The organism is Paraniabella ginsengisoli, assembly GCF_022513635.1.
In the GTDB taxonomy this organism is placed as follows: Bacteria; Bacteroidota; Bacteroidia; order Chitinophagales; family Chitinophagaceae; genus Niabella; species Niabella ginsengisoli.
On sequence record NZ_JAKWBL010000002.1, the window covers coordinates 1 to 114799 of the forward strand.

Annotated in this window: 135 protein-coding genes, 1 tRNA gene and 6 pseudogenes; 49 read left to right on the forward strand and 93 right to left on the reverse strand. The window is 38.3% G+C overall.

Translation table 11 applies throughout. The features are described from left to right. The first annotated feature begins 154 nt into the window (after positions 1-154). The 4 genes from MKP09_RS11065 (at position 155) to MKP09_RS25955 (ending at position 2539) form a co-directional block, all read left to right on the forward strand. Positions 155-328, forward strand: a complete 174-nt coding sequence (locus tag MKP09_RS11065; RefSeq protein ID WP_240829711.1) for a F0F1 ATP synthase subunit gamma — start codon at positions 155-157, stop codon at positions 326-328. A gap of 24 nt (positions 329-352) precedes the next feature. After that, positions 353-1267: an SMC-Scp complex subunit ScpB gene (gene scpB / locus MKP09_RS11070; RefSeq protein WP_240829729.1), complete on the forward strand. Its 915-nt coding sequence runs from the start codon at positions 353-355 to the stop codon at positions 1265-1267. A gap of 70 nt (positions 1268-1337) precedes the next feature. After that, positions 1338-1781, forward strand: a complete 444-nt coding sequence (locus MKP09_RS25950) for a type III PLP-dependent enzyme domain-containing protein (RefSeq protein ID WP_262915319.1) — start codon at positions 1338-1340, stop codon at positions 1779-1781. Positions 1782-1840: 59 nt separating this feature from the next. Then, positions 1841-2539, forward strand: coding sequence for a diaminopimelate decarboxylase family protein (locus MKP09_RS25955; RefSeq protein ID WP_262915380.1), 699 nt, complete (start codon positions 1841-1843; stop codon positions 2537-2539). A gap of 5 nt (positions 2540-2544) precedes the next feature. On the opposite strand, the gene MKP09_RS11085 is transcribed toward MKP09_RS25955, so the two are convergent. After that, the gene (locus MKP09_RS11085; RefSeq protein WP_240829730.1) at positions 2545-3108 is read right to left on the reverse strand and encodes a hypothetical protein; all 564 of its coding nucleotides are present in this window, start codon (positions 3106-3108) and stop codon (positions 2545-2547) included. A 642-nt stretch (positions 3109-3750) separates the two neighbouring features. Here MKP09_RS11085 and MKP09_RS25960 point away from each other — a divergent pair. The 4 genes from MKP09_RS25960 to MKP09_RS11100 all read left to right on the forward strand — a co-directional run bounded on the left by MKP09_RS25960 (position 3751) and on the right by MKP09_RS11100 (position 6056). Continuing rightward, positions 3751-4251 (forward strand): TIM barrel protein, encoded by a 501-nt coding sequence (locus tag MKP09_RS25960; protein WP_317235299.1) that lies wholly within the window; start codon positions 3751-3753, stop codon positions 4249-4251. Further along, on the forward strand, positions 4242-4697 hold the full coding sequence (locus MKP09_RS25965) for a sugar phosphate isomerase/epimerase family protein (protein WP_262915320.1): 456 nt from the start codon (positions 4242-4244) through the stop codon (positions 4695-4697). Before MKP09_RS25960 ends, MKP09_RS25965 begins: the two co-directional genes overlap by 10 nt. Before the next feature lie 32 nt (positions 4698-4729). Beyond that, a complete protein-coding gene (locus MKP09_RS11095; protein ID WP_240829733.1) occupies positions 4730-5140 on the forward strand; it encodes a c-type cytochrome in 411 nt (136 codons plus the stop codon). Between the two features lie 79 nt (positions 5141-5219). Continuing rightward, the gene (locus MKP09_RS11100; protein ID WP_240829735.1) at positions 5220-6056 is read left to right on the forward strand and encodes a 3-keto-disaccharide hydrolase; all 837 of its coding nucleotides are present in this window, start codon (positions 5220-5222) and stop codon (positions 6054-6056) included. A gap of 138 nt (positions 6057-6194) precedes the next feature. Here the strand turns inward: MKP09_RS11100 and pyk are convergent. Together pyk and MKP09_RS11110 are read right to left on the reverse strand one after the other, a co-directional pair. Next, positions 6195-7687, reverse strand: a pseudogene (gene pyk, locus MKP09_RS11105) (pyruvate kinase). 107 nt (positions 7688-7794) lie between these two features. Beyond that, positions 7795-9015, reverse strand: coding sequence for a 6-phosphofructokinase (locus MKP09_RS11110; RefSeq protein ID WP_240829747.1), 1221 nt, complete (start codon positions 9013-9015; stop codon positions 7795-7797). Positions 9016-9263: 248 nt separating this feature from the next. On the opposite strand from MKP09_RS11110, the gene MKP09_RS11115 reads away from it, so the two are divergent. From MKP09_RS11115 to MKP09_RS11135, 6 genes are all read left to right on the forward strand, one after another. Then, complete coding sequence (locus tag MKP09_RS11115; protein ID WP_262915321.1) at positions 9264-11156, forward strand: prolyl oligopeptidase family serine peptidase; 1893 nt, start codon at positions 9264-9266, stop codon at positions 11154-11156. After that, positions 11150-11371: a prolyl oligopeptidase family serine peptidase gene (locus MKP09_RS25970; protein ID WP_317235328.1), complete on the forward strand. Its 222-nt coding sequence runs from the start codon at positions 11150-11152 to the stop codon at positions 11369-11371. Before MKP09_RS11115 ends, MKP09_RS25970 begins: the two co-directional genes overlap by 7 nt. 241 nt (positions 11372-11612) lie before the next feature. Further along, positions 11613-12467, forward strand: coding sequence for a subclass B3 metallo-beta-lactamase (gene bla, locus MKP09_RS11120; protein ID WP_240829749.1), 855 nt, complete (start codon positions 11613-11615; stop codon positions 12465-12467). Between the two features lie 105 nt (positions 12468-12572). Then, entirely contained in the window at positions 12573-13517 is a 945-nt protein-coding gene (gene trxB, locus MKP09_RS11125; protein ID WP_240829758.1) for a thioredoxin-disulfide reductase, read from the forward strand. Between the two features lie 84 nt (positions 13518-13601). After that, positions 13602-13886: a dihydroneopterin aldolase gene (locus MKP09_RS11130; protein ID WP_240829764.1), complete on the forward strand. Its 285-nt coding sequence runs from the start codon at positions 13602-13604 to the stop codon at positions 13884-13886. Positions 13887-14035: 149 nt separating this feature from the next. Next, positions 14036-14278 (forward strand): hypothetical protein, encoded by a 243-nt coding sequence (locus MKP09_RS11135; RefSeq protein ID WP_240829766.1) that lies wholly within the window; start codon positions 14036-14038, stop codon positions 14276-14278. Between the two features lie 6 nt (positions 14279-14284). On the opposite strand, the gene MKP09_RS11140 is transcribed toward MKP09_RS11135, so the two are convergent. Together MKP09_RS11140 and MKP09_RS11145 are read right to left on the reverse strand one after the other, a co-directional pair. Further along, the gene (locus tag MKP09_RS11140; protein WP_394801057.1) at positions 14285-14566 is read right to left on the reverse strand and encodes a hypothetical protein; all 282 of its coding nucleotides are present in this window, start codon (positions 14564-14566) and stop codon (positions 14285-14287) included. A 20-nt stretch (positions 14567-14586) separates the two neighbouring features. Beyond that, complete coding sequence (locus MKP09_RS11145) at positions 14587-14796, reverse strand: hypothetical protein (protein ID WP_240829768.1); 210 nt, start codon at positions 14794-14796, stop codon at positions 14587-14589. A gap of 142 nt (positions 14797-14938) precedes the next feature. Between MKP09_RS11145 and MKP09_RS11150 the strand changes: the two genes are divergently transcribed. Then, positions 14939-15868, forward strand: a complete 930-nt coding sequence (locus MKP09_RS11150; RefSeq protein WP_240829777.1) for a 3-keto-disaccharide hydrolase — start codon at positions 14939-14941, stop codon at positions 15866-15868. Here MKP09_RS11150 and MKP09_RS11155 read toward each other — a convergent pair. Further along, positions 15852-16031, reverse strand: a complete 180-nt coding sequence (locus MKP09_RS11155) for a hypothetical protein (RefSeq protein ID WP_240829780.1) — start codon at positions 16029-16031, stop codon at positions 15852-15854. The two genes, MKP09_RS11150 and MKP09_RS11155, sit on opposite strands and share 17 nt — an antisense overlap. 21 nt (positions 16032-16052) lie before the next feature. Between MKP09_RS11155 and MKP09_RS11160 the strand changes: the two genes are divergently transcribed. The 6 genes from MKP09_RS11160 to MKP09_RS11180 all read left to right on the forward strand — a co-directional run bounded on the left by MKP09_RS11160 (position 16053) and on the right by MKP09_RS11180 (position 19921). After that, positions 16053-16124, forward strand: a tRNA-Met gene (locus MKP09_RS11160). Positions 16125-16183: 59 nt separating this feature from the next. Continuing rightward, positions 16184-16429: a GIY-YIG nuclease family protein gene (locus MKP09_RS11165; RefSeq protein WP_240829792.1), complete on the forward strand. Its 246-nt coding sequence runs from the start codon at positions 16184-16186 to the stop codon at positions 16427-16429. A gap of 634 nt (positions 16430-17063) precedes the next feature. Further along, the gene (gene era / locus MKP09_RS25975) at positions 17064-17495 is read left to right on the forward strand and encodes a GTPase Era (protein WP_262915322.1); all 432 of its coding nucleotides are present in this window, start codon (positions 17064-17066) and stop codon (positions 17493-17495) included. After that, positions 17489-17935: a GTPase Era gene (gene era / locus MKP09_RS25980; protein ID WP_262915323.1), complete on the forward strand. Its 447-nt coding sequence runs from the start codon at positions 17489-17491 to the stop codon at positions 17933-17935. The genes era (MKP09_RS25975) and era (MKP09_RS25980) overlap by 7 nt, the downstream gene beginning before the upstream one ends. A 267-nt stretch (positions 17936-18202) precedes the next feature. Beyond that, the gene (gene der, locus MKP09_RS11175) at positions 18203-19513 is read left to right on the forward strand and encodes a ribosome biogenesis GTPase Der (RefSeq protein WP_240829827.1); all 1311 of its coding nucleotides are present in this window, start codon (positions 18203-18205) and stop codon (positions 19511-19513) included. 60 nt (positions 19514-19573) lie between these two features. Then, positions 19574-19921 carry a hypothetical protein gene (locus MKP09_RS11180; protein WP_240829828.1) on the forward strand — a complete coding sequence of 116 codons (348 nt, stop codon included), beginning with the start codon at positions 19574-19576 and terminating at the stop codon, positions 19919-19921. Positions 19922-20059: 138 nt separating this feature from the next. On the opposite strand, the gene MKP09_RS11185 is transcribed toward MKP09_RS11180, so the two are convergent. The 8 genes and pseudogenes from MKP09_RS11185 to ltaE form a co-directional block, all read right to left on the reverse strand. After that, positions 20060-20815: a zinc ribbon domain-containing protein gene (locus tag MKP09_RS11185; protein ID WP_240829835.1), complete on the reverse strand. Its 756-nt coding sequence runs from the start codon at positions 20813-20815 to the stop codon at positions 20060-20062. Between the two features lie 41 nt (positions 20816-20856). After that, positions 20857-21950, reverse strand: a pseudogene (locus MKP09_RS11195) (Nif3-like dinuclear metal center hexameric protein). Positions 21951-22167: 217 nt separating this feature from the next. Next, positions 22168-23529 (reverse strand): glucose-6-phosphate isomerase, encoded by a 1362-nt coding sequence (gene pgi, locus MKP09_RS11200; protein WP_240829855.1) that lies wholly within the window; start codon positions 23527-23529, stop codon positions 22168-22170. Continuing rightward, the gene (locus MKP09_RS11205) at positions 23514-23816 is read right to left on the reverse strand and encodes a hypothetical protein (protein WP_240829858.1); all 303 of its coding nucleotides are present in this window, start codon (positions 23814-23816) and stop codon (positions 23514-23516) included. The genes pgi and MKP09_RS11205 overlap by 16 nt, the downstream gene beginning before the upstream one ends. 642 nt (positions 23817-24458) lie before the next feature. Continuing rightward, a complete protein-coding gene (locus MKP09_RS11210; protein ID WP_240829893.1) occupies positions 24459-24965 on the reverse strand; it encodes a hypothetical protein in 507 nt (168 codons plus the stop codon). After that, complete coding sequence (locus MKP09_RS11215) at positions 24953-25696, reverse strand: DUF2071 domain-containing protein (RefSeq protein ID WP_240829902.1); 744 nt, start codon at positions 25694-25696, stop codon at positions 24953-24955. The genes MKP09_RS11210 and MKP09_RS11215 overlap by 13 nt, the downstream gene beginning before the upstream one ends. A 1-nt stretch (position 25697) precedes the next feature. Continuing rightward, positions 25698-26063, reverse strand: coding sequence for a DoxX-like family protein (locus MKP09_RS11220; protein ID WP_317235303.1), 366 nt, complete (start codon positions 26061-26063; stop codon positions 25698-25700). Positions 26064-26104: 41 nt separating this feature from the next. Next, entirely contained in the window at positions 26105-27127 is a 1023-nt protein-coding gene (ltaE, locus tag MKP09_RS11225) for a low-specificity L-threonine aldolase (RefSeq protein WP_240829904.1), read from the reverse strand. 110 nt (positions 27128-27237) lie between these two features. Between ltaE and MKP09_RS11230 the strand changes: the two are divergent. From MKP09_RS11230 to MKP09_RS11250, 5 genes and pseudogenes are all read left to right on the forward strand, one after another. Further along, positions 27238-27728, forward strand: a pseudogene (locus MKP09_RS11230) (YajQ family cyclic di-GMP-binding protein). Positions 27729-27973: 245 nt separating this feature from the next. After that, complete coding sequence (locus MKP09_RS11235; protein ID WP_240829925.1) at positions 27974-28222, forward strand: type B 50S ribosomal protein L31; 249 nt, start codon at positions 27974-27976, stop codon at positions 28220-28222. Positions 28223-28319: 97 nt separating this feature from the next. After that, entirely contained in the window at positions 28320-29003 is a 684-nt protein-coding gene (locus MKP09_RS11240; RefSeq protein WP_240829932.1) for an alpha/beta fold hydrolase, read from the forward strand. Between the two features lie 39 nt (positions 29004-29042). Further along, the gene (locus MKP09_RS11245; RefSeq protein ID WP_240829934.1) at positions 29043-29315 is read left to right on the forward strand and encodes an alpha/beta fold hydrolase; all 273 of its coding nucleotides are present in this window, start codon (positions 29043-29045) and stop codon (positions 29313-29315) included. A gap of 30 nt (positions 29316-29345) precedes the next feature. Further along, complete coding sequence (locus tag MKP09_RS11250) at positions 29346-29744, forward strand: GlcG/HbpS family heme-binding protein (protein WP_240829937.1); 399 nt, start codon at positions 29346-29348, stop codon at positions 29742-29744. 68 nt (positions 29745-29812) lie between these two features. On the opposite strand, the gene MKP09_RS11255 is transcribed toward MKP09_RS11250, so the two are convergent. The 3 genes from MKP09_RS11255 to MKP09_RS11260 form a co-directional block, all read right to left on the reverse strand. Further along, a complete protein-coding gene (locus MKP09_RS11255) occupies positions 29813-33058 on the reverse strand; it encodes a TonB-dependent receptor (RefSeq protein WP_240829939.1) in 3246 nt (1081 codons plus the stop codon). 248 nt (positions 33059-33306) lie between these two features. Then, entirely contained in the window at positions 33307-33444 is a 138-nt protein-coding gene (locus MKP09_RS25985; RefSeq protein WP_317235304.1) for a hypothetical protein, read from the reverse strand. After that, on the reverse strand, positions 33438-34427 hold the full coding sequence (locus tag MKP09_RS11260) for a zinc-binding metallopeptidase family protein (RefSeq protein ID WP_262915324.1): 990 nt from the start codon (positions 34425-34427) through the stop codon (positions 33438-33440). The genes MKP09_RS25985 and MKP09_RS11260 overlap by 7 nt, the downstream gene beginning before the upstream one ends. 204 nt (positions 34428-34631) lie before the next feature. On the opposite strand from MKP09_RS11260, the gene MKP09_RS11265 reads away from it, so the two are divergent. Then, complete coding sequence (locus MKP09_RS11265) at positions 34632-35429, forward strand: DUF6515 family protein (protein ID WP_240829952.1); 798 nt, start codon at positions 34632-34634, stop codon at positions 35427-35429. A gap of 85 nt (positions 35430-35514) precedes the next feature. Here MKP09_RS11265 and MKP09_RS11270 read toward each other — a convergent pair whose 3' ends face one another. The 8 genes from MKP09_RS11270 to ilvA all read right to left on the reverse strand — a co-directional run bounded on the left by MKP09_RS11270 (position 35515) and on the right by ilvA (position 46166). Continuing rightward, positions 35515-37020, reverse strand: coding sequence for a glutamate synthase subunit beta (locus MKP09_RS11270; RefSeq protein ID WP_240829954.1), 1506 nt, complete (start codon positions 37018-37020; stop codon positions 35515-35517). Positions 37021-37169: 149 nt separating this feature from the next. After that, entirely contained in the window at positions 37170-37763 is a 594-nt protein-coding gene (locus MKP09_RS11275) for a Uma2 family endonuclease (RefSeq protein ID WP_240829956.1), read from the reverse strand. 106 nt (positions 37764-37869) lie between these two features. Next, positions 37870-40998 (reverse strand): glutamate synthase large subunit, encoded by a 3129-nt coding sequence (gene gltB / locus MKP09_RS11280; protein ID WP_240829968.1) that lies wholly within the window; start codon positions 40996-40998, stop codon positions 37870-37872. Further along, positions 40910-41887, reverse strand: a complete 978-nt coding sequence (locus tag MKP09_RS25990; protein ID WP_317235305.1) for a hypothetical protein — start codon at positions 41885-41887, stop codon at positions 40910-40912. The genes gltB and MKP09_RS25990 overlap by 89 nt, the downstream gene beginning before the upstream one ends. After that, entirely contained in the window at positions 41860-42384 is a 525-nt protein-coding gene (locus tag MKP09_RS25995) for a hypothetical protein (RefSeq protein WP_262915325.1), read from the reverse strand. The genes MKP09_RS25990 and MKP09_RS25995 overlap by 28 nt, the downstream gene beginning before the upstream one ends. 468 nt (positions 42385-42852) lie before the next feature. After that, positions 42853-43290 (reverse strand): hypothetical protein, encoded by a 438-nt coding sequence (locus MKP09_RS11290; protein ID WP_240829987.1) that lies wholly within the window; start codon positions 43288-43290, stop codon positions 42853-42855. A gap of 158 nt (positions 43291-43448) precedes the next feature. After that, positions 43449-44750 (reverse strand): LVIVD repeat-containing protein, encoded by a 1302-nt coding sequence (locus MKP09_RS11295; RefSeq protein ID WP_240829989.1) that lies wholly within the window; start codon positions 44748-44750, stop codon positions 43449-43451. Between the two features lie 171 nt (positions 44751-44921). Then, the gene (gene ilvA, locus MKP09_RS11300; protein ID WP_240830005.1) at positions 44922-46166 is read right to left on the reverse strand and encodes a threonine ammonia-lyase IlvA; all 1245 of its coding nucleotides are present in this window, start codon (positions 46164-46166) and stop codon (positions 44922-44924) included. A gap of 315 nt (positions 46167-46481) precedes the next feature. Here ilvA and MKP09_RS11305 point away from each other — a divergent pair, with 315 nt between their 5' ends. Further along, entirely contained in the window at positions 46482-47627 is a 1146-nt protein-coding gene (locus tag MKP09_RS11305) for a methionine aminotransferase (protein ID WP_240830010.1), read from the forward strand. A 12-nt stretch (positions 47628-47639) separates the two neighbouring features. Then, on the forward strand, positions 47640-48611 hold the full coding sequence (locus tag MKP09_RS11310; RefSeq protein ID WP_240830012.1) for an MBL fold metallo-hydrolase: 972 nt from the start codon (positions 47640-47642) through the stop codon (positions 48609-48611). Between the two features lie 38 nt (positions 48612-48649). On the opposite strand, the gene MKP09_RS11315 is transcribed toward MKP09_RS11310, so the two are convergent. From MKP09_RS11315 to MKP09_RS11370, 15 genes and pseudogenes are all read right to left on the reverse strand, one after another. Continuing rightward, positions 48650-49321 (reverse strand): ABC transporter ATP-binding protein, encoded by a 672-nt coding sequence (locus MKP09_RS11315; protein ID WP_240830019.1) that lies wholly within the window; start codon positions 49319-49321, stop codon positions 48650-48652. Between the two features lie 59 nt (positions 49322-49380). After that, complete coding sequence (locus MKP09_RS11320) at positions 49381-49704, reverse strand: AAA family ATPase (protein ID WP_240830024.1); 324 nt, start codon at positions 49702-49704, stop codon at positions 49381-49383. A 20-nt stretch (positions 49705-49724) separates the two neighbouring features. Then, positions 49725-50087, reverse strand: coding sequence for an ATP-binding cassette domain-containing protein (locus MKP09_RS11325; RefSeq protein WP_240830063.1), 363 nt, complete (start codon positions 50085-50087; stop codon positions 49725-49727). A 199-nt stretch (positions 50088-50286) separates the two neighbouring features. Beyond that, positions 50287-50730, reverse strand: a complete 444-nt coding sequence (locus MKP09_RS27335) for an NADP-dependent ketol-acid reductoisomerase (protein ID WP_317235306.1) — start codon at positions 50728-50730, stop codon at positions 50287-50289. Further along, positions 50727-51649: pseudogene (ilvC, locus tag MKP09_RS27340) on the reverse strand (ketol-acid reductoisomerase). The gene MKP09_RS27335 and the pseudogene ilvC overlap by 4 nt, the downstream one beginning before the upstream one ends. A gap of 256 nt (positions 51650-51905) precedes the next feature. Then, positions 51906-52274 (reverse strand): DinB family protein, encoded by a 369-nt coding sequence (locus tag MKP09_RS11335; RefSeq protein WP_240830072.1) that lies wholly within the window; start codon positions 52272-52274, stop codon positions 51906-51908. 14 nt (positions 52275-52288) lie between these two features. Then, positions 52289-52876, reverse strand: a complete 588-nt coding sequence (gene ilvN, locus MKP09_RS11340) for an acetolactate synthase small subunit (protein WP_240830080.1) — start codon at positions 52874-52876, stop codon at positions 52289-52291. A gap of 21 nt (positions 52877-52897) precedes the next feature. Continuing rightward, positions 52898-53476: an O-methyltransferase gene (locus tag MKP09_RS11345; protein WP_240830081.1), complete on the reverse strand. Its 579-nt coding sequence runs from the start codon at positions 53474-53476 to the stop codon at positions 52898-52900. A 21-nt stretch (positions 53477-53497) separates the two neighbouring features. Beyond that, positions 53498-53827: a cupin domain-containing protein gene (locus MKP09_RS11350; RefSeq protein ID WP_240830084.1), complete on the reverse strand. Its 330-nt coding sequence runs from the start codon at positions 53825-53827 to the stop codon at positions 53498-53500. A gap of 143 nt (positions 53828-53970) precedes the next feature. Then, entirely contained in the window at positions 53971-55059 is a 1089-nt protein-coding gene (locus tag MKP09_RS27350) for a thiamine pyrophosphate-binding protein (protein ID WP_317235308.1), read from the reverse strand. Further along, the gene (locus MKP09_RS27355; RefSeq protein WP_317235309.1) at positions 55056-55583 is read right to left on the reverse strand and encodes a thiamine pyrophosphate-binding protein; all 528 of its coding nucleotides are present in this window, start codon (positions 55581-55583) and stop codon (positions 55056-55058) included. Before MKP09_RS27355 ends, MKP09_RS27350 begins: the two co-directional genes overlap by 4 nt. A gap of 26 nt (positions 55584-55609) precedes the next feature. Further along, positions 55610-56182 carry an ORF6N domain-containing protein gene (locus tag MKP09_RS11360; RefSeq protein WP_240830086.1) on the reverse strand — a complete coding sequence of 191 codons (573 nt, stop codon included), beginning with the start codon at positions 56180-56182 and terminating at the stop codon, positions 55610-55612. Positions 56183-56184: 2 nt separating this feature from the next. After that, positions 56185-57867, reverse strand: a complete 1683-nt coding sequence (ilvD, locus tag MKP09_RS11365; protein WP_240830104.1) for a dihydroxy-acid dehydratase — start codon at positions 57865-57867, stop codon at positions 56185-56187. A gap of 335 nt (positions 57868-58202) precedes the next feature. Next, positions 58203-58487: a homocitrate synthase/isopropylmalate synthase family protein gene (locus MKP09_RS28070; protein ID WP_394801069.1), complete on the reverse strand. Its 285-nt coding sequence runs from the start codon at positions 58485-58487 to the stop codon at positions 58203-58205. Continuing rightward, the gene (locus tag MKP09_RS11370) at positions 58370-59284 is read right to left on the reverse strand and encodes a 2-isopropylmalate synthase (protein ID WP_240830106.1); all 915 of its coding nucleotides are present in this window, start codon (positions 59282-59284) and stop codon (positions 58370-58372) included. Before MKP09_RS11370 ends, MKP09_RS28070 begins: the two co-directional genes overlap by 118 nt. 274 nt (positions 59285-59558) lie before the next feature. Here MKP09_RS11370 and MKP09_RS11375 point away from each other — a divergent pair, with 274 nt between their 5' ends. From MKP09_RS11375 to MKP09_RS27360, 5 genes are all read left to right on the forward strand, one after another. Further along, the gene (locus MKP09_RS11375; RefSeq protein WP_240830108.1) at positions 59559-59930 is read left to right on the forward strand and encodes a hypothetical protein; all 372 of its coding nucleotides are present in this window, start codon (positions 59559-59561) and stop codon (positions 59928-59930) included. A gap of 101 nt (positions 59931-60031) precedes the next feature. Continuing rightward, on the forward strand, positions 60032-61024 hold the full coding sequence (locus MKP09_RS11380) for a hypothetical protein (protein ID WP_240830110.1): 993 nt from the start codon (positions 60032-60034) through the stop codon (positions 61022-61024). 195 nt (positions 61025-61219) lie between these two features. Next, complete coding sequence (gene trpB, locus MKP09_RS11385; RefSeq protein ID WP_240830123.1) at positions 61220-62413, forward strand: tryptophan synthase subunit beta; 1194 nt, start codon at positions 61220-61222, stop codon at positions 62411-62413. 3 nt (positions 62414-62416) lie between these two features. After that, the gene (gene trpA, locus MKP09_RS11390; RefSeq protein WP_240830134.1) at positions 62417-63184 is read left to right on the forward strand and encodes a tryptophan synthase subunit alpha; all 768 of its coding nucleotides are present in this window, start codon (positions 62417-62419) and stop codon (positions 63182-63184) included. Between the two features lie 150 nt (positions 63185-63334). After that, entirely contained in the window at positions 63335-64381 is a 1047-nt protein-coding gene (locus tag MKP09_RS27360; protein ID WP_317235331.1) for a redoxin domain-containing protein, read from the forward strand. Between the two features lie 90 nt (positions 64382-64471). Here MKP09_RS27360 and MKP09_RS11400 read toward each other — a convergent pair whose 3' ends face one another. The 9 genes from MKP09_RS11400 to MKP09_RS11430 all read right to left on the reverse strand — a co-directional run bounded on the left by MKP09_RS11400 (position 64472) and on the right by MKP09_RS11430 (position 70166). After that, positions 64472-65734 carry a DEAD/DEAH box helicase gene (locus MKP09_RS11400; protein WP_240830136.1) on the reverse strand — a complete coding sequence of 421 codons (1263 nt, stop codon included), beginning with the start codon at positions 65732-65734 and terminating at the stop codon, positions 64472-64474. A 402-nt stretch (positions 65735-66136) separates the two neighbouring features. After that, positions 66137-66271: a hypothetical protein gene (locus MKP09_RS26010; protein WP_262915326.1), complete on the reverse strand. Its 135-nt coding sequence runs from the start codon at positions 66269-66271 to the stop codon at positions 66137-66139. A 40-nt stretch (positions 66272-66311) separates the two neighbouring features. Next, entirely contained in the window at positions 66312-66569 is a 258-nt protein-coding gene (locus tag MKP09_RS11405) for a hypothetical protein (RefSeq protein ID WP_240830137.1), read from the reverse strand. Then, positions 66554-67615, reverse strand: a complete 1062-nt coding sequence (locus MKP09_RS11410) for an amidohydrolase (protein ID WP_240830138.1) — start codon at positions 67613-67615, stop codon at positions 66554-66556. The genes MKP09_RS11405 and MKP09_RS11410 overlap by 16 nt, the downstream gene beginning before the upstream one ends. A 76-nt stretch (positions 67616-67691) precedes the next feature. Continuing rightward, positions 67692-68282, reverse strand: a complete 591-nt coding sequence (locus MKP09_RS11415) for an ACP S-malonyltransferase (protein ID WP_262915327.1) — start codon at positions 68280-68282, stop codon at positions 67692-67694. A gap of 14 nt (positions 68283-68296) precedes the next feature. Beyond that, a complete protein-coding gene (locus MKP09_RS26015) occupies positions 68297-68581 on the reverse strand; it encodes an ACP S-malonyltransferase (RefSeq protein ID WP_262915328.1) in 285 nt (94 codons plus the stop codon). A 77-nt stretch (positions 68582-68658) separates the two neighbouring features. Beyond that, the gene (folE, locus tag MKP09_RS11420; RefSeq protein WP_240830139.1) at positions 68659-69255 is read right to left on the reverse strand and encodes a GTP cyclohydrolase I FolE; all 597 of its coding nucleotides are present in this window, start codon (positions 69253-69255) and stop codon (positions 68659-68661) included. Positions 69256-69287: 32 nt separating this feature from the next. Further along, positions 69288-69701, reverse strand: a complete 414-nt coding sequence (locus MKP09_RS11425; RefSeq protein WP_240830140.1) for a 6-pyruvoyl trahydropterin synthase family protein — start codon at positions 69699-69701, stop codon at positions 69288-69290. A 54-nt stretch (positions 69702-69755) separates the two neighbouring features. Beyond that, positions 69756-70166: a 6-pyruvoyl trahydropterin synthase family protein gene (locus MKP09_RS11430; RefSeq protein WP_240830141.1), complete on the reverse strand. Its 411-nt coding sequence runs from the start codon at positions 70164-70166 to the stop codon at positions 69756-69758. Positions 70167-70219: 53 nt separating this feature from the next. Here MKP09_RS11430 and mqnB point away from each other — a divergent pair, with 53 nt between their 5' ends. Then, positions 70220-70849, forward strand: a complete 630-nt coding sequence (gene mqnB, locus MKP09_RS11435) for a futalosine hydrolase (RefSeq protein WP_240830142.1) — start codon at positions 70220-70222, stop codon at positions 70847-70849. Between the two features lie 46 nt (positions 70850-70895). Further along, a complete protein-coding gene (locus MKP09_RS11440) occupies positions 70896-71699 on the forward strand; it encodes a 1,4-dihydroxy-6-naphtoate synthase (protein ID WP_240830143.1) in 804 nt (267 codons plus the stop codon). Between the two features lie 48 nt (positions 71700-71747). On the opposite strand, the gene MKP09_RS27365 is transcribed toward MKP09_RS11440, so the two are convergent. The 14 genes from MKP09_RS27365 to MKP09_RS11505 form a co-directional block, all read right to left on the reverse strand. Continuing rightward, positions 71748-72680: a cryptochrome/photolyase family protein gene (locus MKP09_RS27365; protein ID WP_240830144.1), complete on the reverse strand. Its 933-nt coding sequence runs from the start codon at positions 72678-72680 to the stop codon at positions 71748-71750. Positions 72681-72688: 8 nt separating this feature from the next. Next, entirely contained in the window at positions 72689-73057 is a 369-nt protein-coding gene (locus MKP09_RS11450; RefSeq protein WP_240830145.1) for a deoxyribodipyrimidine photo-lyase, read from the reverse strand. A gap of 46 nt (positions 73058-73103) precedes the next feature. After that, entirely contained in the window at positions 73104-73817 is a 714-nt protein-coding gene (locus MKP09_RS11455) for an aminotransferase class IV (RefSeq protein WP_240830146.1), read from the reverse strand. After that, a complete protein-coding gene (locus MKP09_RS11460) occupies positions 73760-73927 on the reverse strand; it encodes a hypothetical protein (RefSeq protein ID WP_240830712.1) in 168 nt (55 codons plus the stop codon). The genes MKP09_RS11455 and MKP09_RS11460 overlap by 58 nt, the downstream gene beginning before the upstream one ends. Before the next feature lie 29 nt (positions 73928-73956). Continuing rightward, positions 73957-74319, reverse strand: coding sequence for a DUF4296 domain-containing protein (locus MKP09_RS11465; RefSeq protein WP_262915329.1), 363 nt, complete (start codon positions 74317-74319; stop codon positions 73957-73959). Between the two features lies 1 nt (position 74320). After that, the gene (locus MKP09_RS11470) at positions 74321-74923 is read right to left on the reverse strand and encodes a phosphopantothenoylcysteine decarboxylase domain-containing protein (RefSeq protein WP_240830148.1); all 603 of its coding nucleotides are present in this window, start codon (positions 74921-74923) and stop codon (positions 74321-74323) included. 50 nt (positions 74924-74973) lie between these two features. Further along, positions 74974-75510, reverse strand: coding sequence for a flavoprotein (locus MKP09_RS11475; RefSeq protein ID WP_317235332.1), 537 nt, complete (start codon positions 75508-75510; stop codon positions 74974-74976). Positions 75511-75718: 208 nt separating this feature from the next. Then, the gene (locus tag MKP09_RS11480; protein WP_240830149.1) at positions 75719-76015 is read right to left on the reverse strand and encodes a DNA-directed RNA polymerase subunit omega; all 297 of its coding nucleotides are present in this window, start codon (positions 76013-76015) and stop codon (positions 75719-75721) included. Positions 76016-76030: 15 nt separating this feature from the next. After that, on the reverse strand, positions 76031-76870 hold the full coding sequence (locus MKP09_RS11485) for an outer membrane protein assembly factor BamD (RefSeq protein ID WP_317235310.1): 840 nt from the start codon (positions 76868-76870) through the stop codon (positions 76031-76033). A 117-nt stretch (positions 76871-76987) separates the two neighbouring features. Beyond that, complete coding sequence (locus MKP09_RS11490; RefSeq protein WP_240830151.1) at positions 76988-77791, reverse strand: uroporphyrinogen-III synthase; 804 nt, start codon at positions 77789-77791, stop codon at positions 76988-76990. A gap of 35 nt (positions 77792-77826) precedes the next feature. Then, the gene (locus MKP09_RS28075; RefSeq protein WP_394801070.1) at positions 77827-78003 is read right to left on the reverse strand and encodes a DUF4271 domain-containing protein; all 177 of its coding nucleotides are present in this window, start codon (positions 78001-78003) and stop codon (positions 77827-77829) included. Next, positions 77982-78329 (reverse strand): DUF4271 domain-containing protein, encoded by a 348-nt coding sequence (locus MKP09_RS26025; RefSeq protein WP_490355047.1) that lies wholly within the window; start codon positions 78327-78329, stop codon positions 77982-77984. The genes MKP09_RS28075 and MKP09_RS26025 overlap by 22 nt, the downstream gene beginning before the upstream one ends. A 451-nt stretch (positions 78330-78780) precedes the next feature. Further along, complete coding sequence (locus MKP09_RS11500; protein ID WP_240830152.1) at positions 78781-79728, reverse strand: BamA/TamA family outer membrane protein; 948 nt, start codon at positions 79726-79728, stop codon at positions 78781-78783. 50 nt (positions 79729-79778) lie between these two features. Then, positions 79779-80489, reverse strand: a complete 711-nt coding sequence (locus MKP09_RS11505) for a POTRA domain-containing protein (protein WP_240830153.1) — start codon at positions 80487-80489, stop codon at positions 79779-79781. Between the two features lie 158 nt (positions 80490-80647). Here MKP09_RS11505 and MKP09_RS11510 point away from each other — a divergent pair, with 158 nt between their 5' ends. The 3 genes from MKP09_RS11510 to MKP09_RS27370 are packed head-to-tail and all read left to right on the forward strand — an operon-like array spanning position 80648 to position 81761. Continuing rightward, on the forward strand, positions 80648-81022 hold the full coding sequence (locus MKP09_RS11510; RefSeq protein ID WP_240830154.1) for a radical SAM protein: 375 nt from the start codon (positions 80648-80650) through the stop codon (positions 81020-81022). A 5-nt stretch (positions 81023-81027) separates the two neighbouring features. Continuing rightward, a complete protein-coding gene (locus tag MKP09_RS11515) occupies positions 81028-81267 on the forward strand; it encodes a hypothetical protein (RefSeq protein ID WP_240830155.1) in 240 nt (79 codons plus the stop codon). Beyond that, positions 81264-81761 (forward strand): hypothetical protein, encoded by a 498-nt coding sequence (locus MKP09_RS27370; RefSeq protein ID WP_240830156.1) that lies wholly within the window; start codon positions 81264-81266, stop codon positions 81759-81761. The genes MKP09_RS11515 and MKP09_RS27370 overlap by 4 nt, the downstream gene beginning before the upstream one ends. Before the next feature lie 62 nt (positions 81762-81823). On the opposite strand, the gene MKP09_RS11525 is transcribed toward MKP09_RS27370, so the two are convergent. The 11 genes and pseudogenes from MKP09_RS11525 to MKP09_RS11575 form a co-directional block, all read right to left on the reverse strand. Continuing rightward, complete coding sequence (locus MKP09_RS11525) at positions 81824-82864, reverse strand: NAD(P)H-dependent glycerol-3-phosphate dehydrogenase (RefSeq protein WP_240830157.1); 1041 nt, start codon at positions 82862-82864, stop codon at positions 81824-81826. Between the two features lie 220 nt (positions 82865-83084). Continuing rightward, on the reverse strand, positions 83085-83846 hold the full coding sequence (locus MKP09_RS11530; RefSeq protein ID WP_240830158.1) for an SDR family NAD(P)-dependent oxidoreductase: 762 nt from the start codon (positions 83844-83846) through the stop codon (positions 83085-83087). Between the two features lie 18 nt (positions 83847-83864). Continuing rightward, on the reverse strand, positions 83865-84659 hold the full coding sequence (locus MKP09_RS11535; protein WP_240830159.1) for an alpha/beta fold hydrolase: 795 nt from the start codon (positions 84657-84659) through the stop codon (positions 83865-83867). Positions 84660-84742: 83 nt separating this feature from the next. Then, positions 84743-86065, reverse strand: a complete 1323-nt coding sequence (gene lnt / locus MKP09_RS11540; protein ID WP_262915331.1) for an apolipoprotein N-acyltransferase — start codon at positions 86063-86065, stop codon at positions 84743-84745. Between the two features lie 2 nt (positions 86066-86067). Next, a complete protein-coding gene (locus tag MKP09_RS26035) occupies positions 86068-86328 on the reverse strand; it encodes a hypothetical protein (protein ID WP_262915332.1) in 261 nt (86 codons plus the stop codon). 49 nt (positions 86329-86377) lie between these two features. After that, complete coding sequence (locus MKP09_RS11545) at positions 86378-87034, reverse strand: ABC transporter ATP-binding protein (protein ID WP_240830160.1); 657 nt, start codon at positions 87032-87034, stop codon at positions 86378-86380. Continuing rightward, positions 86998-88182 carry an ABC transporter transmembrane domain-containing protein gene (locus MKP09_RS11550; RefSeq protein ID WP_240830161.1) on the reverse strand — a complete coding sequence of 395 codons (1185 nt, stop codon included), beginning with the start codon at positions 88180-88182 and terminating at the stop codon, positions 86998-87000. Before MKP09_RS11550 ends, MKP09_RS11545 begins: the two co-directional genes overlap by 37 nt. Before the next feature lie 238 nt (positions 88183-88420). Further along, complete coding sequence (locus tag MKP09_RS11555) at positions 88421-88663, reverse strand: hypothetical protein (RefSeq protein WP_240830162.1); 243 nt, start codon at positions 88661-88663, stop codon at positions 88421-88423. 17 nt (positions 88664-88680) lie between these two features. Beyond that, positions 88681-89076 (reverse strand): hypothetical protein, encoded by a 396-nt coding sequence (locus MKP09_RS11560; protein WP_240830163.1) that lies wholly within the window; start codon positions 89074-89076, stop codon positions 88681-88683. A 386-nt stretch (positions 89077-89462) separates the two neighbouring features. Next, a pseudogene (locus MKP09_RS11565) lies at positions 89463-91009 on the reverse strand (YifB family Mg chelatase-like AAA ATPase). A gap of 67 nt (positions 91010-91076) precedes the next feature. After that, entirely contained in the window at positions 91077-91616 is a 540-nt protein-coding gene (locus MKP09_RS11575) for a YceI family protein (protein ID WP_262915333.1), read from the reverse strand. A 194-nt stretch (positions 91617-91810) separates the two neighbouring features. On the opposite strand from MKP09_RS11575, the gene MKP09_RS11580 reads away from it, so the two are divergent. The 7 genes from MKP09_RS11580 to MKP09_RS11610 all read left to right on the forward strand — a co-directional run bounded on the left by MKP09_RS11580 (position 91811) and on the right by MKP09_RS11610 (position 95650). Continuing rightward, positions 91811-92101 carry a hypothetical protein gene (locus tag MKP09_RS11580; RefSeq protein ID WP_240830166.1) on the forward strand — a complete coding sequence of 97 codons (291 nt, stop codon included), beginning with the start codon at positions 91811-91813 and terminating at the stop codon, positions 92099-92101. Between the two features lie 157 nt (positions 92102-92258). Continuing rightward, on the forward strand, positions 92259-92654 hold the full coding sequence (locus MKP09_RS11585; protein ID WP_240830167.1) for a hypothetical protein: 396 nt from the start codon (positions 92259-92261) through the stop codon (positions 92652-92654). 89 nt (positions 92655-92743) lie between these two features. Beyond that, positions 92744-93583, forward strand: coding sequence for a type III polyketide synthase (locus MKP09_RS11590; RefSeq protein WP_240830168.1), 840 nt, complete (start codon positions 92744-92746; stop codon positions 93581-93583). Next, entirely contained in the window at positions 93550-93837 is a 288-nt protein-coding gene (locus tag MKP09_RS11595; RefSeq protein ID WP_240830169.1) for a 3-oxoacyl-[acyl-carrier-protein] synthase III C-terminal domain-containing protein, read from the forward strand. The genes MKP09_RS11590 and MKP09_RS11595 overlap by 34 nt, the downstream gene beginning before the upstream one ends. Further along, positions 93776-94522, forward strand: coding sequence for a methyltransferase domain-containing protein (locus tag MKP09_RS11600; protein ID WP_240830170.1), 747 nt, complete (start codon positions 93776-93778; stop codon positions 94520-94522). Before MKP09_RS11595 ends, MKP09_RS11600 begins: the two co-directional genes overlap by 62 nt. Beyond that, positions 94519-95424, forward strand: a complete 906-nt coding sequence (locus MKP09_RS11605) for an NAD(P)/FAD-dependent oxidoreductase (RefSeq protein ID WP_240830171.1) — start codon at positions 94519-94521, stop codon at positions 95422-95424. Before MKP09_RS11600 ends, MKP09_RS11605 begins: the two co-directional genes overlap by 4 nt. A gap of 1 nt (position 95425) precedes the next feature. Then, positions 95426-95650: a hypothetical protein gene (locus MKP09_RS11610; RefSeq protein WP_240830172.1), complete on the forward strand. Its 225-nt coding sequence runs from the start codon at positions 95426-95428 to the stop codon at positions 95648-95650. A gap of 81 nt (positions 95651-95731) precedes the next feature. On the opposite strand, the gene MKP09_RS11615 is transcribed toward MKP09_RS11610, so the two are convergent. Further along, on the reverse strand, positions 95732-96094 hold the full coding sequence (locus MKP09_RS11615; RefSeq protein WP_240830173.1) for a CoA-binding protein: 363 nt from the start codon (positions 96092-96094) through the stop codon (positions 95732-95734). A gap of 605 nt (positions 96095-96699) precedes the next feature. Between MKP09_RS11615 and MKP09_RS11620 the strand changes: the two genes are divergently transcribed. Beyond that, a complete protein-coding gene (locus MKP09_RS11620; protein ID WP_240830174.1) occupies positions 96700-97203 on the forward strand; it encodes an Xre family toxin-antitoxin system antitoxin in 504 nt (167 codons plus the stop codon). After that, on the forward strand, positions 97200-97667 hold the full coding sequence (locus tag MKP09_RS11625; protein WP_240830175.1) for an RES family NAD+ phosphorylase: 468 nt from the start codon (positions 97200-97202) through the stop codon (positions 97665-97667). The genes MKP09_RS11620 and MKP09_RS11625 overlap by 4 nt, the downstream gene beginning before the upstream one ends. A gap of 89 nt (positions 97668-97756) precedes the next feature. On the opposite strand, the gene MKP09_RS11630 is transcribed toward MKP09_RS11625, so the two are convergent. From MKP09_RS11630 to MKP09_RS11675, 10 genes and pseudogenes are all read right to left on the reverse strand, one after another. After that, complete coding sequence (locus MKP09_RS11630) at positions 97757-97978, reverse strand: hypothetical protein (RefSeq protein ID WP_240830176.1); 222 nt, start codon at positions 97976-97978, stop codon at positions 97757-97759. Next, positions 97956-98171 (reverse strand): PEGA domain-containing protein, encoded by a 216-nt coding sequence (locus tag MKP09_RS11635; protein ID WP_240830177.1) that lies wholly within the window; start codon positions 98169-98171, stop codon positions 97956-97958. The genes MKP09_RS11630 and MKP09_RS11635 overlap by 23 nt, the downstream gene beginning before the upstream one ends. A 93-nt stretch (positions 98172-98264) precedes the next feature. After that, positions 98265-98579, reverse strand: a complete 315-nt coding sequence (locus tag MKP09_RS11640) for a hypothetical protein (RefSeq protein WP_240830178.1) — start codon at positions 98577-98579, stop codon at positions 98265-98267. Between the two features lie 231 nt (positions 98580-98810). Beyond that, a pseudogene (locus MKP09_RS11645) lies at positions 98811-100475 on the reverse strand (pyruvate dehydrogenase complex dihydrolipoamide acetyltransferase). A 120-nt stretch (positions 100476-100595) separates the two neighbouring features. Then, positions 100596-102425: a DNA polymerase III subunit gamma/tau gene (locus MKP09_RS11655; protein WP_240830181.1), complete on the reverse strand. Its 1830-nt coding sequence runs from the start codon at positions 102423-102425 to the stop codon at positions 100596-100598. Positions 102426-102470: 45 nt separating this feature from the next. After that, the gene (locus tag MKP09_RS11660) at positions 102471-102776 is read right to left on the reverse strand and encodes a hypothetical protein (RefSeq protein WP_240830182.1); all 306 of its coding nucleotides are present in this window, start codon (positions 102774-102776) and stop codon (positions 102471-102473) included. Between the two features lie 100 nt (positions 102777-102876). Next, positions 102877-103164 (reverse strand): RagB/SusD family nutrient uptake outer membrane protein, encoded by a 288-nt coding sequence (locus tag MKP09_RS26040; protein ID WP_262915334.1) that lies wholly within the window; start codon positions 103162-103164, stop codon positions 102877-102879. Beyond that, positions 103161-104774: a RagB/SusD family nutrient uptake outer membrane protein gene (locus MKP09_RS11665; RefSeq protein WP_262915335.1), complete on the reverse strand. Its 1614-nt coding sequence runs from the start codon at positions 104772-104774 to the stop codon at positions 103161-103163. The genes MKP09_RS26040 and MKP09_RS11665 overlap by 4 nt, the downstream gene beginning before the upstream one ends. Before the next feature lie 30 nt (positions 104775-104804). Continuing rightward, on the reverse strand, positions 104805-107726 hold the full coding sequence (locus tag MKP09_RS11670; protein WP_240830183.1) for a SusC/RagA family TonB-linked outer membrane protein: 2922 nt from the start codon (positions 107724-107726) through the stop codon (positions 104805-104807). A gap of 17 nt (positions 107727-107743) precedes the next feature. After that, complete coding sequence (locus MKP09_RS11675; RefSeq protein WP_240830685.1) at positions 107744-107977, reverse strand: carboxypeptidase-like regulatory domain-containing protein; 234 nt, start codon at positions 107975-107977, stop codon at positions 107744-107746. A gap of 266 nt (positions 107978-108243) precedes the next feature. On the opposite strand from MKP09_RS11675, the gene MKP09_RS11680 reads away from it, so the two are divergent. Then, on the forward strand, positions 108244-108618 hold the full coding sequence (locus MKP09_RS11680) for a hypothetical protein (RefSeq protein WP_240830184.1): 375 nt from the start codon (positions 108244-108246) through the stop codon (positions 108616-108618). Between the two features lie 69 nt (positions 108619-108687). Here MKP09_RS11680 and MKP09_RS11685 read toward each other — a convergent pair whose 3' ends face one another. From MKP09_RS11685 to MKP09_RS26045, 8 genes are all read right to left on the reverse strand, one after another. Next, positions 108688-109068, reverse strand: a complete 381-nt coding sequence (locus MKP09_RS11685) for a hypothetical protein (RefSeq protein ID WP_240830185.1) — start codon at positions 109066-109068, stop codon at positions 108688-108690. A gap of 69 nt (positions 109069-109137) precedes the next feature. After that, entirely contained in the window at positions 109138-109947 is an 810-nt protein-coding gene (locus MKP09_RS11690; RefSeq protein WP_240830186.1) for a ferritin-like domain-containing protein, read from the reverse strand. Positions 109948-110064: 117 nt separating this feature from the next. Continuing rightward, positions 110065-110790 carry a ferritin-like domain-containing protein gene (locus tag MKP09_RS11695; RefSeq protein ID WP_240830187.1) on the reverse strand — a complete coding sequence of 242 codons (726 nt, stop codon included), beginning with the start codon at positions 110788-110790 and terminating at the stop codon, positions 110065-110067. A gap of 461 nt (positions 110791-111251) precedes the next feature. Then, positions 111252-112064: an anti-sigma factor gene (locus MKP09_RS11700; RefSeq protein ID WP_240830188.1), complete on the reverse strand. Its 813-nt coding sequence runs from the start codon at positions 112062-112064 to the stop codon at positions 111252-111254. Then, positions 112065-112607, reverse strand: a complete 543-nt coding sequence (locus MKP09_RS11705; RefSeq protein WP_240830189.1) for an RNA polymerase sigma factor — start codon at positions 112605-112607, stop codon at positions 112065-112067. An 87-nt stretch (positions 112608-112694) separates the two neighbouring features. Beyond that, positions 112695-113891 carry a hypothetical protein gene (locus tag MKP09_RS11710; protein ID WP_240830190.1) on the reverse strand — a complete coding sequence of 399 codons (1197 nt, stop codon included), beginning with the start codon at positions 113889-113891 and terminating at the stop codon, positions 112695-112697. Then, positions 113878-114462, reverse strand: a complete 585-nt coding sequence (locus MKP09_RS11715) for a KilA-N domain-containing protein (RefSeq protein ID WP_262915336.1) — start codon at positions 114460-114462, stop codon at positions 113878-113880. The genes MKP09_RS11710 and MKP09_RS11715 overlap by 14 nt, the downstream gene beginning before the upstream one ends. After that, a complete protein-coding gene (locus tag MKP09_RS26045) occupies positions 114411-114710 on the reverse strand; it encodes a KilA-N domain-containing protein (RefSeq protein ID WP_262915337.1) in 300 nt (99 codons plus the stop codon). Before MKP09_RS26045 ends, MKP09_RS11715 begins: the two co-directional genes overlap by 52 nt. Positions 114711-114799: the final 89 nt, after the last annotated feature.

Genomic DNA, 114799 nt, shown 5'->3' on the forward strand with positions numbered 1-114799 from the left:
CGCAATTGTTTACTGCTGAACAATTTTTACCTATTCCAAAAAGTAGAAAATCAAAAAGGAGCTCCTAAAGCCGATTTTATATTTGATCCTACGGTGTTGAATTGATTGCAGAACTGATGCCTAAGATTTTAAATACGTAATTATACAAAGCCGTTTGGATTCTCATGCATCTGAGCATGGTGCACGTATGACATCGATGGATAAGGCGAGTGAGAATGCCAATGAGATGCTGAAGAATTTAAAGCTCTCTTACAACCGCGCAAGACAGGCGGCCATTACAACCGAACTTACAGAAATCGTAAGCGGTGCGGCTGCATTGCAGGGTTAATAAAAAAGACCAATTTTATTTCCGATGGAAATAGCCGAATTAATTCCACATATTGAAGCGCTGATTTTTGCAAGCGAAAAACCTTTAACAACGTTAGAGGTTACCGAGTTGCTTAATAGTGCTTTTGGTTTTATGGAAGATAAAATCACCCTCGACCAGGTTGAGGCGGCAGTTGATGGTGTAAAAGAAAAATATGTTTCCGAATTTTATCCTTTTGAAATAGTACAAAGCGGCGGAGGATGGCAGTTCTTAACTAAAAAAGAATATCACAAAACAATTGCTCAGCTGAATGGTGATAAGTTCATGAAACGCTTGTCGGCAGCGGCTTTAGAAACATTGGCTATTATAGCTTATAAGCAACCGGTTACCAAAGGAGAAGTAGAAGCGATACGCGGCGTAAGTGCCGATTATGCTATTCAGAAATTATTGGAAAAAGAATTGATCGTGATAAGCGGCCGCAATGAGAAAATGCCCGGCCACCCTTTGGTATATGCTACATCAAAAGCATTTATGGATTATTTTGGAATTAATTCTTCGGACGAGCTACCGAAAATAAAGGAAGTGCTGGCTGAGCAAATGGTAGAACCAAGTGCGATTGTAAATGGTGAAACGGTGCCTGAAACTGAAATGGATGAGGATGGTAATCCGTTAGCTGTTTCTGAAAATGGGGAATTAATTGAAAATGCAATAATGAATCAGGAAGCGGGATCTATTGAGATAGTTGAAACAGATGAAGTAATTCAGGAAGAAGAGGGGCCACGTGAAGAAGATGCTTTATCTGATGAAGATGAAGATGATGCTGAACAACCTGATGATGAAGTGCCATTTGATGATGAGAAAAAACAGGTTACGGAAGAGATTCCTGGTAATGAAGCAAAAGATGAAGAATCAGAAGAAGAAGAGAAGAAGGAGGGCGATGAAGACGAGCCTGCTTATTAAACAAAATTTATACAAATAAAGAAATGTAAGCATTGGCAGTAATATTACTGCTTTTTTTATATCTATTATTATGGAACACGTATTAAGTCGCACACAGCTTTCAGAAATTGCAAATGAATTTGGTACACCTGTGTATGTTTACAACGCTGATAAGATTGCAGCGCAGTATAAAAGATTGACTACGGCTTTTAAAAGCGATAAGGTGAGGTTTTTTTATGCCTGCAAAGCACTGACGAACATAAACATTTTAAAGGTGCTGAAAAGTGAAGGATGTAATATTGATTGTAGTTCCATTAATGAGGTGAATCTGGCTTTACACGCAGGTTTTGAACCGCGCAATATATTGTACACTAGTAACGGTATTGGCTTTGATGAAATTGAAGAAGCACAATCATTGGGCGTTATTATTAATATAGACAGTATTTCAAATCTTGAAAAGTTCGGGAAGACGTTTGGAAGCAGCTACCCTGTAGGTGTTCGCCTGCGGCCCAATATTATGGCGGGGGTAATCTGAAGATCTCCACAGGCCATGATAAAAGTAAGTTTGGAATTCCTGTCGATCAATTAGATGAACTGCTACAAGTTGTATCAGCGTATGATATAAACATCACCAATCTTCACATACATACCGGAAGTGATATCAAAGATGTTGATGTGTTTGTGAAAGGTATTGAAGTTCTGTTTGATATCATTCCACATTTTACTCAATTAAAATCTATTGACCTTGGAGGTGGCTTTAAAGTGGCTTACAAGGACGACGATCCTTCTATTAATATTGAAGAACTGGCAGAAAAAGTGTTGCAAACTTTTGAATCGAATGAGTTAACCAAACACTTGCAGATATGGTTTGAGCCGGGTAAATTTCTGGTAAGTGAATGTGGTTATTTTGTAACCAAAGTGAATGTGTTGAAAGAAACTTCTGCTACAACTTTTGCCGGTATTAACAGTGGTTTCAATCATCTGATTCGTCCTATGTTTTATGACTCTTATCATCGCATAGAAAACATCACTAATTCTGACGGTGCGGAGAAAGAATATACCATCACCGGTAATATCTGCGAAACGGATACATTTGCCTGGTCACGGCCTTTGGCAGAAGTGAGGGAAGGAGATTTGCTTGTGTTTTATAATGCAGGTGCTTATGGCTTTGAAATGTCGAGCAACTATAATGCGCGTTTTAAACCTGCGGAAGTATTAGTAGAAAATGGAAAGCCACGTCTTATTCGTAAAAGAGATGTTTTTGAAGATTTGTTAAGGGGACAGATTTTGTAAATGATTTAAAAAAGATCAGATACATATTTTAATAAGCTTGATTCCGTTTTAGCATGATATATTGCAGCGCCGGAAAATTGTGGATATAAATTCTGATAACATTTAAAATAATGCTCAGGCCCTTTTTTGGAAAAGATCAGGTTCTTACCTTGAAAATAGCTGGCAAGAGTAGCTGTTCCTCCGTGAATTGAAATGAAATTTTCACAATTGGCATACACACATAACTGGAAGTGATTAAAATTTTTAGCCTCAATTTTATTTTCACTGTACATATCGCCAAGATATAAAACTTCAGGATGTTTCTCTTTCAACCAGGCCAGTTCATTTAGATCATAAATGATACTGTTATCATTAACTATATCTTTTGCCTGCGGCCTGTTATAAATGATTTGATATCTATCCTTCAAAAAAGAAATCATCTTATCTAAAATCTCAATACTAAAATAAGAAACAGGAGGCCCGTCCCATTCTGTATTATATCTGTTTGCTATAATTAGTATAGGTTTATCATAACGATAAATATCATTTTTGTATTTCTCTTTAAAAGGAACCGGCAACCACTTCTCCATATTATAGTCCTGGCTATATAATATTCTCGGAAGTTCAAAATTATAGTTTCCTTCATTCTTTCTTTCGGTATGCAGCTCTAAGTGGTCTTCTGAAAAGAAATATAGTTCTTTAGTATCTCCAAAGGAAATAGTCTGCTTAAGTGTTCCATTTTTATAATGCCAGTAGGCGTGGGGTATTGCGTATTGTATTTCATTTCCAAACTCTCCTGTAAAATCAATAATCTTGTATTTTTTTCTTTTGATATAATCTGAAAAAAAAATATTTCTGCTGCACTATTTTGCAAACGATCGTATCTCTAAAGAAATAAAAATATGCTTCAGGTACTTTTGGGTATTTAATGCGGGCTACTAGGCTCGAAATTTTTTTAAGCAGCTTATATTGAGAGGGTTTCATTAAGAATTATGTAGATAGATATATATTCTAAAGTAAACAAAAGTATCTTTCAAAGGGTTAAAACTTCTTAAATAATTTTTTAGAGGTCGGCTAATCAAAATTATTTTTATAGATTTATCGCTCAATATAAAAACGATTTTCATGACAACATTAAAAGGTCCTGGAATATTCCTTGCCCAATTTCTTGGCGACAAACCCCCATTCAACAATTTCGAATCGATTTGTCTTTGGGCTGCAGAAAAGGTTTTGTGGCAGTGCAGATTCCGACTAGCGATCCTAATATTTTTGATCTGAAGCTGGCAGCGGAAAGTAAAAACTACACCGATGAAATAAAAGGTCTTGCATTGTCTTGCGGTCTTGAAATTTCTGAGCTTTCAACGCATTTACAGGGGCAATTGGTAGCTGTGCATCCTGCATACGACGACCTTTTTGACGGCTTTGCACCGCCAGAATTTCGTGGCAACTCAAAAGCCAGAACAGAGTGGGCTGTACAACAATTGAAATACGCAGCGAAAGCATCTCAAAACCTGGAACTCAATGCCCATGCTACTTTTAGCGGTTCGTTATTGTGGCACACGTTTCATCCCTGGCCGCAAAGACCGGCTGGCTTGGTTGATGAAGGATTCACTGAATTAGCAAAAAGATGGACACCTATCCTGGATTATTTTGATGAATGCGGCGTAGATGTTTGTTATGAAATTCATCCTGAGAAGACCTTTTTGATGGTGAAACATATGAGATGTTTTTAGAAAAGGTGAATAATCATGCAAGAGCTTGTTTGCTTTATGATCCTTCCCATTTTGTGTTGCAACAATTAGACTATATACAATATATAGATTTTTATCATGAACGCATACGTGCATTTCATGTAAAAGACGCAGAATTTAATTCAACTGGTAAACAAGGAACTTTTGGTGGTTATCAAAGTTGGCTTAAAAGAGCGGGGCGATATCGTAGCCCAGGCGATGGTCAGGTGGATTTCAAAACGATATTTTCTAAACTCGCTGAATACGACTATAAAGGCTGGGCTGTGATGGAGTGGGAATGCTGTCTTAAGCATCCGGAAGATGGAGCCAGAGAAGGGGCGGAGTTTATCAAGAATCACATCATAAGGGTTACTGATAAAGCTTTTGATGATTTTGCAGCAACTGGTACTGACACTGATTTTAATAAAAAAGTGTTAGGCCTTGAATAATAATTTATACTTTAGCTACAAATATTTTTTATATGAAGAAAATCTTACTCTCGTTATCTATTTTATCTGTTATAGCCGCATGCGGTGGAGGAGAAACTGACAAGAAATCTGAAGGTGAAGGATCTGCATCTACGTCGACATCAACAACATCCGAATCAGGAGATTTATCATCTAATCCTGTTTATCAAAAAGGCCTTGAGCTTACAGGAAAATATCAATGTCCTACTTGCCATAAAATCGATGAAAAGCTTACTGGTCCTGCATATAGGGAAGTAGCGAATAAATACGCAGGTGCTGATGATGCTAAAATAGCAGAGCTTTCTAAAAAAATCATTGAAGGCGGTTCTGGTGTTTGGGGCGAAATTCCAATGACACCGCATCCGAATGTTTCTGAGCAGGAGGCAAAAGAAATGGTACAATACATTCTCCTTCTGAAAAAATAAAAAAGGTTTCTGTAAGTTAGTTTAATCACGATCTGCAAAATCCTTTTGTACTCTCGCAATTATTAAATCTTAAGTAAAAATGAATAAAATAGCATCCATTGCGTGTATCGCTGCGTCGGCGTTTATTGTGTATTCTTGCGCGCCTAAAGTATACAGAAATACACCTCCGACCGCTGCACCGGCGCCAGCGCCCGCCCCGGCAACACCAGCGCCAGAAACTGAACCGGCAAATCCAGCCCCTGCACCAGCGCCGGAAGCAGCGGCAAACGTGTTAACTGAGCAGGAAAAGTCAGCAGGCTGGAAACTTTTATTTGATGGCACTACATCTGACGGATGGCATGGCTATGGCTCAAAAACTATTGGGACAGCATGGAAAACGGCAAATGGAACTTTATACTTAGATGCTAATAAAGACGGAACACCTAAAACCGGTGGAGATATCGTCAGTGATAAGGAATACCGGAATTTTGAACTACAGCTGGATTGGAAAATTGACAAAAACGGTAATAGCGGCGTAATTATTTACAGTAATGAGAATAAAGATAAATACAGGTGGATGTGGGAAACAGGACCTGAGATACAGATTGTTGACAACGAAGGTCACCCCGATGGAAGAATATTTAAACACCAGGCTGGTGATTTATATGATCTGATTCCAGCAAAAGAAAAAGCAGCCAATGCTCCGCTGGAATGGAATCATTATTTGATACGTTGTGTAGATGGAAAGCTGGACGTTTATTTAAACGAGGTTCATGTAATAAGCACAACCATGTGGGATGAAAACTGGAAAGGGCTTGTTGCTGGTAGTAAATTTAAAGGAGCTTCAGATTTTGGTACATATAAAGTAGGCCGCATCGGCTTGCAGGATCACGGAAATAATGTATGGTTTAGAAATATCAAAATAAAAGAATTGTAAATATTTGAATGTTATTTAAACGCCGCTTTTGTCTTTACAAAAGCGGCGTTTTTGTGCCTATGTAAACTCGTTCGTTAAACAATAAAAAAGCTATACGTTTAAATACGTATAGCTTTTTCACTATTCATAGAAGAAGGGTTATCCCTCTATTTTCGTAATCTTAATAGTATTTGTAGGTATTTTTAAATGCACGGGCGTACTACCAGTACTTACGGCAATATCGTGTTTGTTTAAAAAGCCATTTTTCTTAAGTATGTTTATCTGATCAGAAAAAATGGTATCAAGCTGCCTTTCATCATCATCATATAAAAAGGCGCGAACGCCCCAGGCAAGGCTCATTTGATTGATCAGGCTTTCGTGCTTGGTGAAAATATACAAAGGTACTTTGGGCCTGTAGCTACTCAACATAAATCCGGTGTAACCGCTCTGTGTCATTCCTATCAAAGCGTTTGCAGCTACGTCTTTAGCCAGGTTACAAGCGTTATAGCAAACTGCATCACTTGTCAGAGTAGGCGAGTGGGGCTGAGGTTGTAATACTTCATCCAAATCATAATTGTATTCTGTGCGCTCAATCTCCATAATGATTTTGCGCATTGTTTCTACAACTAGTGTAGGATGCAAGCCTGTAGCTGTTTCACCGCTTAACATTACAGCATCAGCGCCTTCCAATACCGCATTGGCAACATCGGTAATTTCACTGCGGTTTGGCTTGGTGCGTTCTATCATGCTTTCCATCATTTGCGTAGCCACAATTACCGGCTTAGCGCGATGGATGCATTTTTTAATAATGTTCTTTTGAATCAGAGGCACTTTTTCAACAGGAAGTTCAACACCAAGATCTCCGCGTGCTACCATTATACCATCAGAAGCATTGATAATGTCACGAATATTTGGAATAGCTTCGGGCATTTCTATTTTGGCTATGATCTTACTTTTGCTTTTATGCTTATCCAGAATTTTTCTCAGCTTTTTGATGTCTTCCGTTTGGCGCACAAAACTCAATGCTACCCAGTCCAATTGCTCTTTTATAATAAAGTCCAGATCTTTCAAATCTTTTGGAGTAAGTGCAGGCAACGATATTTTAGTATCAGGAAGGTTTACACCTTTCTTAGATGAAATAAATCCACCCAATAAAACCTGAACTTCAACATCATTGTTAGGTAATATTCTTTTTACAATCACTTCAAGTTTTCCATCGTCGATCATGATCTTATTGCCCACTTTTACATCTTTATGAAAATTGGGATAATGGATGTAAAGCTTCTGCTTGTTACCAATAATTTTTTGGCTGGTAAAAATAAATTTATCACCAGCACTTACGGGCATTCCACCACCTTCAATTTCTCCAACGCGTAGTTTAGGGCCTTGCAAATCGCCAAGGATAGCAACATGAGTACCTTCTTTTTATTTATTTGCCTGATGTATTCAATAATTTTCTTTTTTTCGTCATGCTCGCCATGTGAGAAATTAAGCCTGAATACATTGACGCCTGCTTTTACAAGATCTTTTAATTTGTCGTAAGTATTACTGGCAGGTCCTACAGTAGCTACAATCTTTGTCCGGGCGAATGTTTCCTCAGCCTTCGATACAACTTTTGTAACGGTTTTTTTTGATGCTAATTTTTTAGCCATGATATTTTTAATATTAATTTATTGTCTTTTTAATAAACGATGTTTTATTGGTGTTTATATAAAAAGCATAAGAGCCGCATTAAGCAGCTCTTATGAAAAGTGAGTTCTTATTTCCAGTTTAAGATATTCGAAAACACAAATTCTTCAGGATTGCTTACGAATTGCTTCGCTGCTTCTACATCTTCTGCTGTTAAATATTGAAGATTGTCTTCAATCACCATTTTTGTTTTAGCGTCTTCAATATTTACCAGTCTTGTTTTTACTTTACCATTTTCGCCGGTTACATCTTTTAAGAACAACGGGTTAACTTCACCTTTATTGTTTACTGTTACAACACAACCTGTTAAACCCTGATCAAAAAGTTTTTTAACGCCTGTGCCTAACATGGTACAATATTGTAAATCAAAAGCTGCTGGCGGAAGACAACGTAGTTCGTATCCCAATTCTACAGGGCGGCATTTAATGTCAAGACCTAATTCTTTTAGTTTATTCTGAAGTAATATATTATAGATATGTGCTTTACTTACATTACCCAATTCAGGGTGACCATGTGCATCATAAGTAAATTGTACACCAGACTCTTTAATCACTTCATCGGTCATAAAGTGGAAGATGCCTTCGCTTACAATGGCAACGCCATAACTAATGCCTAATATTTTTCTTTTAAGAATAGCAGAAACAATAAGTTTAGTAATGTTTTCAAAGTTTAAAGCAGCCTTTGTAAACATTTCCGGCATTACGATCATTGGTAAATGACAAGAAGTACCAATGCTAAATGCCAGGTGACCAGCTTCGCGACCCATTGCAGATACTACAAACCAGTTAGCAGATGTTTTAGCATCTTCATAAACGGTTTTTGTAATTCTTACGCCTTCTTCAGTTGCACTTTGATAACCGAACGTTGGTTGATTGTCTGGCAAAGGAAGATCGTTATCAATTGTTTTAGGGACGTGTATATTTTGAACCGGGAATTTATTTTCAGTTAAAAATGTAGAAATCCTGTTAGCTGTGGAAGCGGTATCATCACCACCGATAGTAACCAATAATTTCACGTTATTTTTTACAAAAAAATCGGTTGTAAACTCTTCATTTTTGGGTTTATAACGGCTCATGCGTAAAATAGAGCCGCCGCGTGTTAAAGCAGTATCTGCCGTTTCAAAATCTATATCAAGTGTTGACGCGTTTCCGGTAAAGAGGTTTTTGTAACCATCGTGCAGGCCAATTACTTTAAATCCACCTTTTAAAAAAATCTTCGATACAGAACTAATTACCGTGTTAATGCCGGGCGCGGGGCCTCCGGCAGCAAGAATCAAAATACTTTGTTGCATAATTGGTTTTTATAAATTGTAAGCATCAAATATATTAAAAATAACGTTGTGTGTACAAAACACTTTGATTGTTTTTAAATTTTGATGACCCGTAACTTAATTATTGTGTATAAACAATATTTTTGATGATATTTTAATAAAAACATCATGAAATGAGACATAAAAATTTTCAAGTAGATTTTTATCAGGACGTCGAAAATTTTTATGGTAAATTCCATGTGACCTAAAAAGGAAATAAACACATACACATGAAGCAATTATTACCACTTATTGCGATTTTTACTACAATGGATATGCATGCACAGATTCAATACCCGGTTACTGAAAAGGAAACCATTACAGATGATTATTTTGGAACAAAAGTAGAAGACCCCTATCGTTGGCTGGAAGATGACAATGCAGAAACAACGAAGAAATGGGTAATAGAACAAAATAAAGTTACTGATGCCTATTTATCTAAAATCCCTTTTCGCGATAAAATAGAGCAACGGCTGGAAAAACTCTGGAATTATCCAAAATTTGGTGCTCCGTTTAAAAAAGGTGATTGGTATTATTATTTTAAAAATGATGGATTGCAAAATCAATCTGTAATGTACCGTACAAAAGATTTAAGCTCGGAGCCTGAAGTTTTTATCGATCCCAATACATTAAGTACAGAAGGTATCGTTGCTTTAAGTGGTATTTCTTTTAGCAAGTCAGGGAAGCTTTTGGCGTATTCTATTTCCAAAGCGGGTAGTGACTGGCAGGAAATTTTCTTGATGGATGTAGAAAGCAAGAAGTTATTAAGTGATAAAATTGAATGGACCAAATTTGGCGGAGCGGCATGGAAAGGTGAAGAAGGGTTCTATTATAGCGCTTACGATAAGCCTGATGAAACATCAAAGCTTAGCAAGGCCAATGAGTTTCAGAAAGTATATTACCATAAAATGGGAACCGCGCAAAGCGAAGACCAATTGATTTATCAGGATAAAGAACATCCCAAACGTTATTACGGTTGTGGACTTACAGAAGATGAGCGTTTTTTAATTCTAAATATATCTGAAGGAACAAGCGGTGGCGAATTATGGTATCGTGATTTAAAGGATGATTCGCAAACGGAATTCGAGTTGCTGGTAAAAGGATTTGATACAGAATCTGACGTGATAGAGAACAACGGCGATAAATTATTAGTGAAAACAAATTATCAGGCACCTAATTATCGTGTGGTGATAGTTGATCCTAAAAATCCTGCGCGTGAAAACTGGAAAACCATTATTGCGGAACAGAAAGAAGTATTGCTGGGTGTTGGCACAGGGGGCGGTAATTTATTTACCAATTACCTGAAAGATGCATCGAGCCGTATTTATCAGTATGATTATAACGGAAAACAAATTCGTGAAATAAAATTGCCTGGAATTGGCTCTGCTGGCGGATTTGGAGCAGATAAAGATGACAAATATTTTTATTATAGTTACTCGTCTTATGCTACGCCGCCGTCTATTTATAAATATGATATTGCAAGTGGCAAATCAGAATTGTACAAAACTACTGAAATCAATATGAGCACTGCTGATATTGTAACCGAGCAAATATTCTTCACAAGTAAAAACGGCACAAAAGTTCCCATGTTTTTAACATATAAAAAAGGATTAAAGAAAGATGGTAATAATCCTGTTTTGCTGTATGGATATGGCGGCTTCAATATACCTATGACGCCGGGCTTTAGTGTAAGCAATACATTTTTTGTAGAGCAGGGCGGTATTTACGTGGTAGTAAATCTTCGTGGTGGTAACGAATATGGCGAAAAATGGCATAAGGCCGGTATGTTGTTAAACAAGCAAAATGTGTTTGACGATTTTATTGGCGCAGCAGAATATCTTATAAAAAGTAAATACACCAACAACAACAAAATAGCTGTTCGTGGTGGTAGCAACGGCGGATTGCTGGTTGGCGCTGTAATGACGCAGCGTCCAGATCTTTTCAAAGTCGCCATTCCTCAAGTTGGTGTTTTAGATATGTTGCGTTATCACAAATTTACTGTAGGCTGGGGCTGGGCTGTAGAATACGGAAGCTCCGATTCTGCAAAATATTTTCCTTACCTGTATAAATATTCTCCGTATCATAATTTAAAAAAGGAACTTCTTATCCGGCAACAATTGTAACCACAGGCGATCATGACGACCGTGTTGTTCCTGCGCATTCCTTCAAATTTGCTGCAAGGTTGCAGGAATATCACAAAGGTGAAAACCCAGTGTTGATTCGTATAGAAACCAATGCAGGACACGGAGCCGGAAAGCCCACCAGCAAAGTGATTGAAGAAGCTGCAGATATTTGGGCATTTACCATGTATAATTTAGGGATGGGGTATAAGGAGTGAATGTTGGTCAATGGTCAATAGTGAATAGGCAAAGCTCTGAAGGAGCCAAACAATAATGGCGGGATGCGTAGCTTCCGGTTGAAAAGGCTTGAGCAATTATTGAATGTTGGTAAATCTGATTTAAATGTAGGATGGGCAATGTGCTACAATTGAAGAGTGCGACGCAATTTCGATGAGTTATGTTCGACAGCCCGGCCAATAAAAAAATAGTTAAAGATCATTTTAATAAACCCCATTTCTTGTGAAAAAAATTATAGCCTTTTGTACCATCTTGTGTTTTTTGTTTTCACTAAATGCCCAAACAGTAAACGAACCCAAAAATAATCCTGAAGAATGGTCAACACCTTATGAGCCGTTCCGCATTGCAGGTAATTTATATTATGTAGGTACGTATGATCTGGCTTGTTATTTAGTTGTAACTAACAAAGGAAATATTCTAATCAATACAGGTCTTGCTGGTTCACTTTCACTAATCAAAAGGAATATTGAAAAATTGGGCTTCAAATACACAGATATAAAAATATTATTGACCAATCAGGCGCATTTTGATCATGCGGGTGCATTAGCTGATATTAAAATGCAAACAGGAGCAAAATTGTATGCTGATGTCGGAGATGCAGCAGTGCTGAAAGACGGCGGAAAATCCGATTATGAATTGAGTTACTTAGGAGTTGCGTTTAAGCCGATTGTTCCCGATCGTCTTTTAAAAGATAAGGATATTATCAGGCTTGGCCATACAAAAATTATCATGTTGCATCATCCGGGGCATACAAAAGGTTCGTGTAGTTATCTGCTTGAGGTTAAAGATTCAACAAAGACCTACAAAGTGCTTATAGCCAACATTCCAACTATTATCACGGATAAAGGCTTTTCGGAAATTCCTGCATATCCCAATATCAGAAAGGATTACGTGTACACTTTGCAAGCTATGAAAAACCTCGAATTTGATATTTGGGTAGCGGCTCATGCCAGTCAGTTTGATCTTCATACAAAACGTAAACCCGGTGATAAATATAATCCCGCTGCTTTTGTTGATAGAAAAGGTTACGAAGCTGCACTTTTAAAGGCAACAGACGCTTTTAATAATCATGAGTAATTTGCTGGGTTTAAATCAGATCCATGCACCGCTTAAATTATGGTTCTGCTTGCATTTGCTAAACCTTTTACCTCTATTTTTGTAGTTATTCAAATCAAATTATATATGGCAGACGAGAATGTAGAAAGAGTTCATTGTTTAATTATAGGTTCGGGGCCAGCGGGTTATACTGCGGCTATTTATGCGGCACGGGCTAATCTTAAACCTGTTTTGTATCAGGGAATACAACCAGGCGGCCAGTTAACAATAACTACTGAAGTGGAAAATTATCCGGGTTATGCGGAAGGTGTGCAGGGACCTGAAATGATGATTGATTTTGAGAAACAGGCAAAACGTATGGGTACTGATATTCGTTACGGCTTAGCTACCAAAGTTGATTTCTCAGGCCACCCTCATAAAGTGTGGATCGATGATGAAAAGTTGATAGAAGCTGACGCTGTAATTATTTCAACCGGAGCTTCGGCAAAATGGTTGGGTCTTCCGAGCGAGGAAAAATTGAATGGCTTTGGTGTGAGCGCTTGCGCAGTTTGTGACGGTTTCTTCTTTAAAGGAAAAGAAGCTGCCATTGTTGGTGCGGGTGATACTGCTGCGGAAGAAGCACTTTACCTTTCTAAAATTGTAACTAATGTGCACATGCTGATTCGTAAAGAGGAAATGCGTGCCAGCAAGGTTATGCAGGATCGCGTTTTCAACACACCGAATATTAATGTGTATTTCAACACCGAAACCGAAGAAATATTAGGAGACAATAAAGTGACCGGAGTACGCGTAAAAAATAATAAAACACAGGAAGTGAGTGAAATTCCAGTCAGTGCTTTTTTCGTGGCGATCGGGCATCAACCCAATTCAGATATCTTTAAAGATTTTCTTGAAATGGATGAAACCGGTTATATCAAAACGGTTCCCGGGACTTCTAAAACCAATGTTGAAGGAGTTTTCGCGGCGGGTGATGTGCAGGATAAAATTTATCGCCAGGCTGTAACCGCAGCCGGAAGTGGTTGTATGGCGGCATTGGATGCGGAAAGATATTTGGGAGAGAAAGGGTTGTAATTCTTAGCACAATATGCTCATTACACTACATCTGGAAAAATTACAATTCTTTGCATATCATGGTATGTATGAAGAAGAAAAAAGTTGGGGAATGAGTTCGAACTAAATATTTCGGCCTCGTTCTTCTCAACTGAATCTATTGTTTCTGAAATAGACGAAACCATTAATTATGCTGAAATTTATGAGTTGGCCAAAACTGAAATGCTGCAACCACGAGAGTTGCTCGAAGCCTTCCTTACTCAATTAGCCGAAAAAATAAAAGAACAATTTCCTCAAATAGTTAAACTTAAAATGAGTTTATATAAATTGCAAATGCCGCTTACACATTTTCAGGGACGAATAGGTGTTGAGATAGAAAAAGAATATTAGTTTTTTTTAATACCTGTTGCGTTTGCTATCAAGTGCTCGTTTTTGTATAAAACTATATTTATGAGAAACACATTTGTACTTTTAACGATCCTCTTTTTTCGGCGTGTTCTAAATCGGATAATAAAGTAAACACAGACTGCGATGCTCAAATGATTGCAAAGTTTAAAGATCAGATAACCTGTACAGAAATTCCAGCGACGGGGCCTTGTAATTATTTAGCAAAAGGAATTTATAAAGGAGAGCGGATATACTTTATCGATATTATTTGCGTCGCATGTAACACTATCCCTCCGCAGGAAGGTTATAATTGCGATGGACAAAAAATAGCCATCGAAAATTTTAACCAAAATGTTACAGATGTTGAGGCGGTAAGCCCTAAAAGAAAGAATTAATATAACTTATTTCAGATTAACCTCGCCAAATGCAAAAGGCAACAAATCCTTTGCTGTATCAATAATATAAACAGTGCCTTTCATTCCTGCAAGTATAAGCCTGATAGGATGGTTCACTCTTGTTTCATATTCCAATAATGCCTGCCTACACATGCCGCATGGCGAAATGGGTTTGTCGCTTAAACCCTCTAAACCCTCTAAACCCTCTAAAGCTTCCTGTGGCTGATAAGTAATAGCCATAGTTTCAATCACTTCATTTGGGTAAAGGGTGCCAACTGATGCCAACAAACTACGCTCGGCACAAATTCCTACAGGAAAAGATGCGTTTTCCTGGTTGGTGCCTTTACAACTTTGCCGTTAGCTAACCTCGCTACGCTTGCTACATGGAATTTTGAGTATGGCGCGTAAGCAATGGGCGTAAGTTCCCTGGCTTGTTGTAGTAAAGCCGCATCATCCTTATCAAGATCATTAATACTATTGGCTACTTTATAACTGAATTCGTAATGCTTTTCTTTCATTCTATTAAAGATACTATATGCACCTGGTCTTACCGCCCCGGTCTGATCAAAAAATAATAAAGTAATTTCAATATAAATTAGTGGACAATTGCGTCCTCTAAAAAATTATATTTGTAGCATTCAAAATCATAAAAATTTTCTCATGTTTAAAAAAGTAGTTGTTTTTGCTATTGCCAGTTTATTTACTTTAAATCTATGGGCTATGAAATCGGAAGATCTAATCGGGAGATGGGATATCACAATGGATAAAGATGGCCAGGAAAAACCATCTTGGTTGGAAGTTAAATTATCAGGAATTAAAACTTTAGTTGGCTATTTTGTTGGCGACGACGGTAGCGCGCGTCCTGTGTCAGAAGTGAAATTCGATAATGGAAAATTTTCATTTGCTATTCCTCCGCAATGGCAGTCAGAAGATAACGACCTTGTTGTTGAAGGAGAATTAACAAGTGAAGGATTGAAGGGAACAATGGTTTATCCAAATGGAAAGAAATATAATTGGACAGGTGTAAAAGCGCCTTATTTAAAAAGAACGGAGGCTCCGGTTTGGGGAACGCCTATTAAATTATTCAATGGTAAAGATCTTACAGGTTGGAAAGCTGTAGGCGCTGAAAATCAGTGGGTGGTAAAAAATGGTGTATTAACCAGTCCAAAATCGGGCGCTAACTTAATTACTGATCAGAAATTTGAAGATTTTAAGTTGCATGTAGAATTCCGTTATCAGAAAGGAAGTAACAGTGGTGTTTATTTGCGTGGCCGTTATGAGTTGCAAATTTTAGATAGCGACAAATCAGAACATCCTTCTAATGTATTATTTAGTGGTATTTACGGATTTATTGCGCCAAGCGAAATCAATTCCAAAGGCCCCAATGAATGGCAATCTTATGACATTACTTTGGTTGGCAGAATGATCACCGTTGTGGCCAATGGAAAAACGGTAATTACTAACCAGGAAATTCCGGGTATTACAGGTGGTGCTTTAGACAGCAAAGAAGGTGAACCAGGTCCGCTTTATTTCCAGGGAGATCATGGCCCAATAGAATTTAGGAATATTACAATTACGCCTGCAAAATAAATTTATTTCGGGTTACATTTTGCTGCTTCAAAAAGCCTCGTTTGTTTTCAACGCCGAGGTTGAGCGTCGGTAGCTCGTCGGACTCATATCCGCCAGTTGGCGGACCCAGATTCGCTGCAGAATTATTTTTAGAATAAAATTGAATTACATTTTGCTGGTTCAAAAAAGCCTCGTATATTTGCATCGCGAGGTAGAGCAGCGGTAGCTCGTCGGGCTCATAACCCGAAGGTCCCAGGTTCGATCCCTGGCTTCGCAACTAAATTTCCCGCCGTAGTTTGGCGGGTTTTTTTATGTAGATTAGTTTATCGGTTTTTTATGTTTACTGTTTATGTTTTACATAGCAAATCGTTTGATAAGATATACATTGGGTTTACCTCGAACCTTAAAGAAAGGTTATTATCGCACAATGAGTTAGGAAAGAAAGGATGGACGATAAGGTTTAGGCCTTGGGATTTGATTCATCAGGAAGAGTTTGTCAACAAGCCTGATGCGATGAGAAGAGAAAAAGAATTAAAAACGGCAAAGGGACGGGAATGGATTTGGAAGCTGGTTAATGGTTAGAGCTCATATCCGCCAGTTGGCGGACCCAGGTTCGATCCCTGGCTTCGCAACTAACTAATAGCCGTTCGCTTAAATGTGAACGGCTTTTTTATTTGAATTGAAGATTAGTTTATTTTTGTTTCGGCTTAAGAATATCTGGCACTGTCTTGCGTCGCACATTTGATTTGTGTTACACAACTCAACCTTTTTAGCCGCGTTATATAAATCCTGATTCGTTGGGGTAATTCTATTTTTATGAAAGCAAATATTTTATTAAGGAAACTATTAGCTGCGGCTGTACTTATACAAATACCCGTGTGCTTTATTTTGACTTTCATTATTATTAACGTAATTCGACCAGGGTCAGTACTCTTTTTACCTTCGGTTATGTATCAAGGATTTGCTTTTTTATGTTTTTATTGATATTCTTTAGTGCAGAATATTTTAGGTCAAGGACTATTATACACTATGTAATGGCATTTTTATTTCGATAGTTGTCTTTTACTTGATGCTTCCCAATCAAGAAGTCTCAATACTTGATTTTTTTACTAATAAGGATTCTTTATTTTCTATTTATCCATACATAATTATGCAATAATTGTTTTTTACTTATTTATGGGTATAAATTTTCAAATCCTGAAAATCCAGCAAAAAAATGAAATCAGGTTTTGTAAACATATTTGGAAGACCCAATGCGGGTAAAAGCACTTTGCTGAATGCGCTGATGGGAGAGAAGCTGGCTATTGTATCACATAAGGTGCAAACCACAAGACATCGTATCAAAGCCATTCTTACCGAAAAGGATTATCAGATTATTTTCAGTGATACGCCGGGTATTATTAAACCCGAATATAAGTTGCACGAAAAAATGATGCAATCGGTAAAAGGTGCGCTGGAAGATGCTGATGTGGCTTTGCTGATCGTTGATGTAAATGATAATTGGGAAGATTGTGATGCTATTTTCAGCGCGTTGAAATTGCGGGTTCCAGCCGTGCTGGTGTTAAATAAAATTGACCGTGCCGGACAAGAGCGTATTCAGGGCGCTAAAGATTTTTTTCTGAAAAACCGTATTGTAAAAAATTGGTAGCAATATCAGCCTTGACCGGCATCAATTATAAAAAATTCTTACAACCGATTTTAGAGTTATTGCCGGATGGCGAACCGTTTTACGAAGATGATAGCATTAGCGATTTGCCGGAAAAGTTTTTTGTAAGTGAACTGATTCGAGAAAAAATATACGAACTGGCGCAGGAAGAAATTCCTTATCACACGGCTGTGCTGATAAGAGAGTTTAAAGAAAAGCAAACACTAACGAAAATTGTTGCAGATATTATTGTGCATCGAGAAACGCAGAAAATGATATTGATTGGTGAAAAAGGAAGTATGATCAAAAAGCTTGGAACCCTTGCCCGTACTGACATTGAAAAGTTTTTGGACAGAAAAGTATTTTTGGAATTATTTGTAAAAGTAAAACCAAAATGGCGCGACAATGATTTGCATTTGAAGGAATATGGGTATGGCGCTTAATGTGATGATTCGCTAATGTGATGATGTGATAATGGTTTTAGATTCCAGGTTTCATGTAGCGCGACCCCGAAGGGGTCGAATATAAATAGCCGGATGCGAAGCTTCCGGTTGGCAGCGAATAAATAGCCCGCCCGGATGATCGGTCGGACGGGGATCAAATATGTACAACAGTACAAGCGATCCGCCAGCTGGCGGAAAGGCAGATGAATCATGTTCATCTGCCGGGAAAAAAATAATAAATCAGAGATCATAAATCAGAAATAAAAAATGGGTTTTACAGTAGCAATAGTTGGCAGGCCGAATGTGGGCAAGAGTACATTGTTTAATCGCCTGCTGGTGCAGCGCAAAGCAATTGTGGATGATGTGAGCGGCGTTACGCGCGACAGGCAATACGGAGTGAGCGACTGGAACGGCAAGAACTATAACGTAATTGATACCGGTGGTTTTGTACACGGAAGCGAAGATGTGTTTGAGAAAGAAATAGCGAAGCAAGTGCTGATTGCGGTAGAAGAAGCCGATGCCATTTTATTTATGGTGGATGCTGGAACTGGTATTACGCACTTAGATGAAGAGATGGCAAACGTGTTGCGAAAAAGCATTAAGCCGGTTTTTTTAACGGTTAATAAAGTTGACAATAACGACAGAATGCTTGATGCTACTGAGTTTTACAGCATGGGCTTTGATAATGTTTACTTTATTGCATCGGCAAGTGGAAGTGGCACGGGCGAGTTGCTGGATGCTGTTGTGGCGTTGATTCCTGAAGAAAGGAATGATGATGGAGAGAACGACGAGCTACCAAAATTTGCGATTATTGGACAACCAAATGTTGGCAAATCTTCTTTGTTAAATGCGTTGGTAGGCAAGGAGCGTACTATTGTAAGCGATATTGCAGGTACTACACGCGACACGATTCACACGCATTATAATTTATTTCAGAAAGAATTTATATTGATTGATACGGCTGGTATTCGCCGCAAAGCCCGTGTACACGAGGATCTGGAGTTTTATTCTGTAATCCGTGCTATTAAAGCGGTTGACGAAGCGGATGTTTGCTTATTGCTTATTGATGCGGAAAAGGGTATGACGGCACAGGATCTGAATATATTCAGCCTTGCTGTAAAAAAAGGTAAAGGTGTTTTGCTATTGGTAAATAAATGGGATTTGGTGAAGAAAGAAACCAACACCGCGAAAGAATACGAAGATGAATTGAAGAAAAGATTAGCTCCTTTTAATGATGTTCCGGTTGTATTTATTTCTGCATTGGAAAAGACGCGTATTTTTAAAGGAATGGAAACTGCACTTGAGGTTTTTGAAAATCGAAAGAAAAAAGTATCTACTTCTAAACTGAACGATGTAATGTTGAAAGCGGTGCAAATGCACCATGCGCCTGTTGTTCGTGGGCATGCTATCAAAATAAAATTTGTTACACAGTTGCCAACGGTAGTTCCGTCTTTTGCTTTCTTCTGTAATTTTCCTGACGACGTTAAAACACCTTATAGAAATTATCTGGAAAACCAGTTGCGTAAAAACTTCGATTTTAGTGGTGTTCCTGTAAGGTTGTATTTTAGAAAGAAATAATTAACGGCGTTTAAGGGTTACCATTTTTTATTTTTAGCATTTATAATAAATGATCAACTGATGAAAAAAAACTACATTATTTTATTAGCTACAACTATTTTTTCTTTCGCATCCTGCGATACAGCTTCAACAACTAAAGAAGCTGAAGAGGATTCTTTAAATGCGGTGGACGTTACTATCAGTGACACAGTTTCTAAGGTAGATACAACGCTATCTTCAATTGGTGATTCACTTAAGGCGGATATTGATGATGCAACCGATAAAATAAAACAGCATACTAAAGATTTGGGAAATGCTGCCAGGCAAAAAGCCAATGAAGGTGTTGAGCAATTAAAAGAAGGCGCTCAAAAAATAAAAGAAGCGGCTAAAGTAGGCGTAACCGCCGCAAAAGATGAATTGAAGAAATAGCTGGAAAATTTAAATAACCAGACCGGGCATGCTAATCGCTGCCCGGTTTTTTTATAATTCTTTTACAGTAATAGTCTGAAGTGCAAAAAAACTCCAATCCTTTTTGGGGATTGGAGAAAATAAAAAAAAGAAAAATAATTATTTCACTTCAATGTTGTTGTGTAATTCCTCATCAACTAAAATGCGGCCGCAGTTTTCGCATGCAACGATCTTTTTATGTTGCTTAATTTCACTTTGCTTTTGAGGCGGAATTGCATAAAAACAACCACCGCAGGCATCCCTAACCACCGGAACTACTGCGAGGCCATTACGGAAGTTACCCCGAATTTTTTCATAGCTGGTAAGTAACCTGGGTTCTACATCCTGCTTTGCGCCGTCAGATAATTTTGCAAATTCTTTCTCTTCTTTCTCGTTCGCAACAATGATCTTTTCAAGTTCTGCTTTTTTCAACTCTAAAGAACCTTCTTTTGTAGCAATGTTCTTTTTAGCTTTTTCCAAAAACACAACTTTTTCAGCTATCTCTTCATTTGCATCTCTAATGTGTTTCTCTGCCAGCTTAATTTCAAGCTGTTGCATTTCTGTTTCTTTATTGATCGCTTCAAACTCACGGTTGTTCTTTACATTCTCGCTATCCTTCTCGTATTTTTTGATCAGGGTCTCGCTTTCTTTAATAGCGTTTTTGCGTTCTTCAATAAATTCAGTTACACCATTGATCTCTTCTTCAATACGTGTTTGTCTTGCACGTAGCCCTTGCAGTTCATCTTCAAGGTCAGCTACTTCCATGGGCAATTCGCCTTTTAAAATTTTTATTTCGTCCATCTTACTATCAATTTTTTGCAAATTGATCAATGAACCTAATTTTTCTTCAATGGAAAATTCTTTTAATTGTGCCATATGTTTAAAATATTAATCTTTTAAAATCGGATATTCCGATCTTAAAAGTACTGAACAGGATTTGTATTTACTCCTGTTTTAAGGACGGCAAAGGTAGGGAATTTTTGCTCTAAAAGATTCGCCACAAGTTCAATAGTAAATTGTTCGCTTTCGTAATGTCCGATGTCGGCTAATAAAATCCGGCTATCTGCATCAAAAAATTCATGGTATTTAATGTCTGATGTTACGTAAGCGTCTGACTTTGAATTTAATGCGTCTTTTAGAAAGGATATTCCTGCGCCGCCGCAAATGCTTACTTTTTTACAGGGTTACCGGTTTTTCGGGTGTGCTTTATATAAGAAAGGCCGAAGATTTCCTTTAGTTTTTGCAAAAAATCAGCTTCTTCCAAAGGTTCATCCCATTCACCCGAAATTCCCGAACCAATCTGCTGATGCTTATTGTTGATCCGGATTACTTCATACGCTACTTCTTCATATGGATGGACACTTTTAAGCGTTGCAATAATTTGCTGTTCAAGGTGCGAAGGTAAAAGCAATTCGATTTTTAATTCTTCATCCTCATGCCGTTTTCCTGCTTCACCCAAAAAAGGGTTAGCGGTTTCGCTGGGTTTAAAAGTTCCTACGCCATTTACCCTGAAACTACATTCGCTATAATTGCCAATAGTGCCAGCGCCCGCACTAAACAATGCATTCATAACTGTTGAAGCATGTTCAGCCGGAATATAAAAATATAATTTGCAAAGCTCACCCGATTTAGGTGCAAGAACAGATAAATTCTTTAAACCCAACTTTTCAGCTATTTTCCCATTAACGCCATTGATAACATTATCCAGGTTAGTGTGAATGGCATAAATAGCAATATCATTTTTGACAGCCTTAATAATAGTACGTTCGATATAATTTTTCCCGATTAGCTTTTTTAATCCGCTAAAAATAATAGGGTGGTGGGCAATAATTAAATTGCATTTTTTCTCAATAGCCTCATTCACTACTTCTTCAATCGCATCAAGACAACAAATTGCGCCGGTGCATGCCCATTCCGCATTTCCTGTTAAAAGGCCAGCGTTATCATAACTTTCTTGCAACGCAGGCGGAGCAATTGTTTCGAGATAGGATATGATATCTTTAATGGTCATATTGTGCGGACAATTATTGGTCCGAAACAAAAATAAGGATTAGCCGACAAGTATATTTCGAGATTTGATTTTTTATTGCCGGGCAATAGAATATAACTCGTCGGTGTTGTGTCACTCTCTTGTACCGCAGTACAAATGGGATCCTACTTATTCTTCGCAAAAATAAAAGACCTTCGAGGTTTTAAAATCTCGAAGGTCTTTCATTAAATGCTACATTCTATCGCATCTTTTTATACAAATTGATCAAAGTATTAGTACTACTATCGTGGCTGGTAATTTCATCCTTGCTTTCAAGTTCCGGAAGAATTTTATTAGCCAATTGTTTACCCAGTTCCACTCCCCATTGGTCAAAGCTAAAAATATTGAAGATGATGCCTTGTACAAAAATCTTGTGTTCATAAAAAGCAATCAACTGCCCTAAAGTAAAGGGTGTTATTTTTTTAATTAAGAATGAGTTGGTTGGCCTGTTTCCTTCAAATACTTTAAAAGGAGCCAATTTATTAATGGCAGCTTTATCAAGCCCCTGTTTATTTAATTCTGCTTTCACTTCCGCTAAGTTTTTCCCATTCATCAACGCTTCGGTTTGCGCAAAAAAGTTGCTTAATAATTTTGCATGATGATCGCCAATCGCGTTGTGCGATTGTGCTGGTGCAATAAAATCGCATGGAATCATTTCCGTTCCCTGATGTATTAACTGGTAAAAAGCATGTTGCCCGTTTGTGCCGGGTTCGCCCCAAATAATCGGTCCGGTTTGGTAAGTCACTTTCTTTCCGTTTCTGTCAACGCTTTTGCCGTTGCTTTCCATATTTCCTTGTTGAAAATAAGCCGCAAAACGGTGCAGGTACTGATCGTAAGGCAAAATGGCTTCCGACTGTGCGCCTAAAAGAGTGGTGTTCCAAAGCCCAACCAGCGCCATCATTACCGGAATGTTTTTTTCAAACTTTGTATTCTTAAAATGTTCGTCGGCATCATAAGCACCTTTTAGCAATTCCTCAAAATTATTGTAACCAATGGTTAGTGCAATCGACAAGCCAATGGCGCTCCAAAGTGAATAGCGGCCACCAACCCAATCCCAAAACTCAAACATATTTTTAGTGTCAATACCAAACTTTTTTACTTCAGTAGCGTTGGTGCTAAGTGCCACAAAATGTTTAGCAACATGCTTTTCATCTTTTGCTTTTTTCAAAAACCAGTCGCGCGCTGTATGTGCGTTGGTCATGGTTTCCTGTGTGGTAAAAGTTTTTGAAGCAATTAAGAACAATGTAGTTTCGGGGTTTACTTTCTTTAGCGTTTCTGCAATATGCGTACTATCTACATTTGAAACAAAATAGGCTTCTATACCTTTTACTGTGTAAGGCTTCAAAGCTTCGGTAACCATTAAAGGACCAAGATCGCTGCCGCCAATTCCAATATTTACAATTGATTTTATTTTTTTACCAGTGTAGCCTATATGTTTTCCGCTGTGAATTACTTCGCAGAACTTTTTCATTTTTTTCTGCACCGCTTTCACTTCGGGCATCACATCTTTACCATTGCTTTTGATGGACTGTTTGCCAAAATTTCTTAAAGCAATGTGCAATACAGACCGGCCTTCGGTTTGGTTGATCGTTTCCCCCCAAACATGGCTTTAATGCCATTTTTTACTTCTGTCTGTTCTGCAAGCAATAGCAGGTTTTGTAGTGTATTTCCTGTAATCAGATTTTTTGAAAAGTCAAAATAAATATCGCCATGTTGAAGTGAAAATGCGGCGGCACGTTTATTGTCTTCCGAAAAAAGCTGGCGCATATTCCACGCTTTAGCTTCTTCAGAATGTTTTAATAACTGCTTCCAGGCCTTTGTCTTTGTTGGGTTAATTGTTGGGAACATATTTAAATTCTTAATTATAATAAATTGAAATAAAGGTAAAACTAAGATAAGTCCAAAAAACAGTAAAGAGAATATGGATGGTGGTTTCGAATTTTTTCCCTAGCCATAGCTTTCTTGAGTAAACGAATAATTGGATGATCAATCGTGCCAGCCAAAAAATACCTAGAAATAATGAGATCTTTTTCCAAATGGCGTGGAAGTAAGATCGCTTGTACAACTTAGACATAAGACTCCCATCATTAAAACGGTAAGCGCTATAAAAAATGAATGGACATAAATAAGTTGCCTGTTAATAATACTAATAGCACTTAGGTCGGTTTTCCATTTGAAATATCTAGGGAAAAGTATATGAACGATAGCTAGTGAAATTAATAGAACACCGATTATCTTAAGATGTTTATCCATGTTTTGCAAGAATGAAAGTAGTGACAAATGCTGTTGTTTTTATTTTTTCTTTTACAATGAAGCCTGCTGAATAAAAAGACCTAAGCCATGTTTCAGCAGAATGAAAGTGTAAGAACCCAATGTTGTATGCCAGGAAATTAGAAAGATCTCTTAAATGTTCAGTGACAATTATAACCCCATCAGGTTTTATTACTCTTTCAAGTTCTTTAAAAAATAAAATTCTTTCATTTGTGTTTCTTATTTCATGTGCTGAAAAAGGATAAAAATCTTGTCAACACTATGATTTTTTAATGGGATTTTTGTTGTATTAATAGCTTGTGTGTCAGGATGAGGTGGATAGGCTGCTCTGGCTCTTTTTATAGATAATTCTGTATGCTTAGCTGGATTATAGAAATCGAATATGTAGAAATCGCAATGCGGTACTTTAGTTTCGATAATATGTGATGTTTCGTCAAAGCCAGCATGAATGTTTATTATTAGGTCGGTAGCATTTTTTTGAAATTGATTGAGCCAAGGTAAAGTATATAGATTTGAATAATCGTAAATAAACCAAGAAGTAATTAGTGATGTAGTAAGTGACAATATTATTAATCCAGCAATTGTAAGGCAGTATAATAGTATGGACGGAATGATGATTGCGGTTAATAATATACAGATAATAAGTGCTAAGGCAAATACGTAAAAATGCCAATTAAATCTAAGAATATTAAATGTTCCTTGCAAAGGTTTTCTTACGACTTCCATAATTCTGTCTTTCCTTTTTTCCAATAATAAGGTGTGTTTTCAACAATAAATGAATTTGCTAAAATAGATTTGTTTATGTTGAGCCTATTCAAAAAACTAATATGATAATTTGATACCTGTAAAGGTGTGGGTTGCCAATGCTGTCTTACACCTTCAATAATCAAAACTTTATTAGTTGGTTTGTTGTAAGTAAAAGTAAAGGGTAATGGTCCTGCAAACCGTCTTGCTTCTTTCCAATTAGCAAATGGAGAATTAGCTGGAAGCGGAACTTCAAGGTGTACGGATTTATGAAACTCAATATGAAAGTCTGATTGATGAGATGTAATGGATGTTTTGTTGATTTCTGTTTTCTGAATGATGTCTGTTGAGGTGTAATTGTAATGCGTAAATATATTTCCCAAAAACTCCATTTTGATATTATCAGTTTCGGATTTTAGAATATATAACCCTCTGAGTCTTTTACCTACATTGTTAATGTATCTAACAAAAACTCTGTAGCCAACAAGGAAAAAATTATATCCCATCCACTTTGGAAAACCTTTAGGCCGCAGGTGTTTTGTTTGTACCATTGCTACTGCAATGAAAGCCCATTTATCATCAAATATATCCGGTGAAAGACATTCGGGTAATAAATCAATTGCTTGTTCTTTGGGAACAGCAAAAGTGAGAACGATCGATTTCTCAAAAAATGCTTCAACAGCAAATGGGTGATTTTTTAATAAGTTAAGCATATCAGACATTGGTAACTTTAGTCTTAAACAAGAAAAATCTATTGTAGAAGATAATCGACATTAGTAAAAACGCAAATAAGAAATTCCATCGCCCCCACAATAATAAATTTGGTACCAGAAAAAACTCAAGTAAATTCATCGTACCAATAATAACAATTTGTGCAATTGCGTTTAATTTATTGCGAAAGTTAGAAATAATCCAGATTGCCATTCCTATTTCAGCGAAGCCAATCAAAAAAGTAATTTGCCTTGCATATTCATCTCCAAAAATTGATGCTACAATATCACGATGTCGTGGCACCATATTTAATACTTTACAATATAGGCCGTTGATGATCCATATGCAAGCTATAGCAAAATTTATCACATAATAAATCGATATTTTTTTAGTTGAGACATCAATTTTATTTACATCAATCTTTTTAACACCTCAATAGTCTTGGCCACCATTTCATTAGTAGTATCCAAATGCAGCACCAGCCTTACTCTTTGTGGCGCAATAGCATAACCTAGAATGTTTTTTTCTTTCAGTTTTGCAACAAGTTCTTTAGCTGTTATTCCCTTTGTTTCAAATATAATGATATTGGTTTCTACTGGTAGAACTAGTGATACGAAGCTTGCGTCATTTAAAACTTCAGCTATAGCTTTTGCATTTTCATGATCCTTTGATAAGCGTTGGATGTTATTTTGTAAAGCATAAATTCCTGCAGCCGCCATAAAGCCTGCCTGGCGCATGCCGCCACCAAATACTTTTCTTACCCTTCTGGCTTTTTTAATAAAATCAGTATTGCCTAATAATAAACTGCCAACCGGACAACCCAGACTTTTTGAAAGACAAATAGAAATGCTATCGAAAATTTCGCCGTATTGTTTGGGTGTTTCATTTTTTGCAATAATGGCGTTGAACAACCGTGCACCATCAATATGAAAAGCTAAATTGTTTTCATCACAAACCTGTTTGATATTTTTCAGTTCTTCAAAATCGTAACAACTACCGCCACCACGATTGCTGGTATTTTCAACACATACAAGACTGGTTCTTGCGCGGTGTACATCATCCGGCTGTATGGCTTCCGCCACTTTCGTTGAGTCGATGCGGCCTCTATCGCCATTAAGCAACTTTACCGAACAGCCTGAATTAACCGCAATGCCACCGCCTTCATATTGGTAAATATGTGCATCGGCATCACAAATAACTTCATCGCCAGGTTGTGTGTGGCATTTGATGGCAATCTGGTTGGTCATGGTGCCGCTGGGACAAAACAGTGCGCCTTCTTTGCCGAACATAGAAGCGGCTAATCGTTCCAGCTCGTTTACCGAAACATCTTCTCCAAAAACATCATCGCCAATTTTGGCATGCATCATTGCTTCTAACATAGCGCCGGTCGGCTTTGTAACAGTGTCTGAGCGGAAGTCGATATATGTCGTCATATTAATCTTGTTCCTTCAAATTTAATTGAATGAATGCATTTGCACGAAGTTTGTATAGTATCTTTGATGTTGACGTTTATAATTAACTTCTAAATAGAAACAATAAGAATATGCCATCATTTGATTTTGTAAGTAAGGTAGATGCGCAGGCGTTGGATAATGCTGTAAACGTAGTTTCCAAAGAAATTGCCAATCGCTTCGATTTTAAAGGGTCGCACCTTGTGATCGATCTTGATAAGAAAACATATACGCTGAAAGTAGAGACCGAAGATGATATGAAGATGAAACAGCTCATTGACGTACTGGTAAATCGTGCACACAAACAAGGTATTGCGCCAGAAGCTTTCGATTTAAGTAAAGAAGGAAGCATGATCGGTAAGGCCTGGAAAAAGAAATTTCCGTAAGAAACGGTTTGAAGCAGGAAGATGCTAAAAAGATCGTTAAACAAATTAAAGATGAAGGATTGAAAGTGCAGGTTGCTATTAACGAGGAGGTGGTACGTGTAACAGGTAAGAAAATCGACGATTTGCAAACTGTTATACAGGCATCGAAGAATTGGGATTTGGGAATCCCGCTTCAAGTAGAAAATATGCGTAGCTAAAGAATGGAAATATAGAATATTGAACTGGAAATGTTGATTGAAGTATATTTCACATAAAGCACGGAAGAGTACGGATCATTTTCTAAGAAGCTGCGCAATCTGTCAATGATAGGAGCATTCAAAATTTAATATTCATCATTTTATATTTTGTCTTACCTTCGCCGCTCTCCAAAAGGAAACTTTGGAGCAAAAATTATTAATAACCAGTACGGCAAAATCCGTACAACCTTAAAAATCATAAAGTTATGAAGCAAGGTCTCCATCCAGAAAACTACCGTTTTGTAGTTTTTAAAGACATGAGTAATGGCGATGCCTTTTTGGGAAAGTCTACTGCAAACTCTAAAGAAACAGTTAAATGGGAAGATGGTAATGAATATCCGGTAATTAAACTGGAAATTTCTAGCACTTCTCACCCGTTCTTTACGGGTAAAAATATGCTGGTTGACACAGCCGGACGTATCGACAAATTCAAAAGAAAATACGCGAAAAAGTAATTTTTCTATTGATAGAAAATTAATATTATTAAAACCTCGCTTTTGGCGAGGTTTTTTCGTTTTGTTTATTTTCATGAATTAAATAATCAGATTTATAATGAAGTACTTTAAATATGTTCTGCTGGTTACAGCAGTCCTTTACTCAATCCTTTCTTTTTCTCAGGTAAAAAATCTTGATGTTGATCTGACCAACTATAAATATCCTTTTGATGTAAAGTTTATTGTATTGAAAGTTCAGCAACAACAGTTGAAAATGGCTTATATGGATGTGCAATCGGCAAATCCCAACGGCAAAACAATTGTATTGCTTCATGGAAAAAATTTTAATGGAGCCTATTGGCGGCAAACTGCAAAAGAATTAAGTAATAGCGGTTTTCGTGTAGTAATTCCGGATCAGATAGGTTTTGGAAAATCATCGAAACCCGAAAGTTTTCAATATACCTTTCAGCAACTTGCAGAAAATACCAAGAAAATTCTGGATACACTCGGAATACAAAGCGCTACCATATTAGGACATTCAATGGGTGGGATGCTGGCCACGCGTTTTGCACTTATGTATCCTAATATAACAGAAAAGCTGGTGCTTGAAAATCCAATAGGGCTTGAAGACTGGAAGTTAGTCGTGCCTTATCAGTCGGTAGATGACTGGTATAAACGGGAACTCGGTCAGTCTTATGAAAAAATAAAAAGTTACCAGCTTAAAAGTTATTACGATGGGAAATGGAAACCTGAATATGACGAATGGGCAAATCTGCTTGCTGGCTGGACTCTAAATAAGTAATATCCGCTTATCGCCTGGAATGCCGCCCTTACATATGATATGATATTTACACAACCTGTTGTGTACGAGTTTGAAAAAATAAAATGCCCAACCTTGCTCATTATTGGAACCCGCGACAGGACAGCGCTTGGTAAAGACCTGGCACCAGATGCAGAACAAAAAAAGATGGGACTTTATAATGAATTAGGCAAACAAACTGCTAATAAAATTCCTGGTTCGGTTTTGGTACAATTGGATAATGTAGGTCACATGCCGCATATTGAAAGTTTTAGCCGATTTCTAAAACCGTTGCAGGCTTTTCTAAATAAGTAATCACTTAAATAATCAATAAAATTAAACTTTATGAACATTACACTGGAGCAGGCCGAAAAGGCAATTGCAGCATCGAAAGCTAAAGCCACAGAAATTGATACAAAAATGAATATTTGTGTGGTAGATGCAGGCGCAAACCTGGTAGCTTTTGCACGTATGGATGGTGCCTGGTTAGGGTCTGTAGACATCTCATTTAAAAAGGCTAAAACAGCCCGGTATTTTGATATGCCAACTGGCGAAATCGGAAAACTGTCGCAGCCCGGCGAAGCATTATATAATATTGAGCACTCGAATGGCGGGTTGATTAGTTTCCCTGGTGGATTACCTATAAAAAACAAAGAGGGCGATATCATTGGAGCAATTGGAGTAAGTGGCAGTACTGTTGAAAATGATCATACAGTAGCTAACGCTGGTATTGAGGCGTTGTGAAAATGAAAAAATTGTAATAAAAAAACCGGCGCGAGGCCGGTTTTTTTATTTTGAGAAAAAGATAATTATTAGAAAATATAACGAATACCTAATTGCATATTCCATGTACTTGCGAAATCGTAATATTTGCTATAAACAGGCTTGGCAGTTGACGGATTATAGGTGTATTTGCCGCTGCTTACGCCCAAAATACCTTGGTCAGCAAAGCTGCCATAATTATAAGTATATCTATTGCCCCAACCGTTATTGAACATATTTAGTAAGTTTTTAATATCCACACTAATTTGCAAAGTGTGCTTTTTGTTTCCGATAGTTGGAGCGATATCCTGGAGCAGCCTGAAATCTAATTGATTTACCCAAGGAAGAAGAGCGTCATATCTATCAACATACTCGCCTTTACGATTTTTTAATTGTTTATCGTTTTCAATAAAAGACCAAAATGCGTCGGCCTGCTCTATGGGAGTGTAAGTTGCAGTAACTGCACCAGCGGCATTTCTAAGTGTTAAAGTAGTGAATTGTTGCTCTAAGCCGTCCCTGCTTTCTGGAACAAAGAATAAATCATTTGTTGCCCCATCACTATTCACATCGCCGCCATACCTATAGAGATATCTTTCTTGTGATGCTCCTGAATAAAATAGACTAACAGTAGTAGCTAAATTTTTATTAGCATATTCTACCCTGTATGAAGCATAAGCGTTAACTCTATGAGGAACATTGTAAGCAGAAAAACCAATTTCAGGATCATTTGGATTGCTTATGATGGGATTTTGCGTCCACGAACTTTGTGACCTGTCTCCATTATTGGGAGAAATATCTTTTGCATTTGCATAAGTGTAGGCAACTGATGCTTGCCAATTTTTAGAGAATCTTTTAGCTAATTGGCCGGTTAAAGCGAAGGAGGATCCTTTTGAAGTGTTATCCATAACAAAGACTTGTCCGACTTTTGAAGAATATGAGCTATTGTATGTATTTCTGTCATCATCGCCAAAGCCTGTGCGTGGCCCCTTAACATCTCCCAAGTTTGCATTGTAATGATATACACCATTAATTGTTTTAGAGAAAAGGCCTTCAATTGTTGCAATGAAACCATTTCCAAGGTTTTTGTCAACTGCAAGGTTACTTCTCCAGATTTGAGGGATTTTAAAATCAGGAGCAGTAACGCTATAATAAGATCCGGGAATAATACCTACTGACGGAGGTAAGGTTGCAGGAGCATGTGCTGTTCTATCAGGATTGAATAAATAATCATTCATATTCGCATTTGGGGCAGTGTAAGTCGCTTGCGTATTAAGGACTCCATTGTCTGAAGATTGGTTTACAAGCCATACAAAAGGAATTCTTCCTGTGAAAATGCCCGTACCTCCTCTCACGATCCAACTTCTGTCTTCTCCGGCAGTATAAGTAAAGCCAACTCTTGGAGAAACTAATAATCTTGCTTTAGGCCAAACTCCCACATCTGCGCGAAATTCATTGCCTGATGGATCATGTAGCGGAATAGCATATAAAGAATCATTTGATACTTTATCGCCAGGATAAAATGGTAAATCAAATCTTGCTCCATAAGTAAGCTTTAGGCGATCGTTAACCGTGAACACATCTTGAAGATAAAAGCCGAGCTGAGCAAAATTTGCTGAAGCAGCTTGAACATCTGTCCTGTCTTCATTGCTATATGTAATGGCAAAAACTGAAGGTGCATTATTGTCTAGAAAATCTTGTAAGGATGCATAGCGATAATAACTTTGCCCACCAAAGTTTGCAAACGAGTTTTCGAAGGTCATATAATCGAAGCTAGCACCAGCTAAAAAGCTATGTTTGCCTAAGTTCCATGTTAAATTATCTGCAATGTTTACAGTGTTATTCTTAACATAGTTTTGATAAGAATATAACTCTGAGCCAAAACTCAGAAGCACGTTGTTTGCATCGCGCATAATGTCAACAAATGGAAACTGCTGACCTGGAGTAGCGCGAAAATCGTGCACTTTAGTATAAGATGCTAAAAATTGGTTAGAGACACTACTGCTGAATTTGCTATTTAATTCTCCTACTATTGAATAAACATTATTGTTTTGTTTATAGTTTGAATTAGAAAAGCCTAAACCTCCTGATGACCCACCTCTACGGCCATTGCTAATTCTAGGATTAGGGCCGCTGCTTGCATTAATTAAAACATCATCCGAAGTTTCAGATTGATTGTATCTGATCGAAAAGCGGTTGTCCTCGTTTATATTCCAGTCGATGCGGGCTAAAAATTTTGTATTTCTTGTGCTGAAATCGTATCCCGAGTAAGACCCAGGGTCATAACCATATTCTGATTTTAAATAGTCACTTAGCCTTATCATATCTGATTCCAAAACGTTTGGTACTGCATTGGGATTTGGGTCACCCGTAGTTTTTGAGGGAACCCATGATTGTCCTGGGCTTGTACGTCTGTCAATTTCACCATTTAAGAAGAAGAATAGTTTGTTTTTGATAATAGGGCCACCAATACTTGCTCCAAAAATATTAGAAGACGACTTGAGTGCGTCAGCTAGGTCTGTTCCATCGACCTTCTTCCCGTTAAAGCTTTGGTTCCTATAGTAATCATAAACTGTAGCAAAAATCTCATTTGTGCCCCGACGTGTAACGGCATTTATGCCGGCCCCAGTAAAGCCGGCCTGGCGTACATCGTAAGGTGCTAAATTTACTTGAATTTGATCGATCGCGTCAATAGAAATAGGCTGCGATGCGCCACCGGGTAGCGGATTTGTTCCCAAACCAAAATTGTTATTAAATACTGAACCATCCACCGTTATATTATTAAAGCGGTTACTCATTCCAAGGAAACTGCCACCGTTTGCCTGAGGTGTCAACTTAGTTGCGTCCAATAAACTTCTGTTGATATTGGGTAGATTAACTATTTCTGTACGAGAAATATTAGTTGCGGCACCAATCCGCTGATTTCTGCCTGTAGCAGAAACAACCACTTCAGATAATTCTTGGGAAGCATTGGACAAGTTTACGTCAGCCTGATATACTTCGCCCAAGGGTATATTAATGTCTGTTAATTTATAGCTTTCATATCCTACATTAGTTACTTCAAGTGTGTAGGGGCCTCCAGGGTTAAGATTTTGGATATTGAAACTTCCTCCAGATTTGGTAATTGCACTATAAACCGTTCCTGTAGGAGTATGGGTCAATATTACAGTTGCTCCTAATAAGACTTCATTATTGAGCCCTTTTACAGTCCCGGATGCACTACTGGTAGTTACCTGTGCATTAACTATTGCCGTCGAAAAAATTGTTAGAGCAATAAAAAAGAGTAGTTTCTTTAGCATAGAAAAGAGTATTTAAGCAGCAAAGAAAAGCAATAAACTTTAACATTTGAACCATTAATGTTAACAAATTGTAACCTTGTTTTAACATATATAATTATTGATTAACATCAAGTTTTGTAAGAATATGAGATAGTTTATGCTATGCATTAACAATTTTTTAATCTTGAGGTACAGGTTTTGCATAAATTTAAAAAACCTGTCAAAATAGATTGACAGGTTTTAAATTGCACCTACTAAGAATATTCTCTTTATAAATAACTCAAATTGGTTTTTGAGGTCAACGAAAGAAGTGTTTCATACATCAGGTTAATTGTACTTTCAATATCATCTTTATGAATCATCTCTACCGTTGTATGCATATAGCGCAATGGCATAGAGATCAGCACAGACGGACAACCATCATTAGCGTATGCAAACGAATCGGTATCGGTACCAGTGCTGCGCTAAGCGCCCTCCATTGCACAGGTATCTTTTTATCCTCCGCTACTTTCTCCACAAAAGCCAGTAGCTTATTGTGAATGGCCGGCCCATAAGCTAAGGAAGGTCCTTTGCTGCAAGCCACATCTCCTTCTATTCTTTTATTGATCATGAAGTGGCTGGTATCATGCGTTACGTCAGTAATTATGGCTACATCGGGTTTTATACGGCGAGCGATCATTTCCGCGCCTCTGAGCCCTATTTCTTCCTGCACTGCATTTACAATATAAAGGCTGTAAGGAAGTTTCTTTTTGTTTTCTTTAAGCAAGCGAGCAACTTCAGCGATCATGAAACCTCCTATGCGGTTGTCAAAAGCGCGTCCCACATAAAAATCATTTGCCAGTTCATCAAACCCATCCTGATAGGTAACTACGGCACCTATATGTATACCAAGCTCTTCTACTTCTTTCTTACTTCTTACACCACAGTCAATACACAGGTTTTCTACCTTAGGTTGATTTTCATTTTCTTTGCCAATACGGGTGTGAATAGCTGGCCACCCAAATACACCTTTTACAATACCTTTTTTACCATGCACATTTACACGAAGGCCAGGCGCTATCTGATGATCAACACCTCCATTTCTTTTTAAAAAGATAAGGCCGTTATCAGTAATATAATTTACAAACCAGCTTATTTCGTCAGCATGGGCCTCTATAACTACTTTAAAAGGTTGTCCAGGATTAATGATTCCCACCGCCGTTCCATAAGGATCAACAAATTGTTCGTCGATATAGGGCTTCAAATATTCCAGCCATAATTTTTGCCCCCAGGTCTCAAAACCTACCGGAGAAGCATTATTAATATAATCTTTAAGAAAATTAAGGGAGTTAGAAGTCAGTATTGACGCTGCTTTTATTTCTTTCTTTTTCGTAGTTTTTGCTTTTGCCATATATTTTGTATTGGGTTCAAACGTACATAAAATAAGCTAATTAGCCAATGCGATAATTAGCCAATGTGCCAATTAGCTAATGGTTTAACGTTTCAGGGTTAACGGGTGTACATCCCTGAAACCTGAAACCCGAAACTGTTAAAACTTTCTGTTGCCACGCATCTTTTTGTATAATTGATTCGTCCAAAACTAAAAGGAATTAAAATGAAGCGATTTTTGCTCATAGCAATTTTAGCTGCGCCATTATTTTTTATTTATAACACTGCTGATGCGCAGCGCGGCAGGTATTATCGGTCCTATCCAATGTATCGTTCCCGACCCATGGTATCAGTGGGTATTGGCACCGGTTTTTATGGCCCACGAATTTGGAGTTCGGTTTGGGGGCCTCGGGTTGGTGTTAACGTTGGAATTGTGGTGCCGCCTCCCGGCTCACGTGTAAGAGGTTTACCGCCTGGCGCAACTAAAACTGAAATTAATGGTATTACTTACTATCAGCACAACAATGTATATTTCCGTGAAAGGCAGGAGGGAGGTTTTGAAACGGTAGAAGCTCCAATTGGCGCAAAATTGAGCAGGCTTCCGGTTGGTGCTAAACTCAAAAAGATCGATGGTAAATATTATTATGAAAAGGATGGAACAATTTATTATAAATGGGACGAGGATGGAAGGTCGAGTTACGAAATTGTAGGTAAAGATGGATATTTAAACAGCGATAATGACATCTATGAAAAAGATTATGAGGAACCAATAGAGGCTGATCAACCTTACAACGAAGAAAAGGAAACGTTACCTATTAATGATGATAGCGTTAGTGAAAATGATGAGCATACTGAAGTGTACACTGTAAGGCCACAAGTGGGCGATCAATTTGATCGATTACCCAGAGACAGCAAAGAGGTTAATGTAAATGGTAAAAAGCAATATGTTTCGAAGAACGATATTTATTATAAGGAAGTGACAGTAGATGGCAAAACTTTTTATGAAGTTGTAAAAGTGAAATAATTAAAATTTTGTTGATTGTTTTTTGTTTTAAACTTAGAAACCGCTCGTCAGAGCGGTTTTTTTTAGAATCTATTTTTTAAATGTTTTATTGAAATGACATCAATATAGAGCTTTCTTTACTTTCAAGTGTAGAAGTTCCCATTAAAAATTCATCTACTTTTCTGGCACACTCGCGCCCTTCGCTAATGGCCCAAACTACTAAGCTTTGGCCGCGGCGCATATCGCCGGCTGCAAATACTTTAGCTACATTGGTTGCGTATTTACCTTCTTCTGCTTTTACGTTACCACGGTTATCGAACTCAATACCTAATTGCTCCAATAAGCCAGCTTGCTGTGGATGAACAAAGCCCATTGCCAGCAAAGCCAGTTCGCATTTTATTTCTCTTTCACTTCCGGCCACTTCTGTAAACTTAGCTTGTTGTCCTGGTGCTGGGGTTGTCCACTCAAGATCAACAACTTTCAGTGCCGCCAGATTTCCATTACCATCACTAATGAATTCTTTAGTTGCAATGCTCCAGTGTCTTTGTGCACCTTCTTCATGGCTGGTGGTCGTTTTCAACAGCATGGGGTAAGTAGGCCAAGGCATACCTTCGGTTCTTTCTTTCGGTGGCGTTGGCAATAATTCAAACTGCGTTACGGATGCAGCTTTGTGCCTGTTGCTGGTACCAACACAGTCACTACCTGTATCACCGCCACCAATCACTACAACGTTTTTACCGGTTGCTAACAATTCTTCAGATAAAATATTGCTCTCAATATCTTTATCAGCAAGAAAATCTTTGCCAGCTACGCGTTTGTTATTTTGCTTCAGAAAGTCCATTGCAAAATGAACTCCATTCAATTCGCGTCCTGGAACTGGAAGATCTCGCGGAATGGTGCTGCCGCCACTTAACACAATGGCATCAAATTGACGCATCAAATCATCAATCTTTACATTTTTACCAACATTCGCATGGCATTTGAAGGTAACGCCTTCTTCTTGCATGTGTGCAACACGTCTGTCAATAACCCACTTTTCCAATTTGAAATCAGGAATGCCGTAACGTAGTAAACCACCAGGTTGTTCGTCGCGTTCGAAAACAGTTACAAGGTGACCGGCATAATTTAACTGAGCTGCGGCGGCAAGTCCAGCGGGACCACTACCAATAACAGCCACTTTTTTCCCGGTTCTTATATTGGGCGTTTTTTTTGCTACAAAACCTTTTTCAAAGGCTATTTCAATAATATGTTTTTCGATTTCTTCTATAGCTACAGGGGGTTGATTGATGCCTAAAACACAACTTGTTTCGCAAGGTGCAGGACAAATGCGACCTGTAAACTCAGGAAAGTTGTTAGTAGATGCTAATATTTCGTAAGCTTCGCGATATTCTTTTCTATACACGGCATCATTGAACTCTGGAATTACGTTTCCTAAAGGACATCCGCTATGACAAAAAGGTATACCGCAATCCATACAACGTGCGGCCTGGTGATTTAATTTTTCCTCAGGAAATAGCTCCGCAAATTCACGATAATCCTGAAGTCTTTCTTCCACCGGTTTTTTAGATGGAAGTTCTCTGGTAAATTCTAAAAATCCTGTTGGTTTACCCATTTCAATATTGGATTTGAAATTTTAGATTTGAGATTTTATTGATGCCAATTGTACATCTGTACAAGAGTGCGACGCAAGATCGATGCTATATATTCTACAGCTGGGATCATAATTGCTAATCTCAAATTATCAGTGATAAAAATTATTTTTTAAAAAATGTTATTTACAGCAAAGTGTAATTGTGGAAATACATTGCTCTGAACCATACTTTCTTCCGAAAATGGTTTTAACCCGATATATTTTCCATTTTCCAGTACATACATAAAAATAGCGCGATCGGTAACATCTACCATCCAATATTCCAAAACGCCGTTTTCCTGATACAGATCGAACTTTATATTCATTTCCTTCCTGGTATTTCCTGGCGAAAGAATTTCGATAATAAGATCGGGAGCGCCAACGCAACCCCTGGTATCTATCTTGTTTTCATCACAGATCACACACAAATCGGGTTGTACTACGGTATGAATTTGCTCATCCTCTTTACTCTGTTTGTAGTTTACCAAACGAACGTCAAAAGGGGCTACAAATAACTGACAATCGGACTGATGAAAAACCTTATCTAAGTTTCTGGTAAGAGCCAGAGATACTTTTTGATGAGATACATTCGGTGCAGGACTCATTTTAAAGATTTTACCTTTAAAGAGTTCCACTCGCTCTTTAAAACGCCATAGCAGATAATCCGCGTAAGTGTACGTTCCGTTTAAATTGAGTTCGTTAATATCTGTAACTATTTTGGACATATTTTCGAAATAGAATATAATCCCGCAAAATTATGTAACGCTTTTTATATTGAATTCAGGTTAATAGTTCATAGCATTTATCATGAGCTATTAACCTGAAATTCGTTTACGCTATTTGTTTTTGTTCCACTTTTGCCTGCATGATTTTTTTGTACTCGCTTGGGAACACTTTTACAAAGTTTTTAAGTTGGTTCTCAAAATCATCCAGCACAAACTTAGCTACAGTACTGTTGGTATATTGGTAATGCTTTTCTATTTCTTTTTGAAGGAAGGCGGCATCTTCAGCATCAACAGGATCAAGCTCTACCATTTCCATGTTACAGTTTCCTGCAAAAGTTTGAGCCGTGTCATAAATATATGCAATACCACCGCTCATACCTGCTGCAAAGTTGCGGCCTGTGCTTCCTAAAATAATAGCACGCCCACCAGTCATGTATTCGCAACCATGATCACCAATACCCTCCACAACCATTGTTGCGCCTGAGTTGCGAACGGCAAATCTTTCGCCAGCTTGACCACGAATAAAGGCTTCGCCACCTGTAGCGCCATAGAATGCTACGTTGCCGATCAAGCTGTTTTCTTCTGGAACAAAGCCAGCTTTTTTATCTGGATAGATGATCAGTTTAGCGCCACTCAAACCTTTACCAAAATAGTCATTGGCATCGCCTTCTAGTTCAAGGGTAATACCTTTGTTACAGAATGCGCCAAAGCTCTGTCCTGCTGTACCTTTCAGTTGAATATGAATCGTGTCTTCAGGTAATCCGACATCGCGATAAATTTTGGTGAGCTCGTGAGAAAGAACGGTGCCAGCTGCACGATCTGTATTTACAATATCGAAAGATGCTTTTATTGGTGTGCCATTTTCTAATGCAGGCTTTGCTGCTTCAATAAATTCCCAATCTATAATGGTATCTAAGCCATGATCTTGTTTTTCGGAGTTATAAATGCCCACACCTTCTTCAGCTGGTTCTTTATAAAGAATAGGAGATAGATCTAAACCTTTGTATTTCCAATGGTCGATGCCTTCCCTGATCTTCAGTTCATCTACCTGGCCTACCATTTCGTTTACAGTTCTAAAGCCCAGTTCTGCCATCAACTCGCGCATTTCCTGCGTAATGAATTTGAAAAAGTGAACTACGGCATCTGCGTTACCAGTAAAGCGTTTCCTTAAATCGGGATCTTGCGTTGCAATACCAACAGGACAAGTATTTAGATGACATTTACGCATCATGATACAACCTTCCACAACAAGTGCGGCTGTGGCAATACCCCATTCTTCGGCTCCTAATAAAGTAGCAATTACGATATCACGACCCGAACGCATTTGCCCGTCGGTTTGTAATACTACACGGCTGCGCAATTTATTTTTTACAAGAGTTTGCTGCGCTTCAGCAAGGCCTAATTCCCATGGTAATCCTGCGTGGCGGATAGAACTTAATGGCGATGCGCCGGTTCCACCATCGTGGCCTGCAATCAGCACTACATCTGCTTTTGCTTTAGTAACGCCAGCGGCGATTGTTCCAACACCTGCTTTACTTACCAGTTTTACATTAATACGTGCATGGCGATTGGCATGTTTAAGATCGAATATTAATTGTGCCAGATCTTCAATAGAATAAATATCGTGATGCGGCGGTGGTGAGATCAAACCTACGCCTGGCGTTGAGTGCCTGGTGCGGCCGATCCAATCATCCACTTTATGTCCGGGAAGTTGTCCGCCTTCACCCGGTTTTGCACCTTGAGCCATTTTGATCTGCAACTCATCTGCTTCGGTTAAATACAAACTTGTAACACCAAAGCGGCCACTTGCAACCTGTTTGATGGAGCTGCGCATGCTATCACCATTTTCCATTGGTTTGTAACGTGCTTCATCTTCTCCGCCCTCGCCAGTATTGCTTTTGCCACCGAGGCGGTTCATTGCGATAGCCAGTGTGGTATGTGCTTCCCAGCTAATGGAGCCAAAGCTCATTGCGCCAGTAGCAAATCTTTTATAAATAGCTTCTGCCGGTTCTACTTCGTCTATTGAAATCGATGGGCGTGTTCTTTTAAAATCGAACAAACTGCGAATGGTAATTGCTTTTTTACCTTGCTCGTCAATAAGTTTACTATACTTTTTAAATGTGTTATAATCGCCCATGCGTGTTGCATATTGCAACAGGTGAATGGTTTGCGGATTAAACATGTGAGCTTCACCTTTACGTTTCCATTGATAGAAGCCTCCTGTTGGAAGTTGATCTACCGGAAGTTGCTTACGTGTAAAAGCAAATTGATGCTTGGCCAATGCTTCACGGGCAATTTCATCAAGGCCCATACCTTCGATACGTGAAGTTGCGTTAGTGAAGTAATTATTTACTACTTCTTTATTGATACCTATGATCTCAAATATCTGCGCACCCTGATAAGACTGAAGTGTAGAGATTCCCATTTTAGAGAATACTTTCAGCAGCCCGTCACTTACAGCTTTGATGTAATTTTTGTGAAGCTCTTCAACAGATTTATCGGATTTTATTTTTCCAGTTTCTTTTAATAACCTGATGGTTGAAAATGCCAGATAAGGATTGACAGCGGTGGCTCCAAAACCCAGCAAACATGCAAAATGGTGTACTTCCCATACATCACCTGCTTCCACTACAATTCCTACTTTACCCCGAAGTCCTTTCTTAATTAGGTGATGATGTATAGAAGAAACGGCAAGCAAAGATGGAATGGCGGCATGGTCTCCATCGATGGCACGGTCTTGCAATACCAATACTTCGAAGCCATCGTTCACCGCATCTTCTGCATATCTGCAAAGCCTGTCCAATGCACGACGCATAGAACCAGCTTTGCCGTCGGCAACAAAATAACATTGAATTGTTTTTGCCTGAAAACTACCGGTGTCAATGCTTCTGAGCTTTTCCAATTCGTAATTGGTAAGCACTGGTTGTTTTAAAGCTACTACGTGGCAATCTTTTTCATCTTCTATTAGCATGCTTCCGTTGTTGCCTACAAAAGTAGCCAGCGACATTACCATTCTCTCCCTGATAGGATCAATTGGCGGGTTGGTTACCTGTGCAAATAGCTGCTTAAAGTAGTAGCTTAAATGTTGTGGCTGATCGCTTAAAATAGCAAGCGGCGTATCAACCCCCATTGATCCGATAGGTTCTTTACCATCCGTAGCCATCGGCAGAATCAGGTTTTTCAACATCTTCTGATGTGAAGCCAAATGCTTTTTGATATTTGAATATCTGATCATCGCTTAAATTGCTGAACATTACACGAGGTTCTGGCAATTCGTTCAGTTTTATTTTATATTGGTTTAACCAATCGCCGTAAGGCTTTTGATTGCAAATGTTTTGCTTCAGCTCCTCATCGCTAATGATGCGGCCTTGCTCCATATCAACCAAAAACATTTTTCCAGGCTGCAATCTTCCTTTCTCTATTATGGTACTTTGGTCTACCACCAAAGCGCCAGTTTCTGACCCCATTATTACACGACCATCTTTAGTAACACAGTAGCGTGATGGGCGCAAGCCATTGCGGTCAAGCGTAGCTCCGATCATTTTTCCATCGGTGAATGATATAGAGGCCGGGCCATCCCATGGTTCCATCTGGCAGGCGTGAAATTCATAAAAAGCCTTTTTCGCAGGATCCATGTCGTCGTTGCCATCCCATGCTTCGGGTATCAGCATCATCATTACATGTGGTAATGAACGGCCCGTTAGCGCCAGTAATTCGATCATGTTATCTAAACAAGCTGAATCGCTTTGTTCATTACTAACGATAGGGACGAGCATATCCATTTCCTCGTCAGTAAATAAAGGTGATTCGAAATTTGACTCTGCAGAGCGCAACCAATTTAGGTTTCCCTGTAACGTATTAATCTCCCCATTATGTGCAATAAAGCGGAAAGGCTGTGCTAATCTCCATGAAGGGAAAGTGTTAGTTGCAAATCTGGAGTGTACCAATCCAAAAGCACTTACAACACGCTTATCCGAAAGATCCTTATAATACTCTCGAACCTGGTGGCTCGTAAACTGACCTTTATATATTAATGTGCGGCAGGATAATGAAGAAATGTAAAATCCGATAGGATCTTTCTTCACAGCGTTGCTTGTTATATGTGTGGCGTATTTACGTAACACAAATAACTTTCTTTCAAATTCGATACCTGTTTTAACACTATCGGGGGTGCTATAAAAACCTGCTCAATTGCTGGTTCAACATCAAGTGCGCTGGGGCCGATACCTGAATTATTAACAGGTACTTGGCGCCAATGAATTACCTTCATCCCCATTTTTTCTGCGGCCCTGTTGAAAATGTCACGGCATTCTTCGCGAAGCCTTAATTCTTTAGGGAAGAAAACCGCACCAACAGCATACGCTTCGATTGCTGGTAATGTAATGCCTAAGTGTAATAATTCATCATAAAAAAACTCATGGGGAATTTGAATCATAATACCTGCGCCATCGCCAGTATTTGGTTCGCAACCACAAGCACCTCTGTGTTCTACACATTCGAGAATTGTAAGCGCATCTGAAATGGTTTGATGATTTTTATTGCCTTTTATATTAGCAACAAAACCAATCCCACATGCATCGTGCTCAAAAGATGGGTCATAAAGACCTTTGTTTTCTGTCATAGTTCCTTATCAAATTTTTACAAAAAAATTTTGGTCTTTCAATATGGGGAAGGCAATCGAGAGCCGTGTAAGTTAATTAAAAAAATTGATAATTTGACGAAGTGGCTATTTGTTGAGCTGAAAATTATTAGTTTTCTAAAAAATCTTCAGATTGTTGAATTATTTCTAATAGAAAATTATAGTAATTGCACGTTTGGATGATAAGAGAATACCGGAATTGGAGCTGCTTCTAACCGAATTCTAATAATTAATAGTGTAACTGACAATTATTATTCTCAATTAAACATTATAGTAAGAAGTAGTCTTTCTTTATGATTGCATTATGTATTGGAAATCTGTTTTTGATTTTTCAGAAAAAGTACATAATGATGCAGTAAAAAGGTTGGGAAAAAAGTGATTCAATGCTTGTCTTTTTATCTTGAACCTATGCTGATAATTGCCAATACAAAGCGAAAAGTCAATTACTGTCTAAAACTCCAATCCGATTTTAAACGATATTCTTTTTAAGTGAAACGATTTTGCTTCAAGCAATACATTTTCTTCTAGTTCCATATTGGGGATGTATCTGATTCCGTACTGACGCTCTTTATATCCTTTATAGGAATGCCCGATTGTAAAATTGATAGCGGTAGTTTTAAAGCCTACACGGTAACCCACACCAATCTCATAATAAGATCCGGGATTACGTTTCAGTGAAGAACCGCGGGTTGGTGTTTGACCTTCGGGTTCTACTACAAAATTAATACCCCCGTCGGCATATACAAAAGGAGTTGAAGGCTGATGTAAAATATTTTTACGAATATCTAAAAACAATGGCAAGGATTGCTGATAATAAGCATCGAGTCCTCCGCCAATACCGGCAAACCAGGTTTTAAACCTGGTGCCATGAATGGTTTGTATAATCACATTTGTTTTGTTTTCGCCAAATGGTACGCCTGCGTTAATATGACCGGCGTATTTTATCGGGGAGCTTTGAGCAATTGTACATGAGGCAAATAGTAAGCCTGCTAGTGCCAGAAAGCACGTTCTAAACCTTTTTTCATCGCTCTGATTCTGTTTTGATGTTATTTTTTGCTGATGTCGATGGTGCTTATGAGTTTAATATTGTTGGGGTCTCTATAATCATATTGATATATTCCAGACTCACCACTTACAATGGCAATGCCGTTTATAGGTATTACATCAAAAGTATCTAAGCCTTTGATATGCTTCACTAATTTTAGATCGTTCACATCAGTGATATCATATATCTTAAGCCCATCTTTGCCATCGCATATAAATAGCAGGTTGCCGGATAACCCCAATCCATGCGGGCTTGTCATTGGATATTTCTTAAGCAACGTAGGGCTGGTTAATGATGCTGTAGAATATATCTGTAACTCATTTACTCCATCCCAGCAGCGTGTCCCATTTCTCAGGGTAACAAAAGCGTGCGTTTCGTTTGCCACTACAGGGTCACAACTTCTTACATGAGTTACGGATGAAAGCTGTGTAGGGTCGTTGGGGTTGGCTAAATCATAAATATACATACCATTTAATGAGCCTATATACAGGTTTTCTTTAAATGGATATATGGTTTCAATCAACCAGCCTATTTGTTTTCTCTGTACAAACTCAGGTTTCATGTCAGCAGTAATATTGAATATTGATAATCCCGATCCATCTACTGTAAACAGGCGTTCTTTAAGGGCGGCAAACCTGGCCATGGAACCGCCTGTGCCATAAATTGCTCCCACAGCCCCGGAGGCAGAATTGCTAAATGCTAAGTTACCCGTCGCATCAAAAAACACGATCTGCTGTCCATCTTCTTCAACAACATCTCCGCTTGTTTCAATAACCGTATCTTTTACTATATAATCTACCACAATTTCGGCATCGAGAGGAGTGGGTTGAGCGCCGGGATACCAGGGAAACACATTCTCAATGATGTTTTTTATCGACGGTGCGGTGGGATCGGAAATATCAATGGTCCACAATTCCCTATTCATATCTGCATACAAAGAATTGTTCTTTGTTGCCATGTCTACATTACCTGGTATTTTTATAAAGCCAATATTTTTAGGATTCGATGGGTCTGTATTGTCAATAATATGCACCCCCTTCCACGTTTCCGAAATCAACAGGTAGTTTCCTTTTACATATATTTTGCTAGGGTTTTTCAATGGAATGGGTGTACTTAGTTGCACATCCGAGCGTACCTCCGCAAGGGTTTTGGTAACGGGAGTATAAAGAGTGACATACCGTGTTGATTTAAAATTATCTTTCAGGCAGCTTTGTGCTATAAACAACAGCATTATTGAAAGTAGGGGCAATCGCAATTGAGTTGGCACAGCAAGTTTGGTAAAATTTTGTTTTTCAGTTCTCATAATGGCTTTTGTATGCTAAACGGGATAAATTGTTAAAACGCAACATTTTCTGAATAATTTTTTTGATATGTGAATTGTTGCTTTTGTAGTAACAAACTTCAGTTCATTAGCATAAAACCGTTAGCGATTGGAGCCCTTAGATTCCTTTCATAAGATGTGTCATATTCGGCTTTACACCAAATAACTGAATAATGCATCGCTTTTGTTTAATTCAGTATAAGAAAAACTGCTTTCCTGAAGATTGCTTATAAGTTGTTGGTAGTCTTTTTTATTTTTTAATTCGATACCTACCAGAGCCGGCCCGCTTTCTTTATTGGTCTTTTGCATATATTCAAATCGGGTGATATCATCATCAGGACCTAATACATTATTTACGAAGTTTTTTAAAGCTCCCGGACGCTGCGCAAAGTCTATCAGAAAATAATGCTTTAATCCTTCGTACTGCAGGCTGCGTTCTTTTATTTCCTGCATCCTGTCGATATCATTATTGCTACCACTGATGATGCAGACAACATTTTTACCCTTTATTTTTTCTTCCATAAAGCTCAATGCGGCAACAGATAAAGCACCAGCGGGTTCTACAACTATTGCATCTTTGTTATAAAGCTCAAGGATTGTTGTGCAAATTTTTCCTTCAGGCACCAATATCACATCATCTAAAATGGGATGACATTTTTCAAATGTGATATCGCCTACACGCTTAACGGCAGCGCCATCTACAAATCGGTCAATGTGCGTAAGTTCTACCGGACGTCCGGCTTTTAAAGCTTCCGTCATAGACGGAGCACCTTCAGGTTCCGTACCGATAATTTTTGTGTGAGGGCTAACTGTTTTTATAAAGCTTCCTACACCGGCACAAAGACCGCCGCCGCCAATAGGTATTATTACATAATCAATATTGGTCAGTTGTTCATAAATCTCCAAACCTACAGTAGCCTGTCCTTCGATCACTTTTTCATCGTCAAAAGGATGCACAAAAGTCATGTTTTTTTCTGCGGTAAATTTTTTCGCAGCATTGGCACAATCATCATAAGTATCGCCAGTTAATATGATCTCAATATTATCTTCCCCAAACATTTTTGTTTGCGTGATCTTTTGCTTAGGTGTAATAGAAGGCATGAAAATAGTGCCTTTGATATTCAAAGCTTTGCAGCTAAAAGCAAAGCCCTGTGCATGGTTTCCGGCGCTCGCACACACTACACCGCAGTCCAGTTTTTCTTTAGGTAATGAACTCATCATATTGTAAGCGCCTCTTAGTTTATAAGAGCGGACAATCTGTAGGTCTTCGCGTTTTAAATAAATATTTGCATTAAATTTCCGGCTTAACGATGTGTTGAGTTGTAAAGGAGTTTTTAATACTACGCTTTCTATATGTTTGGCGGTTGCCTGTACGGACTGAAGTGATAATGATGACATAATGTTTATTGGTAATCTTCAAAATTAGTTAATTAGCCAATGTGATGATGTGATAATGAAAGAGGTTGATGAGTTACAGGTTTCAGGTTGCTGGTTTTGGAGCGTACATTTACATTGATATAAATCCTGTTAATCTTGTAATCCATCAAAATCATGGTTCAGACAATGGCGGCGAATGGGTAGGATGAGCTATGTTTAACTGTACAAGAGTGCGACGCAAGATAGATGAGTAATATTCTTCTGCCGGGACAATAAAATATAATTTTATCTTTCTGTTTCTTTGGTAAGTTAGCATTCAATTTCAAGTAAATAAAAATGAGTTTACGTGTAAAACATACCGCTTCGCCGCTTAATATTTTCACTATTATGACCAATCTGGCACGGCAGGAAAATGCTTATAATTTATCGCAGGGATTACCTGATTATGAAATTGCTTCTGAACTAAGTGAATATTTGCACGATGCTGTTTTGAAAGGATTTAATCAGTATGCACCCATGCAAGGTTTAATATCATTACGTGAAGAAATTGCAAAGGATCTGAATGAACGCTATAAAACTGATTTTTGTTCGGCTGATCTGGTAACGGTTACACCTGGCGCAACTTATGGCATTTACACATCACTGACGGCGATCATTGAAAAAGGCGATGAGGTAATTTATTTTGAACCGGCGTTTGATTGTTATCTTCCGGCTATTGAAATCAATGGTGGTGTTCCTGTGAAAATTACATTAAATGCGGCGAATAGTTTTGCTATTGATTGGCAAAAAGTAAAAGATAGCGTTACTACAAAGACCAGAGTTATTCTTGTAAACACGCCGCATAACCCAACAGGTTATGTGTGGTCGCAAAACGATTGGGATGAACTTGCGGCTGTTATCGGAAGTAAAGATATTTATGTAATTTCTGATGAAGTGTATGACAGCATTGTGTTTGATGATGATCAACATCTTCCTGGTTTTTTGCAACATAAGCTTCAGGATAAATTGATTGCCATTTATTCTTTTGGAAAAGCGTTTCATATTACGGGATGGAAGATTGGATATTGTGTGGCTTCAAAAGAAATAACAGAAGCATTTAAGTCAATTCATCAGTATCTTACTTTTAGTGTGAACGCACCAGCACAATATGCGTTGTCTAAATATTTGGAGACGTATCAAAAAGGAGAAGCTGCGGCAATGCTACAACATAAAAGAAATTTGTTGCTTGATGGTTTAAAACAATCTAAGTTTAAACAGTTAAAATCGAGTTCGGGAACTTATTTTCAATTGTATGATTATTCGGCGATAAGTGATTTGAGTGATGTGGATTTTGCCAAATGGTTGACGATAAAATATAAAGTAGCCACAATACCATTAAGTGCTTTTTACAAAACGGAGCAGGCTGATAAGATTGTAAGAGTGTGTTTTGCAAAGAAGGATGAAGTGTTGATGGCTGCTGTGGAAAATTTATGTGGGATATAATAATATTGAACTATGATACGAAGACCGATTATTTTCTTACTGATCATCTTAATGTCCGCCTGTAATATGCAGTCTGGCGAAAATGATACGATGGTTAGCAAAAAAGGGGTTGCAGCAAATACTGTGTCGCTCCTCGTGCTGGGCAATGTTCAGGACGCCGGATCGCCACATATTGCTTGTACAAGAGATTGTTGTAAAGAGTTATTTACAAAGCCAGATCCGGAGCGTAAAGTAGTGGCATTAGGGCTATTGGATAAAGTGAATAACAAGAAATATTTATTTGAAGCCACGCCGGATATTGTTTCACAGCTTAAATATCTGAAACTTCAGTTGCCGGATAATACCAGGGAAATGCCTGACGGAATTTTTCTGACACATGCGCATATCGGCCATTATACGGGGTTGATGCATTTGGGTAAAGAGGCAACAGACGCTAAAGAGGTTCCTGTTTATGTTATGTCGCGTATGGACTCTTTTTTACGACATAACGGGCCATGGAGCCAATTGATAGAAAGGGAGAATATTAAACTAAATCAGATGCAAAACCGAAAAGAAACGTCGTTGGGGGAAAGTATTAAGGTTACGCCGCTACGCGTGCCGCATAGGGATGAGTATTCTGAAACGGTTGGTTTTATTATTGCTGGTCCTAATAAAAAAGCATTATTTATTCCGGATATTGACAAGTGGGAAAAATGGGATGCAGATATCGTTGCACTAATTGCAATTGTAGATTATGCTTTTATTGACGCAACTTTTTATAGCGGTGCAGAAATTAAAAGGCGCGACATTTCTTTGATACCGCATCCATTTGCTATTGAAACGATGAAGATAATGGAGCATTTATCAGAAAAGGAAAAAGCTAAAATTCGCTTTATACATTTCAATCATACCAATCCGCTTTTAAAGCCGGATAGCAAAGATACAAAAGAAGTATTGGAAAAAGGTTTTGGGATTGCGAGGTTTGGGGATGAGGTGGAGTTGTGATTTACCAAGTAGGCGAAATATAAGTATGATGAATCGTCCTACTCGCTACTTGCCACTTCCTTCTTCCCGTTCTTCAACACCAGCTTATGCGTAATACACTTTGGTAGTTGCGTTTCAAAATGGCCCACATAAATAATCGTTACGCCATTTTTGCTGATCTCGTCTACCAGATCATTGAAGTATTGAGTTTGCTGTTGATCTAAACCCTGGCAGGGTTCATCTAAAACCAATAGCTGCGGATTTTTGATGATGGTGCGGCCAAGTAAAGCTAAACGTTGTTTGCCCAAAGGAAGCGTGGTTAACAATTCATCTTTAACATCAAATAAATCAAGGAATTTTAATAATTCTTCCAACTGTTGTTTTTGTGCATATCTTAATTGACGATACAAACCATTACTGTCAAAAAATCCGGAAGCAAGGCTTTCTAAAACTGTTGCGTTGGCATCAAAATACCAATGTAGTTCGGGAGAGATAAGCCCAATGCGCCTTTTGATATCCCAAATACTTTCTCCACCCGTGCCACGTTGTACGCCAAATAACTTAATGTCGTTGCCATAAGCCTGCGGATGATCGCCCGTGATTAAACTTAATAAAGTAGATTTTCCTGAGCCATTATGTCCTTGCAGCAGCCATCTTTCGCCTGCATTTACCTGCCAGTCAATATTTGTCAGCACCTGCTTTTCATCATACTTTACATGAACATTGTTCATGCTGATCAGATTCTGCGATGTGTATTGTGGTTTTGCATGAAGAAAAGAAGGAAGTGGTTTTAATATTTTTTGTTGATGTTAAAGGTTGTGTTACCTTCTATCAGTTTGCCATCTTTAAGTGTGGCGAAACGATTGATACAATCAGGCAATTCCTGATCATTGCTAATAAGCATTAGCGTGCCGCCTTTGTTGGTGTAGTCGTTAAAAAGTTGGTTGAGATTAGCGCGGGAGTTGGTATCAAGCCCCGTGTAAGGCTGATCGATAATCAGTAATTGCGGACTTAGCCACAATGCTTTTATCAGTTGTAATTTTTTATGCTCACCGCTTGATAGTTCAATTAACTGCTCGCCAACGATCTTTGTATATTTAAAAGTTGAAAGCAATTCGCTTAGTAAAATGTTGTCTAACTCATTTTCTTTTGATACAATTCCAACTCTCTTGCAACTGTAATCGTATCACGTTTTTGCTGATGATTATAACGTTGTTGATAATAGAAATTTCTGTCACCTTCAATATTGGTAAAGCGATACCAGTTTTCTACAAACAGCGTTTTTGCCTGTAAATTATTTTTTGTGTCGAAATTGATTTCGATATCTCCCAAAAATTTTATTTGATGGGCAATGGCTTTTGCTAAAGTAGTTTTGCCACTTCCACTTTCGCCTCTTATTACATAATGCTCACCGCGGCTGATCGTAAATGAAATATTAGACAACACAGTTTTGGCGCCGTATTGAACTGATAATTCTTTTATTTGAATAATATCCATTAATAAAAAGGAAAGGATTAAAAATAGTTGACAGATGACTGTTCACAGTTGAATGTCAACTGCAAGCTGTCATCTGTCATACTAAAGATGAATTATATTCATCAGTTGAAGAGTGCGACGCAAGATCGATGCCATCTATTCTTCAGCTTGGATAATAATACCTCACCCAAACCCTCTCCAAAAGGAGAGGGGAGAGAAATTAAGCTGTTTTAATCGCCTTCATCGCAGTCATTGCTTTACGCAACACAGTACCTACTACTTCTACCTGATGTGAGCGGATGGCTTCATTTACTTCAACCAATTCCTGATTATCAACAGCGCCGTCTTTTCCTTCGTTAAAATTTTTACCAACTAAATCAGTATCGACTGTTTTCATGAAATCAGCTAATAATGGTTTGCAAGCCTGATCAAACAGGTAGCAACCATACTCAGCAGTATCAGAAATAACGCGGTTCATTTCAAACAATTTTTTGCGTGCAATGGTATTAGCGATCAACGGCGTTTCGTGTAAAGATTCGTAATAAGCAGATTCTGGTTTGATACCTGCTTCCACCATTGTCTCGAAAGCCAGTTCCACACCGGCTTTCACGAAAGCAACCATTAATGTATAGTTGTCGAAATATTCCTGCTCGCCAATTTTCATATCTCCGGCAGGTGTTTTTCAAAAGCTGTTTCACCGGTTTCTGCTCTCCATTTCAAAAGGTTGGCATCGCCATTTGCCCAATCAGCCATCATGGTGCTGCTGAACTCGCCGCTCATAATATCGTCCTGATGTTTTTGGAATAAAGGACGCATGATGGTTTTTAATTCTTCAGAAACCTTAAATGCTTTGATTTTAGCAGGATTGCTTAACCGATCCATCATACCTGTAACACCGCCATGTTTCAAGGCTTCGGTAATTACTTCAACACCATATTGAACGAGTTTAGATGCATAAGCAGCATCAATTCCTTTTTCAATCATTTTATCGAAAGAAAGAATGGAGCCAGTTTGTAACAAGCCACAAAGAATAGTTTGCTCGCCCATCAAATCAGACTTTACTTCCGCAACAAAAGAAGACCTTAACACACCAGCACGATGTCCGCCAGTACCCACGCAATAAGCTTTTGCCTGATCAAAACCTTTTCCTTCTGGATCATTTTCTGGATGCACAGCAATCAATGTAGGAACGCCAAAGCCACGAACATATTCGGCACGAACCTCGCTACCCGGGCATTTAGGAGCTACCATGATAACGGTAATGTCTTTACGAATTTGCATACCTTCTTCTACAATATTAAACCCGTGAGAGTAAGAGAGGGTAGAACCTTGCTTCATTAATGGCATCACCGCTTTTACCACACTTGTGTGTTGTTTATCCGGAGTTAAGTTAATTACCAAATCAGCAGTAGGAATCAGTTCTTCGTAAGTGCTACGGTGAAGTTATTGTCTGTAGCGTTTTTCCAGCTATCTCTTTTCCCTTCTATTGCTTCTTTACGCAATGCGTAAGAAATATCAAGGCCGCTGTCTCTTAAATTTAAACCCTGGTTAAGGCCCTGTGCGCCACAACCTACTATTACTATTTTTTACCTTTCAGTGCATCCACTCCGTCAGCAAACTCATCGTTGCTCATAAATTCACAAACGCCTAATTGATTCAGCTGGTCCCTCAACGGTAGTGTGTTAAAATAATTTGCCATTGTTTTTATTCTTGTTTAAGTTGTTTGATTTTTTTCGATAAAAGTTTATATGTGTTGAACTAATTTTCGTTGAGCCATTGCATAACCATAATGTAACGCATCGTGCGACTGCACCATTGCGATGGCATCTTCAATGTTACTCAGCGTTGTATTAAAGCTGGTCGTATAGCTTGTGAAAGATTTGAAAAGGCCGTCAGCATAATCAGTTTGCAGTTGATCAATATTGCTATGCGTGATGGTTTTAAAAAATCAATTTCCGTTTGCGGAATAAATGATTGGGGCTTTGTTCCTTTTTTATAACGATCTATTATAGAAGAATCAATATTTAGCGGAAGGCCAGATAGGCGATAACAAAGTCCCTGAGTTGTTACTACGATGTGTCCGAAATTCCAGGCGATATTATTATGGAATCCGTCAGGTATTTTATTAAGCTGATCAATGCTTAAGCCATTTACCAATTCTATAAAATTATTACGAGTAATGTGTATTATTTCAAAATATTTTTTCATCCGGAATCGCTTTGTTACATAGAGAATATGTTCTCTCCTTTTTCTAAAAATTCATTTTCTATAACTTCTTCACCAGGCTCTTTATATTCAAACTCTTTTAACCTTTTATGGAAACCTTCACTATCTTTCATTATGGCAACACGGCCGCCACGAACAAATTCCACAAGATTATATTCTCCTAATTTTTTTATAAGATCTTCAGTGTCTTCTGTGTGACCGGTAGATTCAAATACCGTAAAGTTAGGCCTTACGCAAACCACTCGTGCACCATATTTACGCAATATTCTTTCTACTACCATTTTCTCAGCTACCTCTATGGTTGGTACTTTGTATAAGGCAAGTTCCTGCCAAACGATCTCGTCGTTAGTATTATAGAAAGCCCTTAATACTTCAACTTGCTTTTCTATTTGTTTGCACAATTTTTTTACTACTTCTTCTGTTTCATCGATCAAAATATTAAAACGATGGATGCCTTCTACTTCTGATGAAGAAGTATTCAGGCTGTCGATGTTTATCTTTCTTCTTGAAAAGATGATGCAAATGCGTGAAAGCAGACCAATATGATCTTCTGCGTAAACGGTGATGGTATATTGTTGTTTCATTACTAGTTTATTGTTTGATATCTATATGTTCTTTACTACAATTATAATTCCTGTTGACCAACTCAATTTTGTAAATGTCACATCTGTTTTATGATCTAACATGTTTATAAATGCATCGACTCGTTCAGCATGTCCTTCAGGCCAGTTTGGCTGTGGTAACATATCATCTATAAAATAAATGCCTCCTGGTTTTAATAAATCAAATGCTTCTTCAAACAGGTCGTACTTGCCGGGCATCGCATCAGCAAAAAGTAAATCAAATTTTTCGCCGCTATAGTTTTTTAACCATTCATATCCATCGGCTAAAACAAAATCAACTCGCTCATCAACAAGATTTTTCTTTGCTATGTCGAGAAGGAGTTCATTGTTCTCAATAGTTGTTAAGCGCGACTTATTATCCATACCCGACAATATCCATGAAGTTGAAAGTCCGCTACCAGTACCCATTTCCAGAATATTTGCATTAGATTTTGAAGCAGCAAGGGTGCTTAATAAACTTCCGGTTTGCAAATCTGAAGCCATATTAAACGCCAACGCTTTCGTTGCATCTAATATGAGATCATATTGTTTTGGAATATTATTAAAAAATTTGTCTTGCATACTATTTTAATCTGATCATTATTATTTTTCTCCTCTTTTGGGGCCGTAAAATATAACCCATGTTGAAAAATCTTCACTAAAGTCAAAAAATCTGTGTTCTTTGCCAGCTTCAACGAAAAGGAAATCTCCTGCAACAAATTCTACAACTTCACCATCTTTATAAAATTTCCCTTCACCTGAAATAATGATATACGCTTCATCCCTTTCATGAGGCTGCTGCTTGTCCACAATTTCAGGCTTGTATATTTCAACTTCAAGTGTTCCATGTGTAAAAACTGAAATAAACTCTTTCTGATTTTCTTTTAAGGCAATTAAACCATTTTCAACACTTATTTTGAAAGCAGTATTCATTATCCTTAATGTTGATTATTTCAATCTTATTTCACTTACACTACATCCCTGCGGCACCATTGGGAATACGTTATTTTCTTTTCCAACCATTACTTCAAGTAAATAACTTCCGTCGTGATCCAGCATGGTCTTAAGCGCGGCCTTCAGGTTTTCGCGCCTATCAATTTTTGTCCTTCGATGCTGTAAGATTTTGCCAGCATGATATAGTCCGGACTTGTAATATTTACAAAAGAATAGCGCTTGTCATGAAACAGTTGTTGCCATTGACGTACCATTCCTAAAAACTCATTATTAAGAATCAGAATTTTAACTGCAGCACCGAATTGCATAATCGTGCCAAGCTCTTGCAAGGTCATTTGAAACCCACCATCACCAATAATAGCAACAACGGTTCTGTCGGGTGCACCGTATTTAGCACCGATTGCAGCTGGTAATCCAAAGCCCATTGTGCCAAGTCCACCACTAGTTACATTACTTCTTGTTTTATTGAATTTTGCATAACGGCAGGCTACCATTTGATGCTGTCCTACATCGGTTACTATTACAGCATCACCATTTGTTAATTCATTCAACGCGTCCATTACTTCCGCCATGCTCATTATCTCTCCCTCCGGATGCATTTCAGGTTGAATACATTCTTTCTCTTCTTCCTTTGCGTATTCTTTAAATTTATTGATCCAGGCTGTGTTATCTTTTTCCTGTAACAAAGCCGTAAGTATAGGAAGTGTTTCTTTACAATCTCCCCAAACAGGAACATCCGCCTTAACGTTTTTGTCGATTTCAGCAGGATCAATATCTAAGTGAATTACCTGTGCTTGTTTTGCATATTTATCAAGTCGGCCTGTAACGCGGTCATCAAAACGCATACCTACAGCGATCAAAACGTCGCATTCATTAGTTAAAACATTCGGCCCGTAATTGCCGTGCATACCCAGCATACCAACACCTAAAGGATGGTCTGATGGAATAGCACTTTCACCTAAGATTGTCCATGCTGCAGGAAGATTTCCTTTTTCAATGAATGCAGAAAATTCTTTTTCGGCTTCGCCTAATATTACACCCTGGCCAAAAATTACAAAAGGCTTTTCTGCTTTATTAATAAGATCAGCTGCTTGTTCAATATATTCTTTTCGAACAATTGGTTTGGGGCGATAGCTGCGTACATGTGTACACTTTTCATATCCGAGAAATTCAAATTGTTGGATCTGTGCATTCTTTGTAATATCTATCAAAACTGGTCCGGGGCGGCGCTACTAGCGATGTAAAATGCTTTGGCTAATACTCCAGGAATTTCATTAGCGTCAGTAACCTGATAATTCCATTTTGTAACCGGAGTTGTTATATTGATCACGTCTGTTTCCTGAAATGCATCTGTACCTAAAAGGTGTGCGAATACCTGGCCTGTAATGCAAACCAAAGGCGTAGAATCTATTTGTGCATCGGCCAGGCCAGTAACCAAATTGGTAGCACCAGGTCCGCTGGTTGCGAATACTACACCAGTTTTACCGCTGGTGCGCGCATAACCCTGACCGGCATGAATGCCGCCTTGCTCATGACGAACTAATATATGTTCTACCTTGTCTTTGTAATCATACAAAGCATCATAGATTGGCATGATGGCCCCGCCAGGATAACCAAAAATAATTTCGGTATTTTCTGCAAGCAGGCATTCGATCACTGCTTTGCTACCCGACATAGTTTCTGTTTTTTTTATTGGAGCCTGAGCTGTCGCTTTCTGTATCTCAAGAGTATTCATAACTCGTATTTTAAGTTTGTTCTTTATTATTTTTTGAAACCGATTCTTTCTCTTTCATCCCATTTTCTTGCTGCTGCTTTTTCATCTAACAAATTTTCGAGTGCGTCGTAAATTTGATTCAGTTGCGCATCATGCCCGCCGACTCGTTCTTTCAATTCTTGTAACTGTCCTTTCAGGTCAGTTTGTTGTAAAAAGATCCTGCGTGTTTCAACAAAAGCTCGCATGATAGCAATGTTCATTTGAATGGCTCTGTCGCTATTTAAAACGCCGCTTAACATGGCAACCCCTTGTTCGGTAAAAGCGTAGGGAAGGTATCTGTTGCCCTTTACACTGTTAGAGGTCACAATTTGTGACCTTTGATTCCTGTGATTATCAATAATTTGTACACTTGAGGTCACAATTTGTGACCTCAAGTCGCTCCATTCTTCGTTGGTTAATCGGAACATAAAGTCTTTAGGAAAGCGTTTAATATTTCTTTTTACAGCCTGATTAAAAACTTTAGTTTCTACCTCATACAAAGCAGCCAAATCAAAATCGAGCATTACTCGCTCGCCCCTGATCTCGTAGATCCTATTTTGTATGGATTGAATTACCTGCATTTTTAATCTTCATCCGTTACGCATCCTTGGCTTGCATCCTTAACCAATTTGGCATATTTATATAAAACACCATTTTTCACTTTTAAAGCCGGTTGTGTCCAGTTGGCTTTGCGTTTTGCTATTTCTTCTTCCGAAACTTTTAACGTAAGCAGGTTGTTAACTGCGTCAATTTCTATGATATCATCATCCTGCACAAACCCAATCAATCCACCTTCAAAAGCTTCTGGCGTAACGTGTCCTACTACAAAACCATGTGTACCACCGCTAAATCTTCCGTCAGTAATTAAAGCAACCGATTTGCCCAAACCCGCACCAATAATGGCTCCTGTTGGTTTCAGCATTTCGGGCATGCCGGGCGCACCTTTAGGGCCTTCATTTTTTATAACTACCACATCGCCTGCTTTTACTTTTCCACTTCCTAAGCCTGCAATTAAATTTCTTTCTCCATCGAATACACGTGCAGTTCCTGTAAATTTTTCACCTTCTTTACCACTGATTTTTGCCACGCTACCTTTCTCGGCAAGATTGCCATAAAGAATTTGTAAGTGTCCTGTTTTCTTAAGCGGATTTTCAAGCGGGTAAACAATGTCCTGTGTTTCAAAATCCAGATCCGGTACGCCTTCCAGATTTTCTGCAATGGTTTTACCGGTTACTGTTAAACAACTACCATCAAGCAATCCGCTCTTTAATAAATATTTCATCACAGCAGGAACACCTCCTTTATTATGAAGATCTTCCATCAGGTATTTACCACTTGGTTTAAAGTCGGCCAATACAGGTATTTTATCGCTGATCGCCTGAAAATCATCCTGCGTTAAAGGAACGCCCACACTTCTTGCCATTGCCAGCAAATGCAATACAGCATTGGTGCTACCGCCCAAAACCATAATTACCGTAATCGCATTTTCAAATGCTTTACGAGTCATAATATCGCTGGGCTTAATATCTTTTTCCATCAAAAGCTTAATCGCTTTACCTGCTTCTATACATTCTTTTTTCTTTTCTTCGCTTAAAGCCGGATTGCTGCTTGAATAAGGCAAACTCATTCCCATCGCTTCAATAGCCGATGCCATTGTGTTTGCCGTGTACATACCACCGCAGGCACCAGCGCCCGGACAACTATTTTTTACAATACCCTGAAAATCGGCTTCGTCTAACTGGCCTGCAATTTTTTTACCTAAAGCTTCAAATGCAGAAACGATGTTGAGGTCTTCGCCTTTATAATGGCCTGGCGCAATAGTGCCGCCATAAACCATTATTGCCGGACGGTTTAAACGTCCCATTGCCATAATAGAACCCGGCATATTTTTATCGCAACCCGGTACGGCAATCAAAGCATCATAATACTGTGCGCCGCAAACTGTTTCAATAGAATCGGCAATTACATCGCGGCTTACTAATGAATAGCGCATGCCAGGTGTACCATTACTCATGCCATCACTTACGCCAATGGTATTAAATACTAAGCCTACCAAGTCATTATCCCACACACCTTTTTTTACATCGGCTGCTAACCCGTTCAAATGCATATTACACGGATTACCATCATAACCCATACTAACAATGCCAACCTGTGCTTTTTTCAAATCTTCTTCCGTTAAGCCTAAAGCATACAACTGGGCTTGCGCTGCAGGTTGTGTTGGATCTTGTGTAATCGTTTTCGAGTATTTATTTAATTCGTTCATACAATATTTATTCGAGTTTTTTTATTTTGTCAACTGTTTACTGCTATCATCGATATTGCCACGCTCGCTTGTGCTTTAGTACATATCCCGACCTATATAATCGTCGCGAACCAATGCTGATGCGTTATATTGTGAAGTACAAGAGTGCGATCTTTTCGACAAGCTCAAGATAAACTGCCACGATTTTGATGAATTATAATCGGGACGATAAACCGAGCGTGGCAATTGCGATGCCATTTGTTCTGCTGCCGGGTTAATAAAAAATTAAGCCGATACTCTTTCCGCCATTTCTTTCAAATCGCTGTCCTGCACTTCTTTCTTTGCATCTGCCACATTTAAAAACTGCTGATACAATTCGTCAACCTGATTGCGGTCGAATTCGTAACCCAGATTTTTAAAACGATAGGCCAGAGCGCTGCGCCGCTACGTGCAGTCAATACAATGCGGCTGGTATCTGCGCCAACTTCTTCCGGTGCAATGATCTCATAAGTGGTAGCTTCTTTTAAAAAGCCATCCTGATGAATGCCCGAAGAATGCGAAAATGCGTTGTCACCGACGACGGCTTTATTGGTTGGACGACCATGCGCATAGTATCTGAAACCAGGCGGCTCATGGGTAATAACTTGCTCGTGTCGATATTTGTATATAAATTAAGTTCAGGATGTTTTTTGATGATCATTGCCACTTCTTCCAAAGAAGTGTTACCCGCTCTTTCGCCAATGCCATTTATAGTACACTCAATTTGCCTCGCACCGCCTATGGCACCTGCAATCGAATTGGCAGTTGCTAAGCCGAGATCATTGTGACAGTGGCAGGATAAAATAGCTTTGTCAATATTGGAAACATTGTTGATCAGGTATTGCATTTTTTCCTGATACTGATGAGGAAGGCAGAACCCTGTAGTGTCGGGAATGTTTACAACCGTAGCGCCTGCGCTAATCACCGCTTCTGTAAGTTGTGCTAAAAACTGAAGATCGGCGCGGCCAGCATCTTCAGCATAAAATTCAACATCGGGAACCAGGTTGCGCGCCAGCTTTACAGCAGCTACTGCGCGTTCTACAATTTTCTCACGGGTGCTATTGAACTTATATTTGATATGATTATCAGAAGAGCCAATGCCTGTGTGAATACGTGGGCGTACCGCAGGTTTCAGGGCTTCTGCTGCTACTTCAATATCTTTCTGTACAGCGCGCGTAAGACCAGTAACGGTAGCGTTTTTTATTACCTTAGAAATTTCGTTTACAGAATTAAAATCACCTGGGCTTGAAACAGGAAAGCCTGCTTCTATAATATCCACTCCCAGTATCTCCAGCTCAAGAGCGAGTTTTATTTTTTCTTCAGTATTGAGTTTACAACCGGGTACCTGTTCTCCGTCTCTCAAGGTAGTGTCGAAAATGAAAACTTTGTCTTGTGCCATAATTTGAATCGTTATGATGAATAAATTGCTGCCTAATTTTGAAGCTGAAAATTAATCAGTAAAACCTGTCTATAAAAGTAAACATTACTATATTGTGTAAGAAACTATTTTGCAGGCGGATTTACACCATATAAATTTTGAATTTATTTCTTATTTTATTGAAAATCAACATATAGTATATATTTAAATTACAATGCCCAGTAGAAGTACAGATGCTTTATTTCAGTTGATTAAGTCGCTTGAGAAATCCGAAAAAAGGAACTTAAAGCTATTCGTGAACCGTAATTCAGGTTCAGAAAGCCTTAAGAGCATTAAGCTATTTGACGCGCTGGATAAAATGAATGAGTATGATGAGGCTGCATTACTTAAAAAAGTTCCAAGCGTAAGCAAACAACAATTAAGCAATACTAAAGCACTATTGTACAGGCAAATTCTGAGCAGCCTTCGGGTATTAAAAGATGAAAAAAATACTGATCTGCACTTGCATGAAATGCTTGATAATGCACGCATACTGTATAACAAGGGGCTTTATCATCAAACATTAAAAGTATTAGAGCGCATTAAAGAATATGCACGGGCGCACCATCAACTCACTTACTTGCAGCAAGCGCTTTTTTTGAAAAGAAAATTGAAGCGCTTTATATAACGAGAAGCTTACAAACAAGGGCAGATGAGCTGGCAGCCGAATCAAAGGAAGTTAATGATCGAATCACCAATATCAATGACCTTTCCAACCTTAACCTGTTATTGTACGGATGGTATATTCAAAACGGTCACGCCAGAAATGAGAATGATGTAAAGACGGTGCAGGCCTTTATGGACGAGCATTTGAAAAGAAATGTTAGCGATAGTTTTTACGAAAAAGTATATCTGTATCAATGTTATGTTTGGCATGCATACATTAAACTTGATTTTTTGATGTATTATCGGTATTGCCAAAAATGGGTAGATGTATTTGAACAAACCCCAAAAATGATAGAGGCAGAAACAGCTATGTATGTTAAAGGCATGCACAACCTGATGAGTGCCCATTTCAATTTGCTGAATCATGAAAAGCTGGCTCAAAGCATTAAGAAATTTAAGCGTTTTGCACAGTCTCCATTGGTTCAGGATACAGATAACAATCGCATTGTAACCTATGTTTATTTATACACAGCGGTGATTAATCTTCATTTTCTGGAAGGGACTTTTATTAAGGGATTGAAAATGGTGCCTTATCTGGAAGAAATGTTGGTTACGCATGGCAAATATTTAGACAGGCATCGTGTGATGGTTTTTTATTACAAAATAGCATGTCTTTATTTTGGTAGTGGTGATAATGATAAGACGATCGATTATCTCAATCGCATCATTAATCAAAAGGATGATTTGCGTACCGATTTGCAGTGTTATTCGCGTTTGTTGCATTTGATCGCTCATTACGAATTGGGCAATTATAATCTGCTTGAATATCTGATCAAATCTGTATATCGCTACATGGCCAAAATGGAAAACTTAAGTAAAGTAGAAGAAGAGATGTTCCGTTTTTTACGACATGCTTTTAAGTTCAATGAAAAGACCATTAAGCCTGAATTTGAAAAGTTGCTGAATAAACTTAAGAAATATCAGCATAACAGGCTTGAAGCGAGAGCTTTTGCTTATCTGGATGTGATCAGCTGGCTGGAAAGTAAAATATCAGGCATTAATGTGCAGGATGTGATACGACAAAAATATTTGAGGGAGAGAAGGCAAAAAACTTAAAAGAAGATATTTGCCCAATATGTTCTGTAGTGAAATATGTTATAGATAAAAAAATCATGTAAGTTTGTGCCTATATGAAATATCCTGTTTCAAATACTTTTCTTCAAAGTTGGCGTTGGAGCAGCTAATTTTCTTTGCCATTTTCATGGCGATTGGTTTTCTTATCTTTACATCCCTTAAAATTTATTGAATAGCATGCAGGCAACTTATAAAGAGCCCGATGAGTTGGGTTACTATGGCGAATTTGGTGGCGCATACATCCCCGAAATGCTCTATCGCAATGTAGAAGAACTTAGGTCGAACTACTTAGACATTATTAAAAGTGAATCTTTTCAGAAAGAATATCAGTTTTTGCTAAAAGACTATGCAGGTCGCGAAACGCCTTTATATTACGCAGCAAGATTATCTGATAAATACAAAACCAATATTTATTTAAAGCGCGAAGACCTTTGCCACACCGGTGCGCATAAAGTAAATAATACTATAGGCCAGATATTAGTAGCAGAACGACTGGGTAAAAAGCGCATCATTGCTGAAACCGGCGCCGGTCAACATGGTGTGGCAACGGCAACTGTTTGTGCCCTGAAAGGTTTACAATGTATTGTTTATATGGGTGAAAAAGATATTCAGCGCCAGGCACCCAATGTAGCAAGAATGAAAATGCTGGGAGCAACTGTTGTGCCTGCAACAAGCGGAAGCAAAACGCTGAAAGACGCTACCAACGAGGCTATCAGAGATTGGATCAATCATCCCGACGATACTTTTTATATTATTGGAAGCGTAGTTGGTCCGCATCCTTATCCCGATATGGTAACCCGTTTTCAAAGTATTATCAGTAAAGAAATTCGTACGCAATTAAAAGAAAAAACAGGGTCGGAATTACCAAAAGCAGTTATAGCTTGTGTTGGTGGCGGAAGCAATGCCGCCGGAACTTTTTATCATTTTTTAGATGAACCTTCAGTCGATATTATTGCTGTTGAAGCATCAGGCTGTGGTGTGAATTCGGGAATGAGCGCAGCTACTACACAGTTAGGCAAGCCTGGTATTTTACATGGTAGCAAAAGTTATGTAATGCAAACAGCAGACGGACAGGTTGTAGAGCCACACAGCATTTCAGCCGGTTTGGATTATCCAGGCATTGGACCGATGCATGCCAATTTATTTGCAACCGGACGCGGAAAATTTTTAAGTGCTACTGATAAAGAGGCTTTAGAAGCATCTTTTGAACTGGCTAAATTAGAAGGTATTATCCCCGCTCTGGAAAGTGCGCATGCATTGGCGGCTTTAAATCAAATCAAATTTAAAAAGGACGATAACATTGTGATTTGCCTAAGTGGCCGAGGTGATAAAGACATGGAAACCTATATGAAAGAATTGAATAAAAAATAAGTGATGAGCAGATTAAGTGAAACTTTTAAATCGGGAAAGAAAATATTAAATATTTATTGCACGGCAGGCTATCCAAAATTAGACAGCACTTTGTCTGTTATGAAAGCTTTGCAGGAAAGTGGAACAGATATTATTGAGTTGGGTATGCCTTATAGCGATCCATTAGCAGATGGCGAGACCATTCAAAAAAGCAGTTCCATTGCTATAGAAAATGGAATGAACATGCATGTGCTTTTTGATCAGTTGAAAGATATGCGCAATGAGATTTCAATCCCGGTTGTGTTAATGGGTTACATGAATCCAGTGTTACAATACGGATTTGAAAATTTTTGTAAACATGCCGCTGAGGTTGGAATTGATGGGTTGATACTTCCCGATCTTCCTCAACATGAGTTTGAAAAAACTTATAAATCTATTTTGGAAAAATATAATCTCGATTTTATTTTCCTGGTAACGCCCGAAACTTCGGAAGAACGTATTAAAAAGTTGGATGAGTTAAGTAGTGGTTTTTTATACGCCGTTTCTTCGTCATCCACAACAGGCGGCGAAAAGGATTTTGAAGCAGTGGAACGCTATTTGCAAAAACTTCAAACCTACAATTTAAAGAATCCGGTTTTAGTGGGCTTTGGTATCAAAGACAAAAAAACATTCAACGATGCCTGCAAGTATGCGAATGGTGCGATCATCGGATCAGCGTATGTAAAAATCATCCAGCACGCGCAAACACCGGAAGTTATTACCAAAAGTTTTATACAAAGTATTCTTAATTAACAAATATCTTAGGTTGCAGCGTTTATTTTTGCAACCAGCTGTGTACATCGCTCATCTGTGTTGTGTCACTCACTTGTACAATACTGCAAGTGTCATCTGTTTTTAATTCGTAAATATTATTAATGAACCGAATTTTTTTTCAGCAGCAATATTTCTCCTTCCTTTTTTGCCTTTGGTCAAAAGCTAACACTAACCGGTAACATATCTGGCTTACCTGATGGTAGCAAAGTGGTACTTACTGATCTGGAAAATCCCGGAGTTCCGCTGGCAGACACTATATCACATGCAGGCGCTTTTATACTTTCTACACAGCTGGAAGCCTCATCGCTATTGGGTTTGGGTGTGGGGGATAGTATAAAAACTGCAGTTTTTTTAGGCAATGAAACTGTTTCTGTAAAAGGAGATATCAAGCAAAAAGCCGATGAGTGGAAGTACACAGGATCATCTATACAAAATAATTTTACTGAATTTCAAAACACCTTTGTTCCAAAATTTGGTGACTTAAATCAACTGGTTCAGCAATTACAATCTGGTAATGGAAGCGAAGAATTAAGGATCAAACTCGACAATGCTGTAGCAGATATTCAAAAATCGGTAGACGACTTTATTGATAAAAATCCTGCTTCACCCGTTAGTACTCTGGCTATTCTTTCAACCATCAATCTTACAGAAGATGTTTCTGTTTTAGAAAAACGTGCTAATAGTTTGAAACCGGCTGCACTAAGTAATGTATTTGGCGGCCAGTTGAAACAGGCTATTGTAAGTGCAAAGTTTAATTCGGTTGGAAGTATGGCATTGGATTTTTCTCAACCCGATACAACAGGAAAATCGGTGTCGCTTTCTCAATTTCATGGCAAATATGTGCTGGTAGATTTTTGGGCGAGCTGGTGCGGCCCATGCCGAAAGGAAAATCATTTTTTAGTAAAAACCTTTGATAAATTTAAAGACAAAAACTTTACTGTACTGGGCGTTTCTTTAGATGAGGATAAAGAAGATTGGCTGCGTGCTATTGCAAAAGATGAATTAAAATGGACTCAGGTTAGTGATCTTAAAGGCTGGGAAAATGAGGTAGCCTTGAAATACAAAATCACTTCTATTCCACGGAACTTGTTAATTGGACCCGATGGTAAAATTATCGCTAAAGATCTTCGTGGAGATGCGTTGGATGAGAAACTTGCAGAAATTTTAGGCAAGTAAAACAATGCCAACCGTGATCTGATATTTTCATAAGCCATGATTTTAATTGTGGCTTATTTGATACTATTAATACCGCTCTTTTCTTCCGTACTAGGATTTTTTTCCTGTTTTTGAAGGCGTTGCTTTTTGATCTGTAACATTATTCCTTTTAATGGAATTGGTGTTCTTTAATGCATGATGCCTTGATGGTCGTTCCATTTTTTTAGCGATCTCGAAAACTTCCATTGGATAGGGATGATTGTCAATAACCGGTATTTGTTGCCGGGTCAATTTCTCAATATCTTTCAAAAATGCCTTTTCTTCAAAATCGCTAAACGAAATAGCCTGGCCTTCATTTCCGGCTCTGCCCGTGCGCCCAATGCGGTGTACATAGGTTTCCGGAACATTAGGAAGATCATAGTTAATTACAAGCTCCATTCCTTCTATATCAATTCCACGGGCTGCAATGTCAGTAGCCACAAGTACACGTATGGCTTTGCTTTTAAAATTCCCTAACGCCCGCTGACGATTGTTCTGACTTTTATTGCCATGAATAGCGTCCGACTTAATGCCGTGTTTTGAAATATGTCGCACAATTTTATCACAACCATGTTTTGTTCTGCTAAAAACCAAAACGTTTTCTGCAACCGAATCGTTTAGTACGTCAACTAACAATGTGTTTTTATTGGCTCTATCAACAAAATATACTGACTGAGTAATTTTCTCAACAGTAGATGAAACCGGCGTTACTTCTACCTTTACCGGGTTTCGTAAAATAGCTCCTGCTAATTTTAAAATTTCGGGAGCCATGGTGGCCGAGAAAAACAGGTTTTGACGTTTGGGCGGTAACAGTTTCAAAATCTTATTAACGTCGTGAATAAATCCCATATCAAGCATACGGTCAGCTTCATCAAGTACAAAGAATTCTATGCTATTAAGCCTGATAAATCCCTGGTTGATCAAATCAAGCAGGCGACCGGGTGTTGCTACCAAAATATCTACACCGCCCGCTAAAGCATTGGTTTGCTTGTTTTGATTAACGCCTCCGAAAATTACAGCACTACGCAGGTGCAAATGTCTGCCGTAAGCATTTAGGCTATCTTCAATTTGAATGGCCAGTTCGCGTGTAGGTGTAAGTATCAGCGATTTGATGTTGCGCTTTCCTTTTTCCGTACCATGCTTTGAAAGCATTTGAAGAATGGGTATTGAAAATGCGGCAGTTTTTCCTGTGCCGGTTTGCGCGCAGCCAAGTACATCGTGGCCCGCTAATAGTTGTGGAATGGCTTGTGTTTGGATAGGTGTAGCCTGGGTATAACCTTCTTCTTTGATTGCCTTTAAAATAGGCTCAATAATATTTAGTTCGCTAAAATGCATGTTTATACTTGTAAGGAATTTTGTGTTTGTAGATAACGGGATACGGTTGCAGCAGCCCATGTTTTAAATCGTGGACATGGAAATCTGACGGAAACGTGCAAAGTTAGGGGTTTTAATCGATAGTTTTAAAATCCGTCATTAGTGCTCCGGCTTAAACCGTTGAAACGGTCTAGGTTTTTTGTCATGTTTTATAGCCCACGATTTAAATCGTGGGTTATGGGAAGCGTCAAATATTCAAAAATGATTAACCATTTAAACCGTGTTAATGTAAGCGTATCGTCATTGATCAAAACCGTTGAAACGGTTTAGGCGTATTTATCGTGTTTTTTATAACCCACGGTTTAAACCGCGGGTTATGGCGTGTCGTGGTTATATATTGCTAGCCGCAAATTTTAAATGGTTTTAATCATTTCCTTCAACAATTTTTATTTCTTCATCGGTTAAATCGTAAAGCTGGTAAACGAGTTGGTCGATTTGGGATTCGAGAGCGCTATTGTCAGTAGAAGGGTTTCTGTTTTTTGGAATTAATACCATCAAATAATTAATAAAAGAAAATTGTTCTTTTTGACTAATTTTTTTATTGGAAATTGCCATAGATCTTGGGGAGAGAAATCACCAAATTACAGAACACTTTAACTCCGTTCTGTAACAGCGCATCAGAAATGATAAAGTCCGGTGTGTGATGTGACGGAGCTTTTGAAGGGTCGTTTCCTTTGGGCATTCCTCCATAATATAAAAATACCGCCGGCGCTTTGGTTCCGTAAAAGGAAAAATCTTCAGCGCCTGTTACCCATTTAGTTTCCTGTACATTTTCCTTGCCTACAGCCTGTTCCAAAACAGGCACGATCTTTTTGTAAGTCCAATATGGTTATAAGTAACAGGAGTGTTTTTAGTAATGCTTACCTCCACGGTAGCATTATTGGCAGCAGCTACATTTTCTGAAATATGTTTTAACCGGCGATGAATATCTTCCTGCATTGCGGTGTCGAAAGTACGGATGGTGCCTGCAAATTCAAGTTCTTCAGGTATGATATTATTTCGTACGCCAGAGTTGATTTTACCAACTGTAAGAACTACAGGCGCTTTGGTAATGTCCTGCTGCCTGCTTACAATTTGTTGAAGACTATTGATGATCTGTGCGGCGGTCGCAATTGGATCAACGCTTAACCAGGGTTGTGCACCATGAGATTGTTTGCCTTTTACTTTAACGGTGAACCAATCACTGGCTGCCATAAATGGCCCTGACTTATAAAATACTTTCCCTTCTTCGATCCAGCTTTCAATATGAAGGCCAAACACAACATCTACTTTTGGATTATCCATTACACCTTCTTTTACCATTAGTGCGGCTCCGCCTTCTTCACCGGGTGGAGCGCCTTCTTCTGCCGGTTGAAAAATAAATTTTACAGTACCGGGAATGTCCTTTTGCATAGATGCCAGCACTTCAGCTGTTCCCATTAATATAGCCACATGTGCATCATGTCCACACGCATGCATTACAGGCACTTCCTTACCTAAGTACTCGCCTTTTGTAGTTGAGCGATAGGGGAGATCGTTTCTTTCTAAAACTGGTAACGCGTCCATATCGGCGCGTAAAGCAATTACCGGCCCAGGCTTTCCACCTTTCAAAATGCCCACTACACCCGTCTTTGCCATCGTTTGTGTTTCGATGCCTAGTTTTTTAAGATGCGCCAATACATATTGTTGTGTTTTAAACTCTCGGTTGCTAAGTTCCGGGTTCTGATGAATATGCCGCCTCCATTCAACCAGCTTTGATTGTATTGCTGCGGCTTTAGAGTTGATCGTTTGAGTCGATTGCTGCGCAATAACGACTGAATATGTAAAAAGAAAAAGGGCAACGAAGACTATTGGTTTTCTCATTGCCCTAAGTTAATTAATAATATATAATATCAAATCATTGCGTATTCATAACCTACACTATTTAAATCGTGGGCTTTTAGCTAACGCCTTCCACTTGCGTTGTCTTATCAATTTTTTGAATTAAACCCTGCAACACTTTTCCCGGTCCCGCTTCTGTAAATTTTGACGCACCGTTTTCAATCATCGCCTGTATGCTCTGTGTCCATTTTACGGCACCAGTAAGTTGTGCTATGAGATTTTCTTTGATTTCGTCTTTGTCTCTTACCGGCTTGGCTGTTACGTTTTGATAAACCGGACAAACGGGATTGTGAAAGGTTGTTTTTTCTATTGCTTCCTGCAATTCCATTTTAGCGGGTTCCATTAAAGGAGAATGAAAAGCACCTCCTACAGGTAATACCAAAGCTCTTTTAGCACCTGCTGCTTTCATTTTTTCGCAAGCCACTTCTATACCTTTAATGCTGCCACTAATTACCAGCTGGCCTGGACAATTATAGTTGGCTGGTACTACAATTTCACCCGTTTCTTTTTGAGTTTCAGCGCAAATCTCTTCAACTTTTTCGTCAGAAAGATTAATGATTGCTGCCATTGTTGAAGGAGTGATGTCACAAGCCTTTTGCATAGCTGCTGCACGTACTGCTACCAATTGCAATGCATCCTCAAAAATCATTGTTCCGTTGGCCACTAATGCAGAAAACTCTCTAAAGAATGGCCCGCGACCATATCTGGTTTTGCTTCTTCAATGGTGCGATATGCAACGATAGAATGAAGAAATACTGCTGGTTGGGTTACGTTTGTTTGTTTTAATTCTTCGTCTGTACCATTGAACATAACATCCGAAATACGGAAACCCAGTATTTCATTTGCCTGTTCAAATAATTTTTTTGCAAATACGCTTTGGTCGTAATGGCTTTTTCCCATTCCTGAAAACTGCGCCCCCTGACCGGGAAAAACAAATGCGTGCTTCATCTTTATCTATAGTTTCTTTTTAGTTTCGAGCGGGCTAAGATACAAAGCTTTTTGCATTATATTTTTGCCTTATTTGTTTAGTGCAAATCTGCACTTATTAATTTTAAAAACTCACTTCTGGTGGAGTTTTTTTGAAATTCCCCATCAAATGCAGAAGTTGTTGTTACAGAATTTTGCTTTTGTACGCCCCGCATCATCATGCATAAATGCTTGGCTTCTATTACTACAGCTACACCTATCGGATTTAATGTTTCTTTTATGGCGTTCATTATTTGAACGGTCAATCTTTCCTGAACCTGAAGCCGTCTGCTAAACACATCAACCACCCTTGCAATTTTGCTAAGGCCGGTGATCCATCCGCTTGGAATATAGGCTACATGGGCCTTTCCAAAGAAGGGTAATACATGGTGTTCGCACATGCTGTAAAGTTCAATATCTTTTACAACGATCATTTCGCTAATGTCTTCATGAAATTTTGCGGAATTGATAATTGCGTGAGCATCCAGCTGATAACCTTGTGTAAGATATTGCATTGCTTTGGCTTGCCGTTCCGGTGTTTTGAGCAATCCTTCACGCAATGGATCTTCGCCTAATAATGTTAGGGCATCTTTATAATTCTTGATGAGACCTTCTGTGGTTGGCTCATCGTATGTTTCAATTTTTGTGTAGGACATCTTCTGATTAATTATATTCAATATACAGCAAATTATCCGTTGGCGGGATAATCCACAAAATTTCTTGGCGTTTCATAAAGCCTTATCTGAAGATCAAGTTTGGCTTCAATATGCGGCCTTAATAAATTATATATTACAATGGATATATTTTCGGCTGTGGGATTCAATGTTTTAAATTCTTCAGTATCCAAATTGAGGTTTTTATGATCGAATTTAGCAAGAACTTCTCTTTTTATAATATCGCTAAGCTCTTTCATGTCCATCACAAAGCCGGTCTTGGGATCGGGATCACCTGTTACCTTAACCACAACATCATAATTGTGGCCATGATAATTTGGATAAGCGCACTTTCCAAAAACGCTCTGGTTCTTAACCTCGTCCCATTCAGCATTATATAAACGATGAGCAGCATTAAAATGTTCTTGTCTGTATACAGATACTTTCATTGGAAATGTTAAATGATAAAATTTAAAATGCAGAATATAAAATGAATGGCGGCTTTATTCGCCAAAATATTCTACATAAATGCGTGGTGTTTCGTACAATTTGATGCAATGCAAATGAATACCTGCTGGAATATGAGGCGCTAATTGTTTCCAGATTTCAATAGCGAGATTTTCGGTACTGCACATTTTTCCTTTCATGAAATCTACATCTTCATTAAGATTTTTATGATCCAGTTTTTCGGTTACATATTCGCGAATGATCGTGCTTAACTTCTTTACATCAAATACAAAACCCGTATCATTATTGGGCTTAGCCTTTACAGTTACCAGTAAATCGTAATTATGTCCGTGCCAGTTGGGATTAGCACATTTTCCAAACACTTCTTCATTTTTAGCATCGTCCCAACCTGGGTTATAAAGCCGGTGTGCTGCATTAAAATGTTCCTGTCTTGTGAGATATACCATCGCACAAAGGTAACATTTAGAAAGAATAACGACATTTGCATGAATAATTTTTTATGGATATTTTGATTATTGCAGCTACTGGCTTTGAAATACAACCATCAATAAGAAAATTGAAGAAGATGGGCGCAACTGTTGTGATAAGTGGAGTAGGGGCTGCGCCCTCTGTCTATGTCATAACAAAAGCGATTCAAAAATATAAACCCAAACTTATTATACAGGCGGGTATAGCAGGCTGCTTCAATAGAAAATATGCTTTAGGCGATGTGCTGTTGGTATCGAAAGATAATTTTGGAGATATTGGAGTTGTTGAGCATAAAGAATGGAAATCCATTTTCGATTTGAATCTAATTCCATCCCATCAAAAGCCATTTAAAGAAGGCTGGCTGGTAAATCCGCATAGAAAGTTAATAGCGAATACTGGATTAGAAACTGTATCAGCAACTACAGTTAATGAAATAAGTACGAACAAATCCAGAATCAGTTTGTTTATAAAGCAAGGATTTGTGTTGGAATCGATGGAAGGTGCAGCTTTGCATTATGTGGCATTGGTTGAGAAAATCCCATTTTTACAAATAAGAGCTATCTCTAATTATGTTGGGGTGCGCGATAAAAGCAAATGGAAAATAGCGGAAGCTATTACTAATTTGAACACAGAGCTGATGAGAGTGATCGATGGTCAATAGTCAATGGACTATATTTTACATTCAAAATTTAATATTCTACATTTAAATGGTTTTGTCATTAGGATTTTCACCCTGCCCAAACGATACATTTATATTTGATGTATTGGTAAATGGAAAGATTGATACTGGTGGTATTCAATTTGAACCTGTACTTGAGGATGTTGAAACCCTTAACAGGTGGGCTCTTGAGGGTAAGCTAGATGTTACTAAACTAAGTTTTCCTGCTTTTTTCAGAACTTCGGAAATATATCAATTATTACATGCCGGTAGTGCTTTAGGAAAAGGAGTGGGGCCACTCTTGATTTCTAAAAATCAAAAATCCTTTTCTGACGAAGATGTTAATAACGCTACTATTGTATTGCCAGGTGTGAACACTACCGCAAATATGCTTTTCAGTTTTGCTTATCCTAATGCAAAGAATAAAGTGTTTAAAATTTTTCATGAAATTGAAGATGCAGTTGTAAATAGTGCCGCTGATCTTGGTGTGATCATTCATGAAAACAGGTTTACTTACCAACAGAAAGGGTTGCATAAAGTGTTGGATTTAGGCGAGCATTGGGAAGCAAAAATGAATGCACCTATACCGCTTGGTGGTATTGTTATAAAAAGAGAGTTGGGTGAAGATGTGTATGGCATTGTAAATAGTTTAATTAATAAAAGCCTTCAGTATTCGTTTGGCGAATATCCAATTGTTTCGAATTATGTAAAACAGCATGCGCAGGCAATGAGCGAAGATGTTATGCGGCAACATATCGAGTTATATGTAAACGACTATAGTCTGGATTTGGGAATGGATGGGCGAAATGCAATTGATGTGTTGAGGAATGTTTTTGATACAAGTAGGACATGACAAGTAGTAGATAGGAAAATGTCTTATAAAATAGCTTCTTACTATTTCCTACTCCTTTCTTAAAGCTTTCTTATAAGTTTCCAGACAACGTTCTCTGGCAAATTCATGTGTTACGATAGGTTCGGGATAGTTTTCACTTTCAAATTCAGGAACCCATTTTTTTATATACTTAAATTCAGGATCAAATTTTTTTGTTTGAATATAAGGATTGAAAATCCTGAAGTAAGGTGCCGCGTCGCAACCACTGCCAGCCGCCCATTGCCAGCCGCCATTGTTCGATGCCAGATCATAATCTAACAGCTTCTCCGCAAAGTATGCTTCACCCCAGCGCCAGTCGATCAATAGATGTTTGGTAAGAAAAGACGCAGTCACCATTCTTATACGATTATGCATAAAACCTGTTTCATTTAATTCTCTCATGCCTGCATCTACAATGGGATAACCGGTTTGGCCTTTGCACCAGGCTTCAAATTCCTTTTCATTGTTGCGCCAGTTTATTTTATCATATTCACTCTTAAATGATTGATCAACGACATATGGAAAATGGAACAAGATCATTTGATAGAAGTCGCGCCAGATAAGCTCTTTAAGATATGGTTGGTTTAAGTTTTGTGCTTTAGTCGCCAACTTACGTATGCTGATGGTTCCAAATCTTAAATGAATACTTAACCTTGATGTTCCTTTAATGCCGGGTATATCTCTTGTTTTGTCATAATCTTTAATCAATCCATTGTCTGGTTGAGCGTCAGGAAAGATTGCGTTGTTATGCTTAAAACCGATCTTCTGTAACGAAGGGATAGATACTGCTTTTTGTGTATGAAAATTGCGCCAGTATTTTTTTGTTGGATATGATGTTAAATGAAATGGCTTCAAAGCCGACAACCATTTATTAGCGTATGGTGTGTAAATAGTGTATGGCGTGCCATCACTTTTAACTATTTCATTCCTTTCAAAAATGACCTGATCTTTAAATCCTTTCACAGGAATTTCTATTTTTTGAAATAACTGTAAATATTATTGTCGCGTTTTCGGGCATAAGGCTCATAGTCGTTATTTAAATAAATCGCCTGAATGTTGTAATCTTTTTCAAGGCCTTTAAAAACTTCTTCCGGTTTACCATAACGAACGTCCAATGTGCTGCCAAGTTTGATTAACTGTTGCTGAATTTTTTCTAATGCCTGATAGATAAACACCATTCGTTTATCATTTGGATCTTTCAACTCATCCAATATTTCTGTATCGAATATAAAGACAGGCTGCACTACATGTTCGTCTTTTAAAGCGTGATACAGTCCTGCATTATCTTCCAGCCGAAGATCTCTGCGAAACCAGAATATACTTACCATTTTCTTTTTCAATCTTAAATAGTTTTGCTGTACAACAACTACAAAAAGCGAACCTGTTTTAAAAAAGAGAAGTTATATATTGCTGATGAAGCCGGGATGTGAGTTGATTAGTGTAGTTTATATTTTCTACTGATCGGATCCATCTGATACCGCGGATAACATTGGTAATAAAAACTTCATCGGCCTCAAGCAGATCTATGGGCCTGCAAGGTGTTTCTGTTATCGTTTCGATTGTGTCAATTAAATATGCCCGCATCACACCGTCAACACATCCTTCTGTTAGTGAAGGCGTAAAGATAGTACCGTTTTTAATCCAGAATAAATTTGCAATCGTCGTTTCGCATATATTTTCGCGATGATTCAGAATGATACAATCATTCCATTTTTGCTGTTGGACATATTGTGCGGCAACGCTGTATGTCAGTGCTGATGCGGATTTAAGGTTTGCAACATGATCACAACTTTTTTTAACAAGAGGGCAAAAGCCGGTGACCATGCCATTTACATTCAAATCGTTTATTGATGTGTCTAAAGACCATGCTTCGATAAGATAATTCAGTTTACCACCACCGTCATATAATCCGCCATTACCATTAGAAAATGACAACCGTACACGAGCAGACGCCGTACACTTGTTTTTTTCACAAAGTATTTTTATTTGTGAGAACAACTGCTCTACCGTTAGATGTTGTGGCCATATATAATGTAAAAGAGCTATACTTTTTTCAATTCTTTTTTGTGATAAGAAGATAACAGGATTTCGTTTTTCCATACTCTTATCGTTTCGAAAAAACCATCGCCATAGCGGTAACTTTTATTACCTGCCTGCAAAATAGCTTCATGCTCGCTGTAGTAATGTCCATTATAACAAATTTTCAGCATGAATGAAGCCTGGTTAATAGTTAATGAATTTATTGGATGGCTTTGGCAGACGCGGTGTCTACGTCGGTCAGGCGCTTTTGTTTGGTGGTAATGGAGTCCACGATAACTTTAAATTTTTCCGGATTCTTTCTATAATACTCTAGTGTATTATCAAACTGCTCTTTTGTTATTTTATGGATTTTAAACACCTTATCCAGCATAGCATTATTTAAAGCGACCCTATTTTGTTCGGGATATTTATAATAAACAAAGCCATTCAAAAACTCGCTGCTTTGTGCCACATCCCATAAAACTTTTTCCATTTTTTCTTTTGGTAAAATATCTTTACCTGAATTACTTCGGCAAGCAGCAAAAACAACGATTATCGCTAAAATGTAGAAACAACGCAGCATGTTAAATACTTAAAGTTTTTGAATAATTCGTAACGGTGTCAATAATATCAGCGGCTACTTGGCTTTTACTTTTGGATTCGAATTTTATTTCTTCACCGTTTTTTGTATAGATGGTAATCTTATTGGTGTCACTTCCAAATGCTGCGCCATCATTGAGTGAGTTAAGTACAATAAAGTCTGCATTCTTTGAATTCAATTTTTCCAATGCGTTGGCTTTTTCATTATTCGTCTCTAAAGCAAAACCTAACAATACCTGATCGTCCCCTTTTATTGCGCCAAGGCTTTTAAGGATGTCTTTTGTTTTAACCAGCTTTAATTCAGGAACAGAAGTGTCTGTCTTTTTAATTTTTTGTTCGCTAATGGTTTCAGGCTTGTAATCTGCTACGGCTGCGGCCATCAAAGCTATGTCGCTATTTTTAAAATGATCATGACAGGCGTTGTACATCTCGTCAGATGATGTTACAGTGATGATGGTAATGCCTTCATATTCTGTCGGTAAATTTACCGGGCCGAGTACCAAGGTTACTTCTGCTCCTCGATCTCTACATTCCTTTGCCAGGGCTATTCCCATTTTACCGGATGAATGGTTACCAATAAATCTCACGGGATCGACAGCCTCATGTGTTGGCCCGGCTGTAACTAAAACTCTTTTACCTAATAATGAGCTATTATTTTTTGGAAAAAATGCTGCAACGCAGAAACGATGTATTCCGGTTCTTCCATGCGACCATCGCCAAACAAACCACTCGCCAATTCTCCATTGCCAGGTTGTATAATGGCAACGCCATCATTTTTTAATGTAGCGATATTACGGGCTGTGGTTGCATGGTGCCACATATCTTCATCCATTGCAGGAGCTGCAATAACGGGACAGGTAGCAGAGAGGTAAACCGAAAGCAATAGATTGTTACATTGCCCATTGGCCATTTTGGCCAGCGTGTTACAACTTAATGGAGCTATTAACATTACATCTGCCCAGCGCCCTAACTGCACATGATTGGCCCATGTGTTTTCTGCAAACATATCGCTCAACACTTCGTTTTTTGATAATGTTGATAACACCAAAGGTGAAACAAAATCTTTTGCAGCAGCAGTCATTACTACCTTTACTTCAGCGCCTTGTTTTACCAATAATCGTACGATTTGAATTGATTTGTAGGCTGCAATGCTACCTGATATTCCGATTAATATTTTTTGCCTTGTAACATTTCGTCAATGGGTCAATAGTTAATAGTCAATCAAACAGCAACTATTAATCTGGTGAGTTATATTCTTCTGTTCAAGTGTGCGACGCAAGATAGATGATAGTAGCACACAGCCGACTACAAAATTATTCAAAAACAGAAAAACCACAGACATTTAAATGTTACTGTGGTTTTAATTTTTTACTAAAATGCGATTAGCTGAATAGTTCGTCTTCTGCCTTTCTGAAATAAACTTTATCATCTAAAAACTCATGTGTTGCTAATAAAGCAGGATTGGGCATTCTTTCGTATGCTCTCGAAATTTCGATCTGCTCTTTATTTTCATGAATCTCTTCTAAAGAATCAGTGTGGCTGGCAAATTCATCCAGCTTATTGTGTAATTCCTCTTTAATAGAGATGTTGATCTGGTTCGATCTTTTAGCGATGATGGCGATAGATTCGTAAAGATTGCCGGTTTTGCTTTTGATGATACCCAGATCTTTGGTTTCCACACCGGTATGCCAGCGCTAAGTTGTCGTCTTAACTTGCTCATTATTGCTAAATTTTTGTATTTCTGTATTTGATGATGTGATGTAGGCTTCTACATCTTTACGATATTTACTGTCGGGAAAACGTTCTAAAAAGTCATTTGCTGCATTTACCACTTCCCTATAACGCTCAACTTTTTTAGTGACTACTGTTAATTCAGCAGCCCGATAAAAAGACCTTACTGCCATAAATTTGTATTCATCTGAAACGTTAGATTCAGGAAAGTTTTCCAGCAAGGTTGTAAAAGTAACACCTGCGGCTCTGAATTCGCCCAGATTATAATACAACATAGCTGATTTATAATCCTTGGTCTCCAGCTTTTTTCTCAATTCATCAATAAGGCGATTTGCTTCTGTGTTTCTTACAGATTGCGGATGCGTATTGATAAATGTTTGAAGGTTGCTGATTGCTTTATAAGTATTTGTCTGATCCAACTCGGCCTTTGGCGATTGAAGGAAGAAAGTGTATGCACGCATATATTCTATTTCTTCCGATCTGGCGCTATTGCGATAACCTTCAAGAAAGTTCTTAAAAAGATTCTCAGCGTTTATATAGTCCTTCTGATTGTAAGCCGAGTAAGCATATTTGTAATAAATGTCTTCAGCTTGCGGTGTGGTTTTATAATAAGGCAACACATCTTCATAAATAGTTTGCGCCTTCATCCACTTCTTTTTAGCATAGAAATCATCCGCCATTTTTAACTTGTATGCGGGGTCTTTGCTTTTTAATATCTTGTTCATGCCGGGGCCACAGGATATTAAGAATGATACTAAAAAAATAGCGATTACAAATCTCATAAAGTTTGCAAAGTTAACCATAATGCGGCAAATTTTGCTAAAAATAATGACCTGCCTAACTATATGATAGTTAAGGTTTTGGTAAAGAATTTTAGTATTTTGAAAAATCGAAAAACGTAGAAATCAGACCTTTGATAATCAATTGTTTTTAGCATGTTCTGCCAAAAAATGATCTAAGGCGGTAATCATACTTGGCGATTTTGGCTTAGGTGCAATAATCTGGGGAGTTAATCCCTGTTTAACAGCCTCTGCCTTGGTGTTATCCCCAAAAGTACCTACAACCATTCCGTTTTGCTTAAATTTTGGAAAGTTGTTGAACCAGCTTTTTATACCAGAAGGAGTGAAGAAACAAATGATGTCAAAACGCTTTTCTCCCACAGCACCTTTTACATCGTTGCTTTGCGAACGATACATAAAGGCTAATTCAAAGTCGCAGTTATGATTTTTTAACCAGTTAACAATGTCGCTGTCCTGCTGGTTTTCAGAACAAACATACAAAAAGCTTAGGTTTTCTTTGTGCTTGTTCATAACATCGAACAAGCTTTTATTAGTACCATCAGCTCCGTAAAACACTTTACGTTTTCTATATAAAATAAATTTTTGCAGGTAAAGGGCAACCGCTTCGGTTATGCAGAAATATTTAGTATCCTGAGAAACCGTGATTTTGTTTTCTTCACAAGTGCGAAAAAAGTGATCAATAGCATTGCGGCTTGTAAAAATAACACCGGTAAATCTGGAGATATTTATTTTTTGTTGCCTGAAATCTTTTCCTAAAATGGGGACTATGCTTATCAGTGGTTCAAAATCAAGCGTTACTCCATATTTTCTTTCCAACTCGAAAAAAGGCGACTTATCGCTTAACGGTTTGGGTTGAGTAATGAGTATACGTTCGATTTTGTCCGTTGAAGACTTGGTCCCTGATTTTTTTACTTCATTTAACATTAGCAATTCCTAAAATTGTTTGCAAAAGTACGCTATTATTTTAAAAAGGCTACGATTCCTTTGTACAGTATTACCGTAGGCAAAATTTCGAAAGCACTTATGTATAACAAGAAATGAAAGAAACTTATTGTTTTTTCTTTTCTTACTAACCCGACAGCTGCTATGTAACGATATAAAACAAAACCTGAAATTAGCAGCCGCTTAAAGTCCAGGCGATTGTATTAGCCGGCTTTCCCGTTAACGCAATAATAATGATTAGCGGCAACAATAGTATGGCCAATATTTTATTAACAAGAAAAATAAGAAATATATAATTATCTGCAAGCTTAGTTACCTTAAATACCCAACCAATAAATTTCAAAATACCATATTTGAAAAGATACACAACACCTACTAATATTACGGCGTATATGAATAATTGCCAAAATGGAAAGTTAATTGCAGGTGTAATTCGTTGTACAGATAATGCAATATATATCCCCGCTGTAACAACAAAAAAAATGTTGAAGAGCAGCGATGGTAATGAATTTTGAACCACTTGCTTTTTTAGCTGCCGTTGTTTTAAACTGCGCCGAAAAAAAGATGTGTCAGGTCGGAAAAGTATTTGTCGAAACCTCCTTTAAATATTGCGAAAAGTAAAAAAAGGCCGGTAATAACATAAAAGTAAATCTCTTTACCCGGTGGGTTGATCTTTTTACATAAGGTGGGTAGCCAGCTTTTTCAGTTATATTAAAATAAGGATGCTTGTTGATGATCTTTCTTGTGAATTCAATGTTTTTGCGCAATATCGAATCTTTGGCTACAGCTAGGCTATCAATTCTGGCCTTCGCAATACTATCGGTACGGGTTGGCTGCGCAGAACCACAAAGCGCACTACAAGAACAAAAAATATTAGTAGAATAATTCTGATCAAAAGAGAATTTTGCTGCAAAAATAGAGTGATAGATTCTAAAAGTAGTTAACGAACCCGAAATGTATTTTAGATTGTCTTAGATTAAAGTTGGTATCATTCCTTTTTCCCACCGCCCAAGCCAGATTGAATAACCCCACTTTTGTTTCAAAAGCAAGTCCCAACCGCCGGAAACATAGGTGTAGCTTGTGTTATTACCACGACTGGCATTTTTACCCCACCCACCATCTGTAAATACATTAAAGTAAGAGTTTTCACCAACCAGGTAACGATACTCTAAAGTGCCTATACCGTATTGAGAAAGGAACTGGCTTTGTTCATCAAACCCTCTTAACAGTCTATATCCACCGATTTGAAAAAGTTCATTCCTGAAAATATTGCTGCCGGAAATATAGCCACCATTGATGGCTGTTTTAACGGTACTGCGTTGTGCTTTACCAATTGGGAAATATTTGGCAGCTGTCAACACTGATCTCAATTGATAAGATTGTGTTGTAACGGTGTCATATAAACTTCCGAAGTTAAAGGCAGGATCATCCGGGTCCTGCAGATCTAATATCTGGTCGTTCGGTTTCACTTTTTTATTACCAACTGCAGTGTTGAATAATAATTCGAATCCGCTTACAGGATTGAAAATATAATCAGTTGTATTGAGTTGATATTCCACTCCAACATTTGTGATCTTTACATCACCATCTTCAGGTAATTTTTTTGTAGCAATGATCGCTTCCTCATTAATGAAATTCAGGATACTGCTAAATCTTTGCACATAAAGTTTTACACGTTGTTGCCGGTTTAGGGCCAGTTGCGTTCCCAGTCTAATATCAAAATTTAAAAAAGCAGAATCTCTTTTTAACATGTTGAAACGAAGGTCCAGTCCAAAAGGTGAATTGAATAGATAGGGCTGGTCATAACTGATATTTAACCGTTGAGATGAAGCTTGTAACCTTTGCCATATAAGACCGATGCTTTCCCCTCCGCCAAAAGCATTTTTAAGATCGAGTAATCCTTCACCGGTTATCAGCATTTTTTTAGTGGCCGATGCGTCGCTGTTAGGAAGGAAACCTATAATGATATTTACCTGGCTGCTTTTTTCTGCTGTAGAAATAATTCGATAGTACCGCCTGAACTACCCCAAATAACCTGTGGAGGAAATTGCTCCTCAACATAGTTTAGTTTTTTTAACTCTGTACTTATCTGCTGCAATTTTTCTTTGTTATAAGTGGCGCCGTTCTTTATATCAAGAAATTGCTGCAGGTACTCGTTACTGATTTTGGCATTACCTGTTATTTTAATGCTATCAATATGGTAAAGTGGGCCTGGTTTCACGTTTATTCTGCCTGATACCTCATTGCCATTTATTTGGATGCTATCCAGATAAATGTTAGCAAAAGGGTATCCGTTATTTTCCATGTAATTCAGCATTCGTTGCTGAAGTGTAAGTACCTGGTTAGGATCATATTGCTTTTGGGCAAAACTATTTTCTGTCCAACCGATTTTGTCAAGCCAACTGCGCGAGGCTTCATTCACATGTATTGCAGCCCATTTATAGATTTCGCCAAAGAATATATGAACTGTAGCCGATGTAGAATCGATACGTGTTGAGTCAATGGAGGCTGTGATATATCCTTTGGCATGTAAAAGCGGAACTAACTGATCTATATATATAAGGCAATCATCTCTGTTTACAAATTCCTTTTGTGGGGCGATATTATTAGCGAATACACTGTCCTTGTCTACTGCAACAATATTCAAATAATAATTGTTTTGAGCTTTTATAAGCAACATATTCAAAAGCAAAATTGCTGTAAGCAGGTATCGTATCTTTGCAGGTTTCAACGAGGTAAAAGTAAGTTGAAAAGTTGAAAGGTTGAAAAGTTGGCAGGGTATAAAAAATACATACTTGTTAAGCTATAAACATGTAAACTTATCAATTTTAAAAAGACATGAGCGGCGTTTATATACATATTCCATTTTGCAAGCAGGCTTGCAACTATTGCAATTTTCATTTTGCTACTTCTTTGGCTAAGAAGCAGGTCGTTCTTGATGCCATCAATAAAGAGATATTCTTAACTGCATCTGGAAATAGTGAGCCAATTAATACCATTTATTTTGGAGGCGGAACTCCAAGCCTTTTGTCGGTGTCAGAGATATCGACTATTCTAAAAACGATCCGATCTTTTTACACGATCAATACAAATGCTGAAATAACGCTGGAAGCAAATCCTGATGATATTTCTGTTGAAAAATTGGAAAGCTGGAAAGCCGCTGGTATCAACCGTTTGAGCATGGGCGTGCAATCTTTTTTGAAGAAGATTTGAAGTGGATGAATCGGGCTCATAATGCCGCTCAGGCTAAACAATCACTGCAAATGGCTTTGCAATATTTTAAAAATATTACAATTGACCTGATTTATGGCACACCAGGACTGACCAATGAGAAATGGAAACGAAACGTAGAAACAGCTATAACCCTTAACGTACCGCATTTATCCTGTTATGCTTTGACGGTAGAGCCTCAAACGCCGTTGGATAAATTGATCCGGAATCATAAAAAGAAGATGTGAAACCGGAAGTTCAGTCGGAGCAGTTTTTATTATTAATGGACTGGTTAAAAGTTGCGGGATATGAGCATTACGAAATCTCCAACTTTGCGAAACCAGGTTTTAGAAGCAGGCATAATTCCTCGTATTGGCAAGGCAAGCGCTACATCGGTATCGGGCCTTCGGCACATTCATATAACGGAAAGGAGCGGAAGTGGAATATTGCCAATAACCAAAAATATATTGACGCGATCAATAAAAATGAGCTTCCGGTTGAAAAGGAAGCGTTAACGCCTGTTCAGCGGCTGAATGAATTTATTATGATTTCGCTGCGAACGATTGAAGGTATTGAACTACAAAATTTGAGTGATGCAGAAGAAAAAGCTTTGATGAAAGCGGCGCAAAAATATATTCTGCAAAATCTTTTAATACACGAGGGTGATGTATTGCGATTATCGAATGAAGGGAAACTTTATGCCGATGGTATTGCGGCAGATTTGTTTTTTGATGAACAATAATCGGAACGATAAACCGATCCGCCAGCTGGCGGAAATATCGATGCCATATGTTCTAAAGCTGGTTAAACCAAAACCTTTTCAATCGCTTCAAATCCTTTAGCAGGAGGTGTTTTATCCCAAAGTATTTTATAAATAGTATCTGCAATCGGCATTTCGGCCTTTATTTTTTTGTTGATATTATAAATACATTTTGCGGCATTATAACCTTCCGCTACCATGTTCAATTCTAGTTTTGCCGCTTGTACAGAATAACCCTTTCCAATCATGTTGCCAAAAGTCCGGTTACGGCTATATAATGAATAACAGGTTACCAGCAAATCTCCTAAATACACGGAAGCCGCGTAGTTAGAGGCTTTGGCGCCGGTGCTGGGTTCTGTTTCATGTTCACCCACGGTTATATGTGCTGCTCCGAACATTCTTAAAAAAGCCGCCATTTCATCTGCACAATTAGCAATGTAAACGCTTTGAAAGTTGTCTCCGTAGTCAAGTCCGTGTGCAATACCTGCTCCCAATGCATAAATATTTTTAAGAACAGCAGCATATTGAACGCCTAATATATCATCGTTAACAACTGTATTAATGGCAGGCGATGCGAAGTAGGAAGCTATCTTTTTTGTGAATGCGACATCTATTCCGGAGAATGTTAAGTAGGACAATTTTTCTGCAGCAACTTCTTCAGCATGGCAAGGCCCTAACACAGCGAAATAGTTGGTTAACGGAAATTCAAAATATTTTGCCAGATAATCATTCAGCAAAACATTTTCCTTTGGTAAAATGCCTTTTACGGCCGAAAGGATTTTTTTATTTTTCAGATCTTCTTTATCCAGAACAGAAAAGGTTTCTGTTGTAAAAGCAGACGGAACGGCAACGATCAATACATTGGCTGCTGATACTATTTTTTTAAGATCCGAATCTATTTTTAGAAGCTTAGTCTTTAAAATAGCTGATGTTAGATAATGTGGGTTGTGTGACCTGCTTTTAATGTAAGACGCTGATGCATCGTTCCTTACCCACCAATGTACCTTGTTGCCATTGTCGGTAAGGATTTTAACCAATGCTGTAGCCCAGCTACCACTGCCTATTACACCAAATTTTATTGCCATTATTGTCTGAACCTGGATTTATATGATTATTTTGATTGATGAGAATATGAGTATGAACTATGTTGTGTTAACTTATAGTAAGTGGCTGTCAGGCTGAGCTTGCCGAAGCCCGTTACAAATGCCCTTCGGTAAGTTCGGAGAGACGATAATCTACTGTTGTAATATAAAAAGGAAGAAATACTATTTCCATAAAAATCTATTTAATCCAATAAATCATAGTTCAGATTTTCTTAAAACTATAAAAACTGTTAGCCTGCTGCGTGGATGTAACTACCAGATCGTTGATGCATACATGTGCAGGTAAACCCGCGCAATAATAAATGATATCTGCTACATCTTCTGCCACTAAAGGTTTCAGGCCTTCATAAACCTTAGCTGCCTTATCTGCATCACCTTTAAATCTCACGTTTGAAAATTCTGTATTTGCAGCTCCCGGATGAATAGCGGTTACTTTAATATTATACTTTAACAAATCAATGCGCATGGCTTCGCTTAGTGCACCCACAGCATGTTTGGTGGCACAATACATATTGCCTTGTGCATACACTTCTTTTCCCGATATAGATCCAATATTAAAAATATGTCCACTGCCGGCGTCGATCATAAATGGAAGCACTGCTTTGGTAACATATGCAAGCCCTTTTACGTTTGTATCGATCATCGCATCCCAATCATCAATACTGGCTTCTTCAAAGTTATCTCTTCCTAGAGCAAGTCCGGCATTGTTGATCAGTATATCAATTTTTTGCCATTCTTTAGGTAGGGCATTAATATTTGTTGTAACAATATTTTTATTCCTTACATCAAAATTTAATGCAAGTACCCTAGCCTCATGCTTGCTGCGTAGGTCCTCAGACAATTGATGCAGCTTGTCTTTTCTGCGTCCGGTAATAATTAAATCGTAGTTGTTGGCAGCAAACTTCCTTGCACAGGCTTCGCCAAAGCCTGAGGTGGCACCTGTAATTAAAACTATTTTATCCATTAACTTAAAATTAAGATGCTAAATATCGGATAAAAAATCTTCAATCGCTTTGTTAGCTTCTGCCGGTTCTTCAATCATTCCAAGGTGTCCTGAGTTTTTTAAAATATGTATTGTTGAAATCGATGGGAATGAAGCTTGCTCAATGGTTTTGTCCAGCGGTATAATTTCGTCCTGTTCGCCATAAATAAATAGAACGGGAACTTTAGCATTCTTCAAAACATCAGTTCTGTCGGTTCTGGCCATCATCGCTTCGTAATAATCAATAACCGCCTCTTTACTCATTTCCGGCAGGTTACCCATGAAGCGGTTGTATAATGTTTCGTTTTCTTTTTTCGTCGTTTCGGCAAACATTTTCGGAGCCGTCGTTTCTAAAAATGCGTTGGCACCATGTTTTTGTGTAAACTCAATGCCTTTTTTTCTTGTCGATTTTTTCTCGTCATTATCTGCACCAGCAGTTGAGTGAAACAAGCCAATGCCAGTTAAAAGTTCCGGATACTTTTCTGCAAAAGCTAATGTAGCGTAACCTCCCATGCTGTGGCCTATAACTGCCGCCTGTTCTACTTCTTCATTTTCTATAATTTCTTTTATAAGGTTAGCAACACCCTCCATGCTAACATCGTTTGTAAGCTCCGATACGCCAATGCCGGGCAGGTCAGGCGCTATAATAAAGTAATGATCCTTTAAGTATTCTATCTGTTCGCTCCAGGCAGTGCTATCTACGCCAAAACCATGTAACAAAACAACGGCTTTACCATCACCAGCTGTTATATAACTGATAACTTTTCCTTCAACAGTGGTAGTTTTTCTTTCCATATATTATTTTTTATGAAGCCAGCACCAGTACTACTTTGATCGGTCTTGCGTCGCACTCTTTATTTGTGGTACATTGCTCAACATTAAGATGCGGCAACCTTTTTCTTTGTAAATACTTTTATAATTACTAACAACAATAATGCCGCAGCAGCAACACTAAGTAATTTTGAAATCCAGTCTCCGTATTTAGTATAGAATGTATCAGTAATATACGCAGGAACAGTTTGTTTTAAAGCGCCGTCTACATCCCAAGGTAATTGCTGAATAATATTTCCATAAGGATCAATAAAGCAACTAATACCTGTATTAGCGCTTCGTGCTACCCATTTGCGGCTTTCGATAGCACGCAATCTTGCATAGTTCATGTGTTGTTTATAACCTTGCGTATTGCCCCACCAGCCATCGTTGGTAATAATGCAAATAAGGTTTGAACCTTTACGATTAAAGTCAGCAAGATAGTCGCTATAAATACTCTCGTAGCAAATAGCTGGTGTAATATTGTAGCTATTATTGTATGTGAAGAATAAATGAGCCGCAGTATCTTTTGCGTAACCACCACCAGTACCGCCGAACTTCTCAAATACGGGAGCCATAAAACCCAGAAAAGCTGGCAATACTTCAACTCCAGGTACTAACTTGGATTTATGATATATCTGCACATGGCTGCTGTCAATCATAATTGCGCTGTTATACATTTCGTAAAAAGAGCTGCCATCGCGCAAAGGTTTTGCAAACCGGCTTACTTTAGTGCCAAATTGTTGGTATCCTTCAAGCCCCGTCAGTAAATTGATTTGAGGATTATCTTTCAAAAACTGCCATAAAGGAGCAAGTGCAAAATCCTTTTTTATTTTAGTTTCATCAGTTTGGAAAGGGATAGCTGTTTCAGGCCATACTACCAGCGCCGTATTTTCATCAATTTTACTTTGAGAAAGTGAGATTAATTGATGTAGTTGCGCTTCCTGTGTTCCTGCTTCAAATTTTTCTCCCCAGGGATCAATATTAGGCTGAACCACTACCACATTGTATTTATTATGGAGTAGTGTTAAATTATTTTTTACAAAAAAAGAAAACAGAATGGGAGCAAAAAGTAATACGATCCATGCAATTGCGTTTTTGAAGTAACGCAACGTGCGGCCTTCAGCACGATAAAGCTGTAGCACATGAAATACCAAAACATTGCTTAATAATACCCACAGGCTTCCGCCGGAAGTGCCGGTGTATTCGTACCACTGAACCCAACCTGGGTGCGTGGCAAATACATTGCCCAGCGTAAGCCAGGGCCAGCTTAAATCCCAGTTGTGATGAAGGTACTCAAAAGCGATCCAGTAAACAACGATCGATACTGTTCCGGCAAAACCTTTAATGTATTTTTTGGTTAGAGCGTATAGCAGCCAAGGCAGGCACATGATCAAACTATTTGCAAAAATGCGCTGATACCGCCGGTAAAACTGGCTTTCGCCACCCACCAGGTAGTGAACACATTCCAAAGTACCATGTGTATGTACGTATAACCTAAAAGCCTTTTCCAGCTGGAAGTTCGCTCAACTATGTATAGCAATGGTAGCCATCCAACAAATATAAGAAGTGTAAGTGGAGACGTTGGCCACGCCGCCCATAATAGTATGGCGCCTAATACCGAAAGGAGTAAGTTTTTTTGCGTTGATTGCATGCCGTAAAACTAAGGCAATTTCATAATGTAATTCACCAGCAAATGATAATTACGTAGTTGCCGCATGTGCGGTTCTTCTTTCACCAATTTGCTGCCTCCACATGGCATAATAAAGTCCTTTATTTTCAATCAATGCTTCGTGGCTTCCTGTTTCGGCTACTTCACCGCGTTCCAAAACATAAATACGGTCGGCATGCATAATGGTACTAAGCCTATGCGCGATAAGCACTGTTATCTGGCTTCCTTTAGAGGACACTTCACGTATTGTTTTAGTAATTTGTTCTTCTGTAATCGAATCTAATGCAGAAGTGGCTTCATCAAAAATCAATAAATGTGGATCACGCAGTAAAGCACGGGCAATAGCTATGCGTTGTTTTTCGCCGCCACTTAGCTTTAAGCCTCCTTCGCCAAGCATGGTATCAATGCCATTTTCGGCTCTTTGCAATAATCCTGTACAACTTGATTTTTGCAATGCGGATTGTAATTCATCTTCGGTTGCGGTAGGATTAACAAACAATAAATTTTCCTTTATTGTGCCAGCAAACAACTGTGTATCCTGTGTTACAAAACCAATTTGTCTGCGTAGTTCGTCAAAGTCAATTTCATCACCTTCAATACCATCGTAATAAATGGCTCCTTCTTTTGGCCTGTACAAGCCAACAAGCAACTTTACCAATGTGCTTTTTCCTGAACCGCTGGGCCCCACAAATGCAATCGTTTCTCCTTTTTTACATCGAAAGAAATATTGTCCAATGCTTTAAAATGTGCTGTCTGATGCTGAAACGAAACGTTTCGGAATTCCAATTCTTCCAGTATACCGAATGATTTTGGGTGTAAAGGTTTGGGTTCAATTTTCTTCAACATCAGATTATGGAAATTTTGTAAAGAAGCCTCTGCTTCACGATAAGAGAGGATAACATTGCCTATTTCCTGCATCGGGCCAAACAGGAAGAAGCCATAGAACGAAAGCGAAAGATATTGGCCTGGCGTAATTTCATCCTTAAAGATCAGCCACAGCAGCGTAAATGCAATAACTTGCTGCAAAAAATTTACTAAAGTGCCTTGTATAAAACTTAAAGAGCGGATGCTTTTCACCTTCTTTAATTCCAGTTTCAGTATTTTGAAAGTGTTATTATTTAACCTCGTTACTTCCTGACCTGTAAGCCCCAGGCTTTTTACAATTTCAATATTGCGCAGGCTTTCAGTAGTAGTGCCGGCTAAGGATGTTGTTTCTTTTACAATGTTTTTTTGAATTGCTTTTATTTTTTTGCTTAATAAGCTCGTGACTAAAGCTATAAAAAGTATACCCAATGTATAAACAGGCATGATGCTCCAATGTAATCTGAAAGCATATATTGAAACGAATACGATACTGACAATGATTACAAAAAAGACATTCACAAAGCTGCTAATAAATTTTTCTGTGTCAGTACGAACTTTAGTCAGAATGGATAAGGTTTCTCCGCTTCGCTGGTCTTCAAAATCCTGATAGGGGAGGCGCATGGAATGTTTCAGCCCATCGGTAAAAATGGTAGCACCGAATTTTTGGATCACAACATTTACGAAGTAGTCCTGGAAAGCTTTTGCGATGCGGCTTACCATAGCGGTGCCAATCAAAAGCATCAGATAGTATAATAATCCACGATGTTGTCCGCTCCCAAAAATGTACTGGTTTTCGCTGCGGGGTTGTGTTTGTGCTTTGTCAAAATAATGCGGATGGTTGGCAAACAGATCGAGCAATTGCCCGCTGATCATCGGAGCAAATAATGAAAAGACCTGATTTACTGCCGCCAAAAACAAGGCAAAGGCAACCAGCCATTTATAAGGTTTCAGATAGTGTAAGAGTATGCGCATGAGATAGTTTCAAAAATTATTGCGAATATCTAACAAATAGCTGGTAACAAAGTTTATGATGCTTTGAATTTATGATGCCTCATAACCGGGACGATAAAACGAGCGGGCAACGACGATGCCATATATTGAAAAGCTGACTAAAAGAATAATATTCTTAAACGTCATTTTGTGACTATATAATTCTTGTTAAAGTGATATTGATCGGTATGGATTTTAGGAAATCAAGTCGTTAACATAATTACTCTACTACTGTAATTCCACTTGCAAAGCTTGTAAAATTAGTCGTTAACAATATTTGTTTGCCATTTTTCCAATAACAGGCTCTCGTCGAAAACCCATTTGCCTCAATACCTGCGACAAAAAAATCATTATTTTTTGTAAGTACAAAATCATTTGCTTGAGAGTAGAAGTTAACAAGGTCTGGGTTGGTAATGGCAGAAGGTAGCCGAACTTCTATATCATTTTTCCAATAGGTAGCCATACTGTTTTGTTTTCCTACTATATAAATATCTGAATCATATTTTTTATTCGTTGGAGACTATTGTCGTTGGCTTGCATGTTTATGATATCGATTTTAATACCATTTTTCCAATAATTTACATAACCAATTATATGGACATCTTGTCCGTTAACTGCTATCCCATTTGCAATACCCGAAGAAATTTCTTCAGGGAAGACATTGTATGGTATCCCATTTTTCCAGTAAGTAACACTTTGAAATATCGAATTTCCACTTTGGTAGTCTGTGCCCGATAAATAAACATCATTGTCCAAAACGGCAATTCCCGCTATTATGCATGGGGCCTTTGATTCCGAAATTTGATATGGTGTTCCATTTTTCCAATAATATGGAATGCCGCCATCTATAGATATTGTATTTCCTGCTATATACATATCATTACCTGAAGAGATTATTTGATTGAGTATTGCTCCCTCAGGATAAACTGGAATAGAAATGCCGTTTTTCCAAAGTCTGGCAGAACCATCCTCTTCGCCAATAATATAAATATCTTTCCAAATAGCGGTAATCCCTTTTGCAGTTGCATTTTTTTGCCATCAGTAAGTGGAACAAGTTCTCCGTTTTTCCAGTAAACAGCAACTTTTTTATTTAGATTATTTACTTTGTATCCGGCAACATATACGTCCCCAGTGTGTGGGGTTATATTTTCAGTACTTTTTTGCAGCTCGTTATAACTAGGCTAAAGGCCAAAAAAGAAGTTAGTAGTCGCAGCATATTTAGAATTTCTATATAAAGTCAAAAATATGTGTTTATAGTTAAATCAACTCGCCCAGCCTTCTCTGTCCAAACTTCTGTATTGAATAGCTTCTGCGAGGTATTCGGGTTTTATGTTTTCTGATCCTTCTAAATCGGCAATCGTTCGCGATACTTTTAAGATACGGTCGTAGGCGCGGGCGGAAAGATTTAGTTTTTCCATGGCGCCTTTCAGCAACATTTGCCCCACGTTATCAATTAGGCAAATCTCTTTCAACATTTTGCTGCTTATTTGTGCATTGGCATAAATGCCCGGATGATTTTTATATCGTTCGGCTTGTAATTCTCTTGCTTTGATCACTTTCTCGCGGATGCTTTCTGAATTTTGTTCTTTGCGGATATTCGACAGCTCACTGAACGGTACGGGTGTTACTTCCACATGCAGATCGATCCTGTCGAGCAATGGTCCGGAAATTTTATTCAAATATTTCTGAACAGCGCCAGGCGGACAGGTGCATTCCCGTTCAGGATGATTATAAAATCCGCATGGACAGGGGTTCATCGACGCAATCAACATAAAACTGGCTGGAAAATCCAACGCCACTTTTGCACGGGAAATGGTTACACGCCTTTCTTCCATGGGCTGGCGCATTACTTCCAGAACGGTTCGTTTAAATTCTGGAAGTTCATCTAAAAACAGAACGCCGTTATGTGCCAGGGAAATTTCACCTGGTTGAGGGATACCTCCTCCACCCACCAGGGCCACATCTGAAATTGTATGATGTGGCGAACGAAAAGGGCGTTTAGAGATTAAAGTTGCATTTTCAGGAAGTTTTCCTGCAACAGAATGTATTTTAGTTGTTTCTAAGGCTTCCTGCAAAGTTAGCGGTGGTAATATCGTTGGTAATCGTTTTGCCAGCATCGTTTTCCCCGCCCCGGGAGGACCTATCAATATGGCGTTATGGCCACCGGCTGCCGCTATTTCTAAAGCCCGTTTTATATTTTCCTGTCCTTTTACATCAGCAAAATCAATTTCGAAATCGTATTGAGAGTGGAAGAATTCTTCGCGTGTATTGATTACTGTAGGGTCAATGCCTTTCTCATCATTCTCGAAAAAATCAATAACTTCTTTAATATGAGTTACACCGTAAACGTTGAGGTTGTTTACCATTCCTGCTTCGCGAGCGTTAGCTTGTGGAACAATCAATCCTTTAAATTCCTGTTTACGCGCTTGAATAGCTATAGGAAGCGAACCTTTAATAGGACGGATCTCACCATCAAGGCTTAGTTCTCCCATGATCACATATTTAGAAAGAGCCTCAATATTTTCTATTTGTTCAGATGCTGCTAAAATGCCAATGCCAATCGGGAGATCAAATGCGGTTCCACTTTTTTAATATCAGCCGGTGCCAGATTTACCACTACTTTAGTACGCGGCATATCGAAGCCATTTGTTTTAAAAGTACTTTCAACGCGTTGCAGACTTTCTTTTACGGCATTATCGGGTAGGCCAACAATGGATGGATCTTTGCCGCTTGTCATCCAGTTCACTTCGATGGTAATAGGTATAGCTTCAACGCCATAAACAGCGCTGCCGTTTATCTTCACTAACATAAAATGAAGATAGCAATTAAAAATTGAGATATAAAAAATAGGCTATCCTTGCAACTGTATTGGATGTTTATTTTTTCGCAACAATATCAAGGTTGACTTTTACGTCATCACTCATCGTCATGCTATTGCCGCCTACTCCATAATCACGACGATTTAATGCAAACTCTGCTTTAAAATTGTATCCTCCATCGATCGAGGTTGCTATAAAGTCGAATTGAATATTTTTTGAAACGCCATGCATGGTTAATACAGCTTCCGCGAAATAGATATTATTACCTTTGGATTGAATGCTTGTGGATTTGATCCTAATCGTTGGAAATTTTTCTGCATCAAAAAAATCGTCTTTTTTTAAGTGATTATCTCTTCTGGTATTATCTGTATTGATGGTATTTACATCAACACTTACGTCAAAAACGCTTTTATAAATTCTCTTTGGATTAAAAACAATATTTCCCGTGATGCCTTTTAAAGAACCATCTACATTAATTCCCATATTTTTTATAACAAAATTTATTTTGCTATCAGCGTCTGATGGTTTCAGGCTTTGTGAAAATGAAGCTGAATACAAGGAAAAGAAAAGTGCTATGAAAAGAATTCTTTTAAACATATTGTAAATATTTAGATGTATAATGACTATTTTGTTGGTGAGGAGTTTTATTTATAATAATTACCATACAGACGTTGATACTACCCTCAAAGGAGTCAATGTTACAGAAAGTTTTTAGGTGTTCATCTAATTTTTTAGCAAAATTAAATATTTACAAATAACATTGTAAATAACAAACTTAATATTATTGCCGATTGTTCAAAACATCAACCATACAACATCTGCGTTTTAGGTTTTCTTTGTTTCTGATGCCTGTTTATTGGTTTGCTTTAAGCCAGGCAGAATCGATCAATGGGCTTAAAGCATTATTAATTTTCTGCATTCTTCATCTGCTGGTTTACCCATCCAGTAATGGATATAATTCGTATATGGATAAGGATACGGAAAGTATCGGCGGTATTGAAAAACCGCTTCCGGTTAGTAAAGAGCTGTTTTATATTACCCTTGTGATGGATATTATTGCCATTGCACTATCTTTTTTGTAAACCTTAAAGTTGTCATAGCAATTTTGATTTACATAATCGCATCGAGGTTATACAGTTATAGAGGTGTAAGGCTAAAAAATATCCTGTAGCGGGTTATTTGACCGTTATTATTTGCCAAGGCGCACTGGTTTATTATATAGTAACTCAAAGCGTTGACATGCTGGTGACAATAAAACAAATTTGGTTTCCAGCATTAATAACTTCTTTATTAATTGGTGGAACATATCCACTTACGCAGGTATATCAACACATGCAGGACAAAAAAGATGGCATTATCACGTTGAGTTATAAATTGGGTGTGAAAGGGACTTTTATTTTTTGTGCTACTGTTCTTATTGTTGCACTATTATTGCTTATTATATATTTTTTGAGATCAGATCAGATTGTGGCGCTTCTGATATATGCTATAAGCATGTTGCCAGTAGGCATATATCTGACTACCTGGTTTTTGAAAGTAATAAAGGATATTAAAAATGCTAATTTTAAAAACCTGATGAAGATGAATTATATAGCTTCTATTTGTAGTAGTATAGCATTTATCTGTATTTTTTAATAAACAAATCTGAATAACTTTATTGATGTGTTTGAGCTGCAATTTCCGTTATAAGTTCAAAACTAATTGCTAATTACTATTATTACGACATGAGTAAGATAACTTCCATAGCGACTGCTGTTCCGAAATATAAGCAGAGCCAGATGCAGATTTACGATGTAGTGAAATCGTTTCATGCAAATACAGTTGATGAAGATCGTGTATTAAGGTTTATGTATAAATCCAGCGGTATTGATACCCGTTATGCTGCTGTTCCTGATTTTAATATAGAAAATGATCGGAGTGAAATTCTGATAAAAAATGAAAATTCCTGCAACACAAAAAACCTTGAAGAAAGATTGAACGTTTATGATTCGGCGGCACTTGAACTATCGATTGATGTAATCAATAAATGTTTACCTGATGGCATGTTTCCTACTGACATAACGCATCTGATTACGGTTAGTTGCACAGGGATGCAAGCGCCGGGTCTTGATTTGGCGATCATCCGGCAATTAGGATTAAAACCGAATATTTATAGAACGTCTGTAAATTTTATGGGTTGTTATGCTGCTATTCATGGGCTGAAACATGCACATTATATAGCCGCTAATGAACAGGATGCTAAAGTGCTTGTTGTTTGCGTAGAACTATGCACCCTTCATTTTCAAAAAAACAAAACCATCGATAATATTACGAGCACTATTATTTTTGGTGACGGTGCAGCAGCAGTATTGATAGAAAACTCAGCAAGTAAAAGAACTGGCTGGGAAATAAAGGATTTTTACAGCGAAATAAATTTTGAAGGCATTGATGACATGGCCTGGAAAATTTCGGCTGATGGATTTTTAATGACATTAACCAGCAACGTTCCCGACATACTTGAAAAAAATGTAATGCAATTGTACAAAACGCTTTGCAGCATTATGGGATTGATAGTGATGAAATAGCAAGTTGGTGTGTGCATCCGGGTGGTAAAAAAATACTGGAAGCTATTGAGCGGGGAACAGATATTTCCAAAGAGCAATTGCAACAAAGCTATGAAGTGTTGAAGGAGTATGGGAATATGAGCAGTCCTACTGTTTTGTTTGTATTGGAAAAAATTATGAAGAAAGCTGAATCAGATCTCGCAATCAAAAATATTGTTGGTATGGCTTTTGGGCCCGGACTTACTTTGGAAACCTTTTATATATGCCATGCCTGATTTTTCAACAAGAAGTTATGATAAAGAATTGCTGGACGACCCTGCTGTTCCGTTTGAACATATCAGGCAAAATATGCAAGAGCTGAACAACATCAACACCTTGCTGGGCGGGCATTCCATCACTTTAAAAGGATTTAAAAAACTGCTTGGAAAAGAAAAACAGATAAGCGTTTGCGAAATAGGTTGCGGTGGCGGTGATAATTTATTTGTGATTGATAATTGGTGCAGAAAAAACGGCGTTACTGCTCACTTATCAGGAATTGATATAAACCCCAACTGCATTGAGTTTGCTACAAATAAATACGGGCATTTAAACATCGAGTTTATTTGCAGTGATTATAAAACATACTCTTTTGAATCGAAGCCTGATATTTTATTTAACTCACTTTTTTGCCATCATTTTAATAATAACGAATTAATGAAAATGTTACAGTGGATGAAAAAGAATAGCAGCAATGGTTTTTTTATAAATGATTTGCATCGGCATCCAATAGCATATTATAGCATTAAATGGTTAACAAAACTATTTTCCAAATCTTACTTAGTAAAAAATGATGCGCCGCTTTCCGTATTGCGCGGATTAAAAAAAAACGAATGGAAATATATAGTTGATGCTTCGGATGTAAACGATGTAAACATCAGTTGGGAATGGGCTTTCAGGCATTTGGTAGTATATAAAAAATGATTACAAATGATTATGATATTGGTATTGTTGGCGGAGGCCTTGCCGGATTAACTACCGCCATACAACTTAAAAAGAAAGGCTATGCAGTCATTCTTTTTGAAAAAAACAAATATCCTTTTCATCGTGTTTGCGGTGAATATATCAGTCTTGAAAATTGGGATTATTTATTGGATTGTGGTGTGGATTTAACAGCCTTGAAATTGCCAATTATTAAAAAACTTGAAGTAAGCGCACCTAATGGAGCTATGTTGAAAACTGATCTGGATTTAGGCGGCTTTGGAATTAGCCGATTTATGCTGGATCATATTTTGTATGAAAAAGCAAAGCCGGCGGGCGTTATCATACTTGAAGGAACAAAGGTTGACGATATTATTTATAAAGATGGTTATTACGCCATATCCTGCGGAGCAGAAATTTATAATGTAAAACTGGCTTTAGGAAGTTTTGGAAAACGCAGCAATATTGATGTAAAATGGCGGCGAAATTTTGTTTCCAAAAAGAAAACTGCGTTGAATAATTACGTCGGCATTAAATATCATATCAAAACTGATTTTCCAGAAGATACCATTGCTTTACATAATTTTAAAGATGGCTATTGTGGCATTTCTAAAATAGAAGCAGATAAATATTGCCTTTGCTATTTAACAACTGCGGCTAATTTACAAGCAAGTGGAAGTATTAAAGAAATGGAACGCTCTATTCTTTATCAAAACAAATATCTTGAACAAATATTTGAAAACAGCGAGTTTATTTTTGATGAACCTGTTTCCATTTCACAAATTTCATTTGATAACAAAGAAGTAGTTTATAATTCCATGCCTTTTGCCGGCGATGCTTGTGGTATGATTACGCCTTTGTGGAAATGGAATGAGCATGGCCATGCATGGGGGCAAACTCTTTAGTATGTTGGCGGATGATTACTTGCAGCAGCGAATATCGTTGAAAGATATGTTGCAGCAATATGAAAAACAATGGAACGATCATTTTTCTAAGCGCTTACAAATTGGCCGCTTTGTTCAAAGCCATTTCGGAAAAGAGTGGCAAACGAATTTGTTTATAGGCGCATTGAAGAAAATACCGTGGCTGACAAAAAGAATTATTAAAGCTACACACGGGGAGAATTTCTGATTTGGAATTTTTAATTTGAAATTCATTGTCGTCTATTTTAAAGATGCTGTCCTCAAATTCCAAATCAAAAATTACAAATTCTTAGTACTGCCCGGTACTCAACATTACCAATGTGCAAGCGTTGATCGTCTGTACACCTTGTTCCGCGGCCTTTGTGGCCAATTGCCTGTTTTCCGCGCCGGGATTGAAGATAATGCGTTTGGGTTGTAGGGAAAGAATATAATCTTCATACTCTTTCTGATTTTGCTCGTTCATGTACATCGTAACGGTATCTATATCTTTCTCCGCAGGTTTTAATTTATGTATATTTACATCGCCTACCTGCCCTTCTCTACGGCCAATTGCAACAACATCATGCCCATGCGCCCGCAATCTTTTTAAAGCCATATTTCCATATCGTGATGGGTTTTCTGATGCGCCAAGTACCAATGTTTTTTTGCTCATATTATTGTATTTTATTGAGAACCATTTTTAACCATGATTCTGTAAGTAATAAAATCCGTTTCAGGATTTTGTTGTCAAACCCTATTTGTTTATGCAAGCTTTGTGCCGTATAGTTGTCAGTGGCTGTTTCCAATTGTATAAAAGTTACACCATCAGAAGCTGCAAAAGATATAGCCTAGCTGTATTGGTTTAGCACCAATGCCCTGCTTGCGGTGTTTCTGTCAAAATATAGGTCATTCGGTATCCAGTTTTTTGTAGCGCGCATAGAAGGATTTTTGGATAAAGCAGTAAATCCTAAAGGCTTTGGCCATTACTATCAAGAGTAATGAAAATAACCGATTCATTGTTATGCAATTTTTTTACCAATAAATTTTTTGGCCAATTGCACATCAGAAGGCTGTTTATAATATATTCTGTACTTGTTAAACAACTCGTAAATCAGAGATGCCTGTGTTTTATTAAGTTGTATAATTTCCATTTTACTACTTGTTAAAATGAGACATAAAAGCAAGATAAATTTTTAGTTCTGGATAAATGTCCGTATCTTAGTGGACAAATGAACGGGTTATGAAAAAGAAAAATACAAAAAGAAGCCCGAAGAGGAGATGAACAACTTACTTCAGGAGCCTGAAGTTGCTTACATTACTGCATCGGTTGCAAAACGCCGTGCTAATAATCCTGTTCGCCGAACAATAGACTTGATGGGTCTTGACGATGATGAAACGTATAGCGATATAGAAAGTTCATCCGATTTTATTGATTATATACGCGATGGTATTCCTAAAAAAGCGCTTGATACATTGGCAAATGTTATCGGCCTTTCAGCAACAGAAATGGCCGATATTGTACACACTTCCGACAGAACTTTACGCCGTTATACACCTGCACAAAAGCTAAGTGCCGAGCAGTCGGAGCGTTTGATTGAGTTGAGCAGGTTGTACACTCGTGGCGAAGATGTGTTTGGCGATATAGAAAATTTTAAGCGCTGGGTAGAAACACCTATAATAGCTTTGGGAGATAAAAAGCCTAAGGAGTATTTAGATACATCTATTGGTATTAATATGTTATTTGATGAACTTGGGCGCATTGAGCATGGAATATTTGCATGATGAAAGTTTATCGAATCAGCAAATGCAAATATATAGATGATTTAACCGGCACAGGCGCTTCTGTATATTCAGGACGGTGGCACAATAAGGGAACGCATATATTATATACGGCTGCTTCTCCATCACTTGCAATGCTTGAGACAATTGTACATATTTCGAATGTTGTTGTAGATGAAACCTGTTTGATTTGTATCGAATTACCCGATGTTCCCGTTATGGAAATACCTATCAAAACTTTACAGGATGGATGGTTTAAAAATCCATCACCGGAAAATCTTAGATTTATTGGAGACGAGTTTATAAAGGAGAAAAAATATTTTTCGTTGAAAGTGCCTTCTGCTGTAATGCCCGAAGAATCTAACTATTTATTGAATCCGGCTCATAGTGCATTTAGCAAAATAAAGGTTGTATATACGCGAACTATACCGATAGATGCACGGTTACTTGCTGGTAAAAAGAGTTAATGCTTTCAATGTATTTTAAAACCTCGAAGGCATTGGATAAAATTACATTTTCTCAAGCTGCCCAATTTTTTTCCAACTCGGATCTATTTCTAAAGAGACGGCGATGTAAATATCGTTTTTGCTTTTTTAAATGTTACACCCTGTTCCATTTCTGCATTTATTTCAGAAGGAGTTAGTTTATACATTGCACCAGTAATCGGGTCAATAATTAATCCTATAATTCCACCAATTGCAATATTGCCAAGATACCAGGCATTAAATTTTTTGGTTAAATTGGTTTCATAAGTTTTATAGCCCTCTAATTTTAGCATTACATGATGTTCTTTTTCTTTGAAGTCTCATTTCAAGCGGAGTGCTGCCAATTTCTACTTCATCAATGTAAATGGTTGCAGAAGATGGGCTACTGGTGAAGTTTACTTTTTGTTTTGAACCTGATATAATGGTTGCACAGCTTGTTAATAGAACTGAAATGGCCAAAGCCGAAATAAAAATTGATTTTCTCATTTGAAGGATATTTAAAAGTTAGCAATTAGTTTATTTGCAATTGGTATTGTGGCAAATCGGCAACATTGCCATTATAGAAAAAGAATTCAACTTTCATCCGATAACAAGAACTCCACAAGTCCGGTGATTTTTTTCAACAACCTTTACAATATTGGCTCCATTTTGCCGAGCCAATTTTCTAGCTTTTACAAGATTTGAATTGAAGTCACAATCCGTTGAAAAGCCAGTGTCTCCAAACTTTGCCTCACCTAATTTTTTTGTGTTTTCAGGAACTTTGTGATGCACGTCTAAAAATGCTACTTTGTCTTCAATTGTTAAAGGATGATTACTGCTCTGAAAATTAGATTTGATAGAAGCGCTACAGCTAACCAATATGATGCTTAGCATGAGAAGCAATGCAGGTTTCATTTTTGATGTTTAGTTTTTGATTGAACATTAAAAATATGTAAAAAATATTTCAGTAAACTAAAAATGGAAAAAATATGCTGAATTGTAAAGACATTTGTCGTTTATGTAGGATGCCATATGTTCTACTGTACAAGCGAGCGTGGCAAGATCGCTGATTTATATTTATTGTTGATACACAAAAAAGCCGCATCTATTACAATGCGGCTTTATAAAATTTAGTTTTATATAATTTTATACTAACATCCGTAAAGGCTCTTCCAATAAGCTTTTCAGCGTTTGAAGGAAGGCGGCACCTACAGCTCCGTCAGCCACTCGGTGATCGCAAGTAAGCGTTACCTTCATCATATTACCAACTGTGATCTGGCCATTTTGAACAACCGGAACCTGGTTGATAGCGCCAACTGCTAAAATGCAAGAGGCCGGCGGGTTAATGATCGCCGTAAATTCTTCTATGCCAAACATACCTAAATTAGAGATCGTAAAAGTGTTTCCTTCCCACTCCGCTGGTGCTAATTTTTTAGACTTAGCGCGTCCGGCAAGATCTTTAACTTCTCCTGCAATTTGAGACAGTGATTTAGTATCTGCAAAACGAACTACCGGAACCAGTAACCCTTGATCTACAGCAACCGCTACGCCAATATCCACATGATGATTTACACGAATGGTATCACCCTGCCAACTACTGTTAATATATGGATGTTGCTTCAACGCAATAGCGCAGGCTTTTATTACAAGATCGTTGAATGATATTTTATTAGGAGAAACCTCATTAAGCTGAGCGCGGCTGGCAACTGCCTTGTCCATGTTGATTTCCATGGTAAGGTAGATTTCAGGAGCAGAGAATTTAACTTCAGAAAGGCGGCGTGCGATGGTTTTACGCATTTGCGAAACCGGAACGTCTTCAAACGAAACCTGCCCGGAAGGAGCTGAAGCTACTGCTGGCGCACCACTTTCTTTTGAAGCCGGTTTAGCCTCAGAAGGTTTGTAATTATCTACGTCAGATTTTACAATTCTTCCGCCATCGCCAGAACCTTGGATGCTATTTATATCGATACCTTTTTCGGCAGCCAGCTTTTTAGCAAGTGGTGATGCCTTAATGCGTCCATTTTCACCTGTTGAAGCAGATGCGGCTGGTGCCTCTTCTTTTGTTTCAGTTTTGGCCTCAGCTTTTGGAGCTTCTGATTTAGGTTCTTCGTCTTTTGTTTCCGCTTTAGGTGCGGGAGCACCTCCGCCTTTTACGGCAGCTACAATTTCGTCAACGTTTACTTTTCCTTCTTCACCAATAATACAAAGCAGGTCATTTACCTGAATTTTATCGCCGGCTTTAGCACCCTGATATAATAGTTTGCCGTTTTTATAGCTTTCCAGCTCCATGGTGGCTTTATCTGTTTCAATTTCAGCCAACAAGTCGCTTTTTTATATCGTCGCCAATATTTTTGCCCAGCTTGCGATAACGCCTTCTGTCATCGTATCACTTAGACGCGGCATCAATACCACTTCTTCCATTTTTGATACATCCACCGAAGATGAAGCGGCTGGAGCGGCAGGTTTCTCAACAGTTTTTTCTTCTGTTTTAGCAGGCTCTTCGGCTTTCTTTTCTTCTTTTGGTTGTTCGGTACTTCCCGATTTTCCATTTACTAATCCGGAAATATCTTCACCTGCATCACCCACAATTACCATCAGATCGTCCACCTGAAGTTTTCCACCATTCTCAGCGCCAAGGTAAAGTATTGTCCCATCTTTATAACTTTCCAGCTCCATAGTGGCTTTATCTGTTTCAATTTCAGCCAGTAAGTCGCCTTTTTTAACGCTATCACCCACTTTTTTATGCCATGCTGCAATCACCCCTTCTGTCATCGTATCGCTCAAACGGGGCATTAAAATTTTTTCCGCCATGTATCTAAAATATTTCGCCCGAAATTAGTGAATTATATGTAAAGTTTACAAGTAAAAAAGGTTAATGGTTTCAAGTTTCAGGTTTCAAGTTTCGGGTCTCTGGCAACCTGTAACCTGTAACTATCTTCCCAACTCCAATTTCAATTTTTCTTTCAATTGCTGCACCAATGGATATTTTTCGATCATTTTTTTATATTGATCCACTGCTGTAAGCGGTTTTTCTATAGTTTCTTCCTGCACTTGCCGGTTTGGGTTGATAACATTAAAAATCTGAAGTTGAGAATTTTGTAATGCTTCTTTTAAAAATTCCGCAGCTTCATTTTTAGTGATCTCCACAAAACGATTCTCTAACGGATTGGATGTATATACATAAAATGAGTTGGCATCCACAATCTTCACAGTTGCCAGCGAAAAGCTTTGTGCTGCCGGGTTTCTATTATCCTTCAGCACCTGTGTAAATTTTTTCCAGGCTTCCAGAACCGCGGTTTCTTCTAAAGGAATATCTTCTTTTTCCGGCTCAATTTGTTTAAACTGTTTTCTCAGTTTTTCCAGGCTGCTAATTTTTTTACCTCCTGCTGTTTTTGTTTCTGCAAGGCGAGCCTCGGTAGTGGGAGGTGGTGTTGCAACTGTAACCGGAGTTTCCACATGCTTTGCCGGCGGTTCTTCTGAAATAGTAAGTTTAGCGGCAGGTGCCTGCGTATTGGTTGACTTTGTTTTTGGAGCTATTGGCTTTATTGCAACCGGCTGTATTTGCCGAAAAGCAAGCGCTCCTTTTGACTCAGTTAATTTTTTTTTTGATACCGAATTTTCATCCAGTGTTATTTGCATTGCTTGTTGCAGGTAGCAGAGCTTTATCAACGTAAGTTCTACATGTAACCTTTTATTACGTGCAGATCGGTAATTAATTTCCGATTCGTTAAGCACATTTAAGGCGCTGATCAAAAGTGGTGCTGAAACCTGTTTAGCTGTGCTGATATATTTTTCTTTAAAACTTTCAACCGTGTCTAATAAGGCAACTACTTTTTCATCTCTGCTTACTAAAAGATTTCGGATGAAAGATGCCATTCCATTAAGCACCAAATCGCCTTCGAAACCTTTTCGGTTAATGTCTTCATACAATAACATGGCGCTCGATAGGTCCTGTTGCTGCATAAAATCCATCAAACGGAAATAATAATCCTCATCAAGTATATTCAGATGCTCCAACGTATTGTTGTAGCTTATTTCACCATTGCTAAAACTTACAATTTTATCCATGATGCTTAATGCATCGCGCATACAGCCTTCACTTTTCTGAGCAATCAGTTGCAGGGAAGCCTTGTCGGCATTAACGCTTTCCTTTTTACAAATATCTTCCAAATGTTCTACCGTATCATTGGTGGTAATACGCTTAAAGTCGAAGATTTGACAACGGCTTAAAATGGTAGGTAAGATTTTATGTTTTTCGGTAGTTGCTAAAATAAAAATGGCGTAGGGCGGCGGCTCTTCCAGCGTTTTCAAAAAGGCATTGAACGCCGCAGAACTCAGCATGTGTACCTCATCTATAATATACACCTTATACCTGCCAGCCTGTGGAGCAAAACGCACCTGGTCTACTAATGTTCGAATATCATCTACAGAATTGTTACTGGCAGCATCGAGCTCATGGATATTAAGTGAACTGCCGTGGTTAAATGAAACGCAGGACTGACACTGATTACAAGCTTCTCCATCCGGCGTTTGACTTTCACAGTTGATAGTTTTTGCTAAAATACGGGCGCAGGTGGTTTTGCCTACACCACGAGGGCCGCAAAACAAGAAGGCATGCGCCAACTGATTCTGCTTGATCGCATTTTTAAGCGTTGTAGTAATATGCTGCTGGCCAACAACAGTATCAAAATTTTGTGGCCTGTATTTACGTGCTGAAACAATAAATTTATCCATGATAACTCCTCGCGACAAATGTAACATAATTGCGAGATGAATTGTTGTCTTGCGGGAGGATGTGGAAAATTGCTATTTTTTTACTGATAAAACTTTAACCCAGCCCTCGTTTTCATGTTCAAGCAAACAGATTTCTCCTATCTCTTCATAACAGGTTTTCAATTTTTTAATAGAAACTATTACCATTTCATCGATGTTAAATTTTTTAAGCAGTTTTTTATTACACACCTGATAATCTAAATTATTGTGCCTGAGATAGGTTCCGGTGCAATCCCGTACAATTGTCATTTCCCCCTCTATGTCGGGAATTTCAGTTGTTTGTTTTTTTGGCAACTTATCGTAGTCACAATAAGTAATAATAAAAGATATTTCATACACAGTTTTTTTATTACAGACGTGTTAATGGTGATAAATGCAACCATTGTAAATAAAACTGCCCGGAAATTTCCAGGCAGTTTTTTAATAAAGGGATAAAATATTACTCGTATCCGGGGTTTTGTACCAACGATGTATTCTTGTTCATTTCGTCTCTGGTGATAGGAGCGAAATACATTTTATTAACCCATTTTCTGTTTTCATGGGCTACGTCAGTTGTAGGCGTATAAGTATAGTTGTAAATGGTTTCATCATGTTTGTAAGGACTTGCTAATTGCTTTCCTGCTTTGAAAGTGCCGGTAATATTGATGAATGTCAGTTTTCTTCCCAGTGTTTCAGAAGCGATCATCCAGCGTCTGGCATCATGATAGCGTTGCTCTTCAAAACTCATTTCAATTCTTTTTCATTCCGATACCGGTTTTTAAGTGCTGCGCCAGTCTCTGTTGCTGGTATTTCTGGCATTCCGGAACGGAAGCGGATACGATTCAACCAGGTTCTGGCGGGTGCTTCTTCACCTAATTCAAGAGATGCTTCTATAAAATTAAAAACCACTTCTGTATATCTTATAAACGGCCATGGTATTAATTGCTTGGTATTAGCCTCTGCAATTTTAGGATCAGGATCAATGAATTTTCTCATATAATAACCTGTGCGGCTTCCATTCCAGTCTTCTATCGAACTGCTTCTTGTATCTAAACCGTTAAAAGTTATTTTAGAACCACCCTGTATCAGATCATATTTACCTGTTTGAATTTGATTGGCAGGGTCAACATTACCGGATACAAGATCTCTGGGTTTCCAGTCCGCTCCATCATATAGAACGGTAGCATAGAATCTTGGATCTCTATTTTTGTAAGGAGCAGCTTTATGTGTGGCATTGCTCCAGCTAAATGCTGTACCATCATTCATTTCAAAATCATCGACAAAGATACCGATGGGCGTATTGCCTGCCCAGTTATGATAACCGTTGGGACCATTATATTGGCCAATGCTAACCCCAGCACCTGTATTAACATTCAAATTGTAGTATCTGCCCCAAATTATTTCATCGCCCGCCGTTTCGTCCATGCCTTCTGCTTTACTGTATCCACCCATTGCGATCGACATATAATTCAGCTTTCCATTTTCAGCTGAAACAGGAGTTGCCAGATTTAACTTGTAACCAGCTTTATAAATAGGACCCAAATCCAAAGCAACTTGCGCTGCTTGCTTGGCTCTTTGCCATCTTTCAGCACGGTTGCCTCCTGCATAACCAAACAATTCAGGTTTTGGATGGCTACCCAGTTCCGGGAATTTTGTTGTGGCAACAGGCAGGTAATGCAGATCGCTGGCTGCATATAATAAAATACGCGATTTGAGTGCTAATGCTGCCAGAAGATTAGTTCTTCCTTTTGCCATTTCTTTATCATTGATCAGCCATGCTGCAGTATCGCAATCAGCTACAACAAAGTTGACACATTCTTCATAGGTGTTTCGTGTTGAGCTGTAATCTTCATCAAGTCCGTAAGTTTTTGTTATTAGTGGCACACCTCCATAATATCTTAATAGTTGCTGATAGAAAAAAGCTCTTAAGAAATGAGCTTCACCTTTCAGGCGATTAGCAAGCGCTGTATCAATTAGCGGTGACGCTAATTTTTCCAGGGTGAGGTTCGCTGCCCTGATGCCATTAAACATATTCTGCCATTCATAACTCGCGGGTACAAACCCAACGTTGCTGGGACTGGCGCTGCCTTCATTAATGGTATTAATGTTGCGGCCGGTATGTGTAAACACGGCTTCATCGCTAAAGCTGGCAAGCATTTCTTCAGTGAAACCACCCACGCCTAGGTATTGATTGTAAATACCGGTTACAAAAGCTTCTGCCAAAGGCCCATCCTGCCATGTAGTTTCGGCGGGAACCTCATTCGTTGGCTCGATATTTAAAAAATCTTTTTGGCAACTATAGCTTCCAATAAGAAGCAAGGTGAATATTAAGTATTGTAGAAATATATTGGTTTTCATGTGTTGTGTTTGATGATGATCAATGGGGTTTTAGAATGTAACAGTTGCGCCCACATTAAAAATTCGGGATTGAGGATAATACTGGCCATTAGTGCTTGTAGCCTCCGGATCCCAAAGCTTCATCTTATCCCAGGTAAAGATGTTCTGTCCATTGGCAAATACTCTTACATTGCTAATAACTTCCCTTAGCGATTTGGGCATATTAACAGCATATCCCAATTCGACATTTTTAAGGCGCAAATAATTACTACTGCGCAGGAAATAAGTGTTCCGTCCGGCTTTTGCAAAATCGGTATAATACTGATTGTTCCTGCTTGTTATGCGTGGATCAACACTACTTTCATTATCGACAGTCCATCTGTTGTCAAATGAGTATTGAAGATAGTTTCCAATATCACCCGATTCAGTTCCGAAGAAAAGCATTCCACCTGTGGCTCCCTGAAACATAAAACTGAAATCGAAATTGCGATAACTAAGGCTCCCGTTAAAACCGCCGGTAAATAGAGGATCGCGAGTTTTGTCGAGCGCAACCATATCATCACCGGTTATTTTTCCATCCTGATTATAATCTTTTAGTTTCATGTCGCCGGGTCGAAGATTATTGGTAAGTGCAGAATAATCGATCGTGTTAGCATCAATGTCTGCCTGGTTTTTAAACACACCGTCATATTGGTAAGCAACAATGGTGTAGCCGCTGGTTCCATACGGTTTGCCAGTAGAGCGCTGCCACTCAGGTACGCCAGCAGGTTCGCTTGAATAAAGCACTTTATTTTTTGCGTATCCGCCATTAATACCCAGGCTGTAGGTTACTTCCCCTACATTGTCGCTCCATGATATTTTGAATTCACCACCGCGGTTTGACATTTTACCTTTGTTGGTTGGTGGAAGTTTATTTGAAATACCACTGCTTTGCGGCACTAAACCTGTTTCGGCAATCAACGCTCGGTCTCTTTGATTGTAGAAATAATCCAGTTCTACCGATAGGCGATTATTTAAAAATGCAGCATCTAACCCGATGTTAGTGTTGGTGCCTATTTCCCATGTGAAATCTTGATTCGCTACTCTGGCTTCATATAATGCCTGAACAACTGCATCGCTTAAAACATAATTGGTGAAGGGATAAGACGAAATAAACTGATATTCAGCAAGGACGCCACCAAAATAAGGTTCTGCGCCCATCTGCCCCCATGAACCGCGTATCTTCAAATTATTAACAAAGTTGACATTGTCCTTAAAAAATTTCTCTTCAGAAATACGCCAGCCTGCTGTTACGCCAGGAAAGAAACCAAATCTTTTATTGGGAGGAAAAATGTACGATCCGTCATAGCGCCATAAAAATTCAAATAAATATTTCTGTTCATAATTATATCCAACACGTCCGAAATAACTTAGCCGCGCTCTTCTGTAAGAGCCGCCACCATTGTTCTTTTCCAGGTCGCCCCCTACAGACATCACATCAATTGCATTAGAAAGGAAATATCTTCTAAAGGCATTAAACCCTTCGTAATCTTCTGTTTCCCGCTGCACGCCGGCAAGAAAATTAACTGAATGCGCGCCAAATGTTTTGTCATAGTTCAATAATCCTGAAAGGTTAATGTTGAGTGTATTTTCTGTCCATTGATTTAACCGGGGATCAGTAAATGGAGAGCGCAGCTCTTTCGTAAGTTTGGGTGTTACACCATCGGCTTCATACGAAGTTTTATCCCATGAATATAAATACCATGGCGTTTCAAATCGTTTTTGGTTTTTAAAGTATTTGTCAACTGCGGCTGTACCTGTAAGTTTTAATCCTTCAACTCCGGGTATCAGAATTTCAAGCCGACCTGTTGTTTGAATATAATCGCGTTTATCATTATCATAACCTGTTTGATTTGTTGTAATAACTACCGGATTTTGGCCGTATTCTATATCTCGGCCAGGCATACCGTTGGGCCAGATAGCCGGTTCATTTGGTTTGCCACGCATTAACATGCGAAATATTTCACCAGCACCATCTGTTGGAAAGGCACGGAACTCCTCCCGGCCTGCTATACCCAGCTGCAGGCTCATATATTTATTAATCTTTGCATCCAGATTTAATCGTAGATCATATTGCTTATATCCTGTTGCTGAATTCTTATAATAAGCGTCCTGGTTTTGATAACCTATAGAACCGAGATATTTTACATTTTCAGATCCCCCTGATAATTGTACATAGTGGCGCGATTGTGGTGACCAGTTTTTAAATGTAGCATCAAACCAGTCGGTATTTGGGTGGCCCCAAGGGTCAGAGCCATCACGATATTTCTGCATGTCTTCTGGGAAGAAACCAGTAGGAGAATTGATCACTGCATTATTATCCGGATTAGTATACGTTCCGGTATTTATTAAAGCATCGTAAGCTGTCTTCCACTGAGCCGGCGGTACGCTGCTTTCGTATATTGCCAGTTCATTTCGAAGTGTACCATATTCAACTGCATCGGTAAGCTTGGGGATCACAGTAGGTTGCGCCCAGCCCTGATTGAAAGTATAAGATAACATAGGTTTGCCGCTTTTGCCTCTTTTAGTTGTAATCAGTATCACACCATTGGCAGCTCGCGACCCATAAATTGCGGCAGAGGCATCTTTTAATACAGACATGCTTTCAATGTCGTTTGGATTTAATCTTTCCATACCTCCTTCGCGGTCAGGTACGCCATCTATTACAATTAACGCGCTGGAATTTCCTAAAGAGTTCGTTCCTCTTATTCGAATTGTAGAGCCGTCGTAACCTGGCTCACCACTACCATTTAGAGCAGTGATGCCGGGCAATCTTCCTGCTAAAGAATTGGTTAGATTTAATGTTGGAGTTTTGGCAAGTTCACTACCTTTTACGTCAGCAACCGCACCAGTTAGTGTTACCTTTTTTTGTGTGCCATAACCAACTACTACTACCTCATCCATGCTGGATGCCATTGGCTCTAATTCAATCATAACGCTGGTTTGGCCGTTTAATGAAACTTCTTTTTAAGAAAGCTGACATGCGAAATTTCGAGAATACTTTCAAGAGAAGTAGTAATAGAAAAATTACCGCTACTGTCTGTAAGTGTACTAGTTGTACCTCCTTTTACATTAACCGTAGCACCGTTAACGGGCTGACCTTTAGAAGTGACCGAACCTTTAACGGTTTGCGCATTTTGTGCACTTGAAGAAAGTAAAAGTGTTGTAAAAAAATGACAAGGCAGGCGTGCACATGGCTACGCCAGGTGAAGCAAGTTTTTAATTTCATGGACAAGCTGTTTTCGTTTAAAAATAGTTTGAGAGCGATTTAGGGCACCTCATGTAATAACGTGAGAGTGCAGCAAACATTTTACCGAAAAAGCAATCGGTTGCATTAAAAATCCTAAAATAATGTTAATTGTCAATGAGTAATTTTTAATTGGTTTTTTGTTTTGGTACGGGGTTTGCAAGGTAGGGATGTAAATATTACGTAAATAAAAATCCAATTTCTATGAAATCAATTCTTAAAGTTTTAGGTGTAGCAATGTTCGCAACTTTAATCTTCAGTGCATGTAGCAAAGATGATGATCCGGCCAATAATGATTTATTTGCAGGCACTTACAAAGGTAGCGTTAGCTATTCAAATGGAGACGAAAGCAAGTCAAATGAAAACGGTTCTGTATTTGTAACAAAAGTGGGTGACCGGTATGATTTTAAGTTTTCTGATGGTATTCCCGCAATTACTAATGTAACAATTTCAGAAGGTGATGGAGGTTATATAGGCACTGTAAATGGATATACAGGATTTATTCGTTTTAATGCTAATAATTTAAACATTGCTGTTGGAAAAGACGGAGCAACATGGACTTCCAATGGTGACAGATAATTTCTGTAAAGTAATTAATTTAAAAGCCTGCGTAATGAACGCAGGCTTTATTTTTTGCTATAATACTTTTTATTTATTCACCCATAATTTCCACTTGTCATCAAACTTATACCATTTGCCATCGCTTCCTCCCCATTTCCATTCAGGTACTTCGCTCCATGCATTTCCATCGGTACTCCAAACTAATTTACCTTCATTTATCTTTAGCCATTTGCCATCTTTATCTGCCCAGCTTTCACTTTCTACTGCTGCCCATTTTTTACCATCTGCGCTCCACCACAAACTCGCTTTTTTATCAAGTTTATACCAGTAAGTTTTGCCTTCAAACATACCAGGCCAGGTTTGTGTTTTAGATTTCATCCAATCTACAGTGACTGAATAAGGGACAGGACTATTTACACTTATAGCGTAAGTACTGGTTGCGACCAGGCTAAAGAAAGCAGCGGCCAAGATTATCTTATCATTTTGGAATAGTTTAAATAAGGTGCGGATTAATATATTATAAGCTGAATGCTGGTTTTATGATAACTTAAACGCTGGTTTTATGAACAAATTAGCAATTGTTACAACTTGTGCTTTGGTCAAAAATTCATCAAAGCTTTCTGCTGCTGCGGCTTGCGTAACACCTGGCGCTATGTTGGTGATTTCTACACCTGCCTGAGTTGTGTTTTGCTCACCTGCGTATACTGCATTTGCTGCTTCTACCTTGGTATCATTACCATTTGCGGCATAAGTGATCCATGGTTTTAAGGGTATACCTGCTGCATTTACCATTTGGCGCAAGTGCGATGCATGGCGGGCCTCAACAGAGTGGATTTGTAAGGCAGTAGTTAATACCGGGTTGCCTTTAAGTGCCGGTGCCTGGCCTTTGTAAGCTCTAACTCCTGTATCTTCAAATGCCGTAGCGACTTTTAACCAAGTGGCGTAGTTAGTATATACATCCGCAAAAGTTCCACCCATTTGATAATTGTTATTAGCATCGTAAGTACCACCAGCCCTAAAGTCAAAATTGGTATATGCTAATGCTGGGCGTGCGTTACTACCCAAGGCTTCTTTAAGAAGGTTGACATGCGCTAATTCGTGATCGCGAATAGTAGTAATGGCTTGTTGAGCAGTTGGATTGGGAAAGTTAAATGTAACGTCTTTAACTGCTGAATTAGGATCTTTACCTACAATGGTATGATTGTAAAAATGATATTCCAGGTATTCCAATGTAAGTGCAAAGTTCAAAACATCATTTACAGGCGTTGTGCTGCCCTGGCCATAAGCTTTTGTAAACATGGAACTTAAGGCTAACGGTAATGCTGCAAATGAAAGCTGCTTACCCATTTTGTAAAAGTTTTTCATGACATGTCTCCGGGGACTAATTTTGTCATATATATCAGCATCTGTTTTTTGAATTTCGTCTAATATGCCAAGGATATTCATAGTTGTAATATTTAATGGTTAAAGATTGATAACGTTGATTTTTGTTTTGATGTATTTAGCAGCTAAAGGCAATACTTTGTCTGGAGTAAGTGCTGCGTCAAGGCCGCCGGCATTATTAGCTCCCAAAGCTGTAAGGCTATTTAGATCTGCAAAAGATCCGTTAGATATCTGGTCGCGAACCCATGCTGCATGACGTGCTTCAACAGAAACGATCTGACCTGCAATTACCAGGTATGCGTCTGTTGTAAGCATTACGCCTGCGCCGTTGTAAGCGGCTACGCCAAGGTCTTCAAAAGCTTTTGCTGCTCCAAGTACACTTGCGGCATCAGAAAAATCGATAGTAGAAAAATCTACTTCAAGGCTTCCGATAGCTTTAGCACCTAAAGCCTTTTTGAAAAACTCGCGATGTGCTATTTCATGATATTGAACATCTGTGAAGTAAGCTTTTTGTGCAGCGGTAAAGCCTGAAGCAGGATTAGCAGCAACTTGTATGTAGAAAGCAGCTTCTAATTGTTCTAATGCATAAGCATAATTCAATACACCAAAATCATCTTTAAAATCAAGTGTAGCACCGTCTTTATTTTGATCTTGTTTGTACCAGCCACTTTTTTGGCATGATGATGAAGTCAACAGGGCTACACCTGCGGTACTCATACCTAACGCAGAAAGAAATTTTCTTCTGTTGTAACCTTCCTTGCCAAGTTCTTTTTCGGAAGTTGTCAGGTTCGAATGTTCTGATTTCATAATATTTGATTTTTTGATTTGGAAATAGGTTTTGGGTACTTACAGGTGCCCTTTCTTTTTATATACGTGATACTTTTAATAGTGGATTCTTTTTGTTAAAATTATTTTTATCAAAAGGCGTGACTTAGAGTTACTTGTAAAACCTGAGAGCGGTTGAGTTATTCAGAATGATACAGATTGCAAATTGTAGAGCAGAGAACGAGAATTTAAGAACAAGTGGAGTAATAGATTTTGGTGTACCGTCGGGGTGTTAATGTTGTCGTTAGTGTGTTGATTGATGATCGGAACGATGAACGGAGCGTCGCAAGGAAGATGCTATATATTTTTCAGCCGGGCCAATAATAAAAAATAAAGAACACAAAATGGGGCTGCCCAAACCTGCAGCCCCAAATACTGATATGTCACTCTCTAACCATGACATGTTATAGATACGAGAGTTTTAAAAAATGGATTCAGGAAAATTAAATTTTACCCATCACGTATAATTGCTCCAAGTTAGGGGTTGGGCTTCCACCTTCATTTTCGAGGGTGATGGCGAATGCCTGGGCGTTAGGTATGTTTTTTAATTTGCAAACAGAATTACAATCGCCAAGCACACCAGCGTCAATTGGTTTGCCATCTAACAAAGCCCAAAGCTGGTATTGCTTGCCTTTAGGCGCTTGTGGAAGGGCGTTGGCGATCAGGTAAACATCTTTATTGGATTTGCTCCAGTACACAACAGCCTGACTATTTTCTTTGCCCGGCACGCCACTTAAAGCAACTTTGATCATATCCGGCCCTGAAATAAGCTGCATGTTTTTACCCAGCTCATTAAACCTCGTTTGTATGGAACTGTTCTTCGCATACAGTTGATCGCGTTGAAGAGCAAGTTGTCTGTTTTCTCCAACAACTTTTTTGTATTTAGAATAAGTATAGACATTAAGCCCAGCGCTTATGATAAACAATATAATTGAAGCTGCGGCCAGATATTTTATAAAAGGCGTTTTTCCTCCGCTTTCTAGTTTATGAACTTTGGGGTCATCTACAGCTTCATAATTTGAACCTGGAGTTTCGAGATTAAGTTGATTAAACAACTGAGATTTTAAATCGGGATTAACAGGCACAGCATGGCTCATGGAAGAAACTTCCAGTTCGTTTTCGAATGTTTGTATTGCCTGCTCTATTTCCGGATGCGTTGCACGGAGCGTTTCAAGCTCAGCTGCTTCCTCAGCATCTGCCAGGCCTAATACATAACTTTCAATTATGCCACTTTGTATGTACTCCCGTATATCCATCTATTGTTTTATCCTACTTCTTAATTCTAACAAAGCTTTACGCAACCTGGTTTTTACAGTACCTAAAGGCACGCCGGTTGTTTGGGCTATATCACTCTGACTAAATCCGTCGAAATAACACATTTCCACCACCATCTTATATTCATCTCTAAGGCCACCAACAAATTTGCGAAGGCCAATAGCATCAATATTCAAAGCATTATCTGCAGCTATTTCACTATTATTGTCTGTAAGTTCAACATTCTGCCTGGAATTTTTCCAGTCCTTGCTTCTCAAAGTGTCAATTGCTGTATTTCGCACTATTGAAGACATCCAGGTAAATAACCGCCCTTTTATACTGTCAAAAGTACTTGCCTGATTCCAGATTTTTACAAAACTATCCTGCAAAACGCTATCTGCTAATTGATCATCTGATATAAAATTGCGTACGATGCCGTTTAAGGCAGCAGCATAGTTGTCATACAAATAGCTAAATGCATTTGGATCGCGTTGCTTCAATAGAGCAACCAGCTCTTGTTCGGTATATTTTTGTATGGCTTTCAATAGAGGAAGTTCACATCAGTGAACAGATATACGAAAACTGTACCAAGACGGTTTTTGAATTAATAAATTTTTTTTACCGGGCTCATGTTAATTTAAAACAGGGTGTTTTTTGAATTCCTTTTCACGATCAAACAGATATCTGTATGTTGTGAGTAAGCGACTTCTGTGTGTTCCCAATGCTTCAGCTACGTTGATCATTTTTGGATTAAATTCTCCGATCCACTGCATCTCGAATTTTTCGTAAATAGGTTTTCCCAAGAAATATTGGCCATTTTCTATCTTCAGATTCTGAATCAGTCGGCAACCTTCAATGATCATATAAGCATCAACACCTTTGCCTTGAAATTCAGGAACAATGCCAAACACCAACCCAACGAACTTGTCACAAGATCGTGTTTTTTTGTAAAATAAGAATTTTAATTTATCAATTAAACCAAACTTGCCATTCAGGTATTTGAACCATTGGTTTAAATCGGGGAGATTTACCCAAATACCAATGGGTTCATTTTTATAATAAATAATCCAGTTCACTCTTTCATCCATCACGGCCTTCATGGATTGAAACATTTTTAGCGCTGTTCTTTCGTCCAATTGCTTTAATCCACCGTGACCCGCCCACGCCTTATTATATACAATGGTGAAATCTCTAACGTATTTAGATAGATTATTCGTTTTAATATTATCCGATGAATAATCAGGGTCTTTTGACAAAGCGGCATGGCGTTCATAAAACTTTTCCTGGATGCGGCTGCCAACATTCAGGCCAAAGCATATCTGGTTAAAGAAAGGTTGAAAGCCATAATTTTCCAGAAGCGTTTTATAATAAGGCGGATTATAATTCATACGATATAGCGGAGGTTCAAAACCTTCAACTACCAAACCCCACCAGGTGTCTCTTTCTCCGAAATTAATGGGGCCATCCATTGCTGTCATTCCTTTTTGCGTCAACCATTCCTTTGCAGTATCGAATAAAAGATTGGCAGCTTGCTGATCGTTTATACAATCAAAAAAGCCAATACCACCTACCGGTCCGTCATCACCTTTTGATTTATATTTTTTATTTACAAAAGCGGCGATACGGCCAATCAGGTTTCCACGTTCATCTTTTAATATCCAACGTATTGCTTCTCCGGAACGAAAGGTTTTATTTTTTTCTTTATCAAAAACTTCGTTGATGTCTTTATCCAGCGGGCGAATGTAATTAGGATCATTTTTGTTGATGATTACATTTACCAAAATAAAATCTTTGGCAAGGGAAGGATTGTTTACTTCAATCAGGTTCATTGCGATTCATTTTTTTAATTGCAGCACTTTCCAATAACGATTTCATTTGAGTGATAGCCACTTTATTGAGTTGTTTCAGTCTTTCACTTTGTGATAAACCTTGGGTAATAAGTAGCGCATTAATGCTTTCCAGATTGCTCAATACCACTAATTGTTCTAAAGTCGCAAAATCTCTAATGTTTCCTTGTTTGTCGGTATTGTTCTGTCTCCATTCTTTTGCAGTAACACCGAATAACGCAACATTTAATAAGTCGGCTTCATTGGCATAAACAAAGCCAGCTTGTAGGTTGGTGATTTCTTTAGGTATCAAATTGTCTTTAATAGCATCTGTATGGATTTGGTAATTAACCTTTGCCAGCGTTCTTTGTAAATTCCAGTCTAATTTCAGGCGATTATTTTCTTCGTTTTTTAAGCGTTGAAATTCATTAACCAAATATATCTGAAACTCTGGGCTTAACCACATTGCAAAGTGGAAGGCGATGTCTTTATGTGCATATGTTCCGCCGTAACGCCCTGCTTTTACGAGCATTCCGATAGCAGATGTTCGGGCAATCCACTGGCCAACAGACATAATGAATCTGTTTGTTCCTGCTTCCTGACCATTACCCCGAATTCGGGGTAATTAAAATGGGGGTTGTTGATTTTCTCCCAAACTCCCAAATACTCCAAGGTATTTTTATTAGTTATCCATTTGCCGATCAATCCGCTACCTTCTTTAAAAGATACTGTCATATCGGTAAGACTGATATAATCGGTATCTTTTTGATAGATAACCTTTACCGTTGCTTTTTGTACCCGAAGTATTCTTTCTTTTGCCATTGATGTTAAAAGCCAAACTTACATGATTTTTTTTATGGACAGGCTGAACTATCGAATGGCTTTTATACCAAGTATATCTATAAGTAGTT

Bases quoted from the DNA above. Each gene is read 5' to 3' on its own strand.
- MKP09_RS11615 (WP_240830173.1), bottom strand. From the start codon at position 96,094: ATGAGCAAAAAAACATTGGTACTTGGCGCATCAGAAAACCCATCACGA.
- MKP09_RS11360 (WP_240830086.1), bottom strand. From the start codon at position 56,182: ATGCAGGTAATTCAATCCATACAAAATAGGATCTACGAGATCAGGGGC.
- MKP09_RS11180 (WP_240829828.1), top strand. From the start codon at position 19,574: ATGAAAAAAAACTACATTATTTTATTAGCTACAACTATTTTTTCTTTC.
- MKP09_RS11205 (WP_240829858.1), bottom strand. From the start codon at position 23,816: ATGTTCCCAACAATTAACCCAACAAAGACAAAGGCCTGGAAGCAGTTA.
- MKP09_RS11085 (WP_240829730.1), bottom strand. From the start codon at position 3,108: ATGGAGAAGTGGTTGCCGGTTCCTTTTAAAGAGAAATACAAAAATGAT.
- MKP09_RS25950 (WP_262915319.1), top strand. From the start codon at position 1,338: ATGGAACACGTATTAAGTCGCACACAGCTTTCAGAAATTGCAAATGAA.
- MKP09_RS11670 (WP_240830183.1), bottom strand. From the start codon at position 107,726: ATGATTGAATTAGAGCCAATGGCATCCAGCATGGATGAGGTAGTAGTA.
- MKP09_RS11245 (WP_240829934.1), top strand. From the start codon at position 29,043: ATGATATTTACACAACCTGTTGTGTACGAGTTTGAAAAAATAAAATGC.
- era (WP_262915322.1), top strand. From the start codon at position 17,064: ATGAAATCAGGTTTTGTAAACATATTTGGAAGACCCAATGCGGGTAAA.
- MKP09_RS11715 (WP_262915336.1), bottom strand. From the start codon at position 114,462: ATGTCTGTTGGCCAGTGGATTGCCCGAACATCTGCTATCGGAATGCTC.
- MKP09_RS11310 (WP_240830012.1), top strand. From the start codon at position 47,640: ATGATACGAAGACCGATTATTTTCTTACTGATCATCTTAATGTCCGCC.
- MKP09_RS26015 (WP_262915328.1), bottom strand. From the start codon at position 68,581: ATGAAGCACGCATTTGTTTTTCCCGGTCAGGGGGCGCAGTTTTCAGGA.
- MKP09_RS11560 (WP_240830163.1), bottom strand. From the start codon at position 89,076: ATGTATATAGCAGGAAATACAATATCTATAGATGGCGGCATTCCATAT.
- trxB (WP_240829758.1), top strand. From the start codon at position 12,573: ATGGCAGACGAGAATGTAGAAAGAGTTCATTGTTTAATTATAGGTTCG.
- ilvD (WP_240830104.1), bottom strand. From the start codon at position 57,867: ATGAACGAATTAAATAAATACTCGAAAACGATTACACAAGATCCAACA.
- MKP09_RS11680 (WP_240830184.1), top strand. From the start codon at position 108,244: ATGAAATCAATTCTTAAAGTTTTAGGTGTAGCAATGTTCGCAACTTTA.
- trpB (WP_240830123.1), top strand. From the start codon at position 61,220: ATGCAGGCAACTTATAAAGAGCCCGATGAGTTGGGTTACTATGGCGAA.
- MKP09_RS11235 (WP_240829925.1), top strand. From the start codon at position 27,974: ATGAAGCAAGGTCTCCATCCAGAAAACTACCGTTTTGTAGTTTTTAAA.
- MKP09_RS11345 (WP_240830081.1), bottom strand. From the start codon at position 53,476: ATGCAAGACAAATTTTTTAATAATATTCCAAAACAATATGATCTCATA.
- MKP09_RS26035 (WP_262915332.1), bottom strand. From the start codon at position 86,328: ATGCAATCAACGCAAAAAAACTTACTCCTTTCGGTATTAGGCGCCATA.
- MKP09_RS11585 (WP_240830167.1), top strand. From the start codon at position 92,259: ATGCTGGTGACAATAAAACAAATTTGGTTTCCAGCATTAATAACTTCT.
- MKP09_RS26045 (WP_262915337.1), bottom strand. From the start codon at position 114,710: ATGGCAAAAGAAAGAATACTTCGGGTACAAAAAGCAACGGTAAAGGTT.
- MKP09_RS27355 (WP_317235309.1), bottom strand. From the start codon at position 55,583: ATGAATACTCTTGAGATACAGAAAGCGACAGCTCAGGCTCCAATAAAA.
- MKP09_RS11530 (WP_240830158.1), bottom strand. From the start codon at position 83,846: ATGGATAAAATAGTTTTAATTACAGGTGCCACCTCAGGCTTTGGCGAA.
- MKP09_RS11710 (WP_240830190.1), bottom strand. From the start codon at position 113,891: ATGAACCTGATTGAAGTAAACAATCCTTCCCTTGCCAAAGATTTTATT.
- MKP09_RS11185 (WP_240829835.1), bottom strand. From the start codon at position 20,815: ATGGCACAATTAAAAGAATTTTCCATTGAAGAAAAATTAGGTTCATTG.
- MKP09_RS11590 (WP_240830168.1), top strand. From the start codon at position 92,744: ATGAGTAAGATAACTTCCATAGCGACTGCTGTTCCGAAATATAAGCAG.
- MKP09_RS11265 (WP_240829952.1), top strand. From the start codon at position 34,632: ATGAAGCGATTTTTGCTCATAGCAATTTTAGCTGCGCCATTATTTTTT.
- MKP09_RS11690 (WP_240830186.1), bottom strand. From the start codon at position 109,947: ATGGGTAAGCAGCTTTCATTTGCAGCATTACCGTTAGCCTTAAGTTCC.
- MKP09_RS11145 (WP_240829768.1), bottom strand. From the start codon at position 14,796: ATGAAAGAAAAGCATTACGAATTCAGTTATAAAGTAGCCAATAGTATT.
- MKP09_RS11555 (WP_240830162.1), bottom strand. From the start codon at position 88,663: ATGGCTACCTATTGGAAAAATGATATAGAAGTTCGGCTACCTTCTGCC.
- MKP09_RS11610 (WP_240830172.1), top strand. From the start codon at position 95,426: ATGTTGGCGGATGATTACTTGCAGCAGCGAATATCGTTGAAAGATATG.
- MKP09_RS11700 (WP_240830188.1), bottom strand. From the start codon at position 112,064: ATGGATATACGGGAGTACATACAAAGTGGCATAATTGAAAGTTATGTA.
- MKP09_RS26040 (WP_262915334.1), bottom strand. From the start codon at position 103,164: ATGAGTTTTGAAGAGCAACGCTATCATGATGCCAGACGCTGGATGATC.
- MKP09_RS11695 (WP_240830187.1), bottom strand. From the start codon at position 110,790: ATGAAATCAGAACATTCGAACCTGACAACTTCCGAAAAAGAACTTGGC.
- MKP09_RS11275 (WP_240829956.1), bottom strand. From the start codon at position 37,763: ATGTCCAAAATAGTTACAGATATTAACGAACTCAATTTAAACGGAACG.
- ltaE (WP_240829904.1), bottom strand. From the start codon at position 27,127: ATGACGACATATATCGACTTCCGCTCAGACACTGTTACAAAGCCGACC.
- MKP09_RS11295 (WP_240829989.1), bottom strand. From the start codon at position 44,750: ATGAGAACTGAAAAACAAAATTTTACCAAACTTGCTGTGCCAACTCAA.
- MKP09_RS11100 (WP_240829735.1), top strand. From the start codon at position 5,220: ATGAATAAAATAGCATCCATTGCGTGTATCGCTGCGTCGGCGTTTATT.
- MKP09_RS11625 (WP_240830175.1), top strand. From the start codon at position 97,200: ATGATGAAAGTTTATCGAATCAGCAAATGCAAATATATAGATGATTTA.
- folE (WP_240830139.1), bottom strand. From the start codon at position 69,255: ATGTCCTACACAAAAATTGAAACATACGATGAGCCAACCACAGAAGGT.
- MKP09_RS11315 (WP_240830019.1), bottom strand. From the start codon at position 49,321: ATGAACAATGTTCATGTAAAGTATGATGAAAAGCAGGTGCTGACAAAT.
- lnt (WP_262915331.1), bottom strand. From the start codon at position 86,065: ATGTGCCTGCCTTGGCTGCTATACGCTCTAACCAAAAAATACATTAAA.
- MKP09_RS11095 (WP_240829733.1), top strand. From the start codon at position 4,730: ATGAAGAAAATCTTACTCTCGTTATCTATTTTATCTGTTATAGCCGCA.
- MKP09_RS11215 (WP_240829902.1), bottom strand. From the start codon at position 25,696: ATGCTTAACTTATTAAAAAATCACCCATTTGCTGTTGAAGCATTTTTT.
- MKP09_RS11455 (WP_240830146.1), bottom strand. From the start codon at position 73,817: ATGGAAAAACGAAATCCTGTTATCTTCTTATCACAAAAAAGAATTGAA.
- MKP09_RS25965 (WP_262915320.1), top strand. From the start codon at position 4,242: ATGTTTTTAGAAAAGGTGAATAATCATGCAAGAGCTTGTTTGCTTTAT.
- MKP09_RS11305 (WP_240830010.1), top strand. From the start codon at position 46,482: ATGAGTTTACGTGTAAAACATACCGCTTCGCCGCTTAATATTTTCACT.
- ilvA (WP_240830005.1), bottom strand. From the start codon at position 46,166: ATGTCATCATTATCACTTCAGTCCGTACAGGCAACCGCCAAACATATA.
- MKP09_RS11325 (WP_240830063.1), bottom strand. From the start codon at position 50,087: ATGGATATTATTCAAATAAAAGAATTATCAGTTCAATACGGCGCCAAA.
- MKP09_RS11575 (WP_262915333.1), bottom strand. From the start codon at position 91,616: ATGTTTAAAAGAATTCTTTTCATAGCACTTTTCTTTTCCTTGTATTCA.
- MKP09_RS11655 (WP_240830181.1), bottom strand. From the start codon at position 102,425: ATGTTACATTTGTCGCGAGGAGTTATCATGGATAAATTTATTGTTTCA.
- MKP09_RS11135 (WP_240829766.1), top strand. From the start codon at position 14,036: ATGATTGCAAAGTTTAAAGATCAGATAACCTGTACAGAAATTCCAGCG.
- MKP09_RS11665 (WP_262915335.1), bottom strand. From the start codon at position 104,774: ATGAAAACCAATATATTTCTACAATACTTAATATTCACCTTGCTTCTT.
- MKP09_RS11335 (WP_240830072.1), bottom strand. From the start codon at position 52,274: ATGAAAAAATATTTTGAAATAATACACATTACTCGTAATAATTTTATA.
- mqnB (WP_240830142.1), top strand. From the start codon at position 70,220: ATGGATATTTTGATTATTGCAGCTACTGGCTTTGAAATACAACCATCA.
- MKP09_RS11550 (WP_240830161.1), bottom strand. From the start codon at position 88,182: ATGCGCATACTCTTACACTATCTGAAACCTTATAAATGGCTGGTTGCC.
- MKP09_RS11440 (WP_240830143.1), top strand. From the start codon at position 70,896: ATGGTTTTGTCATTAGGATTTTCACCCTGCCCAAACGATACATTTATA.
- MKP09_RS11240 (WP_240829932.1), top strand. From the start codon at position 28,320: ATGAAGTACTTTAAATATGTTCTGCTGGTTACAGCAGTCCTTTACTCA.
- MKP09_RS11250 (WP_240829937.1), top strand. From the start codon at position 29,346: ATGAACATTACACTGGAGCAGGCCGAAAAGGCAATTGCAGCATCGAAA.
- MKP09_RS11260 (WP_262915324.1), bottom strand. From the start codon at position 34,427: ATGGCAAAAGCAAAAACTACGAAAAAGAAAGAAATAAAAGCAGCGTCA.
- MKP09_RS11465 (WP_262915329.1), bottom strand. From the start codon at position 74,319: ATGCTGCGTTGTTTCTACATTTTAGCGATAATCGTTGTTTTTGCTGCT.
- MKP09_RS11525 (WP_240830157.1), bottom strand. From the start codon at position 82,864: ATGGCAATAAAATTTGGTGTAATAGGCAGTGGTAGCTGGGCTACAGCA.
- MKP09_RS11350 (WP_240830084.1), bottom strand. From the start codon at position 53,827: ATGAATACTGCTTTCAAAATAAGTGTTGAAAATGGTTTAATTGCCTTA.
- MKP09_RS27335 (WP_317235306.1), bottom strand. From the start codon at position 50,730: ATGAAAATTGGCGAGCAGGAATATTTCGACAACTATACATTAATGGTT.
- MKP09_RS11510 (WP_240830154.1), top strand. From the start codon at position 80,648: ATGAGCGGCGTTTATATACATATTCCATTTTGCAAGCAGGCTTGCAAC.
- MKP09_RS11430 (WP_240830141.1), bottom strand. From the start codon at position 70,166: ATGGTATATCTCACAAGACAGGAACATTTTAATGCAGCACACCGGCTT.
- MKP09_RS11165 (WP_240829792.1), top strand. From the start codon at position 16,184: ATGTTTACTGTTTATGTTTTACATAGCAAATCGTTTGATAAGATATAC.
- MKP09_RS11400 (WP_240830136.1), bottom strand. From the start codon at position 65,734: ATGCATTTTAGCGAACTAAATATTATTGAGCCTATTTTAAAGGCAATC.
- MKP09_RS11410 (WP_240830138.1), bottom strand. From the start codon at position 67,615: ATGAGAAAACCAATAGTCTTCGTTGCCCTTTTTCTTTTTACATATTCA.
- MKP09_RS11255 (WP_240829939.1), bottom strand. From the start codon at position 33,058: ATGCTAAAGAAACTACTCTTTTTTATTGCTCTAACAATTTTTTCGACG.
- MKP09_RS11150 (WP_240829777.1), top strand. From the start codon at position 14,939: ATGTTTAAAAAAGTAGTTGTTTTTGCTATTGCCAGTTTATTTACTTTA.
- gltB (WP_240829968.1), bottom strand. From the start codon at position 40,998: ATGATCAGATATTCAAATATCAAAAAGCATTTGGCTTCACATCAGAAG.
- MKP09_RS11535 (WP_240830159.1), bottom strand. From the start codon at position 84,659: ATGGAAAGAAAAACTACCACTGTTGAAGGAAAAGTTATCAGTTATATA.
- MKP09_RS11485 (WP_317235310.1), bottom strand. From the start codon at position 76,870: ATGGTTAACTTTGCAAACTTTATGAGATTTGTAATCGCTATTTTTTTA.
- MKP09_RS11110 (WP_240829747.1), bottom strand. From the start codon at position 9,015: ATGCAACAAAGTATTTTGATTCTTGCTGCCGGAGGCCCCGCGCCCGGC.
- MKP09_RS11460 (WP_240830712.1), bottom strand. From the start codon at position 73,927: ATGCTGAAAATTTGTTATAATGGACATTACTACAGCGAGCATGAAGCT.
- MKP09_RS11515 (WP_240830155.1), top strand. From the start codon at position 81,028: ATGAATCGGGCTCATAATGCCGCTCAGGCTAAACAATCACTGCAAATG.
- der (WP_240829827.1), top strand. From the start codon at position 18,203: ATGGGTTTTACAGTAGCAATAGTTGGCAGGCCGAATGTGGGCAAGAGT.
- MKP09_RS11210 (WP_240829893.1), bottom strand. From the start codon at position 24,965: ATGGAAGTCGTAAGAAAACCTTTGCAAGGAACATTTAATATTCTTAGA.
- MKP09_RS11605 (WP_240830171.1), top strand. From the start codon at position 94,519: ATGATTACAAATGATTATGATATTGGTATTGTTGGCGGAGGCCTTGCC.
- MKP09_RS11635 (WP_240830177.1), bottom strand. From the start codon at position 98,171: ATGAGAAAATCAATTTTTATTTCGGCTTTGGCCATTTCAGTTCTATTA.
- MKP09_RS11620 (WP_240830174.1), top strand. From the start codon at position 96,700: ATGAACAACTTACTTCAGGAGCCTGAAGTTGCTTACATTACTGCATCG.
- MKP09_RS11270 (WP_240829954.1), bottom strand. From the start codon at position 37,020: ATGGGTAAACCAACAGGATTTTTAGAATTTACCAGAGAACTTCCATCT.
- MKP09_RS11425 (WP_240830140.1), bottom strand. From the start codon at position 69,701: ATGAAAGTATCTGTATACAGACAAGAACATTTTAATGCTGCTCATCGT.
- MKP09_RS11370 (WP_240830106.1), bottom strand. From the start codon at position 59,284: ATGGCACAAGACAAAGTTTTCATTTTCGACACTACCTTGAGAGACGGA.
- MKP09_RS11490 (WP_240830151.1), bottom strand. From the start codon at position 77,791: ATGTTAAATGAAGTAAAAAAATCAGGGACCAAGTCTTCAACGGACAAA.
- trpA (WP_240830134.1), top strand. From the start codon at position 62,417: ATGAGCAGATTAAGTGAAACTTTTAAATCGGGAAAGAAAATATTAAAT.
- MKP09_RS11500 (WP_240830152.1), bottom strand. From the start codon at position 79,728: ATGCTGATAACCGGTGAAGGATTACTCGATCTTAAAAATGCTTTTGGC.
- MKP09_RS11640 (WP_240830178.1), bottom strand. From the start codon at position 98,579: ATGAAACCTGCATTGCTTCTCATGCTAAGCATCATATTGGTTAGCTGT.
- MKP09_RS11115 (WP_262915321.1), top strand. From the start codon at position 9,264: ATGAAGCAATTATTACCACTTATTGCGATTTTTACTACAATGGATATG.
- MKP09_RS11505 (WP_240830153.1), bottom strand. From the start codon at position 80,489: ATGTTGCTTATAAAAGCTCAAAACAATTATTATTTGAATATTGTTGCA.
- MKP09_RS11415 (WP_262915327.1), bottom strand. From the start codon at position 68,282: ATGATTTTTGAGGATGCATTGCAATTGGTAGCAGTACGTGCAGCAGCT.
- scpB (WP_240829729.1), top strand. From the start codon at position 353: ATGGAAATAGCCGAATTAATTCCACATATTGAAGCGCTGATTTTTGCA.
- ilvN (WP_240830080.1), bottom strand. From the start codon at position 52,876: ATGAAACAACAATATACCATCACCGTTTACGCAGAAGATCATATTGGT.
- MKP09_RS11630 (WP_240830176.1), bottom strand. From the start codon at position 97,978: ATGCTAAAATTAGAGGGCTATAAAACTTATGAAACCAATTTAACCAAA.
- MKP09_RS25995 (WP_262915325.1), bottom strand. From the start codon at position 42,384: ATGACAGAAAACAAAGGTCTTTATGACCCATCTTTTGAGCACGATGCA.